Source organism: Pantoea sp. RSPAM1 (assembly GCF_038816185.1).
In the GTDB taxonomy this organism is placed as follows: Bacteria; Pseudomonadota; Gammaproteobacteria; order Enterobacterales; family Enterobacteriaceae; genus Pantoea; species Pantoea ananatis.
The window spans coordinates 288,358-403,700 of the sequence record NZ_CP046137.1 but is presented as its reverse complement, the minus strand read 5'-3'; the positions used below and the strand labels follow the sequence as shown (position 1 = coordinate 403,700).

100 protein-coding genes (2 of these 100 only partly in view) are annotated in these 115,343 nt (G+C 54.2%); 49 read left to right on the top strand and 51 right to left on the bottom strand.

Annotated features, from left to right (window positions below):
* The 3 genes from hslR to pckA form a co-directional block, all read left to right on the top strand.
* On the top strand, positions 1–271 hold the 3' portion of the coding sequence (gene hslR, locus GKC68_RS02350) for a ribosome-associated heat shock protein Hsp15 (protein ID WP_047714283.1). It extends 131 nt beyond the left edge of the window; 271 of the gene's 402 nt are visible here — the last part of the coding sequence; its start codon lies beyond the left edge, outside the window; its stop codon occupies positions 269–271.
* Between the two features lie 45 nt (positions 272–316).
* Entirely contained in the window at positions 317–1,183 is an 867-nt protein-coding gene (gene hslO / locus GKC68_RS02345; RefSeq protein ID WP_047714284.1) for an Hsp33 family molecular chaperone HslO, read from the top strand.
* A gap of 280 nt (positions 1,184–1,463) precedes the next feature.
* Positions 1,464–3,083, top strand: coding sequence for a phosphoenolpyruvate carboxykinase (ATP) (gene pckA / locus GKC68_RS02340; RefSeq protein WP_047714285.1), 1,620 nt, complete (start codon positions 1,464–1,466; stop codon positions 3,081–3,083).
* 39 nt (positions 3,084–3,122) lie between these two features.
* On the opposite strand, the gene envZ is transcribed toward pckA, so the two are convergent.
* Both envZ and ompR read right to left on the bottom strand, forming a co-directional pair.
* On the bottom strand, positions 3,123–4,487 hold the full coding sequence (envZ, locus tag GKC68_RS02335) for a two-component system sensor histidine kinase EnvZ (RefSeq protein WP_028724403.1): 1,365 nt from the start codon (positions 4,485–4,487) through the stop codon (positions 3,123–3,125).
* The gene (gene ompR, locus GKC68_RS02330; protein WP_001157751.1) at positions 4,484–5,203 is read right to left on the bottom strand and encodes a two-component system response regulator OmpR; all 720 of its coding nucleotides are present in this window, start codon (positions 5,201–5,203) and stop codon (positions 4,484–4,486) included. The genes envZ and ompR overlap by 4 nt, the downstream gene beginning before the upstream one ends.
* A 535-nt stretch (positions 5,204–5,738) precedes the next feature.
* Between ompR and yjbE the strand changes: the two genes are divergently transcribed.
* The 4 genes from yjbE (at position 5,739) to GKC68_RS02310 (ending at position 11,018) form a co-directional block, all read left to right on the top strand.
* Positions 5,739–5,987, top strand: a complete 249-nt coding sequence (gene yjbE / locus GKC68_RS02325) for an exopolysaccharide production protein YjbE (protein WP_064365837.1) — start codon at positions 5,739–5,741, stop codon at positions 5,985–5,987.
* 162 nt (positions 5,988–6,149) lie between these two features.
* Complete coding sequence (gene greB, locus GKC68_RS02320; RefSeq protein ID WP_013027522.1) at positions 6,150–6,626, top strand: transcription elongation factor GreB; 477 nt, start codon at positions 6,150–6,152, stop codon at positions 6,624–6,626.
* A gap of 99 nt (positions 6,627–6,725) precedes the next feature.
* Entirely contained in the window at positions 6,726–9,050 is a 2,325-nt protein-coding gene (locus GKC68_RS02315) for a Tex family protein (RefSeq protein ID WP_028724405.1), read from the top strand.
* A 282-nt stretch (positions 9,051–9,332) separates the two neighbouring features.
* Positions 9,333–11,018, top strand: coding sequence for an alpha-amylase family glycosyl hydrolase (locus tag GKC68_RS02310; RefSeq protein WP_110957094.1), 1,686 nt, complete (start codon positions 9,333–9,335; stop codon positions 11,016–11,018).
* On the opposite strand, the gene GKC68_RS02305 is transcribed toward GKC68_RS02310, so the two are convergent.
* Positions 11,019–11,288, bottom strand: coding sequence for a YdgH/BhsA/McbA-like domain containing protein (locus tag GKC68_RS02305; RefSeq protein WP_028724407.1), 270 nt, complete (start codon positions 11,286–11,288; stop codon positions 11,019–11,021). It abuts the gene before it with no gap.
* Positions 11,289–11,457: 169 nt separating this feature from the next.
* Entirely contained in the window at positions 11,458–12,234 is a 777-nt protein-coding gene (bioH, locus tag GKC68_RS02300; RefSeq protein ID WP_089528878.1) for a pimeloyl-ACP methyl ester esterase BioH, read from the bottom strand.
* Between the two features lie 34 nt (positions 12,235–12,268).
* Between bioH and gntX the strand changes: the two genes are divergently transcribed.
* Together gntX and nfuA are read left to right on the top strand one after the other, a co-directional pair.
* Positions 12,269–12,949, top strand: a complete 681-nt coding sequence (gene gntX / locus GKC68_RS02295; RefSeq protein ID WP_342656552.1) for a DNA utilization protein GntX — start codon at positions 12,269–12,271, stop codon at positions 12,947–12,949.
* Positions 12,950–13,007: 58 nt separating this feature from the next.
* Positions 13,008–13,583 (top strand): Fe-S biogenesis protein NfuA, encoded by a 576-nt coding sequence (nfuA, locus tag GKC68_RS02290; RefSeq protein WP_064365833.1) that lies wholly within the window; start codon positions 13,008–13,010, stop codon positions 13,581–13,583.
* Between the two features lie 37 nt (positions 13,584–13,620).
* On the opposite strand, the gene malQ is transcribed toward nfuA, so the two are convergent.
* From malQ to glpE, 5 genes are all read right to left on the bottom strand, one after another.
* Entirely contained in the window at positions 13,621–15,693 is a 2,073-nt protein-coding gene (gene malQ / locus GKC68_RS02285) for a 4-alpha-glucanotransferase (RefSeq protein ID WP_110957093.1), read from the bottom strand.
* Positions 15,694–15,702: 9 nt separating this feature from the next.
* Positions 15,703–18,108 (bottom strand): maltodextrin phosphorylase, encoded by a 2,406-nt coding sequence (malP, locus tag GKC68_RS02280; RefSeq protein WP_058706306.1) that lies wholly within the window; start codon positions 18,106–18,108, stop codon positions 15,703–15,705.
* A 153-nt stretch (positions 18,109–18,261) separates the two neighbouring features.
* On the bottom strand, positions 18,262–19,020 hold the full coding sequence (locus tag GKC68_RS02275) for a DeoR/GlpR family transcriptional regulator (RefSeq protein ID WP_028724412.1): 759 nt from the start codon (positions 19,018–19,020) through the stop codon (positions 18,262–18,264).
* Between the two features lie 39 nt (positions 19,021–19,059).
* The gene (glpG, locus tag GKC68_RS02270; RefSeq protein ID WP_028724413.1) at positions 19,060–19,878 is read right to left on the bottom strand and encodes a rhomboid family intramembrane serine protease GlpG; all 819 of its coding nucleotides are present in this window, start codon (positions 19,876–19,878) and stop codon (positions 19,060–19,062) included.
* 29 nt (positions 19,879–19,907) lie between these two features.
* Positions 19,908–20,234 carry a thiosulfate sulfurtransferase GlpE gene (gene glpE, locus GKC68_RS02265; RefSeq protein ID WP_058706307.1) on the bottom strand — a complete coding sequence of 109 codons (327 nt, stop codon included), beginning with the start codon at positions 20,232–20,234 and terminating at the stop codon, positions 19,908–19,910.
* A gap of 226 nt (positions 20,235–20,460) precedes the next feature.
* Here glpE and glpD point away from each other — a divergent pair, with 226 nt between their 5' ends.
* The gene (glpD, locus tag GKC68_RS02260; RefSeq protein ID WP_028724415.1) at positions 20,461–21,966 is read left to right on the top strand and encodes a glycerol-3-phosphate dehydrogenase; all 1,506 of its coding nucleotides are present in this window, start codon (positions 20,461–20,463) and stop codon (positions 21,964–21,966) included.
* A gap of 1,071 nt (positions 21,967–23,037) precedes the next feature.
* On the opposite strand, the gene glgP is transcribed toward glpD, so the two are convergent.
* The 6 genes from glgP to asd form a co-directional block, all read right to left on the bottom strand.
* Positions 23,038–25,485, bottom strand: coding sequence for a glycogen phosphorylase (gene glgP / locus GKC68_RS02255; protein ID WP_342656551.1), 2,448 nt, complete (start codon positions 25,483–25,485; stop codon positions 23,038–23,040).
* Positions 25,486–25,503: 18 nt separating this feature from the next.
* The gene (glgA, locus tag GKC68_RS02250) at positions 25,504–26,937 is read right to left on the bottom strand and encodes a glycogen synthase GlgA (protein ID WP_028724418.1); all 1,434 of its coding nucleotides are present in this window, start codon (positions 26,935–26,937) and stop codon (positions 25,504–25,506) included.
* A gap of 63 nt (positions 26,938–27,000) precedes the next feature.
* Positions 27,001–28,293 (bottom strand): glucose-1-phosphate adenylyltransferase, encoded by a 1,293-nt coding sequence (glgC, locus tag GKC68_RS02245; protein WP_014604839.1) that lies wholly within the window; start codon positions 28,291–28,293, stop codon positions 27,001–27,003.
* Positions 28,294–28,306: 13 nt separating this feature from the next.
* Complete coding sequence (gene glgX / locus GKC68_RS02240; protein WP_342656550.1) at positions 28,307–30,286, bottom strand: glycogen debranching protein GlgX; 1,980 nt, start codon at positions 30,284–30,286, stop codon at positions 28,307–28,309.
* Complete coding sequence (glgB, locus tag GKC68_RS02235) at positions 30,283–32,466, bottom strand: 1,4-alpha-glucan branching enzyme (protein ID WP_028724420.1); 2,184 nt, start codon at positions 32,464–32,466, stop codon at positions 30,283–30,285. Before glgB ends, glgX begins: the two co-directional genes overlap by 4 nt.
* 902 nt (positions 32,467–33,368) lie before the next feature.
* The gene (gene asd / locus GKC68_RS02230; RefSeq protein ID WP_028724421.1) at positions 33,369–34,478 is read right to left on the bottom strand and encodes an aspartate-semialdehyde dehydrogenase; all 1,110 of its coding nucleotides are present in this window, start codon (positions 34,476–34,478) and stop codon (positions 33,369–33,371) included.
* A gap of 219 nt (positions 34,479–34,697) precedes the next feature.
* Here asd and GKC68_RS02225 point away from each other — a divergent pair, with 219 nt between their 5' ends.
* Positions 34,698–35,291 carry a YhgN family NAAT transporter gene (locus GKC68_RS02225; protein ID WP_006121032.1) on the top strand — a complete coding sequence of 198 codons (594 nt, stop codon included), beginning with the start codon at positions 34,698–34,700 and terminating at the stop codon, positions 35,289–35,291.
* A gap of 44 nt (positions 35,292–35,335) precedes the next feature.
* Here GKC68_RS02225 and gntU read toward each other — a convergent pair whose 3' ends face one another.
* The 4 genes from gntU to GKC68_RS02205 all read right to left on the bottom strand — a co-directional run bounded on the left by gntU (position 35,336) and on the right by GKC68_RS02205 (position 39,148).
* Positions 35,336–36,676, bottom strand: coding sequence for a gluconate transporter (gene gntU / locus GKC68_RS02220; RefSeq protein ID WP_028724422.1), 1,341 nt, complete (start codon positions 36,674–36,676; stop codon positions 35,336–35,338).
* Positions 36,677–36,679: 3 nt separating this feature from the next.
* Positions 36,680–37,216, bottom strand: coding sequence for a gluconokinase (gntK, locus tag GKC68_RS02215; RefSeq protein WP_014604836.1), 537 nt, complete (start codon positions 37,214–37,216; stop codon positions 36,680–36,682).
* Positions 37,217–37,357: 141 nt separating this feature from the next.
* Positions 37,358–38,353, bottom strand: coding sequence for a gluconate operon transcriptional repressor GntR (gene gntR, locus GKC68_RS02210; protein ID WP_028724424.1), 996 nt, complete (start codon positions 38,351–38,353; stop codon positions 37,358–37,360).
* Positions 38,354–38,452: 99 nt separating this feature from the next.
* On the bottom strand, positions 38,453–39,148 hold the full coding sequence (locus tag GKC68_RS02205; protein WP_014594800.1) for a pirin family protein: 696 nt from the start codon (positions 39,146–39,148) through the stop codon (positions 38,453–38,455).
* A 363-nt stretch (positions 39,149–39,511) separates the two neighbouring features.
* Between GKC68_RS02205 and GKC68_RS02200 the strand changes: the two genes are divergently transcribed.
* Positions 39,512–40,006 (top strand): GNAT family N-acetyltransferase, encoded by a 495-nt coding sequence (locus GKC68_RS02200; protein ID WP_110983907.1) that lies wholly within the window; start codon positions 39,512–39,514, stop codon positions 40,004–40,006.
* Positions 40,007–40,039: 33 nt separating this feature from the next.
* Here the strand turns inward: GKC68_RS02200 and ggt are convergent, their stop codons facing one another.
* Positions 40,040–41,791 (bottom strand): gamma-glutamyltransferase, encoded by a 1,752-nt coding sequence (gene ggt, locus GKC68_RS02195; protein WP_028724426.1) that lies wholly within the window; start codon positions 41,789–41,791, stop codon positions 40,040–40,042.
* 203 nt (positions 41,792–41,994) lie between these two features.
* Between ggt and GKC68_RS02190 the strand changes: the two genes are divergently transcribed.
* On the top strand, positions 41,995–42,282 hold the full coding sequence (locus tag GKC68_RS02190) for a DUF2756 domain-containing protein (protein ID WP_047713823.1): 288 nt from the start codon (positions 41,995–41,997) through the stop codon (positions 42,280–42,282).
* On the opposite strand, the gene ugpQ is transcribed toward GKC68_RS02190, so the two are convergent.
* From ugpQ to GKC68_RS02140, 10 genes are all read right to left on the bottom strand, one after another.
* On the bottom strand, positions 42,279–43,022 hold the full coding sequence (ugpQ, locus tag GKC68_RS02185; RefSeq protein ID WP_058706308.1) for a glycerophosphodiester phosphodiesterase: 744 nt from the start codon (positions 43,020–43,022) through the stop codon (positions 42,279–42,281). The genes GKC68_RS02190 and ugpQ overlap by 4 nt on opposite strands.
* Entirely contained in the window at positions 43,019–44,092 is a 1,074-nt protein-coding gene (locus GKC68_RS02180; protein ID WP_013027549.1) for a sn-glycerol-3-phosphate import ATP-binding protein UgpC, read from the bottom strand. Before GKC68_RS02180 ends, ugpQ begins: the two co-directional genes overlap by 4 nt.
* Positions 44,093–44,094: 2 nt before the next feature.
* Positions 44,095–44,940 carry a sn-glycerol-3-phosphate ABC transporter permease UgpE gene (gene ugpE / locus GKC68_RS02175; protein WP_028724428.1) on the bottom strand — a complete coding sequence of 282 codons (846 nt, stop codon included), beginning with the start codon at positions 44,938–44,940 and terminating at the stop codon, positions 44,095–44,097.
* Positions 44,937–45,824 carry a sn-glycerol-3-phosphate ABC transporter permease UgpA gene (ugpA, locus tag GKC68_RS02170; protein ID WP_028724429.1) on the bottom strand — a complete coding sequence of 296 codons (888 nt, stop codon included), beginning with the start codon at positions 45,822–45,824 and terminating at the stop codon, positions 44,937–44,939. Before ugpA ends, ugpE begins: the two co-directional genes overlap by 4 nt.
* 55 nt (positions 45,825–45,879) lie before the next feature.
* The gene (gene ugpB, locus GKC68_RS02165) at positions 45,880–47,196 is read right to left on the bottom strand and encodes a sn-glycerol-3-phosphate ABC transporter substrate-binding protein UgpB (protein WP_028724430.1); all 1,317 of its coding nucleotides are present in this window, start codon (positions 47,194–47,196) and stop codon (positions 45,880–45,882) included.
* A 274-nt stretch (positions 47,197–47,470) separates the two neighbouring features.
* Positions 47,471–48,178, bottom strand: coding sequence for a high-affinity branched-chain amino acid ABC transporter ATP-binding protein LivF (gene livF / locus GKC68_RS02160; RefSeq protein ID WP_028724431.1), 708 nt, complete (start codon positions 48,176–48,178; stop codon positions 47,471–47,473).
* Position 48,179: 1 nt separating this feature from the next.
* On the bottom strand, positions 48,180–48,947 hold the full coding sequence (gene livG, locus GKC68_RS02155; protein ID WP_013027554.1) for a high-affinity branched-chain amino acid ABC transporter ATP-binding protein LivG: 768 nt from the start codon (positions 48,945–48,947) through the stop codon (positions 48,180–48,182).
* Positions 48,944–50,215: a high-affinity branched-chain amino acid ABC transporter permease LivM gene (locus GKC68_RS02150; RefSeq protein WP_013027555.1), complete on the bottom strand. Its 1,272-nt coding sequence runs from the start codon at positions 50,213–50,215 to the stop codon at positions 48,944–48,946. Before GKC68_RS02150 ends, livG begins: the two co-directional genes overlap by 4 nt.
* Positions 50,212–51,138, bottom strand: coding sequence for a high-affinity branched-chain amino acid ABC transporter permease LivH (livH, locus tag GKC68_RS02145; protein ID WP_014594805.1), 927 nt, complete (start codon positions 51,136–51,138; stop codon positions 50,212–50,214). Before livH ends, GKC68_RS02150 begins: the two co-directional genes overlap by 4 nt.
* Before the next feature lie 137 nt (positions 51,139–51,275).
* Positions 51,276–52,400: a branched-chain amino acid ABC transporter substrate-binding protein gene (locus tag GKC68_RS02140; RefSeq protein WP_028724432.1), complete on the bottom strand. Its 1,125-nt coding sequence runs from the start codon at positions 52,398–52,400 to the stop codon at positions 51,276–51,278.
* A 402-nt stretch (positions 52,401–52,802) separates the two neighbouring features.
* Here GKC68_RS02140 and panM point away from each other — a divergent pair, with 402 nt between their 5' ends.
* Positions 52,803–53,189 carry an aspartate 1-decarboxylase autocleavage activator PanM gene (gene panM, locus GKC68_RS02135; RefSeq protein WP_028724434.1) on the top strand — a complete coding sequence of 129 codons (387 nt, stop codon included), beginning with the start codon at positions 52,803–52,805 and terminating at the stop codon, positions 53,187–53,189.
* A 44-nt stretch (positions 53,190–53,233) separates the two neighbouring features.
* On the opposite strand, the gene rpoH is transcribed toward panM, so the two are convergent.
* From rpoH to ftsY, 4 genes are all read right to left on the bottom strand, one after another.
* Positions 53,234–54,091, bottom strand: coding sequence for an RNA polymerase sigma factor RpoH (rpoH, locus tag GKC68_RS02130; protein WP_028724435.1), 858 nt, complete (start codon positions 54,089–54,091; stop codon positions 53,234–53,236).
* 230 nt (positions 54,092–54,321) lie between these two features.
* Positions 54,322–55,305, bottom strand: coding sequence for a permease-like cell division protein FtsX (ftsX, locus tag GKC68_RS02125; RefSeq protein WP_342656549.1), 984 nt, complete (start codon positions 55,303–55,305; stop codon positions 54,322–54,324).
* Positions 55,295–55,963, bottom strand: a complete 669-nt coding sequence (ftsE, locus tag GKC68_RS02120; RefSeq protein WP_013027561.1) for a cell division ATP-binding protein FtsE — start codon at positions 55,961–55,963, stop codon at positions 55,295–55,297. Before ftsE ends, ftsX begins: the two co-directional genes overlap by 11 nt.
* A gap of 5 nt (positions 55,964–55,968) precedes the next feature.
* Entirely contained in the window at positions 55,969–57,498 is a 1,530-nt protein-coding gene (ftsY, locus tag GKC68_RS02115) for a signal recognition particle-docking protein FtsY (protein WP_064365823.1), read from the bottom strand.
* Between the two features lie 233 nt (positions 57,499–57,731).
* Between ftsY and rsmD the strand changes: the two genes are divergently transcribed.
* On the top strand, positions 57,732–58,331 hold the full coding sequence (gene rsmD / locus GKC68_RS02110; protein ID WP_014594808.1) for a 16S rRNA (guanine(966)-N(2))-methyltransferase: 600 nt from the start codon (positions 57,732–57,734) through the stop codon (positions 58,329–58,331).
* Positions 58,321–58,590: a DUF1145 family protein gene (locus tag GKC68_RS02105; protein WP_028724439.1), complete on the top strand. Its 270-nt coding sequence runs from the start codon at positions 58,321–58,323 to the stop codon at positions 58,588–58,590. The genes rsmD and GKC68_RS02105 overlap by 11 nt, the downstream gene beginning before the upstream one ends.
* Positions 58,591–58,621: 31 nt before the next feature.
* Here the strand turns inward: GKC68_RS02105 and GKC68_RS02100 are convergent, their stop codons facing one another.
* Positions 58,622–58,978, bottom strand: coding sequence for a DUF2500 domain-containing protein (locus GKC68_RS02100; protein ID WP_342656548.1), 357 nt, complete (start codon positions 58,976–58,978; stop codon positions 58,622–58,624).
* A 152-nt stretch (positions 58,979–59,130) separates the two neighbouring features.
* Here GKC68_RS02100 and GKC68_RS02095 point away from each other — a divergent pair, with 152 nt between their 5' ends.
* Positions 59,131–59,760 (top strand): lysoplasmalogenase, encoded by a 630-nt coding sequence (locus tag GKC68_RS02095; RefSeq protein WP_028724441.1) that lies wholly within the window; start codon positions 59,131–59,133, stop codon positions 59,758–59,760.
* Between the two features lie 88 nt (positions 59,761–59,848).
* Positions 59,849–62,134, top strand: coding sequence for a zinc/cadmium/mercury/lead-transporting ATPase (locus GKC68_RS02090; RefSeq protein WP_342656547.1), 2,286 nt, complete (start codon positions 59,849–59,851; stop codon positions 62,132–62,134).
* Between the two features lie 27 nt (positions 62,135–62,161).
* Here GKC68_RS02090 and tusA read toward each other — a convergent pair whose 3' ends face one another.
* Positions 62,162–62,413 carry a sulfurtransferase TusA gene (gene tusA, locus GKC68_RS02085; RefSeq protein ID WP_028724443.1) on the bottom strand — a complete coding sequence of 84 codons (252 nt, stop codon included), beginning with the start codon at positions 62,411–62,413 and terminating at the stop codon, positions 62,162–62,164.
* A 205-nt stretch (positions 62,414–62,618) separates the two neighbouring features.
* Between tusA and GKC68_RS02080 the strand changes: the two genes are divergently transcribed.
* Both GKC68_RS02080 and GKC68_RS02075 read left to right on the top strand, forming a co-directional pair.
* Positions 62,619–63,284, top strand: a complete 666-nt coding sequence (locus GKC68_RS02080; RefSeq protein WP_342656546.1) for a 7-cyano-7-deazaguanine/7-aminomethyl-7-deazaguanine transporter — start codon at positions 62,619–62,621, stop codon at positions 63,282–63,284.
* A gap of 117 nt (positions 63,285–63,401) precedes the next feature.
* Entirely contained in the window at positions 63,402–63,956 is a 555-nt protein-coding gene (locus GKC68_RS02075) for a DcrB family lipoprotein (protein ID WP_047713832.1), read from the top strand.
* A 106-nt stretch (positions 63,957–64,062) separates the two neighbouring features.
* Here the strand turns inward: GKC68_RS02075 and iolC are convergent, their stop codons facing one another.
* Entirely contained in the window at positions 64,063–65,982 is a 1,920-nt protein-coding gene (iolC, locus tag GKC68_RS02070; RefSeq protein ID WP_110983591.1) for a 5-dehydro-2-deoxygluconokinase, read from the bottom strand.
* Between the two features lie 516 nt (positions 65,983–66,498).
* Between iolC and iolD the strand changes: the two genes are divergently transcribed.
* From iolD to GKC68_RS02050, 4 genes are all read left to right on the top strand, one after another.
* Positions 66,499–68,439, top strand: a complete 1,941-nt coding sequence (gene iolD, locus GKC68_RS02065) for a 3D-(3,5/4)-trihydroxycyclohexane-1,2-dione acylhydrolase (decyclizing) (protein ID WP_342656545.1) — start codon at positions 66,499–66,501, stop codon at positions 68,437–68,439.
* Positions 68,440–68,499: 60 nt separating this feature from the next.
* Positions 68,500–69,510 carry a Gfo/Idh/MocA family oxidoreductase gene (locus GKC68_RS02060; protein ID WP_028724448.1) on the top strand — a complete coding sequence of 337 codons (1,011 nt, stop codon included), beginning with the start codon at positions 68,500–68,502 and terminating at the stop codon, positions 69,508–69,510.
* 25 nt (positions 69,511–69,535) lie between these two features.
* Positions 69,536–70,432, top strand: coding sequence for a myo-inosose-2 dehydratase (gene iolE / locus GKC68_RS02055; protein WP_342656544.1), 897 nt, complete (start codon positions 69,536–69,538; stop codon positions 70,430–70,432).
* Between the two features lie 239 nt (positions 70,433–70,671).
* Entirely contained in the window at positions 70,672–71,523 is an 852-nt protein-coding gene (locus GKC68_RS02050) for a MurR/RpiR family transcriptional regulator (protein WP_013027575.1), read from the top strand.
* A 553-nt stretch (positions 71,524–72,076) separates the two neighbouring features.
* Here the strand turns inward: GKC68_RS02050 and iolB are convergent.
* Together iolB and GKC68_RS02040 are read right to left on the bottom strand one after the other, a co-directional pair.
* A complete protein-coding gene (iolB, locus tag GKC68_RS02045; RefSeq protein ID WP_028724450.1) occupies positions 72,077–72,895 on the bottom strand; it encodes a 5-deoxy-glucuronate isomerase in 819 nt (272 codons plus the stop codon).
* A gap of 57 nt (positions 72,896–72,952) precedes the next feature.
* Positions 72,953–74,458, bottom strand: coding sequence for a CoA-acylating methylmalonate-semialdehyde dehydrogenase (locus GKC68_RS02040; RefSeq protein WP_028724451.1), 1,506 nt, complete (start codon positions 74,456–74,458; stop codon positions 72,953–72,955).
* Positions 74,459–75,142: 684 nt separating this feature from the next.
* Between GKC68_RS02040 and GKC68_RS02035 the strand changes: the two genes are divergently transcribed.
* Together GKC68_RS02035 and GKC68_RS02030 are read left to right on the top strand one after the other, a co-directional pair.
* A complete protein-coding gene (locus GKC68_RS02035; RefSeq protein WP_342656543.1) occupies positions 75,143–76,522 on the top strand; it encodes a nucleobase:cation symporter-2 family protein in 1,380 nt (459 codons plus the stop codon).
* A gap of 267 nt (positions 76,523–76,789) precedes the next feature.
* Complete coding sequence (locus tag GKC68_RS02030) at positions 76,790–77,845, top strand: AI-2E family transporter (protein WP_047713838.1); 1,056 nt, start codon at positions 76,790–76,792, stop codon at positions 77,843–77,845.
* Here GKC68_RS02030 and GKC68_RS02025 read toward each other — a convergent pair.
* Entirely contained in the window at positions 77,834–78,517 is a 684-nt protein-coding gene (locus GKC68_RS02025) for a FadR/GntR family transcriptional regulator (RefSeq protein ID WP_047713839.1), read from the bottom strand. The genes GKC68_RS02030 and GKC68_RS02025 overlap by 12 nt on opposite strands.
* Before the next feature lie 148 nt (positions 78,518–78,665).
* Here GKC68_RS02025 and uxuA point away from each other — a divergent pair, with 148 nt between their 5' ends.
* Entirely contained in the window at positions 78,666–79,850 is a 1,185-nt protein-coding gene (gene uxuA / locus GKC68_RS02020) for a mannonate dehydratase (protein WP_028724454.1), read from the top strand.
* 411 nt (positions 79,851–80,261) lie between these two features.
* Positions 80,262–81,842: an EAL domain-containing protein gene (locus GKC68_RS02015; protein ID WP_058705903.1), complete on the top strand. Its 1,581-nt coding sequence runs from the start codon at positions 80,262–80,264 to the stop codon at positions 81,840–81,842.
* Between the two features lie 50 nt (positions 81,843–81,892).
* Here the strand turns inward: GKC68_RS02015 and GKC68_RS02010 are convergent, their stop codons facing one another.
* Entirely contained in the window at positions 81,893–82,213 is a 321-nt protein-coding gene (locus GKC68_RS02010) for a hypothetical protein (RefSeq protein WP_047713841.1), read from the bottom strand.
* Between the two features lie 491 nt (positions 82,214–82,704).
* Here GKC68_RS02010 and proP point away from each other — a divergent pair, with 491 nt between their 5' ends.
* The 3 genes from proP to GKC68_RS01995 all read left to right on the top strand — a co-directional run bounded on the left by proP (position 82,705) and on the right by GKC68_RS01995 (position 86,069).
* Positions 82,705–84,210 carry a glycine betaine/L-proline transporter ProP gene (gene proP, locus GKC68_RS02005; RefSeq protein WP_028724457.1) on the top strand — a complete coding sequence of 502 codons (1,506 nt, stop codon included), beginning with the start codon at positions 82,705–82,707 and terminating at the stop codon, positions 84,208–84,210.
* A gap of 129 nt (positions 84,211–84,339) precedes the next feature.
* Positions 84,340–85,317 (top strand): porphobilinogen synthase, encoded by a 978-nt coding sequence (gene hemB / locus GKC68_RS02000; protein ID WP_014594817.1) that lies wholly within the window; start codon positions 84,340–84,342, stop codon positions 85,315–85,317.
* 287 nt (positions 85,318–85,604) lie between these two features.
* Positions 85,605–86,069 carry a helix-turn-helix domain-containing protein gene (locus tag GKC68_RS01995; RefSeq protein ID WP_028724458.1) on the top strand — a complete coding sequence of 155 codons (465 nt, stop codon included), beginning with the start codon at positions 85,605–85,607 and terminating at the stop codon, positions 86,067–86,069.
* A 16-nt stretch (positions 86,070–86,085) separates the two neighbouring features.
* On the opposite strand, the gene GKC68_RS01990 is transcribed toward GKC68_RS01995, so the two are convergent.
* From GKC68_RS01990 to GKC68_RS01975, 4 genes are all read right to left on the bottom strand, one after another.
* The gene (locus GKC68_RS01990) at positions 86,086–86,745 is read right to left on the bottom strand and encodes an epoxyqueuosine reductase QueH (RefSeq protein WP_014594818.1); all 660 of its coding nucleotides are present in this window, start codon (positions 86,743–86,745) and stop codon (positions 86,086–86,088) included.
* A gap of 122 nt (positions 86,746–86,867) precedes the next feature.
* Positions 86,868–87,548, bottom strand: coding sequence for an SDR family oxidoreductase (locus tag GKC68_RS01985; protein WP_342656542.1), 681 nt, complete (start codon positions 87,546–87,548; stop codon positions 86,868–86,870).
* Between the two features lie 133 nt (positions 87,549–87,681).
* Positions 87,682–88,503 (bottom strand): hypothetical protein, encoded by an 822-nt coding sequence (locus GKC68_RS01980; RefSeq protein ID WP_064365816.1) that lies wholly within the window; start codon positions 88,501–88,503, stop codon positions 87,682–87,684.
* 1 nt (position 88,504) lies between these two features.
* A complete protein-coding gene (locus GKC68_RS01975) occupies positions 88,505–88,702 on the bottom strand; it encodes a hypothetical protein (protein WP_013027591.1) in 198 nt (65 codons plus the stop codon).
* Between the two features lie 629 nt (positions 88,703–89,331).
* On the opposite strand from GKC68_RS01975, the gene GKC68_RS01970 reads away from it, so the two are divergent.
* From GKC68_RS01970 to GKC68_RS01935, 8 genes are all read left to right on the top strand, one after another.
* Positions 89,332–90,198, top strand: a complete 867-nt coding sequence (locus tag GKC68_RS01970) for a MurR/RpiR family transcriptional regulator (protein ID WP_064365815.1) — start codon at positions 89,332–89,334, stop codon at positions 90,196–90,198.
* A gap of 18 nt (positions 90,199–90,216) precedes the next feature.
* On the top strand, positions 90,217–90,801 hold the full coding sequence (gene ddpX / locus GKC68_RS01965) for a D-alanyl-D-alanine dipeptidase (RefSeq protein WP_028724462.1): 585 nt from the start codon (positions 90,217–90,219) through the stop codon (positions 90,799–90,801).
* A 2-nt stretch (positions 90,802–90,803) separates the two neighbouring features.
* On the top strand, positions 90,804–92,363 hold the full coding sequence (locus tag GKC68_RS01960) for an ABC transporter substrate-binding protein (RefSeq protein ID WP_028724463.1): 1,560 nt from the start codon (positions 90,804–90,806) through the stop codon (positions 92,361–92,363).
* 54 nt (positions 92,364–92,417) lie between these two features.
* The gene (locus tag GKC68_RS01955; RefSeq protein WP_028724464.1) at positions 92,418–93,434 is read left to right on the top strand and encodes an ABC transporter permease; all 1,017 of its coding nucleotides are present in this window, start codon (positions 92,418–92,420) and stop codon (positions 93,432–93,434) included.
* 3 nt (positions 93,435–93,437) lie between these two features.
* Complete coding sequence (gene ddpC, locus GKC68_RS01950; RefSeq protein WP_089528898.1) at positions 93,438–94,331, top strand: D,D-dipeptide ABC transporter permease; 894 nt, start codon at positions 93,438–93,440, stop codon at positions 94,329–94,331.
* A complete protein-coding gene (locus GKC68_RS01945) occupies positions 94,331–95,317 on the top strand; it encodes an ABC transporter ATP-binding protein (RefSeq protein WP_028724466.1) in 987 nt (328 codons plus the stop codon). Before ddpC ends, GKC68_RS01945 begins: the two co-directional genes overlap by 1 nt.
* Positions 95,310–96,260 (top strand): ABC transporter ATP-binding protein, encoded by a 951-nt coding sequence (locus tag GKC68_RS01940; RefSeq protein WP_028724467.1) that lies wholly within the window; start codon positions 95,310–95,312, stop codon positions 96,258–96,260. Before GKC68_RS01945 ends, GKC68_RS01940 begins: the two co-directional genes overlap by 8 nt.
* 73 nt (positions 96,261–96,333) lie before the next feature.
* Positions 96,334–97,584, top strand: coding sequence for a D-amino acid dehydrogenase (locus GKC68_RS01935; RefSeq protein ID WP_342656541.1), 1,251 nt, complete (start codon positions 96,334–96,336; stop codon positions 97,582–97,584).
* Between the two features lie 21 nt (positions 97,585–97,605).
* On the opposite strand, the gene GKC68_RS01930 is transcribed toward GKC68_RS01935, so the two are convergent.
* Entirely contained in the window at positions 97,606–98,790 is a 1,185-nt protein-coding gene (locus GKC68_RS01930; protein WP_342656540.1) for an NAD(P)/FAD-dependent oxidoreductase, read from the bottom strand.
* A gap of 242 nt (positions 98,791–99,032) precedes the next feature.
* Here GKC68_RS01930 and pitA point away from each other — a divergent pair, with 242 nt between their 5' ends.
* Complete coding sequence (pitA, locus tag GKC68_RS01925; protein WP_141240233.1) at positions 99,033–100,535, top strand: inorganic phosphate transporter PitA; 1,503 nt, start codon at positions 99,033–99,035, stop codon at positions 100,533–100,535.
* 36 nt (positions 100,536–100,571) lie between these two features.
* Here the strand turns inward: pitA and uspB are convergent, their stop codons facing one another.
* On the bottom strand, positions 100,572–100,907 hold the full coding sequence (gene uspB, locus GKC68_RS01920; protein WP_014604809.1) for a universal stress protein UspB: 336 nt from the start codon (positions 100,905–100,907) through the stop codon (positions 100,572–100,574).
* A gap of 424 nt (positions 100,908–101,331) precedes the next feature.
* On the opposite strand from uspB, the gene uspA reads away from it, so the two are divergent.
* Entirely contained in the window at positions 101,332–101,769 is a 438-nt protein-coding gene (uspA, locus tag GKC68_RS01915) for a universal stress protein UspA (RefSeq protein WP_014604808.1), read from the top strand.
* 53 nt (positions 101,770–101,822) lie between these two features.
* Here uspA and rsmJ read toward each other — a convergent pair whose 3' ends face one another.
* Both rsmJ and prlC read right to left on the bottom strand, forming a co-directional pair.
* Entirely contained in the window at positions 101,823–102,572 is a 750-nt protein-coding gene (gene rsmJ / locus GKC68_RS01910; RefSeq protein ID WP_342656539.1) for a 16S rRNA (guanine(1516)-N(2))-methyltransferase RsmJ, read from the bottom strand.
* 7 nt (positions 102,573–102,579) lie between these two features.
* A complete protein-coding gene (prlC, locus tag GKC68_RS01905) occupies positions 102,580–104,622 on the bottom strand; it encodes an oligopeptidase A (RefSeq protein ID WP_028724472.1) in 2,043 nt (680 codons plus the stop codon).
* 371 nt (positions 104,623–104,993) lie between these two features.
* Between prlC and GKC68_RS01900 the strand changes: the two genes are divergently transcribed.
* Together GKC68_RS01900 and GKC68_RS01895 are read left to right on the top strand one after the other, a co-directional pair.
* The gene (locus GKC68_RS01900) at positions 104,994–105,836 is read left to right on the top strand and encodes a 23S rRNA (adenine(2030)-N(6))-methyltransferase RlmJ (RefSeq protein WP_028724473.1); all 843 of its coding nucleotides are present in this window, start codon (positions 104,994–104,996) and stop codon (positions 105,834–105,836) included.
* 61 nt (positions 105,837–105,897) lie between these two features.
* The gene (locus GKC68_RS01895; protein ID WP_028724474.1) at positions 105,898–106,713 is read left to right on the top strand and encodes a CPBP family intramembrane glutamic endopeptidase; all 816 of its coding nucleotides are present in this window, start codon (positions 105,898–105,900) and stop codon (positions 106,711–106,713) included.
* Between the two features lie 3 nt (positions 106,714–106,716).
* Here GKC68_RS01895 and rnz read toward each other — a convergent pair whose 3' ends face one another.
* Positions 106,717–107,628, bottom strand: a complete 912-nt coding sequence (rnz, locus tag GKC68_RS01890) for a ribonuclease Z (protein ID WP_064365808.1) — start codon at positions 107,626–107,628, stop codon at positions 106,717–106,719.
* Between the two features lie 124 nt (positions 107,629–107,752).
* On the opposite strand from rnz, the gene gorA reads away from it, so the two are divergent.
* Entirely contained in the window at positions 107,753–109,105 is a 1,353-nt protein-coding gene (gene gorA, locus GKC68_RS01885) for a glutathione-disulfide reductase (RefSeq protein ID WP_252294072.1), read from the top strand.
* 59 nt (positions 109,106–109,164) lie between these two features.
* Here the strand turns inward: gorA and GKC68_RS01880 are convergent, their stop codons facing one another.
* Entirely contained in the window at positions 109,165–110,295 is a 1,131-nt protein-coding gene (locus tag GKC68_RS01880) for an ROK family transcriptional regulator (RefSeq protein WP_028724477.1), read from the bottom strand.
* Between the two features lie 300 nt (positions 110,296–110,595).
* On the opposite strand from GKC68_RS01880, the gene GKC68_RS01875 reads away from it, so the two are divergent.
* From GKC68_RS01875 to GKC68_RS01855, 5 genes are all read left to right on the top strand, one after another.
* Positions 110,596–111,369 carry an inositol monophosphatase family protein gene (locus tag GKC68_RS01875; RefSeq protein WP_028724478.1) on the top strand — a complete coding sequence of 258 codons (774 nt, stop codon included), beginning with the start codon at positions 110,596–110,598 and terminating at the stop codon, positions 111,367–111,369.
* A gap of 292 nt (positions 111,370–111,661) precedes the next feature.
* Positions 111,662–112,762: an ABC transporter ATP-binding protein gene (locus GKC68_RS01870; protein WP_028724479.1), complete on the top strand. Its 1,101-nt coding sequence runs from the start codon at positions 111,662–111,664 to the stop codon at positions 112,760–112,762.
* Positions 112,759–113,625: an ABC transporter permease subunit gene (locus GKC68_RS01865; protein WP_014594834.1), complete on the top strand. Its 867-nt coding sequence runs from the start codon at positions 112,759–112,761 to the stop codon at positions 113,623–113,625. The genes GKC68_RS01870 and GKC68_RS01865 overlap by 4 nt, the downstream gene beginning before the upstream one ends.
* A complete protein-coding gene (locus tag GKC68_RS01860; RefSeq protein WP_342656538.1) occupies positions 113,625–114,461 on the top strand; it encodes an ABC transporter permease in 837 nt (278 codons plus the stop codon). The genes GKC68_RS01865 and GKC68_RS01860 overlap by 1 nt, the downstream gene beginning before the upstream one ends.
* A 31-nt stretch (positions 114,462–114,492) precedes the next feature.
* Positions 114,493–115,343 carry the 5' portion of an extracellular solute-binding protein gene (locus GKC68_RS01855; RefSeq protein ID WP_014594836.1) on the top strand. The gene runs 253 nt beyond the window's last position, so only the first 851 of its 1,104 coding nucleotides appear in the window; the start codon lies at positions 114,493–114,495; its stop codon lies beyond the right edge, outside the window.

Below are 115,343 nucleotides of genomic sequence, written 5' to 3'. Positions count from 1 at the left end.
ACCCAGTAAACTGGTCGAACGGGATGCTGAGTTAACCCTGCGTCAGGGCAATGAGGAGCGAACGGTCGTCATTGCCGAAATCAGCGAGCAGCGACGCCCCGCCAGTGAAGCACAGCTGCTTTACCGCGAAACCGAAGCCAGTATTGAAAAACGTGAAAAAGTGGCTCTGGCACGCAAGATGAATGCGCTGACTATGCCCCATCCCGATCGCCGGCCCGATAAGAAAGAACGCCGCGATTTGATGAAGTTTAAGTTATCGGGCGATGAGTAAACCGGCTACTGAGCCGGTTATCGTCCGCCAAAAGAGAGAAAAACTATGTCTGTACAAGATCAACTGCGCCGCTATTTGTTTGAAAATGCTGCCGTCCGCGGCGAACTGGTTAATGTTTCAAACACCTGGCACGCTATCCTTAAAAATCACGACTACCCGCCAGCCGTACAAACGCTGCTGGGGGAGTTACTGGTGGCAACCAGCTTGCTGACCGCCACGCTTAAATTTGACGGTGAAATTACCGTGCAGCTACAAGGCGATGGCCCCCTGACCTTAGCCGTGATCAATGGTAATAATCAGCAGGAGTTACGTGGCATAGCCCGCATGAAAGGTGACATTCCTGACGACAGCTCGCTCAAAAGCATGGTGGGTAACGGCTATCTGGTTATCACCATCACGCCTGAAAAGGGCGAGCGTTATCAGGGCGTGGTAGGACTGGAAGGTGACACGCTGAGCGACTGTCTGGAAGACTACTTTATGCGCTCCGAGCAGTTGCCGACCCGACTGTTTATCCGCACCAGCGACGCAGGCGCAGCCGGGATTCTGCTGCAGGTCCTACCGGCTCAGGATACGAGTAAAGATGACTTTGAGCATCTGGCAACGCTGACAGAAACCATTAAAAGCGAAGAGCTGATTGATTTGCCTGCAACCGATGTCTTGTGGCGGCTTTACCACCAGGAAGAGGTGACCGTTTACGATCCGCAGCCGGTTGTTTATAAATGCACATGTTCACGCGAACGCTGCAGCGAGGTGCTGAAAACCCTGCCGCAGGAAGAAGTTGACGAGATCATTGCAGAAGATGGCAAAATCGATATGAACTGCGACTATTGTGGATCGCATTACGTATTCGATGCAGTAGACATTGCCGGGATCCGCAGCAACTCCGTTGAGAACAGTAATCGACTTCACTGATCGAACCAGGGCGGTTATGCCGCCCTGCCTGCCTTACTGCTATGCCATTAATTTACTTGGCAAATTATCTTTTTTTACTTTCATAACATCTTAAAAACGTTCGAAACACATCCTTAACGCGCCCTAAGTCTCATTTTTAACGAACAAGCCTTTCTCACCTGGCACAGTAGCGTAAACTGCGCGCGATCGCCTCTCCGCCCCTCACGCTGTGGCATGTTAAGGACGCGATCCCAAACTCTCTTTGCCCTACAGAACAGACACCGATTTAAGGAGCAGTAAAATGCGCGTTAACGGCCTGACCTCGCAAGCCCTTGCCGATCTGGGCATCACCGATACCACTGAGGTGGTGCATAACCCTGATTACGCTACGCTATTTCAGGAAGAGATGCGTCCGGAGCTCGAAGGTTTTGAGCGTGGCACCCTGACGCAGAGCGGTGCAATCGCCGTTGATACCGGGATTTTTACCGGGCGCTCACCCAAGGATAAGTACATTGTGCGTGATGACACAACGCGCGATACGCTGTGGTGGAACGATCAAGGAACCGGAAAGAACGATAACCAGCCCCTGTCCCAGGAAACCTGGCAGGCGCTGAAAAAATGCGTAACCCGGCAGCTCTCAGGGAAGCGTCTGTTCGTTATCGATGCCTTCTGCGGGGCTAACCCAGATTCACGCCTGAGCGTGCGTTTTGTTACCGAGGTTGCCTGGCAGGCGCACTTCGTCAAAAACATGTTCATTCAGCCGAGCGCGGCTGAGCTGGATAACTTCACGCCCGATTTTGTGGTGATGAATGGAGCTAAATGCACCAACCCTGACTGGCAGGCGCAAGGGCTGCATTCCGAGAACTTCGTTGCCTTTAACCTGACCGAACGTATGCAGTTGATTGGCGGCACATGGTACGGCGGAGAAATGAAGAAGGGCCTGTTCGCGGTGATGAACTACCTGCTGCCGCTGAAGGGCATTGCCTCTATGCACTGCTCCGCCAACGTAGGTAAAGCAGGCGATGTCGCGGTGTTCTTTGGCCTGTCCGGCACGGGTAAAACCACGCTTTCTACCGATCCGGACCGCCAGTTAATCGGTGACGACGAACACGGCTGGGACGATGACGGCGTGTTCAACTTTGAAGGCGGCTGTTACGCGAAAACGATTAACCTCTCTGAACAGGCTGAGCCCGAAATCTATCGCGCCATTCGTCGTAACGCCTTACTGGAAAACGTCGTGGTACGTGAAGACGGCAGCATCGATTTTGCTGACGGCAGCAAAACCGAAAACACCCGTGTGTCCTATCCGATTAACCATATCGACAATATTGTTCAGCCGGTTTCCAAAGCAGGCCATGCGAAGAAAGTCATTTTCCTGACCGCCGACGCCTTTGGCGTGCTGCCGCCCGTCTCCAGACTGACGCCAGAGCAGACGCAGTATCATTTCCTGTCGGGCTTTACAGCGAAGCTGGCGGGCACGGAGCGCGGAGTAACGGCGCCAACGCCAACCTTCTCAGCCTGTTTTGGCGCGGCTTTCCTGACGCTGCATCCCACTCAGTATGCAGAAGTGCTGGTGAAACGTATGGAAGCCGCCGGCACCCAGGCTTATCTGGTCAATACCGGCTGGAACGGCAGTGGCAAGCGTATCTCACTGAAAAATACCCGTGCCATCATCAACGCCATTCTGGCCGGTGAACTGGACGATGCGCCAACGGAAACGCTGCCGGTATTTAACCTGCAGGTGCCAAAAACATTGGGCGATCTGGATGCCGACACGCTCGACCCACGTCGTACCTGGGAAAGCGAAGAGAAGTGGCACGCGGCGGCAGATGATTTAGCCCAGCGCTTTATCACTAACTTTGAAAAATATACCGATAATGCGGCCGGTGCCGCGTTGGTAAAAGCAGGTCCTCAGCGTTAATCACAGCGGCGCGGCTTAACAGGGCCGCGCCGCTGCTGTTTAGCTCAGTGCAAGGTTGCCGTTGTTGGCACCCGACTCCGGGTTTTCCGCTAAGGGTAACCAGGCACGGATACGTAATCCGCCGCGTTCACTGTCACCGATCTCTAGCGAACCCTGGTGCGCATCAATAATGCGCTGGACGATCGCCAGTCCAAGGCCCGTGCCGCTGGTGCTGCGTGCGCTGTCACCGCGCACAAATGGCTGAAAAAGATGCGCCAGCTGATCCGGCTTAATGCCGGGACCGTCATCTTCAACCTGGAACCAGGCCCTATGCAGCTCGCGTCCACTGCTGACTTTGATCCAGCCGTTGCCGTAACGCGCCGCGTTCACCACCAGGTTAGCCAGGGCGCGCTTAATCGAAAGGGGATTAATCTCCAGCATGAGCTCTTCGGCCATGACGGCGTTTTCGATTTCACGTTCATACCCGCTTTCTGCGGCCACTACTTCGCCCAGCACGCTGTTGAGATCGGCCCGCTCAGTTTGCATCTCCTGTCCGGTGCGCAGGTAATCGATGAACTGCTCGATGATGGCATTGCACTCTTCGATGTCTTTGTTAATCGACTCTGCCAGGTAGCCATCCTGTTCATTCATCATCTCCGTCGCGAGCCGGATGCGCGTCAAAGGGGTGCGTAAATCGTGGCTGACGCCCGCCATCAACAAAGTACGGTCATCGGCAAGCTGCTTAACGCCCGCCGCCATTTGGTTAAACGCGCGCGTCACCGAACGCACCTCTGACGCACCGTATTCACGTAATGGTGGGGGAATAATGCCTTTGCCCACCTGTAATGCAGCATGTTCTAAATCGACTAACGGGCGGTTCTGGATGCGGATAAAAAGCCATGCACCGCCTATCGCCAGCAACATTATCGCCAGGGTATAGCGGAACAGCGGCGAGAAATCACCCTGATGAATTTCCGTTAACGGCACCCGTACCCAAATGTCGGGCGACAGCCAGGTTTTGAGCCAGACAACAGGGGAGTTTTTGTTGACCTCGACGCGAACGTCTGTCGGGCCGCCAAGCTGCTGGCCCATCTGATCGCTAAGGAATTTGTAATGCTGCGCCCACCGCAGTCCGCTCTCCTCTGCCGCCGCATTGGTATAGAGCGAAATACCCAGTTCACGATAAATTTCGCGACGAAAAGCGGGCGGCACTTCCAGCTGCGTACCATCTTCCAGCTGTAAACGGTCGGTCATCAGCATACGCACTTCGTAGGCGAGGACTTTATTAAACTGCTGCAGGCTGGGAAGAATGGCAAAGTTCAGCACCACCAGGTAGGTCGTTACCAGGCTGACGAACAGCAAGGTAACGATCAACAACAGGGTGCGTGCAAATGAACTTCGTGGCGAGAAGCGCAGCCGCCTCATGCTTTACTGCCGTCCGGAACAAATACATAGCCCAGGCCCCAAACGGTCTGGATGTAGCGTGGATGAGCCGGATCTTCTTCCACCATGCGTCGCAGGCGGGAAATCTGCACGTCGATAGAACGTTCCATGGCGCTGTACTCCCGACCACGGGCCAGATTCATCAGCTTATCGCGCGACAGCGGCTCACGTGGATGGCTCACCAGCGCCTTGAGAACGGCAAATTCACCACTGGTCAACGGCATAGGTTCGTCTTCACGGAACATCTCACGCGTGCCCAGGTTAAGCTTAAACTTGCCAAAAGCGATGACCGCTTCTTCCTGAGACGGCGCACCGGGCAGCTCATTGGCCTGACGGCGCAATACCGCGCGAATACGCGCCAGCAGCTCACGTGGGTTGAACGGCTTTGGAATATAGTCGTCAGCACCGATTTCCAGCCCAACGATGCGATCCACTTCTTCGCCCTTGGCGGTCACCATAATGATAGGCATCGGGTTGCTCTGACTGCGCAGGCGGCGGCAAATGGAAAGACCATCTTCGCCAGGCAGCATCAGATCAAGCACCATTAAATGGAAGGATTCGCGGGTTAACAGACGGTCCATCTGCTCGGCGTTGGCGACACTGCGCACCTGAAAGCCCTGCTCGGTAAGATAGCGCTCTAACAGTGCACGTAAACGCATATCGTCATCGACGACCAGAATCTTGTAGTTTTCTTGCATTTTTAACTCCCAAAGGCGCGATTGCCTGAGCCGATATTGTTAAAAAAAGATGCGGCACAGTGACAGTGTTTAATGGTTTATATTCTAGTCAAAATTGTTACAAAGCATATTAAACAGCAGCTTATATTTAAATTATGGTCTGACAGCCGGGCAAGCTGCGTAATGACCACGGCGTTGAACAGAATACGGCAAATCTGAAATATTGGGTAAAATTCCGCTATTCACTGGTTTAGACCCGGCGCACTGTGACACAGCACTTGCAAATTCAAGCGCTTGCCGGGAAATTTGACTTAAATGACGTTCGTATCTGACGACGAATCCCGGATAGTGCGGTTTTTTAGACTGATAACAGCATAATATTCGGAAAAAAAACAGGTTAATACGCGACCTCTCTCGGATTAGTTTGAGAAGCTTCACGAACAAGGCCATCTACAGGTAAAGAGAGATAAATCAAACAGTAAAGCCCGCTTTGCGGCCCAATGGATTTCACCCACACTATAGCGACACCAACTTGCCGCTTTACGGGGAAACCATAATGAAAAAAACGATTTTACTGCTGAGCGCACTGGCTTTGGCCAGCGTCGGTCAGACTTATGCCGCAACTGCAACCGGTGAAGCCGCGGGCGCACAGGCAACGACTACCGCTCAGGGTAACTCCAACGCGATTGGTATTGGCGCAATCGCCGCTCTGCTGGGCGTAGGACTGGCAACGGCTGGCGGCGGCGGCGGTGACGGCACCAGCAGCAGCACTTCGACGACCACCTCGACCAAAGCCGGTAAGTAATTCCTGTCGTCACGGAACCGCACCGGTCTGGATATGACAGCCCCATCCTCTGTCATCGCCCTATAAGGGTTTTTTAACAGGAAAAAACCCTTTTCCCACCTCGTTTTCGCCACGCACGATTTGCTTTACACTGATCCTCTTTCGATTTGACCGGCTTGTACCATGAGAACCCGACTGATTACCCGAGAAGGTTTCAACACCTTAAAAGCTGAACTCGATCACCTGTGGCGTGAAGAGCGACCTGAAGTCACCAAAAAAGTGACCTGGGCCGCCAGCCTCGGTGACCGCAGCGAAAATGCGGATTATCAATACAATAAGAAACGCCTGCGTGAAATTGACCGTCGCGTGCGCTATTTGAGCAAGAGCCTTGAGCAACTGCGCATTGTGGATTATTCACCCCAGCAGGATGGCAAAGTGTTTTTTGGCGCCTGGGTTGAAGTCGAAAATGATGAAGGCGATGTAAAGCGCTTCCGTATCGTGGGTTACGATGAGATTTTTGGCCGCAAAGATTACATCTCAATTGACTCGCCCATGGCGCGGGCGCTGTTAAAAAAGGCCGTCGGCGACGCAGCGGTAGTAGAAACGCCAGCGGGCCCGGCATGCTGGTATGTCAATGAAATTAGCTATGTTGAAGGCTGATTCAGAATATCGCTGAAAGCAGGCCGCTTCTCTGGCAATTTCAGCCATCAATCCGTATAACTATCGGCTATTTCTCAACCCAGAAAGCATAATAGTCCGATGATGAATGTTCTTAGCCAGCTAATTGCAAGTGAGCTACAGGCGCGCCCTGAGCAAGTTGATGCGGCCGTCCGCCTGTTGGATGAAGGGAATACCGTGCCGTTTATCGCACGTTATCGTAAAGAGGTGACGGGCGGCCTGGATGATACCCAACTCCGCCAGCTCGAAACCCGCCTCAGCTACCTGCGTGAATTATCCGAGCGTCGGCAGGCCATCCTGAAATCTATTGAAGAACAGGGAAAACTCACCGACGACCTGGCGAATGCCATCAATACCACCCTCAGCAAAACCGAACTTGAAGACCTCTACCTGCCCTATAAGCCTAAGCGCCGTACGCGTGGCCAAATCGCGATTGAAGCCGGGCTGGAACCCCTGGCCGATACCTTATGGCAGGATCCTTCGCAGGACCCTGAGCAGCTGGCAACAGGTTATGTGAATGTGGATAATGGCGTCGCTGACGTTCGTGCGGCGCTCGATGGCGCGCGTTATATCCTGATGGAGCGCTTTGCTGAAGATGCCGCCCTGCTGGCTAAAGTCCGCCACTATTTGTGGAAAAATGCCCATCTGGTCTCAAACGTGGTGGAAGGCAAAGAGGAAGAAGGCGCGAAATTCCGCGACTACTTCGATCACCATGAGCCGCTGCACAGCGTCCCTTCGCATCGCGCGCTGGCCATGCTGCGCGGTCGTAATGAAGGTATTTTACAGCTGTCGCTGAATGCCGACCCGCAGTTTGATGAGCCACCGCGCGAAAGCCACGGTGAAACCCTGATTGCAGAACACCTGAATCTGCGACTGAATAACGCGCCGGCTGACAGCTGGCGCAAGGCCGTGGTCAGTTGGACCTGGCGCATCAAAGTCATGCTGCATCTGGAAACCGAGCTGATGGGTACCGTTCGCGAGCGTGCTGAAGACGAGGCCATTAACGTCTTTGCCCGTAACCTGCACGACCTGTTAATGGCGGCACCTGCGGGCATGAGGGCCACGATGGGCCTGGATCCCGGCCTGCGTACCGGTGTGAAAGTGGCCGTGGTTGACGCGACCGGCAAGCTGGTCGCCACCGATACCGTTTATCCGCATACCGGGCAAACGGCCAAGGCGGCAGCAGCGGTCGCGGCGCTGTGCGTGAAACATCAGGTGGAACTGGTCGCCATCGGTAATGGCACCGCCTCACGTGAAACCGAGCGCTTCTTTCTGGATCTGCAAAAACAGTTCCCCCAGGTCACCGCCCAGAAAGTGATCGTCAGCGAAGCGGGCGCCTCAGTCTACTCCGCGTCTGAATTAGCTGCGCTGGAATTTCCGGATCTGGATGTCTCACTGCGCGGCGCAGTGTCGATCGCCCGTCGCCTGCAGGATCCGCTGGCCGAACTGGTGAAAATCGATCCGAAATCGATCGGTGTCGGCCAGTATCAGCATGACGTCAGCCAGAGCCAGCTAGCGAAAAAACTGGATGCGGTGGTGGAAGACTGTGTGAACGCCGTCGGTGTCGATCTCAACACGGCTTCGGTACCGCTGCTGACGCGCGTGGCCGGATTAACCCGCATGATGGCACAAAATATTGTTGGCTGGCGCGATGAAAACGGCCGTTTCCAGAACCGTCAGCAGCTTCTCAAGGTCAGCCGTCTTGGGCCTAAAGCATTTGAGCAGTGCGCTGGCTTCCTGCGCATTAACCACGGCGATAATCCACTGGATGCCTCGACGGTGCACCCGGAAGCTTATCCGGTGGTGGAACGCATTCTGGCCGCGACCGAGCAGGCGCTGAGTGAACTGATGGGCAATCCCACCAGCCTGCGTAACCTGAAAGCGTTGGACTTCACCGACGACCGCTTTGGTTTACCGACTGTGACCGACATCATAAAAGAGCTGGAAAAGCCGGGCCGCGATCCCCGTCCTGAGTTTAAAACGGCACAGTTTGCCGAAGGCGTGGAAACCCTGAATGACCTGATGCCAGGCATGGTGCTGGAAGGCGCCGTGACCAACGTCACCAACTTTGGTGCGTTCGTCGATATTGGCGTGCATCAGGATGGCCTGGTTCATATTTCTTCGCTGTCGGACAAGTTTGTGGAAGATCCTCATCAGGTCGTAAAAGCGGGCGACATCGTTAAAGTTAAAGTGATGGAAGTGGATCTGCAACGGAAGCGCATTGCCTTAACCATGCGCCTTGACGAGCAGCCGGGAGAAGGCAACGCGCGTGGCGCTAAGAGCGGTGCGCCACGCGAAGAAAAACGTCCGGCCGCGAACAAAGGCCGCGCACGTCCTGCCAGCCAGCCCGCGGGCAACAGCGCTATGGGCGACGCGCTGGCGGCGGCATTCGGTAAAAAACGCTAGTTACGCACCACACAGTCACCTCTTATCCCCGTCATGGAGAAGGAGGTGACTGCCATCCTTCTCTCGCAGGTCGCTCGTTTTATCTGCACAGAAAAAGCGTTCCAGGCCGCCCCTGTTTACCCTCTGACGCGGGTGAGGTTGCAGACATGGGGCTTCACGCCTGCTGCTTTGCACTGGCTTTTCAGGCCGACCTGGCACGTTTGAGTTGAAAATCCCCGCCCTGACGCTACGCTAAAAAGACGCCCGTCATAATAACGACACCTGCTGTGGCCCCCTTTGATAATGGAAAAGATCACTGCTTTAATCGATAAGATTTATGCCGATGCCTTTCCTCAGGCTCTGCGTGAACGCCTGCTCGCCACGATCGTTGAAGCCCGTGACACCACTAAGCTGCCGAGAAAGACCCACTGGGATGAGCAGGACGTGGTGCTGATTACGTATGCCGATCAGTTCCGCGAACCGGGCAAACCCACACTCAACACCTTTTCACGTTTCTACCAGCAGCATTTGCACGCTACGTTTCCGCTGGTGCACCTCCTGCCGTTTTATCCCTATTCGTCTGACGACGGCTTTTCGGTCATTAACTACCATCAGGTCGATCCGCTATGTGGCGACTGGCAGGACATTGCCTTGCTACATCAGGAAACGCGCCTGATGTTCGACTTTGTCTGTAACCATATGTCAGCGCATAGCGCGTGGTTTAAACATTACCTTGCTCAGGAAGAGGGCTGGGATGATTTTTTTATCAGCCTGCCGCCCACCACCGACCTCAGCGCGGTCACGCGGCCACGAACATCACCGTTGCTCACCCCCTTTACGCTGGAAAACGGTGAAATCCGCTTTGTCTGGACCACGTTCAGTGCCGATCAGATTGACCTTAACTTCGCCCGTCCCAGGGTGCTGGTGCGCATGGTAGAGGTGCTGCTCGACTATTTGAAACGTGGCGCGGACTATGTGCGACTGGATGCGGTGGGATACATGTGGAAAACGCCGGGCACGAACTGTATTCATCTCGAAAAAACGCATCTGCTGGTCAAACTGTTTCGCGCCATTGCCGACGTGGTCGCACCCGGCACCGTCATCATCACCGAAACAAATGTGCCGCACAAAGACAACATCAGCTACTTTGGTAACGGGCAAGACGAAGCCCAAATGGTGTATCAGTTTTCCTTGCCGCCGCTGGTGCTACACGCCATCCACACCGGATCGGCTCGCGCTCTGCGTCAATGGGCCAGCACCCTGCAGGTGGGCAATGGCAATACAACCTTTTTTAACTTCCTGGCCTCGCACGATGGTATAGGTCTCAATCCGGCACGTGGGATTTTATCGGAGGTGGAGATCACGGCGCTGGTGCGCGATCTGGCACTGGAGGGGGCGCTAATCTCCTATAAAAACAATCCTGACGGCAGCACCAGCCCATACGAAATCAACGTGACCTATTTCGACGCGCTTAACCGTGAAGGCGATGACGACGAAACGCGCCTCAAACGCTTTATGCTGGCGCATGCTATTTTACTGGCCTTTCCGGGTGTTCCAGCCGTCTATATTCAAAGCATCCTGGGATCGCGTAATGACTATGACGGCGTACGTGAGGCAGGCCATAACCGGGCCATCAACCGGCAAAAATATTCGCTCTCCGCTATCGAAGACGCACTGGTGAACAGCACCGGCTTACGCCATCAGGTTTATACCCGGCTGAGCAAACTGATTCAGCAGCGTCGTCGCCTGGCGGCCTTTCATCCCGACAACCCGATGACGTTGTTTCAGAGCGATAATGCCCTGCTCATCATGAAGCGTTATTCGCATAACGACGGTGATGAATTACTGTGTGTGTTTAATCTCAGTGGCAGGCAGATTGAGGCCTCGTTACCAGAGGCGCATCTTTTTCAGGATGTGGTAAGCGGTGAGAAAATTGATGGCACCCAGCCAGTAACGCTGGATGCCTGGCAATTCATGTGGCTACGATAATTACTTGTACACTTCCGCTGTCGCACTGAACTTACCGTGCTCACGACCCGCGATCACCAGGTAGTATTTGCCACCCTTCTCGTCAGCGGCCTCTGACAGCTTCTTCTTGGCATCCATCGGCGACGTGGTTTCGGCCGTGGTATTTACGGTGCCGATTTTGGTCAGATGCATCTTCTGCACTTCTTCTTTGGTGACTTCTTTCGCCGCCAGAGCAGAGAATGACACTGCGCCCATCATCATTGATGCAACAACCCATTTCATAACCTTCATTTGTCTACCCTCATTCATGATCCATTGTTGAGATGTAAGCAGCCGCAAATCGCTTAAGGCTATATCGAACGGCATAGTCATCTCCCTGACTAATCGCATAGAAGTGCAGCGGCCTTGCTCACTCATGAAGTATTGCCGCTACGCAGAAATTTGCCAGTGACGGCCAGGGTTATCTGTCTAATTTGCTGATAAATGTAACAATGTGCTGGCAGAATGCATCCGGGTGCGAAATAAAGGGGGCATGTGCCGCTTTGTCCGTTACGACAGACGGTGACGCGGGTAGAAGTGGATCGAGTTGCTGCACAATCCGGCGCGGTACCAGGCCATCCAGCGCGCCATACATCCGCAAAAAGGGCAGCGTAATGGCCGTAAGCCTGTCACGCAAGTCATCGTCGCTCAGAATCGACAGACCGCCATTAAGCACGTCCACATCTGGCATCGGTTGCGACAATACTACCTCCTTGAGCTTACGTGCATCCGCCCGAGCGGTTTCCGTTCCCATGGTCTGCAGCGCCAGAAAACGCTCGACGGTGCGCTGAAAATCGTGGCTGAGCTGCTGCTGGAAGTTATGCAGGGTTAAGGGGGCAATACCCGGCCAGTCATCGCGGGCCGTAAAACAGGGCGAAGAAGCCACCGTAATCAGGGCGCGTAACCGCTCTGGCTCGCTCAACGCCAGCTGTGTGGCAACCAGCCCGCCAAGCGACCACCCCAGCACAATGGCGCGAGGCGGCAGAAAGGGCACCAGTGCCTGCGCCATCTGTTCCAGCGACAGGGCAGCAAACCCGCGGCTGCGACCATAGCCAGGCAGATCCACCAGGTGCAGGCGAAACTGTGCACTGAGTCGCGGCACAATGTTTTGCCACACTTCCGCATTCAGTCCCCAGCCGTGCAGCAGCACAAGATCGTCATCTCCTTCGCCACAGGTATGCCAGTAAAGTGAGCTCATTCGTTACTATTCCATGATTGATAAGGAGGTCACTATGCTACCAATGCCCGCCCTGTGTTGGCTATGTCAGTTACCCTTGCGAATTGCCCTGCATGGACTCTGCAGCATTTGCCTGCGCCAGCTACCACGGCTGCCGTCACTGTGTCCGTGCTGCGGGCTGCCTGCCGCATCCGATGCCCTGCCCTGCGGTCGTTGCCTGCTCAAACCGCCGCCCTGGCAGGCGCTAATTTGCGTCAGCCACTGTCAGCCCCCGCTCAGCACATGGGTGAATCAATTAAAATTTTCGGGTATTACCGCACTCAGGGTGATGCTGGCCCGGCTGCTTTTGCTAAGCTGGCTCAATGCGTATCGCAGAGGACAGACCGTTCGTCCCGACTTACTGATGTGTGTTCCGCTGCATGCCCGACGCTGCTGGCGGCGCGGTTACAACCAGACGGCCCTGTTGGCAACGCCGCTGGCACACTGGCTGGGGTGTGAATTCAGCCTGGCGTTATCCCGCCAGCGCGCAGGCGCCGTTCAGCATCAGTTGAGTGCCCGTCAGCGGCGCCGCAATTTACGCGGCGCGTTTTGCCTTGAAACGGATGTCAACGGACGCCATATCGCCTTAATCGATGATGTGGTGACGACCGGCAGCACGGTCAGAGAAATCAGCCGTCTGTTACAGGGGCGAGGCGCAGCCAGCGTGCAAGTGTGGTGCCTGTGCCGTACCTTGTAGAGCCTGAATGATGGGCGTATTATAACCAACTAAATTAGTCAACTATTGAGCAACTGACATGATCCGAATTACTGATTCTGCCCAAGAGCATTTTTCAAAACTGCTATCCAAACAAGAAGATGGCACCCAGATTCGCGTATTCGTGATTAACCCGGGTACGCCAACTGCCGAATGCGGTGTGTCCTACTGCCCACCGGATGCGGTAGAAGCGACAGATACTGAACTGAAATTTGAAAAGCTGTCAGCCTATGTGGATGAGCTGAGCGCGCCCTATCTGGAAGACGCTGAAATCGACTTCGTAACGGATAACCTGGGTTCGCAGCTGACGCTCAAGGCGCCTAATGCCAAAATGCGCAAAGTTTCCGATGATGCGCCAATGGTTGAGCGTGTTGAGTACCTGTTACAGTCTCAGATTAACCCGCAGCTGGCAGGCCACGGCGGTCGCGTTTCGCTGATGGAAATCACCGACGACGGATTTGCTATTCTGCAATTCGGCGGCGGCTGTAACGGCTGTTCGATGATCGACGTCACCCTCAAAGATGGCATCGAGAAAGAACTGCTGGCGGCGTTCCCGCAGCTAAAAGGTGTGCGCGATATCACCGAACACCAGCGTGGCGAGCACTCTTTCTACTGATGTTTACGCGCGACAGCCCGGCTGTCGCGCGCTTCCGTTATCCTGCCTTGCGTCGTTTAGTCACGGTTTTCAGCAGCTTATTCACGTTATCGTCGGCAAAAATGCGCTCCAGCGGCTGCGCGAGCTTGCGCCGCCAGTTGGGATATTGATCGACCGTACCCGGCACATTCACCGGCGTCGTCATCCCCAGCCAGTCTTCCGGCTGTAGCCCCAGCAGCGCACTGTTCGTGTCCGCCAGAAAACGGTGAACGGACTGATTCAGTTCGGCCGTCATCGCCAGACCATCCGCCCGCTTCGCGCTGCGTGCCGGTACGGCTCCCGCTTTATGCAGAGCATCCAGTAGGGCCTGTTTTTGCTTTATCCGCTGCTGCTGCAGGTTCTGTACCGTTTGCCCGTCTGGATAAAGCCCGATTTTCTCGCCAAGCTCTAAATCACCTGCACTCCAGAAGCCGGTCAGCGTAGGTAGATCGTGCGTACTGGCGCTGGCAATGGACTGGCGTGGATAGGCCTCGGGGGCACGGTAATTCCCCTGTTTTTCCTGCTCAAACCACAAGACTTTCCAGGAAAACACGCCGCTGTCGCGCAGCAGACTGACGATCTCTTTAGGTACCGTACCGAGATCCTCCCCAATCACCATACAGCGCAAGCGCTGGCTTTCCAGCGCCAGAATGCCAAGTAGATCGTGCACAGGGTAAGCGACGTAGGCGCCTTTATCCGCCGTTTCACCTGCCGGAACCCACCAGAGGCGCAGCAGAGCCATGACGTGGTCGATACGTAGCGCCCCGCAGTCACGCATATTGGCGCGCAGGATATCGATAAAGGGTTGATAGCCTCTGGCCTGCAAGACGTGAGGATCCATTGGCGGCAGCCCCCAGTTTTGCCCCAACGGCCCTAGCCTGTCGGGCGGCGCGCCAATGGATGCCTTAAGGCGGTACAGCTCCGGATCGTGCCAGGTTTCGGCACTGCCTTCGGCCACACCGACCGCTAAATCACGATACAGCCCCACGCTCATGCCCAGCGCCTGGCTCCGTGCCCAACACTGAGCGAACTGCTGCTGTGCCAGCCACTGTAACCACTGCCAGAAGGCAATCTCATCCGCGTGCTGCTCACACCAGCGTTGAACGTCAGAAGACTGACTGTTACGCCAGCGCTCAGGCCAGGCCGGCCAGCCCGCATGCGTGGCACCTTCCCCCTGCATTTCAGCCTGAAGCCCCTCATAAGCCGCCTGATAGCGCAGGCTGTCGCCCCCCTGCTGGATGAAATCCGCAAACTGCTGCTTCTGTGCGTCATGCGCATCGCGCGACTGGAACCGGGCCCAGCCGTGACGTAATGCCGTTATTTTCAGTGCCATAACCGCGTCATAATCCACCCATTCGCTTTCACGGGCTTGCTTTAACACCTTTTGGGTTTTGGCACTTTTCCACCACTTCTGACCCGCGCTGCTTTGTTGGAAATCGGCAACCTGTGCCACATCAATGTAAATAATATTCAGCCAGCGGCGCGATGACGGGCTGTAGGGGCTGGCAAAAGCGGGGCTGGCCGGATAGAGCGCATGCAACGGGTTCAGGCCAACAAAGTCGCCGCCGCGTGCGGCAAGCTGCTCCAGCAGCATTTCCAGATCGCCAAAATCACCGATGCCCCAGTTTTTCTCTGAACGCACGGTATAAAGCTGAACCAGCGCCCCCCAGCGTTTCTCTCCGGCGCGCAAGGCCGGTGGCAGATAACAACGGCGCGGTGTCACAATCACGCGCGTCTGCCACTCACGCTTGCCCTTGCTCAAGGTCAGTTGGTGATAACCCTGTCCCAGAGGCGAAGGCAGTTTAAAGGGCGCACCGCCTTCAAGGATTCCGCTAAAGGTTTTGCCTTTCTCTGTCTGCAACTGCCAGCGGAAGCTGCCGTCGATCTGAGGCGTCAGCTCGCGTTTGCGGTTACCGCTAAAAACCACGACGGGGGGTAGCGGAGATTTACCGGCTTTTTGCGGGTTTTCCATTATGGCCAGTAAGGCGCGTTTGGTATCATCGCTGATGGCTTCAGGTTCACCGTTCGCATCGAAATAGGTGAGCGCTATTCCCGCCGCCTGGGCGGCTTTATCAAGTGAAGTGGATTTCATCGCAATTCCTTAGCGTTGCGCCTGCCAGATGCGCTGTTGATAGTCCCGAATCGACCGATCCGAACTAAAAATACCGGTTCGCGCCGTATTGAGAATGGCCGCGCGCGTCCAGGCTTCCCGATCGCGCCACAAGGCCTCAACCCGTTTCTGCGCATCGATATAGGCCTGATAATCCGCCAGCACCAGCCAGGGATCGCCATTTTTTGTCAGGCTATCCAACATTAGGTCGAATGCATGCTTATCGCCATGACTGAACGTTCCTTTTTTCAGTGACTTCAATAGTTCATCCAGTTCCTTGTTGTGCTTACGGACTTTTTGCGGTTTATAGCCTCCGGCCTTGAGGGCTTTAACGTCATCCACGGTATTGCCAAAAATAAAGATATTTTCTGCCCCTACCTGCTCCGCAATTTCCACGTTGGCGCCATCCAGCGTGCCGATAGTCAGCGCGCCATTCAGTGCCAGTTTCATGTTGCCGGTGCCGGAAGCTTCATAACCTGCGGTGGAAATCTGCTCTGACAGATCGGCGGCGGGAATCAGGTACTCGGCTGCCGTGATGCGGTAATCCGGCATAAAAACCACTTTCAGCTTGTCGCCGACAAGCGGATCGTTGTTCACCACCTCTGCCACCTTGTTAATGGCATAGATAATGTTCTTTGCCAGGTAGTAGCCTGGTGCCGCCTTTGCCCCAAACAGAAATACTCTGGGGATGATACTGGCGTCATTGGGGTTTTCGCGGACGTTTTTATAGCAGTGCAGAATATGAAGCAGACCCAGATGCTGACGTTTATATTCATGTAGCCGCTTGATCTGCACGTCAAAAATCGCGTTTGGGTTAACCACAATGCCGGTGTGCTGAGCAATATAGGTGGCTAACCGCGCTTTGTTGTGTTGCTTCACCGCGCGAAAACGCTCACGGAAAACGGGATCGTCGGCGTAAGGCTCCAGGCCCTGCAGCGCGGTCAGGTTGTTGACCCATTCACGCTTCAGGGTGTTATCAATCAGGCCAGCCAGCGCAGGATTGCACTGCTTTATCCAGCGGCGCGGCGTAATGCCATTGGTGACGTTATGAAACTTCTGCGGCCAGAGCTGATGGTACTCAGGAAAAAGATCCGTCACGACCAACCCGGAATGCAGGGCCGCCACGCCATTCACCGCAAAACCACTGACAACGCAAAGATTGGCCATCCTGACCTGCCCCTCGGCGACAACGGCTAACTTGTTCCATAGCGCTTTGTCATCTGGCCAGCGCTGTTTAACCTGCTGTTTGAGGCGACGGTTGATCTCTTTGATGATCATCATGTGGCGCGGCAGCAGGCTACGCATCAGCTTCTCATCCCAGCGTTCCAGGGCTTCAGGCATTAAGGTGTGATTGGTATAGGCAAACACACGACTCGTGATGTGCCAGGCCTCGTCCCAACTCAGCTGGTGCTCATCCAGCAGCAGGCGCAGCATCTCCGGAATGGCGATAGTGGGATGCGTATCGTTGAGCTGAATGACCTCGAAATCAGGCAGCGCATGAATGCTTCTGCCTGCCTGATGATGGCGACGCAGAATATCGGCCACCGCACAGGCACACTGGAAATACTGCTGCATCAGACGCAGGCGTTTGCCCTGTGGATGGTTATCATTGGGATAGAGCACTTTGGTCAGGCTGGCGGCATCAATCCCCTGCTTCTCCGCCTGCAAAAACTGACCGTCGTTGAACAGGGTCAGGTCAAAGGGATGCTCGCTGGTGGCTTTCCACAGCCGCAACGGCAGGGTGACGCCATTGCGATAACCCGTTACCGGTAAATCCCAGGCTTCTCCACGAAGATAAATGGCGGGCACCCACACTTTACGCCCGTCATCCTGCTTAATGACTTTTCCGCCCATGGCGACACGGACATCCAGCGCGGCGTTATGCCGAAACCAGGGGTACGTCTCGCGCGCCCAGTCGTCGGGTTCCTCGACCTGTTTTCCCTCTGCAAAACGCTGGCGAAACAGCCCGTACTGATAGTTAAGCCCGTGCCCGGTCGCGGGTTGGCCCACCGTTGCCATTGAGTCCATGTAACAGGCAGCCAGCCTGCCCAGGCCACCGTTACCCAATGCCGGATCAACTTCTTCTTCCAGTAATTCGCTTAACTCAACCTGGTATTCCGCCAGCAGGGATTTGACCTCGTCGTACCATCCCAGATTCATCAGGTTATTTCCTGTAAGGCGCCCCAGCAGAAACTCCATTGAGAGATAGTTAACGTGACGCTGGGGTTGCGCGCCCCGGACCGCCGGTTGGGCGTTGAGCAATTCGTTAATCGTGGCACTCAGTGCCTGCCACCACTGGTGCGGCGTCATCTGTCTGGCGGAGGAGAAACCAAGACGTTGCCAGTGGCGAGTTAACGCAGCCTGAAAACGGGATTTGTTAAATTTCTGCTGTGGCATATCACTCCCTTTTGTATCCATATGGGTAAAGCAAAAATGGAATGCGCATGGGCCAGCCATAGTGCTGGCGGCCATTTTAATTAAATACGCGAGTGGAGAAAAAAGCGACAGGCAGGTTTGAAAAACGCCAGTGATCTGACTGGCGTGCAGGTCTCAGCAGAGTTCGAGGTGAACCTCATGCTGTTCAATAACTTTCATGATGCTGCCAGGCGGCATCTTATCGGTGTAGAGATAGTCGAGCTGGCTCATATTACCCAGATTGACCATCGCGTTACGGCCAAATTTCGAGTGGTCTACTACCAACATGACACAGCGGGAGTTTTCGATGATGGCGCGTTTGGTGCGGACTTCGTGGTAGTCAAACTCCAGCAGCGATCCGTCCATATCGATGCCGCTGATCCCGAGGATGCCGTAATCAAGACGAAACTGTGAAATAAAATCGAGCGTCGCTTCCCCCATGACCGCACCATCACGGGTACGCACTTCTCCGCCAGCGATGATGACCCTGAAGTCTGGCTTGCCCATCAACAGCATTGCCACGTTCAGGTTATTGGTCACCACGCGTAAATCACTGTGATTTAGTAACGCATGAGCCACGGCTTCCGGCGTGGTACCGATATCGATAAACAGCGTTGCGCCGTCCGGTATCTGGCTGGCCACTCGCTGTGCAATACGCGCTTTTTCTGCTGACCACATCATCTTGCGATCCTGCCAGGCGGTATTCTCTGAACTGGAAGGCAAGGCCGCGCCGCCGTGATGGCGCTGAATTTTATTTTGATCGGCAAGGTCGTTTAAATCACGACGAATTGTCTGTGGGCTGACCTCAAAATGATCGACCAGCTCCTCAGTACTGACATATCCCTGACGCCGAACCAGATCAATAATGGCGTCATGACGTTGCGTCTGCTTCACATTCCTCTCCTGTTTCGGGCTTATTCTTATTCGGTGTGACTACCGTTTACGCTTGTGTGTGTCGACAAACGCCATTGCCAGTCCGACAAGCAGTCCACCAACGTGTGCTGCGTTAGCGATAGCCAGACCAAATGCACCAAACCAGCCCACCACCAACCAGACAAGCGCAAAGCCGATTAACCCACGCTCCAGATAAACACCGCTGTCGGGATCGCGTTCACCGCGCAGCCAGCAGTATCCCATCAGCGCATAGACCACACCGGACAGGCCGCCAAACCAGATACCGCTAAATTTCGACTGAAGCCAGCCGCTGAGCAGTGCGGAAATGATAAAAATAACAAAAAGCTTACCGCTGCCCAGCCGTTTTTCTACGGCGCCACCGAGATACCACCACCACATCAGATTAAACAGGATGTGCAACAGCGAAAAGTGAAGTAGCACATGGCTGAACCAGCGCCAGATCTCAAAATGTTGATCGGCATCTGGCCACGCCAGCCAGTACATTACGGTACGATCGCCCAGTACCTGCATCAGCACAAATACCGCGATACAGGCAAACATAACCACCATGGTCAACGGCCCGGCACGCTCACGGATGTTTGCCCAGATATTGCTTTGCTCATAGCGCAACCCGCTGTCGGTTTTACCACTGTGCCAGCTTGCCGCCTGGTAGCGCGGATGGTTGGGATCGCGCACAAACTGCTGAAGTTCGTTTTCGACCATCGAGAGCTGGCTTTCATCATCCAGCATAATGACGTAATGACTTTCACGTTCAATACGCAATTTCACGCCGCGCGTTGCCATATAGTCAACAAAAGCCTGCGCCATGCGCGGCTGGTTAAATTGGGTAATGCGCATTACTCACTCTCCGTGTTACGCCTGACCAGTCACTCAGCGCCACTGGTCACCTGTTGAGGGAAGGCGGCGCGCCAGGCATCAAACCCGCCATCAATACTGTAAGCAGTGGTAAATCCCTGGGCGTGCAGATAATCCGCTGCACTTTTACTGCTGTTGCCGTGATAGCACATTACCAGCACCGGCAGGCTTGTATCGGTTGTACTGATAAAATCATTAAGGTTGTTATTTGATAAATGCAAGGCGCCGTTGGCATGACCAAGAGCAAAACTTTGCGCATCGCGGATATCCACCATTACTGCGCCTTGTGCCAGCCGCTGTTGAGCCTGATGAACATCAATACATTGGTAAGTTTCCATGGTGTCTCTCATAACATCAGCAAAATGACGTCTAGTGTAACCTGATAATCCTCGCCAATAACCTGACAATCACTACGACTATTCACCTTTGCACCCAGATAATGTTATCCATATCACGCAAAATTGTTTTTAGGTGGTTAAATACTGGCATCAATGTTGGTTTGCGATTATGATTATGCTCGAAAACGAACATAAATGAACTATTCCGAACATCGGAGGAGACAACGTGGAAACCAAAGACCTGATCGTTATCGGCGGCGGCATCAACGGTGCTGGCATCGCAGCAGACGCTGCAGGACGCGGACTGTCGGTGTTAATGCTAGAGGCGCGGGACCTGGCTTGCGCGACCTCTTCCGCCAGCTCAAAGCTGATTCACGGTGGCCTGCGCTACCTTGAACATTATGAATTCCGTCTGGTGAGCGAAGCCCTGGCCGAGCGCGAAGTGCTGTTAAAGATGGCACCCCATATCGCGTTCCCAATGCGCTTTCGCTTACCACACCGCCCGCACCTGCGCCCGGCGTGGATGATTCGTACCGGCCTGTTTATGTACGATCACCTCGGCAAGCGCACGAGTCTGCCGGGCAGTAAAAGCCTGAGCTTTGGTGCAGAGTCTGCACTTAAGCCTGAAATCAAGCGCGGTTTTGAGTACTCCGACTGCTGGGTGGACGATGCCCGCATGGTGGTACTTAACGCGCAGGAAGTGGTTAAACATGGTGGTGAAGTGCGTACCCGCACTCGCGTGACTCGCGCATGGCGTGAGAACGGCCTGTGGATGGTAGAAGCTGAGGATATCGACAGCGGCAAAACCTTCACCTGGCAGGCCAAAGGGCTGGTCAACGCCGCCGGTCCATGGGTTAAGCAGTTCTTCGACGATGGCCTGGCGCTGAAATCACCTTATGGTATCCGCCTGATCAAAGGCAGTCATATTGTGGTGCCGCGCGTTCACAACGAGAAGCAGGCTTATATCCTGCAAAACGAAGATAACCGTATTGTGTTTGTCATTCCGTGGATGGATGAATTTTCTATCATCGGCACCACCGACGTGGAATACAAAGGCGATCCGAAAAACGTTGCTATTGATGATAATGAAATCAACTACATCCTGAAGGTGTACAACGGCCATTTCAAAAAACAGCTGACGCCTGACGACATTGTCTGGACCTATTCAGGCGTGCGTCCGCTGTGTGATGACGAGTCCGATTCACCGCAGGCGATCACTCGCGATTACACCCTGGATGTCCGCGATGACAACGGTCAGACACCGCTGCTGTCCGTTTTCGGCGGTAAATTAACCACCTACCGTAAGCTGGCCGAGCATGCGCTGGAGAAGTTGTCGAAGTATTATCCTGATGCGGGCGCAGCATGGACTAAAAACTGCGTGCTGCCGGGCGGTAATATTTCCGGCAGCAGCGACGATTACGCTGCCAGCCTGCGCCGCCGTTACCCGTTCATTACTGAAAACATGGCACGTCACTACGCCCGCACCTACGGCAGCAGCACCGAAGTGCTGCTTAAAGATGCGACATCGCTGGAAGACCTGGGTGAAAACTTCGGTCATGAGTTTTATGAGGCGGAGTTGCGTTACCTTGTGCAGCATGAGTGGGTGCGTGAAGTGGATGATGCTATCTGGCGCCGTACCAAGCAAGGTATGTGGCTAAACGAAGCCCAGCAGGCACGCATTGCCGAATGGCTGGCGGCGAAGGCAAAGCCTACGCTGTCGCTGGCATCTTAGTCGCGCGTCAGTGCTGAAAGCACGGTGCAACAGGTTGCGGCCTGTTGTGCCGTTTTTTTGCCTGCGCGGCAACGTGTTGAGGTTCATTGCATGAACGTGGCTTTTGGTTGGTTGCCTGAGCGGCATCCAGTCATAACGCTCAGGGAAGGTTTCGCTTGCCAGCCTGAGCGGCATCCAGTTATGTAACTCTGAGAAGGTTTCGCTCGCCAGGCGGCAGGCAGTTTCAGTCCGCCCCGTGCGGGCGACCGACAAGGGGCCGCCAGTCGCCGCGGCCCCTTGACCCCGGGCTCCCGGTTTTACAGCCTGAGCGGCATACAGTTATGTAACTCTGAGAAGGTTTCGCTCGCCAGGCGGCGGGCTGTTTCAGTCCGCCCCGTGCGGGCGACCGACAAGGGGCCGCCAGTCGCCGCGGCCCCTTGACCCCGGGCTCCCGTCCTGCCCACCCGCCGCTACGCGGTTCCTTCGCGGCTTCAGGATTTCTGCCGGACCGCCAGGACGCGCCATTCCTGGCGCGGCCTGACTTTCGCCGACGTCCTGTCGGCTCATCCGGAAATCCTGCATCCGCTCAGCGGGACGGGAAGGCCGGCCCAACTCCCCCGCTTTGATAACTATGTGAAAACCAACGCCTGTATCGCTTCAGATGTCAGAAAACATCGCTTCAGATGACAGAAAAGCATCACAGCTTATTGCTGTTCATTTTTTCATTTTCGTCTGGCTTTCCTGTCTTCAGTTCTGATTGCGCATGTTAATAACAGGCGAAGCAGTATTTCGGAAAAATATACGCCCTCACAGGCGGGGGTTTTCAGGAGGCATCCGCCGCGCTGAGGAGAGAGCAAAGGCCAGGACGGCGCGGCACGGAAGCCGCGACGAGGACGGCTGCGCCAGGGACGGCGCATCCGGACGGTCCGTCAGGCCGCGGGGAACGACGAAGGAACAGCGGCGGCTGCCGGACGCCGGGATTGTTAAGGGGCTGGCGCGAGCCCCTTAACCCGACCGCCTGCACGGACAGGCTGAAACTCCCCGGCGCCTGGCGGGCGGAACCTGCTCAGAGCAGAAACGTTACCGCCAGAACTACAACCTTACCGGCGAAATATTCCAAATCTCATCCGCATATTCCTGAATCGTACGGTCAGACGAGAAATAGCCCATGCCAGCAATGTTCATAGCCGCCCGGTGCTGCCAGACATCCGGCTGGCGGTACAGTTCATCAACCTTACCCTGCGTATCCACATAGCTGCGGTAATCTGCCAACAGCTGATAGTGATCGCCGAAGTTGACCAGCAGGTCGAACAGATTACGGTAACGGCCGGGATCCTGCGGACTAAAGACGCCTGAGGCCAACTGAGTCAGCACCTGATGCAACTCTGCATCTTCTTCGTAGTATTTACGCGGGTTATAACCTGCTTTACGCAAGGCTTCGACCTGCGGCGTTGTGTTACCAAAAATGAAGATGTTCTCTTTACCCACGTGCTCCAGCATTTCAACGTTGGCACCGTCCAGCGTGCCGATGGTCAACGCGCCGTTGAGCGCAAATTTCATATTACTGGTACCCGATGCTTCGGTACCTGCCGTTGAAATCTGCTCAGAGAGATCGGCAGCAGGAATGATAATCTGCGCCAGACTCACGCTGTAGTTAGGAATAAATACGACCTTGAGTTTGTTTTTAACCTGAGGATCGTTGTTGATGACCTTAGCCACATCGTTAATCAAGTGAATAATGTGCTTGGCAACGTAGTAAGCGGACGCGGCTTTACCTGCAAAAATGTTAACACGCGGCACCCACTTGGCGTCCGGATCGGCTTTGATGCGGTTGTAGCGCGTAATCACGTGCAAAACGTTAAGCAACTGGCGCTTGTACTCATGGATGCGCTTAATCTGTACGTCAAACAGCGCGTTAGGATCGATAACGACATCCAGATTTTTCGCCACCCAGATCGCCAGACGTTTTTTATTTTCCAGCTTGGCTTCAGCCACTTTCTCAATAAACGCAGGATAATCAATACAGCTTTTGAGTTCACTGAGCTGGCTTAGATCGGTGCGCCAGTTACGGCCAATTTGTTCGTCCAGCAATTCTGACAGTGGCGGATTAGCCAGCGCCAGCCAGCGACGTGGCGTTACGCCGTTGGTTTTGTTACAGAATCGTCCCGGGAACAGCCGCGAGAAATCGGCAAACAGGGACTGAACCATCAGGTTCGAGTGCAGTTCAGAAACGCCGTTAACCTTATGACTGACGACAACAGCCAGCCAGGCCATACGTACCCGACGCCCGTCGTTCTCGTCGATGATCGAAATACGCGACAGCAGATCCCAGTCGTCTGGATAGTATTCCTGAATCGTTTTAAGGAAAAAGTCGTTAATTTCAAAGATGATGCTCAGATGACGCGGCAGGATCTTACCGATCATATCTACCGGCCAGGTTTCCAGCGCTTCAGTCATTAATGTGTGGTTGGTGTAAGAGAACACCTGGCAGCACACATCAAACGCATCATCCCAGGTGAATTTGTGCTCATCAATCAACAACCGCATCAGCTCAGGAATCGCTAACACCGGATGTGTGTCATTAAGGTGAATGGCGATTTTATCAGCCAGATTGTTCCAGGTGCGGTGCATCATCCAGTGGCGATTCAGGATATCCTGCACGGTAGCTGACACCAGGAAGTACTCCTGACGCAAGCGAAGCTCACGCCCGGAATAGGTAGAGTCATCGGGATAAAGCACGCGCGACACGTTTTCTGAGTGGTTCTTATCTTCCACAGCCGCAAAGTAGTCACCCTGGTTAAATTTACCCAGGTTGATTTCGTTACTGGCCTGCGCGCCCCACAAACGTAAGGTATTGGTCGAGTCAGTGTCGTAGCCAGGGATAATTTGATCGTAGGCCATGGCCAGAATTTCTTCGGTTTCCAGCCAGCGCACTTTGGCACCTTCGTGCTGAACGCGGCCACCGAAGCGAACTTTATAACGCGTGTTGAAGCGCTGAAACTCCCACGGGTTACCGTACTCCAGCCAGTAATCCGGAGACTCTTTCTGCTCGCCATCCACAATATTTTGTTTGAACATGCCGTAATCATAGCGGATGCCGTAGCCGCGTCCGGGCATGCCCAGCGTAGCCAGAGAATCCAGGAAACAGGCGGCAAGACGGCCTAAGCCTCCGTTGCCCAGGCCGGGATCGTTCTCTTCTTCCATGAGTTCAGCCAGATCGAGGCCCATTTCGTCCAGTGCCAGATTGAGATCGTCGTAGATCCCCATGGCCAGTAGCGCATTGCCCAACGTGCGGCCCATCAGGAATTCCATCGACAGGTAATAAACCTGACGCACATCCTGGGAAAGTTGAGCACGATTAGAACGCAGCCAGCGCTCAACCATGCGATCGCGCACGGCCAGCAACGCAGCATTGAGCCATTCATGTTTGTTCGCAATCGAAGGGTCTTTACCAATGGTGAACATCAGTTTGTAAGCGATTGAGTGCTTTAAGGCATCAACCGTCAACGTAGGTGAAGCGTAAGTGAATGGTGTATTCATTTTCTGTTTCCCAATCCGTTACAACAAACGTTGGTAAAGATCGCGGTAGGCTTGAGCGGCAACCTGCCAGCTAAAGTCCATTCCCATCGCCTGACGCTGCACATAACGCCACAGTGAAGGACGAGACCACAACACAAAAGCGCGACGAATGGCCCTTAATAAGGACCAGGCATTACTGTCTTCGAAACTGAACCCACTGGCAATGCCATCCGCTAAATTTTCTAGCGAACTGTCGTTAACCGTATCTGCCAGCCCACCTGTGCGGCGGACCAGTGGCAGCGTGCCGTATTTCAGTCCATAGAGCTGTGTCAGGCCGCAAGGCTCAAAACGGCTCGGTACCATAATGACATCGGCCCCACCAACGATGCGATGCGAGAATGCCTCGTGGTAGCCAATCTGCACGCCCACGCTGCCGGGATGTTCGGCGGCGGCGGCCAGAAAGCCCTGCTGCAGCTCAGCATCACCCTGTCCTAGCAGCACCAGCTGTCCGCCCTGCGCGAGTAAACCCGGCAGCGCTTCCAGCACCAGATCCAGCCCTTTTTGCCGGGTCAGACGGCTGATCACGGCAAACACCGGTGCTTTATCGTCAACCTTCAGCCCCATCGCAACCTGCAGCTGACGCTTGTTTTCCGCTTTAGCTTCCAGCGTATCCCGGTTGTAGCGGGAGCTCAGCAACAGATCGTGAGAAGGATCCCAAATGGCCGGGTCCACGCCGTTCAGAACGCCGCTCAGGCGACCTTCACGCATACGCTGTGCCAGCAACGTTTCCATGCCATAGCCGTACTCTGGCGTCGTAATTTCATGCGCGTAAGTTGGGCTAACTGCCGTCACGTGGTCGGCGTAAAATAAGCCGGCCTTGAGGTAAGAAATCTGGCCAAAGAACTCCAGACCAAACATGTTAAAAAACGATTGTGGCAACTGAATCTGATCCAGATGGTGCGCCGAAAAAAGCCCCTGATAAGCCAGGTTGTGCACGGTGAAGACAGACTTAGCCGGGCGGCCACGCGCCTCCAGATAAGCACACGTCAGACCCGCATGCCAGTCGTGTGCATGAACAATATCCGGCCGCCAGTAGCTATCCAGCCCGCAGCCTAACTCACAGCCCATCCATCCCAGTAAAGCAAAGCGCAAATAGTTGTCGACGTAGGCAAACTGCGATTCATCATGATAAGGACTGCCCGGCCGATCGTAGAGATCGGGAGCGTCGATAAGATAGATACCCACCCCATCGAATCGCCCAAAAAGCAGGCGCACCGGACCGGCGAAGGTTTGCAGTTCCGCAACCACTTGCGTATCGGGTATTCCTTTACGTAATGCAGGAAACGCGGGTAACAACACACGCGTATCTGTTCCACCCGCAATTTGTGCCTGAGGTAATGCTCCGACGACATCAGCCAGCCCGCCCGTTTTCAGCAGCGGGAATAGTTCTGAACAGACATGTAAAACCTGCATCCTCGACCTCATTAAGTTACCAGGCACGATCCTCGTGCCGATGGGTTGTGTGCCGCTTGTCGTTTATGATCCCGCGCTATTTAGTTTGGCCAGCATGGCGCGCGTAACCAGTACAATGCCTTCTTCTGAACGGAAAAACCGGCGGCTGTCTTCATCAGGGTTTTCGCCAATCACCATCCCTTCTGGCAGCACGCAGGCGCGGTCAATGACGCAGCGGCGCAGACGACAGGATCGGCCGACTACCACATCAGGTAGCAGTACCGTTGAATCGATATTGCAAAATGAGTTCACACGCACGCGGGAAAACATGACCGAATTCACCACCACCGATCCCGAGATAATGCAGCCACCGGAGACCAGTGAGTTCATCGTCATACCATGGCTGCCGGAACGGTCCTGAACAAACTTTGCCGGCGGCAAAGGTTCCATGTGCGTCCGAATCGGCCAGGTGCTGTCGTACATGTCCAGCTCGGGTGTTACTGAGGCCAAATCAAGGTTGGCGCGCCAGTAGGCTTCCAGCGTACCCACATCCCGCCAGTAGGGCGGTGCCTCATGATCGTTTTGCACACAAGAGATCGCAAACGAATGGGCGTAGCCCTCTCCACTCGCGACCACTTTTGGCAGAATATCTTTGCCGAAATCGTGGCTTGAACCCGCCTCATGCAGGTCGGCTTCCAGCAAGCCATAGAGGTACTCGGCGTCGAAGACATAAATGCCCATACTGGCCAGCGATTTGGTGTCATCGCCCGGCATTGTCGGTGGCTTCGGCGGCTTCTCTACGAAATCGATTACTTTATTGTTTTCGTCGACGGCCATCACACCAAATGCGGTCGCCTCATGCACCGGCACGGGCAGACAGGCGATGGTGCATCGCGCATCGTTTAGCACGTGGTCCAGCAACATTCTTGAATAATCCATCTTGTAGATATGATCACCGGCGAGAATGACGACGTACTGCGCGCCATAGCGTCGGATAACGTCAAGGTTCTGTGTCACCGCATCCGCTGTTCCGCGATACCATTGCTCAGTCGAGAAGCGCTGCTGTGCAGGTAACAGGTCAACAAATTCATTCATCTCTTCGTTGAAGATAGACCAACCACGCTGAATATGTTGAGTTAACGTATGAGACTGGTATTGCGTTATGACCCCAATGCGGCGAATTCCTGAGTTCACACAGTTGGAAAGTGCAAAGTCGATAATGCGGAATTTGCCGCCAAAGTGAACGGCGGGCTTGGCACGCTTAGCGGTAAGATCGACCAGACGCGTACCGCGTCCACCAGCCAGTACAAGGGCAACGGTTTGTGTAGGGAGCTGGCGCGCCAGCATGAGATGTTCTGCTCTTTCTAATTTGACCATGTCTGACTCCTTATCATTGCTTTTGGAACACACACACAGCGTGTGCGGGACCATGCCAGACAGTTAACCGGATGGGGTGACATTCCCCGGTGAAAGGAGGAAGGACGTGCCATTCTCCGTCTGGTAAGGCGATATCACATATCGAATCTGTCACATTTATTGTTATTAACCAGCGGCCAGAAAGCAGAATCTGCAGGCTACACATGCCCTGCTTCCAGCCAGCTTCATCTACGGGATTACCCTGGGCGTCCAGCCACTGGACATTACCGTCATCGTTCTGCCACCAGCGATCCGCTGTGAGTGCAGGAATTCGCTTGCGCAGTTGAATCAGCGACGCCGTAAAATCGACCAGCGCTTTTTCATCATCGTGCCAGTTGAGCCAGCTCAGAGGATTGTCCTGGCAATACGCATTGTTATTGCCTTGCTGACTTTGCCCCCTTTCGTCTCCCGCCAGCAGCATGGGCGTTCCCTGAGAAAGCAGCAGCGTGGTCAGCAGCCCTTGCATGCTGCGGCGACGGCGCTGCGCCACCTCCGCACTGCTCTCCAGACCTTCTGTACCATGATTGTGGCTATAGTTGTTACCGTGCCCGTCACGGTTTTCTTCACCGTTAACTTCGTTATGTTTATTGTTGAAACTCACGAGGTCGCGTAGGGTAAAACCATCGTGAGCGGTAATCAGATTGATGGTCGCGTGCGGCCTGCGATCGTCATACTGAAAAAGGTCGCTTGACGCGGCAAACCGGCAGGCAAATTCCCCCAGGCTGACGTCACCATGCAGCCATGCGCGCCGGGTCGTATCGCGAAATTGATCGTTCCATTCTGCAAAGGGGGCAGGAAAATTTCCTACCTGATAACCGCCAGGTCCGATATCCCAGGGCTCGGCGATCAGTTTGACTTTTGACAGTATCGGACAGGCGCGGATGGCCTCAAACAGAGCCGCATCGCGGTGATAGTCCGGTTCGCGACCCAGTACCGGCGCAAGATCAAAGCGGAAACCATCGACGTGACAGACGCGCACCCAGTAGCGCAGCGCCTCCAGCGTCCAGTTCATTACCTGTGGATGGCTGAGGTTCAGGGTATTGCCGCAGCCGGTCCAGTTCTGATAACCACCGTGTTCGTCCAGCCAGTAATAGCTGGCGTTATCAATGCCGCGAAAGGAAAGCGTCGGTCCGGTGTCATCCAGTTCCGCCGTGTGGTTAAACACCACATCCAGCAGCACCTCAATCCCGGCAGCGTGCAGACGCTTTACCGCCTGCTGAAACTCTTGCAGAGGAGACAGGCCATCCTGACCCGATGCATAGCGGGGATCGACAGCCCAGAGGGCAAAGGGGTTATAACCCCAGTAGTTGGTCAGTCCCAGGCGCAGCAGGCGAGGCTCGCTGGCGAACTGCGCAATGGGCAGGAGCTCAATGGCAGTGATGCCCATTTTCAGCAGGTAATCCACCATCACCGGATGGCCCAGAGCTGCATAGGTGCCGCGCAGGGGTTTGGGAATGCCAGGATGCAGCTGCGTCAGACCGCGGACATGCGCTTCGTAAATGACGCTATCGCCCCACGACGTGCGCGGCGGCACATCCCCTTGCCAGTCGAAATCGTCCGTCACGACAATGCTCTTAGGCGCGAGGGCGGCGTTATCACGACCATCAGGCTCGCCGTACCCGCAGTGAAAGCGCGGATCGTCAGGGACATCGCCCTGCACTGCCTTGGCGCAGGGATCGATTAACAGTTTGGCAGGATTAAAAAAGTGCCCCTGCTGGGGCGCCCACGGCCCGTATACCCGATAGCCGTAACGCTGTCCGGGCTTGAGTCCGGGCAGATAGCCGTGCCAGATATCGCCGCTTCGCTCAGTGAGTTCAACGCGCTGCTCAAGGCCGTTCTCATCGAACAGGCACAGTTCAACACGCTCAGCATGATGGGAAAACAGCGTAAAATTGACCCCTTTCCCATCGTAGCTGGCACCCAGCGGTTGGGGATGTCCGGCACGTAATATCATTCCCCCTCCCGCACGAACCATACCGTCGCCAGTGGCGGTAAATTCAGGCTCAGCGATTGCGGGCGGCCATGACTTTCCTGCTGATCGGTGTGCACCAGATGATTGCGCACGTCGCTGCCGTGGTATTCATGCTGGTCGGTATTAAGCACTTCGCGCCAGCTGCCCGCCTGGTTTACGCCGAAACGATAGCCCGGACGCGGGACAGGGGTAAAATTGCTGACGACAATGACTTCATTACCATCGCGGTCACGACGAACAAACGCAAAGACGGAATGCTCTGCATCATCAACAACCAGCCACTCAAACCCCGATGGATCGAAATCAAGCTGATGCAGGGAGGTATAATGCCGATAGGTATGGTTCAGATCGCGCACCAGACGCTGAACGCCATGATGCCAGTTGTCCTCACCTTCAAGCAGGTGCCAGTCAAGGCTGACATCGTGATTCCACTCTTTGCCCTGCGCAAATTCGTTGCCCATGAATAACAGCTTCTTACCCGGAAATGCCCACATCCAGCCGTAGTAGGCACGCAGGTTAGCGAATTTTTGCCAGGCATCTCCCGGCATGCGATCAAGAATAGAGCGTTTCCCGTGCACCACTTCATCGTGCGACAGCGGCAGGACGAAGTTTTCACTGTAGTTATACATGATGCCAAAGCTCATCAGATTATGATGATAGCGGCGATGTACCGGGTCGAGTTTCATATAGTCCAGCGTGTCATGCATCCAGCCCAGGTTCCATTTGTACCAGAACCCCAGGCCGCCACCTTCAGGCGGTCGTGAAACACCAGGATAATCTGTAGACTCTTCAGCCATCGTCACTGAACCTGGGGCGACATGTCCCAAAGTACGGTTGGTATAGCGCAGGAAATTGATGGCTTCGAGATTTTCGCGACCACCGTATTGATTGGGGATCCACTCGCCTTCGGCGCGGCTGTAATCACGATAGATCATTGACGCCACCGCATCGACACGCAGGCCATCAATACCGAAGCGCTCCATCCAGTACAGTGCATTGCCTGCCAGGAAGTTACTGACTTCCCGACGGCCAAAGTTGTAAATCAGCGTATTCCAGTCCTGATGGTAACCTTCACGCGGATCGCTGTGCTCATACAGTTCGGTGCCATCAAACTTCGCCAGACCAAAATCATCGCTCGGGAAATGGCCTGGCACCCAGTCCAGTAACACATTCAGCCCTGCTGCATGGGCGCTGTCGACAAAGTAGCGGAAATCATCACGGGTACCGAAACGGCGGGTAGGCGCATACATACCGAGCGGCTGATAACCCCAACTGCCGTCAAACGGATGTTCGTTAATGGGCAGTAGCTCGATATGGGTGAATCCCATCTCTTTAACGTAAGGCACCAGCTGCTCAGCCAGCTCTTTGTAACTGAGCCAGAAGTTGTCATCAGTATGGCGACGCCAGGATCCCAGATGCACTTCGTAGATAGAGATGGGTTTATCAAACTCATTTGCCGCTTTACGTGAGGCCGACATCTCCACTTTTTCGGGCAGGCCGCAAATCATTGATGCGGTTTGCGGACGCATTTGTGCTTCAAACGCTAAAGGATCGGCCTTGATACGAAGCTGCCCATGGGCATCAATGATTTCAAATTTATAGAGTTGCCCGTTAACGGCGCCGGGAACAAACAGCTCCCAGACGCCCATTTCCTGACGCAGACGCATCGGATGACGACGGCCGTCCCAAAAGTTGAAATCACCGACAACCGATACGCGGCGTGCGTTAGGTGCCCAGACACAAAAACGCGTACCGATCACGCCATCAATGACGTCGCCGTGGGCGCCCAGCGTTTCATAGGGCCGCAGGTGCGTGCCTTCTGCCAGCAGCCACAAATCCATCTCTTGCAGCAAAGGGCCAAAGCGGTAGGCATCATCAATGAGGTTCTGCTGGCCATGCCAGTTAACCGCCAGCTGATAACGAAACGGATTTTTACGACGAGGAACGACGCCACTAAAAAAACCACGAGAATCATCACACTTCAGTTGAGCTAGTTTGCGTCCTGTTGAGGTTTCAATGACCCAGACTTCCAGGGCTTCCGGAAGCAGCGCACGCACTTCAAGACCATTTTCGGTTTTATGCATCCCCAGCAGAGAAAAGGGGTCGGAATAGTTACCCGCAAAAAGGGCATTGATCGCCTGGCGATCGGGTAGCTCTGACATGACTTTCTTCCTGTGATAGTTGGCAGGCGAAAAGACCACGACGTCGTGTTATCGCAAGTCTGTTGCGCTGCTCTTCATTGAGCCATGAGTACAGCGGCGCGGGTGTCAAAACGAAACGTTCCTCACCACGCGCCTCCTTAAATCACAACCAGTTAGCACGAAGCCTGTCTGCTTCATGCAAAGCCTGGAGTCTCGCCAGATGCCCATCCGACAAGCCTTCAGACATTAAATAACTTTTACTTTCACGTGCAAGCCGGCCCTGGATAAAAAAGGCAGTTATCGCCTACCTCATCTGTTGAAATGCCGTCTTCAAGAGAGAACACCCGCCTTTTATTTTTGCGAACCGCCCCGCAAAAAATTAAATTATACTAATGTATAACAGATTCGCGTTTCATCTTATTTCATAAAAACTGGCCACTTTTCGCTAGGAGCCCGCCATTCCGCTTAAGCCGTTCTTTTTTTCGGAAAGACAGGCCGGAAAGAGGACGTTATACCGCCTCGCCCCGCTGCTGCACAGCGGACTGCGTATCTTCGGCGCCGCCGGGTTTTAGCGCAAAGCCAGGCCGCCAGCATCGCGGGTTAAGCGCTGCCAGTCAGATATGATTTATCCGTCTCATCGGTTGGATGGACATCGGTGAAAAACAGTGCCAGTACGTTCCTCAAAAAAGTGTCTTTCCCATCTACAACAACTATTTAGTTAATAAAGTAAAACCGTTAACTCGCGGCGCATCCTTGTTAAATCATAGCTTGACGACAGCGGTTATAAGAGCAGATAAGCAAAAATTTATTTCTGGACAGGCAAAAAGGGGAAGCGGATCACTTAGCGATCGTAACAGTAGAACAATTTGCAGTAATTTGTGGGAATAAGACCGGACAAGTCCGGTCTTTTGATGCTTTCAGATTTAGTCGATGAGCAAACGCAACATGCGACGCAGCGGCTCGGCAGCGCCCCAAAGGAGCTGATCGCCGACAGTAAAGGCAGAAAGATATTCTGGTCCCATATTCAACTTGCGGAGACGTCCTACCGGTGTATTCAGCGTGCCGGTCACGGCGGCTGGGGTGAGTTCACGCATTGTGAGTTCGCGATCGTTAGGCACCACTTTTACCCATTCATTGTGGGAAGCCAGCAGTTGCTCAATTTCCGCCAGCGGCAGGTCTTTTTTGAGCTTCAGCGTAAAGGCCTGGCTGTGGCAGCGCAGCGCGCCCACGCGGACGCACAGCCCGTCAACCGGAATGACGCGCGGGGTCGCCAGAATTTTGTTCGTTTCTGCCTGACCTTTCCACTCTTCGCGGCTCTGACCGTTTTCGAGTTGCTTGTCGATCCACGGAATCAGGCTGCCCGCCAACGGCACGCCAAAGTTATCCGTTGGCAGCGTACCAGAGCGGGTGAAATCTGTTACGCTACGCTCAATATCCAGAATCGCCGAAGCCGGGTTTTGCAGAGAAGTCGCTACGTGATCGTGCAACATGCCCATCTGCGTCAGCAGTTCGCGCATATGACGCGCACCGCCGCCGGATGCCGCCTGATAGGTTGCCACTGACGCCCATTCCACCAAATCCTGTGCAAACAGACCGCCTAGCGACATTAACATCAGGCTGACGGTGCAGTTACCGCCAACAAAGGTTTTTACGCCGCTGTCGATGCCCTGACGGATAACCTGATGGTTAACCGGATCGAGAATAATAATGGCATCGTCTTTCATACGCAGGGTTGACGCCGCATCGATCCAGTAGCCATTCCAGCCGCTGGCGCGCAGTTTTGGATAGACCTCAGAGGTGTAGTCACCGCCCTGACAGGTGATAATGATATCCAGCGCGTTCAACGCCTCAATATCAAAGGCATCCTGCAACGTACCCTGCTGCTTGCCTGCAAACGTCGGCGCCGCTTCACCGTGCTGCGAGGTGGAGAAGAAGACCGGATTGATCACATCAAAATCCCGTTCTTCGCTCATGCGGGACATCAGCACTGAGCCAACCATACCGCGCCAACCAACTAAACCTACATTCTTCATGTCATGTCCGTTTCAGGATGATAAAACCCTGACTTTCTTATCGAAGGGAAAAGTGTCGTGGTACTCTCACGCCACTCTGCGTAATAATCAGATCTGCCTGTGATGATTTACTCTACAAAATGCAGCTTTTCTGGCAAGTGAATTAATGTAATCAGGCCAACTTTTTCAGCAACACCGCTAATAACCTGACTTTATCTATAACGAGAAGACGTAAAACGAATGACTGAAATGATCTCGGCAACAATATTATTGTTGTTAATAATGGATCCCTTAGGCAATCTGCCGATTTTTATGTCGGTTTTAAAGCATCTGGAACCGAAACGTCGGCGAGTCGTGCTTATTCGTGAAATGCTGATTGCGCTCATCATCATGCTGCTGTTTTTGTTTACCGGCGAGCGAATTCTGGCCTTTCTCAACCTGCGTACCGAAACCGTCTCCATATCTGGTGGCGTCATCCTGTTTTTAATCGCCATAAAAATGATTTTCCCGTCACCTGAAAGCAGTAGCACGGGCTTACCGGCGGGAGAAGAGCCTTTTCTGGTGCCGCTGGCGATTCCCCTGGTGGCCGGGCCGTCATTGCTGGCGACCCTGATGCTGCTGTCGCATCAGTATCCTAATCAAATGTCGCATCTGGTGGGTGCCCTGCTCATTGCCTGGGGCGTAACGGTCATGATTTTGCTTTTGTCAGGCCTGTTTCTTCGGCTGCTGGGCGATAAGGGCGTTAATGCGCTGGAACGTCTGATGGGATTGATACTGATTATGCTGGCAACGCAGATGTTCTTAGACGGGATTCGCGTGTACCTGAAGTTGTAACCATGGTCGATTGTCACCGGGCAGCCCTGCCCGGTGACAACGCATCAGGAAAGCAGCGTAAAGGCGATCATGCCGACGACGGCACCGACGGTGCCCAAAATGGTCTCCATCAATGTCCACGTCTTTAAGGTTTCCCCTTCCGTGGCGCCGGTAAATCGCCCAAACAGCCAGAAACCTGCATCGTTAACATGGCTGATAATAATGGAACCGCCACCGATACAGATGGACAAGGCCGCCAGCTGGGCGCCGTTATAATGCAGTGGCTCAATCACAGGCATGATCAACCCCACTGTCGTCAGGCAGGCGACCGTGGCCGATCCCTGAATCACCCGGACCGCACCAGACAAAATAAAACAGGCCAGCGCAACGGGCAGCCCGGCACCGGTCAGGGCATTTCCCAGCACAGGCCCCACGCCGGAATCGACCAGTACCTGTTTAAAGACGCCGCCCGCACCAATCACCAGCAAAATAATGCCCGCTGGCTGCAGTGCGCTGCCGCAGATCTGCATCACTTTCTCTTTTTCCATGCCCTGACGATAAGCCAGGCCGTAAATAGCCACCAGGCAGGCCAGCAGAATGGCGATAAAAGGATGGCCGATAAATTCCAGCCATTGATAAAGCGCGGTGCCTTCCGTGGTGAAGCGTGCACCAATGGTTTTTAACCCGACCAGCACGAGAGGAAACAGGATTAACGCCAGGCTAAAACCAAAAGAGGGCAGCTTGTTTTCATCAATATCCGGCTGATGATCTTCAGGAGGCGCGCTGAACGAAACGCGTTGCGCGATAAAATGACCAAACAGCGGCCCGGCAATCAGCATGCCCGGCAGCGCAGCGCACAGCCCGATTAAAATCATCCAGCCAAAATCCGCGTGCATCTGAGACGCCAGCAACATGGGCGCAGGCCCCGGCAGCAGAAAGGCCGCGGCGGCGGCCACACCGGCAAACAGCGGTATCACCAGCTTCACCAGATTATCCCCCGTGCGTCGGGCAACGGCGAAAGCAATGCTGATAAGCAGTACCACGGCAACTTCAAAGAAGAGCGGTAAGGCGCAGATTAGCCCGGCGATTCCCATGGCAAAGTGGGCGCGGTTTTCGCCAAAGGTCTTGAGCATGCGAATCGCAATTTGGTCAACGGCACCGGTTTCATGCAGGATCTTGCCGAACATCGCGCCCAGCGCCACCACAATTGCCAGAAAACCCAGCGTGCCGCCCATGCCTTTCTGCATGGTTTCGGCGATGTTATCCAGTGGCATACCGGATAACAGCCCGGCCCCGACTGAAACCAACATCAAGGCAAGAAAGGCATGCATGCGGGCTTTCATCACCAGAAAGAGCAGCAGCAGGACAGAGCCTGCTGCGGTTAAAATAAGTGTTGCGGTATTCATGGCCTAGCCTTGATTAATGGCGTCCTTGATGGTCGCAACCGTCGCCGCCACAACCTCATCCAGCGGGTTCGCGATATCCACGACCAGCACATCTTTTTCATCACTGCCCGGCTCTTCCAGGGTGGCAAACTGCGTCACCAGCATTTGCGGCTTGAAAAAGTGGCCTTTACGCGCCTTCAGACGGGCTTCGATGGTATCGAAATCCCCTTTCAGATACACAAAACGCAGGTTGTCATTGCCCTGACGAAGAATGTCGCGGTAATGCTTTTTCAGGGCTGAACAGACGATGATGGAAATGGCCTGGGTGCGTTGCATTGCGAAAGCCGCGTCATTCAGAGCCTGCAACCAGGGCAGACGATCGTTGTCATCCAGTGGATGGCCTTCTGCCATTTTCAGGATATTGGCGCGCGGATGAAGAAAATCACCGTCGAGAAACGCGGTGTTTAACTGGTGAGAAACCTGGTTAGCGACAACGGATTTACCGCTGCCTGAAACACCCATCAGAATAAAAACGTGATGAGGCGAAGATTGCGTGGTCATTTTTTACTCCGGCAAGTTCAGTCAGTCTGCCATGTTACCGATAACAATGGTGAACCACATTGTCCTGGTGGCATTACATGCTGGCAACCTTTTTACATCCCAAAGCGTTAAAGTGTGAGCCGCTTCATAAAATCACGTTAATCAGATACTGCCACCTTCCAGAATCTCAAAACCGATATCCAGCGGTGGTGTGACGCTGTGTTCCCCGGCGATACGCGCCAGTAACAATGCAGCAGACTCACGTCCCATTCGATCGCGCGGGGTGAGTACCGTTGCCAGCTGCGGCGTGACAACCTGGCTAATATCATGGCCGTGGAAACCAGCAATCGCCATTTGGGCGGGCACCTTGAGTCCCTGCCGCTGACACTCAAACATCGCGCCGACCGCCAGATCGTCATTGGTACAGAACAGGCTGTCTGTTTGAGGATAACGGCGCTGCGCTTCACGCAGCAGATCGCCGCCTGCACTAAACGAGGAGGCTTCTTCCATCATCACGCTGCGCGGCGTTAATCCGGCCTCGCGCATGGCGGCTTCATAACCGCGCTGTTTTTGCAGCGTTCGCTCATCCAGACGCGCGCCCAGATAAACGGTATGACGATGACCTTTATTGATGATTGCCAGCGTCATCTGCCGGGCCGCCTCGACATTGTCAAAGCCGACCGCCATATCAAGACAAGGGGTAACGCTGTCCATCATTTCAATGACCGGAATCCCCGCCACTTCCAGCATGCGCAACGTGCCGGGCGTGTGGGTGCGTTCCGTCAGGATAACGCCGTCGATGTTCCAGCCCAGCAACGACCGTAGCTGACGCTCTTCTTTTTCCGGGTTATAGCCAAAGTGCGCCACCAGCGTCTGATAACCGGCCTCATCGGTGACGGCTTCAATGCCACGCAGTACGTCGGCAAAAACCTGATTGGTCAGGGAAGGCAGCAACACGCCAATGGCGCGGCTGGTCGCATTTGACAGCATATCCGGGGCACGATTCGGTATGTATCCCAGTTCGTCCAGCGCCACGGCAATCTTTTTTCCCAGCGCAACGGACACCTGCTCGGGATTACGCAGATAACGGCTGACAGTCATTTTAGTGATGCCGATACGATCGGCAACGTCCTGTAAAACCGGTCTTTTCTTCTTCATCGTAAGCGCCTGGATAGCCCTGAAAGCAAGTTACGACGAGTCTATCACTTTTTTGCAGCCAGATTGCCAGTGGGGCGAGATATGCCCGCCCCAACAGGTTTATACCGGCGGCAGATCAAACAGCAGGACTTCCGCGGCACTGTCTGCTTCGAGCACCAGGCTGCTTTCGTCCCAGATGGCAAAAGCATCGCTGTTTGTCGCTGGCTGACCGTTTACCTTGACCTGGCCCTTCACCACCTGGATCCAGATACGGCGGCCCGCGTCGGGTACCACGCTGTCGCTGTCGCCCGCCGCAAATACCCAGCGCGACAACGTCATGTCCTGCCAGACTTTGAGCGACCCGTCACGGGCATCAGGCGTCAGAATATACTGGCGTCCCTGTACGTCGGGGAAACGGCGCTGAGCGTAGCGCGGCTCTATCCCTGTACTTTCTGGAATAATCCAGATTTGGTAGAGGTGCAGGGGTTCGGTTTGGCTGGCGTTATATTCTGAATGACGCACGCCCGTACCGGCACTCATAATCTGGAATTCGCCTGCCGGTATCTGTTCTTTATTCCCCATGCTGTCCTGATGTTCAACGGTACCTGACAGCACATAGGTCAGAATTTCCATGTCTTTATGGGGATGCGTACCAAAGCCCTGCCCCGGGTCGATCACGTCTTCGTTAATGACGCGTAACGCCGAAAAGCCCATAAAATTGGCATCGTAGTAGTTGGCAAAAGAAAAGGTGTGCCAGCTGTCCAGCCAGCCGTGATTCGCGTGGCCGCGTTCTTCAGCTTTGCGTAAATAGATCATGTTCAAATCTCCTCACTGTTTTTTATAGTGTGGTATTCGGCGTAAAAGATTGATAGCTGAAAAACTTCACTTCTCTGTTCAAAAATTATGAACATTGAATGACGGGTTGTTGAAAGGGGCTGAAGGAGGCCTGGCGGGAAGAGGTAGCAAAAAAAAAGCCAGCACCCGGCTGGCTAAATAATACTGGAAGCAATGTGAGCAATGTCGTGCATTCTACCGTATCGATGACACGCGAGAAAGCATGACAATAATAATCATTATCATTCGCATCTGTAAAGTCTTTTTGCACATTCTTTTATTGATGTCATACGTAAATACCTTGAAGTTGAGAGGGTTATCCCCCTGCCAACAAGGATAAGCGCTATGAGCACGGTAACCATTCGTCATGCTATCCCTTCTGACGCATCCGCATTAACGCGTCTTTACAGCCAGCCTGAAACGCAGGCGGCTACCCTGCACCTGCCTTATTCTTCCCCCTCGCTGTGGGAGCAGAAACTCGCCAGCCCGCCCGCGGGCGTTTATATGCTCGTTGCCTGTCTCGGTGAGCAGGTCGTTGGGCAGCTTACGCTTGAGGGAATGACGGCTGCACGGCGGCGGCACTGTGCCAGCATGGGGATGGGCGTCGATCCGGCGTTTCATCGTCGCGGGATTGGCAGCGCCCTGATGGCCGCGATGATCGATCTTTGCGACAACTGGCTACAGGTTACGCGCATTGAACTCACGGTGTTTGCCGACAATGACAACGCGATAGCGCTGTATCACAAGTTCGGCTTCCGAATTGAAGGCACCGCGCAAGGCTTCGCCATGCGTGAGGGTGCCTTAATCGATACACATTACATGGCGAGGCTAAAAACATAAGATTACGGGCAGCCAAAAGGCTGCCCGTTTTCATCAGTAACCTGCGCTCAGGTCATCTACGGTGCGCGGATCAGAGGCGCCGTACAGCGTACCGTCAGGCCCAATCATAATACTTTGGGTACTGCCCATCGATGGCAGCACTTTCACATGCTGACCTTTGGCTTCCAGTAACCGCAAGGTGTCCGGACTGAATCCTTTTTCAACCCGCAGCTGATCGGGCAGCCACTGATGATGGAAGCGCGGGGCGTTGGTTGCCTCTGCCACGTTCATCCCATAATCAATGCTGTTCACCACCATCTGCAATACCGTGGTAATAATGCGGCTGCCGCCCGGGCTACCCGTTACCAGCCATGTTTTCCCGTCTTTTACCACGATAGTCGGTGACATCGAAGACAGCGGACGCTTCCCGGCCTGCACGGCATTGGCTTCGCCGCCGACTAACCCGTAAACATTCGGCGTGCCCGGCTTGGCAGAGAAATCATCCATCTGGTTATTCATCAGAATGCCGCTGTTACCGGCCACGATACCGCTTCCGAAGTTGGTATTCAGCGTATAGGTCACGGCGACCGCATTGCCGTTTTTATCCACAACTGAAAAATGGGTGGTTTGATTACTTTCGTAAGGGGCCAGTTTACCCGGCTTGATCTCGCTGGACGGGCGGGCTTTGGCAATATCAATCTGCTGCGCCAGTGATTTCGCATAGGCTTTGCTGGTCAGCGCCTGCCAGGGCACTTTAACGAAATCCGGATCGCCCAGATATTCGGAACGGTCCGCGTAGGCATACTTCTCCGCTTCCGCCATGACCTGCATCGCGTCCGCGCTGCCGAAGCCCATTTTAGCCAGATCAAAATTTTCCAGGATATTCAGGATCTGCACGATATGAATGCCGCCCGATGAAGGCGGTGGCATGGAAAACACCTCATAGCCACGATAGGTGCCGCTGACGGGCTTACGTTCAACCGCATGATAGGCTGCTAAATCGGCTTTAGTAATCAATCCACCATGCTGCGCCATCTCGGCCGCAATCTGGTCAGCAATGTTCCCTTTATAAAAGGCATCCGGGCCTTGCTGAGCAATCAGCTGTAGGCTGTGGGCCAGATTTTTTTGCACCAGACGCTCGCCCTTCTGCCACGGCGTGCCATCGGGCTTGTAGAAAATAGCTTTGCTGTTGGGATGCGCGAGCAGCACTTCCTTACCGTAGGTCTTCAGGTCATCCGCCAGCGCATCGTTGACGACAAAACCGTCACGCGCCAGTTTAATAGCAGGCGCCAGCAGCTTGCCGAGCGGCAGCGTGCCATATTTGTTGACGGCTAAAGCAAAACCGGCCACGGTGCCGGGCGTACCTGAGGCCAGGTGCGAAGTGAGGGAAAGCTTACTGTCGGCATTACCCTGTTTATCCAGGAACATATCGCGCGAGGCTGCCGCAGGCGCCATTTCACGGAAATCGATGGTCGTGGTCTGCCCTGATGCCGTGCGCAGCAGCATAAAGCCGCCACCGCCCAGGTTGCCCGCCTGAGGGTGCGTGACCGCCAGCGCAAAGCCCACCGCGACGGCAGCATCCACGGCGTTCCCCCCCTGACGCAGGATATCCACCCCAACCTGAGTTGCCAGCGCATCAACCGAGGCCACCATACCGTTACGCGCTTTTACCGGATGAAAGGTATCACTGTCGACACCATAGGAGACGGGCGGAGCCTGAGCAGGCGCGGCACCCGCGCCGGTTATGACAGTAAAACTCATTAACAATGACCAGCCCAGCTGGCGCAGTTTGCCTTGTATCATCATGCCGTCTCCACTCTTCACGGTTATTTACATTTCTTTATCCTTTATGTAACTGACTACAAACACAGTCGAATATCAAGAATTAACGCAAATTCAGTGCACTCCTGGAGCAGGAATCTGAACCCGTGCATAGAATTACGCTAACGACCTTGTGACCCCACTTGGGCAAGCACACACAGCATCCGGTCGTTTACTGGAGGATAAAAATGAAAAAGTGGCTTATGGTTTTTGCCGCCCTGCTGCCGTTAAGCGGCATGGCGAACATGCTGAATAATACAAACAATCCTAATCAACCCGGCTATAACCCTAGCCAGCAACGCATGCAGACGCAGATGCTTAATCAGTCCCAGCAACAGCAGACGAAGTTACAGCAGGACCAGCAGCGTCAGAATCAGGATTTACAACGTAAACTGCAGGAACAACGAGACAGTGCCCAGCAGCGAGTGATTAAATCGCAGCCGGGCCAGCAGCAGAATCAACAGAGTCAGTATTAGCGGAAATCGGGGCCGATGATGTCGATGCTGTCCGTACAAATGGCATCAACGCCCCATTTCAACAGCGTTCTGGCCCGATCAGGGCTGTTTACGGTATAAACCAGAATATGCAGATCGGCCTCTTTTAGTTCTGCCACCCGCGCCTCGGTCAACACCTTATGATTGAGATGAATGGAGGTGCAGTCGAGCGCGCGGGTTTTCGCTTTCCACGCGGCGTCCCAGCTGTGGGATAACAGCCCACGCGGTAGCTGAGGTTCAGCCTGCATTGCGGCTTCCAGCGCCTCAAAGGAAAATGATGACAGCAATGGCAGCGTTTGCCCCTGCCACAGCGCGGCGGCTGCCTGAGCAATGGCGCGCCCGGTTTCTGCATCCGTTCCTGTTGTAGGTTTAATTTCGATATTGGCCATCATGCCATGCTGGCGACAGCGCTCGGCGACCTCATCCAGCCGGGCCAGCTTTTCCCCCTGAAACACATCGCTAAACCAGCCGCCCGCATCCAGCTGCGACAGCTTGTCCCAGGGCAGTTCACCCGCTACGCCCCAGCCGTTGCTGGTGCGATCTAACGTATCGTCATGCAGCAGGAAAATATGCGCATCGGCCGACAGTTTGGCGTCGAATTCAATCATCAGGTGACCATATCTGGCGCCCGTATCAATTGCCGCAAGTGTATTTTCCGGCGCCAGCTTTCCTCCGCCCCGATGGGCGACGATGGGCGGATAAGGCCACTGTTTTTTGCTCATTCCAGACGTTTCCCGTGCGTTGAGTCGAAGAAATGTAGCGACCCCACGGGCAGATGCAGCCACAAGGTACTGCCTGCTTCAGGGCGCTCGCTGTGGGGCAAGCGTACCACTAAACGTGCCTCACCGATGCGGCCATGCGCCAGATTATCCGCCCCGAGCATTTCCAGGGTTTCCACCCGGAACGGAATTCCGCCCTGCGCCTGGCTGCTGATCTGAATATGTTCTGGTCGTACGCCAAGGACGACGGGACGGTTGGCCCACTTCGCTTTTCCCTCGCCAATGGCTATCCCGTGGGAGGCATCAATCGTAAAGCGCGTCCCTTCCTGGCTGATATTGCCATGGATCAGATTCATGGCCGGTGAGCCCATAAAAGACGCGACAAACTGGCTGGCGGGCCGTTCATAGACCTCTACCGGCGTACCGATCTGCTCCAGTATGCCTTTGTTCATGACCATAACGCGCTGCGCCAGCGTCATCGCCTCGACCTGATCGTGCGTCACGTACAGGCTGGTGGTTTGCAGACGACGGTGCAGTTGCTGAAGCTCCAGGCGCATCTGGACACGCAGGCGGGCATCCAGATTAGAGAGGGGCTCATCAAACAGAAACACTGCAGGCTCACGCACGATAGCGCGGCCCATAGCCACGCGCTGGCGCTGCCCACCCGATAACTCACGCGGACGGCGCGTCAGCAGGTGATCCAGCTCCAGGCTCCGTGCGGCTTCCAGCACACGTTGACGAACATGTTCTTTACTCATGCCGCGGATTTTCAGGCCGTAAGCCATGTTCTCTTCGACAGACATATGGGGATAGAGCGCATAGTTTTGGAACACCATGGCAATGCCGCGATCTTTTGGCTCTTCATGAGTGACACGTTTATCGGCAATATAGATATCGCCAGAGGTCACCCGCTCCAGTCCGGCGACCATACGCAACAGCGTGGATTTGCCACAGCCCGAAGGGCCTACCATCACCATAAACTCACCGTCGTTGATCGTGACGTTGAGCGGTTGGATGATCTGATTTTTACCGTCGTAAGACTTGGTCACCGCCTGAAGGGTTACGCCTGCCATCTTTATTTCTCGCTCTCAACCAGACCACGCACAAAGGCGCGCTGCATAACAAATACCACCACCACCGGTGGAATCAGGGTTAACAACATTGCCGCCATCACTTCATTCCACTGGGTTGGCGAACCGCTGGTGGAGATCATGCTTTTAATGCCGGCCACGGCCGTTCCCAGGTTAGCGTTATCAATGATTAACAGCGGCCAGAGATACTGGTTCCAGCCATAGATAAAGGTGATCACGAACAGCGCCGCCAGGTTAGTTTTCGACAGCGGCAGCACGATGTCCCAGAAAAAACGCATCGCGCTGGCCCCGTCAATGCGCGCCGCTTCGATTAACTCATCCGGTAGCGACAGAAAGAACTGCCGAAACAGAAAAGTGGCGGTAGCTGAGGCCATCAGGGGCAGGGTCAGCCCGCTGTAGCTGTCCAGCAGATTAAGATCGGCGATAACCTGCACCGTCGGGAAAATGCGCACCTCAACCGGCAGCATCAGAGTAATAAAGATCATCCAAAAGAACAGCGAACGCAGGGGAAAGCGGAACCACACCAGCGCAAAGGCCGACAGAATCGACACCAGGATTTTGCCAATCGTAATACCCAGCGCCATGATAACGCTGTTCATCAGCATCACGCTAAAGGCCGGACCGTTGCCGTTAACCCCGCGCGTCCAGATGTTCGAAATGTTTTCCCACAGGTGCGTGCCGGGAATCAGCGTCATCGGGACGTTATACACGGCGTTGTTATCCAGCGTAGCCGCCACAAAGGCGACATAGAGCGGAAACAGAATGGTCAGGATGCCCAGTACCAGCACCACATGGCTGAATATGTCCAGCCCGCGACGGTTTTCAATCATTGGTATTGCACCTTACGCTCAACAAAACGGAACTGAATGACCGTCAGGCCAATCACCAGCAGCATTAACACCACGGACTGCGCGGCTGAAGAGGAGAGATCGAGGCCGGTGAAGCCTTCGCGATAAATTTTATAGATAAGCGTGGTCGTTGCCTGAACCGGACCACCGCCTGTCGCGGCATCAATCACCGGGAAGGTATCGAAGAAGGCATAGATCAGATTGACCACCAGCAGAAAGAAGCTTACCGGCGTGATCAACGGGAGCGAAATCGTGAAGAAGCGGCGCACCGGCCCTGCGCCATCAATGGCGGCAGCTTCGACCAGCGACTTCGGTATCGACTGTAATGCCGCAAAAAAGAACAGGAAGTTGTAGCTCATCTGTTGCCACACCGAGGCCAGCACGACCAGAAACATAGCCTGACCGCTGTTCTGGGCAAAGTTCCAGTTGTAGCCCATGTGGTTAAGCAGATAGCTGAGTAAACCCAGGCCGGGGCTGAACAGAAACATCCATAATACCGCGGCAATAACCGGCGCCACGGCGTAGGGCAACAGCAGCAGCATCTGATACAGCTTGCGCAGCCGTACGACATAGTCCACCAGTGCCGCCAGGAGCAAAGACGATACCATGCCAAAAAACGCCACCATCCCGCTGAACTTGATCGTGGTCCAGAAGGTATCCAGATAGAGGCTATCGGAAAACAGCCGCTTGAAGTTATCCAGCCCGACAAAGGTGCTGGAGATACCGAAGGGATCCAGGTTTTGCAGGGAATACCACAGCGCTTCACCCGCTGGCCAGACAAAGAAAATAGCAGTGATCAGGAGCTGCGGGAGCACCAGCAAATAGGGTAACAGGCGATTGCGAAACACCGGGCGAGATGGAGACATAACGTTCTCTGACTTTGGGGAAAAAAGGCCAGCCGAAGCTGGCCTGCACAACGGATTACTTGTTCTGTTGCTCGAAACGACGCAGCAGTTCGTTACCGCGTTTCACTGCGTTATCCAGTGCCGCCTGCGGTGACTGCTTGCCGGTCCAGACGCCTTCCAGCTCTTCATCCAGAATGGTACGGATCTGAGGCATATTCCCCAGACGCATGCCTTTGGTGTAAGGCAATGGTGGCTTGTTCATCATCTGGCGAATGGCGATATCCGCGCCTGGATTTTTATCGTAGAAGCCTTCTTTCTTCGTCAGCTCATATGCCGCAGTGGTAATCGGCAGGTAGCCGGTTTTCTGATGCCATTCCGCCGCAATTTTTGGCTCGGTGAGGAATTTCATGAATTCCGCTGCACCTTTGTAGGTGTTAGCATCTTTGCCCTTCATCACCCACAGGCTGGCACCGCCGATAATCGCGTTCTGTGGCGCATTCGGGATATCCGCATCGTAAGGCATCATGCCTACGCCGTAGTGGAATTTGGCATAATGACGGATGTCAGCCAGCGAGCCGGATGAGGCCGTTGTCATACCACAGTCGCCGTTGTAGAACTTGGCGGTCGATTCGTCTTTACGACCAAAATAGGTGAAGTCACCTTTCTTGTTCATATCTTCCAGTAGCTGGATATGACGAACCTGTGCCGGCTTGTTGAACTCCAGCACCGCGTCGGTACCGTCGAAACCGTTGTTTTTAGTGGCAACCGGCAGGCCGTTCCAGGCGCTGAAGTTTTCAATCTGAATCCAGCCCTGCCAGCCGCTGGCATAGCCGCAGCTCATGCCTGACTTACGCAGCGCGTCGGCATCCTTTGCCAGTTCCTGCCAGGTTTTTGGCGGCTGCTCGGGATTCAGGCCCGCTTTTTTAAACGCGTCTTTGTTGTAGTACAGCACGGGCGTGGAGCTGTTGAAGGGTTGAGAGATCAGCTGGCCTTGTGCGTTGCTGTAATAACCGGCGACCGCAGGCACAAACTGCTTCTCATCCATTGGGATGCCAGCATCTTTAAACACCTGGTACACCGGCACGATGGCTTTGGAAGCCATCATGGTTGCCGTACCCACTTCATAAACCTGTAACAGCGCAGGCGCTTTTCCTGTGCGGACCGCAGCGATACCTGCCGCCAGACTCTGTTCGTAGTTCCCTTTATACACCGGGACAATCTTGTAGTCGGGGTGCTCCTGGTTAAAACGTTGTGCCAGTGAGTCAACTTCTTTGCCTAACTCGCCTTCCATTGAGTGCCAGAAAGGGATCTCAGTGACGGCCAGTGCATTACCACTGATCGCCAGACCGAGCACGGCGCTCATCAGGCTGCGACGAAAAGTAACAACGGACATAGAATTTTCCTGTTCAGGTAGGTACGCGCGTTATCACGCATTTTTTGCTCGCGAAGTAACATGACACGCGGAAATGACGGAAAAATAACAGTCAGATGACGGAAAAATGACGACAGAATGTCAGAAAATGACAGGGATAAGCGGGATTAATGCATGATGACGACAAGCAAGTGCAGAAGAATGCCGCTAAGACAGCACTGGGAAACAGCGCCCACACCTGTATAAGGATGGGCGCTGCCGGATACTGGCCTGACAGGAACGTCAGGCCAGAAAGCTAGGCGCCCAGATACGCGCTGCGCACGGCCTCGTTAGAAAGCAACGCCTCACCGCTGTCCTCCAGCACCACGTGACCGTTTTCCAGTACGTAGCCCCTGTCGGCCAGTTTCAGTGCCTGGTTCGCGTTTTGCTCAACCAGGAAAATCGTCATGCCTTCGCTGCGTAACTGCTCAATCGTATCGAAGATTTGCTGAATAATAATCGGCGCCAGGCCCAGAGAAGGCTCATCGAGTAACAACAGGCGCGGCTGGCTCATCAGTGCCCGACCGATAGCCAGCATTTGTTGTTCGCCTCCGGACATCGTGCCTGCCCGCTGAACTTTACGCTCAGCCAGACGCGGGAACAGCTGGTAAACACGTTCGATGCGCTGCAGATACTGCTGACGACTGGCAAAAAAACCGCCCATCGCCAGATTCTCTTCCACGGTCATACGTGAAAATACGCGACGGCCTTCAGGCACGATGGCAATGGCTTCACGCATAATGCGCGCCGTTTGCCAGTCGGTAATGGCTTTGCCATCAAAAGTAATGGTGCCGCTGGTGGCGCGCGGTTCGCCGCACAGCGTACCCAGCAGCGTGGTTTTACCGGCACCGTTCGCACCAATCAGCGTGACGATCTCACCCTGATCGATATGCAGACTTACGCCATGCAGGGCCTGAATTTTGCCGTAATGCGCACTGACGTTGTCAATGGTTAACATGGCCATATTACGCCTCTCCTAAATAGGCACGGATCACGTCCGGATTGTTACGAATCTCTTCCGGCGTGCCGTTAGCCAGCGGCGTTCCCTGATTAACCACATAGATACGATCGGAAATGCCCATGACCAGTTTCATGTCGTGCTCAATCAATAAAACGGAAACCTTATGTTCGCCCCTTAACTCGGCAATCAATTCATCCAGCTCGTGCGTTTCTTTGGGGTTAAGTCCGGCGGCCGGTTCATCCAGCATTAAAATCTCCGGACGCGTCACCATGCAGCGGGCGATCTCCAGGCGGCGCTGCTGACCGTAGGCCAGATTACCGGCCTGGCGGTTGGCCATGTCCAGTAACCCAACGCGTTCGAGCCAGGTGGCGGCTCGATCCAGCGCCTCGCCTTCACTGCGGCGAAAGGCGGGCGTTTTAATCAGGCCGGAAAAGACCCCGCTTTTCAGATGTTGATGCTGCGCGACCAGCAGGTTTTCTATCACTGTCATTTCGCGGAACAGGCGCACATGCTGAAAGGTGCGGACAATCCCCATGCGCGCGATCTTCTGTCCCGATAAACCGGCCAGATTCTTGTCACGCAAGGTAATGCTGCCGCCTGTTGGCTTGTAGAAACCTGTCAGGCAGTTGAACACGGTGGTTTTGCCTGCGCCGTTCGGACCGATAAGCGACACGATTTCCTGTGGACGCAGTTCCAGTTTGACGTTGTTTACGGCTAACAGACCGCCGAAGCGCATCATCAGGCCTTCAACGGCTAATAAAGGCTGACTCATGCCTGCTCTCCTTGTTTACCCTGTCTGAGTTTCAGATGTGGACGCTTCATGGGCAGTAACCCCTGCGGCCGCCAGATCATCATCAGCACCATCAACCCACCGAGGACCAGCATGCTGTACTCATTGAGATCGCGCATCAGTTCACGCGACACCACCAGCAGAATGGCGGCCAGAATCACCGCAAACTGCGATCCCATTCCGCCCAGAACCACGATGGCCAGCACAAACGCGGATTCAACGAAGGTAAAGGATTCGGGACTGACAAACCCCTGGCGCGCGGCAAACAGCGTACCGGCAAACCCCGCAAAAGCCGCACTGATAGTAAAGGCAGTCAGCTTAATACGGGTTGGACTCAAGCCCAGCGAGCGACAGGCGATTTCATCTTCACGCAGTGCTTCCCAGGCCCGTCCAAGCGGCATACGCAGCAGACGGTTAATCACAAACAGCGTCAACACCACTAACAGTAACGCCACCAGATACAGGAAAATCACCCTGTCGCTGGGATCGTACTTCATGCCAAAGACCTCGTGAAACGTGCCCCATCCCCCTTCACTAACGCGGCGGCCGAACTCCAGGCCGAAGAAAGTGGGTTTGGGAATCTGGGCAATACCGTTCGGTCCCCCTGTAATCGCGGTATTGTTAAGCAGCAGAATACGGACGATTTCGCCGAAGCCCAGCGTCACGATAGCCAGATAGTCGCCGCGCAGCCGCAATACCGGGAACCCCAGCAGCAGGCCAAAGGCCGCGGCCACTAATCCGGCCAGCGGCAGGCTCTGCCAGAAACCGAAACCATAGTAATGATTGAGCAAAGCAAAGGTATAGGCACCGATGGCATAGAAGCCGCCATAGCCCAGAACCAGCAGCCCCGATAGCCCAACCACCACGTTCAGCCCCAGGCCCAGCATGATGTAGATGAGCGTCAGTGTCGCAATATCAACGCTGCCGCGCGAGACCAGAAAAGGCCAGATAACGGCAGCAGCAATCATTAACGCCATGACGAGTTTTTGCTTCGGCGTGGAACCATCAAACCCCGGCAGTACCAGACCGCCACTGCTGCGCTTCAGCTTGCCCTGAAGCAGCGGACGCAGCAGCTGGAACAGAAACACCACCGCGCAACCGATAAATATCCAGTTCCAGCGCACGCTACCGGCATTGACCACCTGTAGCTTCGTACCATTCAGATCGAGGCGCATTCCCATAAAGAACGCAGCCAGAACCAGCAACATGACCGTCGAAATCAGCGCATTGACCAGACCAAGGCGTTTCATACTTTCTCTACCTCCGGACGGCCCAGAATGCCGGTCGGCATCACCAGCAGCACCACGATCAGTAAGGCAAACGACACCACATCTTTATATTCCGTGGAGAGATAGGCAGAGGTCAGGGCTTCAGCAATGCCCAGCACCAGACCGCCAATCATCGCGCCGGGAATACTGCCAATACCGCCCAGCACCGCAGCGGTAAAGGCTTTCATGCCCGCCATAAAGCCGATAAAGGGGTTGATGGAGCCATAAAACTGGCCTAACAGCACACCGGCCACCGCCGCCATCGCGGCACCAATCACGAAGGTCAGCGAAATGACGCGATCCGTATTAATGCCTAGCAGGCTGGCCATCTTCAGGTCTTCAGCACAGGCACGGCAGGCGCGGCCCATGCGGGAATAGCGAATAAACAGGGTCAGCGCCAGCATCGTCAGGAACGTCACTACCCAGATCACCAGCTGCATCGTCGACAGCGTAGCCGCGAAACCATTGCTTTCTCCCAGCGTCCACTGGCCGGTAATCAGGCTCGGCAACGCCAGATCGCGCGAGCCCTGGGTCAGGCTGACGTAGTTTTGCAGGAAGATGGACATTCCGATGGCGGAGATCAGCGCAATCAGGCGCTTGGAAGAGCGAACCGGCCGGTAAGCCACGCGCTCAATGCTCCAGCCATAGGCGCTGGAAATAATCACTGCCATCACAAAGCCGGCGGCGATCATGAGCCATGAGGTATCAATGCCCATCATCATCAGGGCCGCAATCACCATAAAAGAGACATAGCTGCCGATCATATAGACCTCGCCGTGGGCGAAGTTGATCATGCCGATAATGCCGTAAACCATGGTGTAACCAATGGCGATCAGCGCGTAGGTGCTCCCGAGGGTGACCCCGTTGAACATCTGCTGAATGAAATAGAGAAACTGCTCGGACATAATGAGGACCTACTCAGAAACCAGAAAACCCCTCTCCTGTCAGCAGGAGAGGGTTAGCAAGGCAAAAGCATTACCCCACAGGGCGCATCGCTTTGGCCTGCTTCCCCGAGCAAAGGCTGCAGGGAAGCGTCACGACCTTATTTAACCGCGGTGGACGAACCGTCTTTGTGCCATTTGAAGACACCAAACTCGAAGCCTTTCAGATCGCCTTTCTGATCCCAGCTCAGGTCACCCATTACTGTCGGCACCGGCGCGCCGGTTTTCAGGTTCTTCGCAATCGCATCTGGCTCATCGCTCTTACTGCGCTCAATGCCGGTGACCAGAGACTGAATCGCTGCGTAAGTTGTCCAGACAAAGGGGCCGGTTGGATCTTTGCGGTTAGACGCGGTATTCGCTTTAATGGCTTCAACAATCGCCTTGTTCTGCGGCAACTGGTCGTAACGTTTTGGTAAGGTTACATACAGCCCTTCAGAAGCGTCGCCTGCGATGTTAGACAGCGAGGCGTTACCCACACCTTCTGGTCCCATAAAGCCGGCTTCCAGCCCTGCCGCTTTCGCCTGGCGCAGAATCTGGCCCAGCTCCGGGTAATAACCACCGTAGTACACGAAATCCACGTTCTCTTTCTTCAGACGCGCAACCAGCGTTGAGAAATCTTTATCGCCTGCGGTGATACCTTCAAACATCACCACGTTGCCGCCTTTGGCCTTCAGGGTTTTTTGTACGGATTCCGCGAGGCCCTGGCCGTACTGCTGTTTGTCATGCACCACAGCGATACGTTTGGGTTTGATTACATCCAGAATGTAGTTCGCCGCCGTTGGGCCCTGGTCAGAATCCAGACCGGTGGTGCGCATCACATCTGCATAGCCACGCGCCGTGAGTTCAGGTGCCGTAGCAGCAGGGGTAATCATCAGCACGCCTTCGTCGTTGTAGATATCTGAAGCGGGCTGAGTTGAGGAGGAGCACAGGTGGCCGATAACATACTTAATGCCGTCATTGATCACCTTGTTCGCCACCGCAACCGCTTGTTTTGGGTCGCAGGCGTCGTCATATTCCACACCGACCAGTTTGTCGCCGTTAACGCCGCCTTTGGCATTAATATCTTTAATCGCCTGTGCAGCGCCGGTAAATTCCATATCACCATATTGTGCGACCGGGCCAGTAGCGGCACCTACGATAGCGATTTTAATCTCTTTCGCCATTGCCGCATGGCTCATCGCCAATGCAACGCATCCTGCCAGTAACGCGCGACCTGTCATTTTCATGCGAACTACCCCATCAGTTGTGTCGTGTTTGTTGTGAGTGATGTTATTTTCTGCCAAATAAAGTGGAAAACTGATTTAACAATAATGAGTTAGCACGCTTTTCTGGCTTTTATTAATAATAAGGCTTTATATTTCAGTCTATTAAACAGGAAGTTTATTCTGTAAAGCAACTGACATATTCATGATTCGCAGCCAAAAGCAGCATAATCCTCTGGAGCCAATGCGTGGTTTTTACTCACCAGGGCAGCGCGTTATGCTGCCTTTAAAATTGGATAGCATGTTTATAACTATTATCCTGGCACTCTGTCGCTGTTTTGACCTGTTTTATTGCCTAAAATGTGCCAGGGTTCCGGTAACGGGAATTGACTACACTAACGGCTTTTATACGCACAGGTGTTTATTATGAAGCTCACCATTTTGCGTCTCACCTCGTTGACGCTACAGGACCGGATAGATCTGGGGAAAATCTGGCCTGAGATCGATATAGAAAAGCTGGAGACAGCGTTGAATGAAAGCCATCGTCTTTATGCGGCGCGCTTCAACGATCGCCTACTGGCTGCATTACAACTCGAAATTTCAGGTACTCACGGCAAAGTGCATCATTTGGCTGTAAGAGATGTTACCCGGCGACGTGGCGTAGGACAGTATTTGCTGGAAGAGACGATGAAGCAGAATCCATCGTTAAACGACTGGTGGATTGCCGATGACGGCAGTGACGATCAACGCATTCGTGCGGCGTTTATGCAGGCCTGTGGTTTTCGCGCCCAGGTTGACGGCTGGGTAAAATAAAAAACAGACAATAAAAAAGGGCGACCTGAAGTCGCCCTGTCTCGTCAGGCTTCGATAGCCATTCGGAGTTTCTTCATCGCGTTCTTTTCAAGCTGTCGGACGCGCTCTGCGGAAACGCCATAACGATCGGCCAGTTCCTGCAGGGTGGTTTTGTTGTCCTCATCCAGCCAGCGGGCGCGAATGATATGTTGGCTGCGCTCGTCCAGGCCTTCCATTGCGAACGTCAGCTTGTCGGCTGCATGTGACTCCCAGTTGTCCTCTTCGATACCGTCGGCAAAGTCAGAGGTTTTATCCTGGAGATACAGCACCGGCGCCATGGACTTACCTTCACCGCTTTCGTCATCAGCGGACATATCGAAGGTCATATCCTGAGCGGCCATGCGCGATTCCATTTCCCGCACATCTTTGCTGCTCACGCCCAGCTCGCGCGCGACCATTTCTACTTCATCCTGATTAAACCAGCCCAGACGCTGCTTGGTTTTACGCAGGTTAAAGAATAATTTGCGCTGTGCTTTCGTGGTCGCCACTTTCACGATGCGCCAGTTACGTAGCACATATTCGTGAATTTCCGCTTTAATCCAGTGCACGGCAAAGGATACCAGACGGACGCCCACTTCAGGATTAAAGCGACGAACGGCTTTCATCAAGCCGATGTTACCTTCCTGAATCAGGTCAGCCTGTGGAAGGCCATAACCTGAGTAGTTACGAGCGATATGAACAACAAAGCGTAGGTGAGACAGGATCAGCGTCTTAGCCGCATCCAGATCGCCCTGGTAATGCAGCCGTTCAGCCAACGCCTTTTCCTCTTCTGCCGATAGCATCGGCCAGGTGTTGGCAGCCCGAACGTAGGATTCCAGGTTGCCCAGAGGAGCAATAGCTAAAGTTTGCATTTCTTTGGTCATTCAAACCCTCACAAAATCAGTGGAATTGCCGCATCTTTCCTTAAGCGCACGTCACATTATGTCAACGTCGCAGGAAAACCAAAAGCAATCTGTGCTACTTAGAAAACAAAGTTATCCACAAGTTCAATTTTAGCAGTGAATATTTTACACACAGATGACAGCGGGGCAATATCCTCTGCACCCATTGTCGGCAGCAGAGGATGATTATAACAAAAAAATGTTGCAGAGGTTTACTGCGGCGTAAATCGGCGTAAATGTTGTACGGTAGCCAGCCAGGCCGCAACCCAGCCAATAATCGCCGCGATCAGCAGCAGCAACACTGCCTCATCCCAGGAGAACCCTTCGAGCGAGAAGGTCGTGCCAAACACTGAGGCAACATGGGCCACTACGGACTGCAAACGCAAGACCAGCACTTCGGAAAGAAGCAGCGATAACACGGCACCAGAGAAACCCAACAACGCACCGCCATACAGGAACGGACGCAGAATAAACCCGTCGGTCGCCCCGATCAACTTCTGCACGTTGATGGTATCGCGCCGGGCAAAAATACTCAGCCTGACGCTGTTGCCAATCACCAGGAACACCGCCACGATCATTAAGATACCGATCATGGAGGCAATCTGCCCCACCAGACCGGTCAGCGCCGCAAGACGAGCAAACCAGCTGTCATCCATGCGCACTTCGTCAACGCCCTGCACTTTCGCCACCCTGTCGCGCAGAGTTTGTAGCGTGTCGGAATTCTGGAAAGTCAGTTTAGGCGTAATGATGACCACGGCCGGCAGAGGATTCTGCTCCAGCATATCCATCGCGCCGCCAAAGCCTGACCAGTTACGGAATTCGTTCAGGGCCTCTTCGCGCGTCAGGTAGTTAACGTGGTCCACGCCATCGACCTGCTTCAGCTGAGTCGTCACGTTTTCGGCGGCGGCATCATCCAGCGTTTTGGAGAGATAGGCCGTCAGCTGTGGCGCCGGATACCATTGAGTGGCAGCCTGGCTAACGTTTTTCCACACCATGTAACACACGCTGGGCAACGTCAGAGAGATTGCAATAACCATCACCGTCAGCAATGTCGCTAACGGCTGACGCCACATGTCAGACAACGTACCACGCAGCGCGTAGCGCCACTGCTCCTGCCAGCCGCCGCGTAACGCTTTGCTTTTCGACGGTTGCTTCGCCTTCGGCGCGGGCGCGCGTTTGTTGCGTTTATTGACCATCGTGGCCTCCGTGCAGGCGTCCTTTATTTAGCGTCATCACCCGATAATTTCGGCGACCGATTAGCCCCACATCATGTGTCGCCATCAGGACCGTCACCCCAACGCGGTTAAACTCTTCAAACAGTCGCAGGATGTCTTCAGACAGCGCCTCATCCAGGTTACCGGTTGGTTCATCAGCCAACAGCACCGCCGGTTTATTCACCACAGCGCGTGCAATACCCACGCGCTGCTGTTCACCACCGGAAAGTTGAATAGGATAACTTTTCGCTTTGTCGAGCAGGCCCACTTTATCTAACGCGGCTGAAACACGCCGCCGGATATCTTCCCCGCTGGCACCGGAGATGATCAGCGGAATGGCCACGTTGTCATAGACAGAACGATCCATCAGCAGGTGGTGATCCTGAAAGATCATACCAATCTGACGGCGCAGAAACGGCACCTCGCTGTTACGCAGGCGTGAAATGTCATGCCCGCTAAACCAGATTTGTCCGGCGCTGGGACGCTCAATGCCACAAATCAGCTTCAGCAAGGTACTTTTCCCTGCGCCAGAATGGCCGGTCAGAAACGCCATTTCACCGGGACGTAGATGAAAATCTACGCCCTGCAGCGCCTGACGTCCGCCGAGATATGCCTTACTGACCTCTTCAAAGCGAATCATCCTAATTAGTCCTCTCGGGCAAACAATGCCTCAATAAAATCCTCGGCCTTGAACGGCCGTAAATCTTCGATGCCTTCTCCGACACCGATATACCGGATAGGGATGCCAAACTGATCTGCCACCGAGAAAATCACACCGCCTTTGGCCGTGCCATCCAGTTTTGTCAGGGTAATACCGGTCAGACCGACCGCTTCATGAAACAGTTTGGCCTGGCTGATGGCATTTTGCCCGGTGCTGGCATCAATTGTCAGCATGACTTCATGCGGCGCCTGCTCATCCAGCTTTTTCATGACGCGCGTAATTTTTTTCAGTTCTTCCATCAGGTGCGATTTGTTTTGCAAACGGCCTGCGGTGTCGGCGATTAAAACGTCAACGCCACGGGATTTAGCGGCCTGAATCGCATCGAAAATCACCGAAGCGGAATCGGCACCGGTATGCTGCGCCACCACAGAAATGTTGTTACGCTGACCCCATACCTGAAGCTGTTCAACGGCCGCTGCACGGAAGGTGTCGCCCGCCGCCAGCATGACCGACTTGCCTTCTGCCTGATACTGACGAGCCAGCTTGCCGATGGTGGTCGTTTTACCTACGCCGTTAACACCGACCATCAAAATGACAAAAGGCGTTTTGCCTTCAACATTAAGCGGTTCTTCCACTTTCGCCAGAATGTCGGCCATTTCAGTTTTCAGCAGGCCATAAAGCGCCTCTGCATCGCGAAGCTGTTTGCGGTCGGCATGCTGCGTCAGGCTGGTGATGATACGGCGCGTCGTTTCGACCCCCACATCTGCAATCAGCAGTTGCTCTTCGAGCTCTTCAAACAGCTCATCATCAATCTTTTTGCCACGGAACAGGCCGATAAACCCCGATCCCAGGTTCTGACGGGTTTTCACCAGGCTGCGTTTCAGGCGGGCAAAGAAGCCCTCTTTTGTCGGACGATCCTGCTCCTGCGTCACCAGTGGCGCGGCGGCTAAAGGAAGATCGCTGACAGTATCTGTCGGCTCCGCCCGATCGGCGTTTTCTGAAACATCCTCCACGATATCCGCATCGGCCAGCGCCAGTGCGGCGAGTTCGTCATCGCTGAGCGGCGCCTTGTCTGCCTCCTGGACAGGTTCGGGCTGAAGGATTTCAGGCTCGTGCGGCGTGACTTCCACGATCTCCGCATCAGCCAGCGCCAGTGCCGCGAGTTCGTCATCGCTGAGCGGCGCCTCATCGTCCACAGGCTCGGACGCAGGTTCTGCGGGCGTGATAATGCCATCATGCGGATCAGGCACGTTTTCAGCCGATGGGGTAATCGCTTTGAGCTTTACTTCGCTGTCGGGATCCGCTGCGTGTTGCTGTTCAACGACTTTTTCAGTCGTTGCAACGGTCTCTTCCGCGTGGATCTCTGCCTGACTTATTGCCGGGGATTCCTGTTCTGGCTGCTGGACTTCCGGTTGTGCAGTCTGTGAGGCCTGCGCTTCCGTTGAGGGTTGTTTCTCTTCTTCTTTGCCAAATCCCAGCCAGGAAAAAAAGCCTCGTTTTTTCTCTTTTGCCATTGTGTAACCACACTCCTCGATGGCTTCATCCCGGTAGCACAATGTTCCCAGGGTTAAAAAAAGTATTGGTGATAAACGCCAGATGAGCGTCAAACCGCAGAATTATGCATAACAGCAGCAACGCTGTAGTCTAACACTTTCCAGCCAGCTCACCACAGCACCCTTTTTTAACGTTTCTTCTCATCGTTTCGCCCGTTAAACTACGCAACAAATTATGAAGATTTGTGAGCAAGATGATAAAACCTCCCCGTAAGACTGGTGGTGCAGGCCAAATCCGCATTATTGGCGGACAGTGGCGCGGCCGCAAATTGCCGGTGCCGGACAGTGCCGGACTGCGTCCAACTACCGACAGAGTGCGTGAAACCCTGTTTAACTGGCTGGCGCCCTCTATTCAGGCGGCCAACTGTCTGGACTGCTTTGCCGGCAGTGGTGCGCTGGGGCTGGAAGCCTTGTCGCGTTTCGCCGCCTCGGCAACGTTACTGGAGCTGGAACGCCCGGTGGCGCAGCAGTTGGCCAAAAATTTACAGACGCTTCAGGCCGCCAACGGCCAGGTTGTGCAGACCAATACGCTGACATGGCTGGCGCAGAGTGGTAAGCCGTTCAATATTGTGTTTATCGACCCGCCGTTTCGTCAGGGCCTGCTGGAACAAACGCTGCAACTGCTGGAGAATAACGGCTGGCTGACTGCTGACGCACTCATCTACGTTGAAAGTGAAGTTGAACGCGGTGCCCCCCCGGTTCCAGCACACTGGGATCTTTACCGCGAAAAAATTGCCGGCCAGGTGGCCTATCGCTTATATCAGCGCCAACAGGAGACACACGATGTTACTTAATTTAGGACGCCTGCTGATGCTGTGCGTATGGGGTTTTTTACTGTTTAACCTGATTCATCCTTATCCCAAGCCACTGACCTGGTTTATCAATGTGGCTCTGATATTTATGATTCTGATGCATGGTCTGCAGTTGGTCCTGCTGCGCACCACCCAAGTTAAAGATGCGCCGCCGATCGATCGTGTCACCCAGATAAAAGTCTTTTTGTTTGGCGTATTCGAACTGGTCGCGTGGCAGAAAAAAAACTTCCCACGTAAGTAAGTCGTCACGGCGGGCACCTGGCCCGCCGCCGTTAGTGCCGGGCGGGCGTAAACTGAATAAAGCGCGAGGCATGCAGAGTCAGTTCCCCTTGCGTGCCCTTGTCCATCAGATGGTAGTCATTTTCACTTACCCGCATCTTAATATCGCTTTCGCCGTTCAGCGGATGAAACCACGCTTCATAGCGCATTTCATCACCGGCGATCACTTCCCGTTCACGCGAACGCCGACTGGAAACAGAAAACTCACGTTTGGTTTTCACTTCGACTGTCAGGGTGCGAACCGGTGAGGCATCATTGACGGCGGCTTCACGACGCTGTTTGATGAACTGGCGAGTCGCTAAAACAGCGATAACAGCCAGCACAATGATAAAAAGTAGCGGTGGTTTCATAATATCCCAACGTTTCTCAGGTTACAGATGGCGCAAATGGCGCGCTAAAGCATACAACCAGAGTTGACCGATTGTCACATCAGGCTGGCGTAACCTAGACTGACAGGAGTATTTCAGGAATTGTCACCATTTTTGGTCAATAGGGAGAAGCAATGCTCTGGTCCTTTCTCGCGGTACTTTTCTCCGGCTGGCTGTATGTGGATGCCTCTTACCGGGGACCTCAATGGCAACGCTGGTTATTTAAGCCTGTAACCTTGCTGCTTTTAGTCGGCCTGGCCTGGCAAGCCCCCACGCGCAACACGTCAGACTATCTGATTGTGGCCGGGCTGGTCGCCACGCTTGTCGGCGATACGCTGACGCTGCTTCCACGTCAGCAGACGCTCTACGCGCTGGGCGCGTTTTTCCTGTCGCATCTGCTCTATACGCTGTGCTTCGCCGCCAACATGACGATGAGTTTCTACTGGCCCATTCCGCTGACCTTTTTGATCATCGGGGTTGTCGTGATTGGCATTCTGTGGAGCAAGCTGGAAACGTTACGCTGGCCGGTCTGTACGCTTATCGGCATGACGCTGGTGATGAACTGGATGGCGTCAGAGCAATATTTTTTCCGTCCCAGTGATTACAGCTTTTCGATTCTCGTCGGTTCGGCCCTGCTTCTTTTGGCCAATATTGTGTGGTTTATCAGCCATTACCGTCGCCGCTTTAGCGCGGACAGCGCCATCGTCGCAGCCTGCTATTTTGCGGGCCACTTTATGATTGTCCGCTCCCTGTGGATTTACTAAGAAAGCGTCACAATAAATCTTGAGATGGAACAAACCGTCGGGTGTAAGATAAGGCGTGGGCATGGTGCCCACGCCTTCCGGAGGTTATATGCATCAACATCATGCTTGTGGCTGCGGTAAGCCCTACGGTACGCACCGTGCCGCAAAACCGCTTTGTGCAATCCGCCCTGTTCGTTCAGGTACGCTGTCTGTTACTGCGGCAACGCCTGAAATTTCTGACGGCAATGGCTGCGGTGGTGACTGCGCATGCGGCAGTTCATCCAGCAGTGAAGCCAATGACGAAGGTGACCGACGACGGTCCTCAGATGCTTTTCAGTTCAGTTGGCTGGTCAGCGGCATGGACTGCCCCAGTTGTGCCCGCGCTATCGAAACGGCCGTTCGTCAGCTTCCTGACGTCACCCAGGCCCGCGTCGTATTCTCCAGTGAGAAGCTGATCGTAGACGCCCGCGCACCGGTTCAAGGATCTATAGAAGACGCCGTCAGAAAAGCCGGTTTTCAACTCTCCTCCATCGCAGCTTCCGCTTCTTCACCCGCGCCCTGGCAAACACATCTTCCCCTTTTTATGCTCGCCGGGTTAATGCTGGCCAGCGTTGCGCTCAGCCAGGTCAATGCTGTGTGGGGCGATGGATTATTTATTCTCACCACGCTGGTTGGTCTGGCACCGGTCGCGCGTAAAGCCTGGCAACGCCTGCGGACCGGCTCTGCTTTTACGATTGAAACCCTGATGACGCTGGCGTCGGCGGGCGCGCTGTTGATTGGCGCCCATGCGGAAGCCGCCATGGTGTTGCTGCTGTTCCAACTGGGTGAACGCCTGGAGGCCTGTGCGGCAACCCGTGCGCGCAGTGGCGTGAGCCAGCTGATGGCGATCCGTCCCGAATCGGCCGTGCGCCTGCAAAATGGCGTTCGCAGTGAGGTTCCACTGACGGCGCTGCAGCCAGGCGACCGTATAGAGGTTGCCGCCGGTGGTCGCCTGCCGGTTGACGGATGCCTGGTCGCGGAAAGCGCCAGTTTCGATGAAAGCGCCTTAACCGGCGAGTCTTTGCCGGTTATTCGCATGCGGGGCGATAAGGTGCTGGCCGGTGCCACCAGCGTCGACAGGCTGGTGACGCTGGACGTGGTGTCAAAACCCGGCGAGAGCGCGATTGACCGCATTTTGCAGTTGATTGAGGAAGCCGAAAGCCATCGTGCTCCGGTGGAACGCTTTATCGATAATTTCAGCCGCATTTACACACCTGCAATCATGCTGCTGGCGCTGCTGGTCATGGTCATACCGCCGCTGCTCGGCGCGGGGGCATGGCTACCGTGGATCTATAAAGGGCTGACGTTACTTCTCATCGGTTGCCCCTGTGCACTGGTGATCTCGACGCCCGCGGCCATTACGTCTGGCCTTGCGACTGCGGCGCGGCGCGGCGCTTTAATCAAGGGCGGTGCAGCCCTGGAACGTCTGAGTGCGGTGCAGACGATAGCGTTCGATAAAACCGGGACGCTCACGGAAGGCAAACCGCAGTTGACCCGCATTTTGGCATTCGGCGATCTCAGTGAAGACGAGATTCTGCTGCTGAGCGCCGCCGTTGAGCAGGGCTCCACGCATCCGCTGGCGACGGCAATTGTGGCTGCGGCCCAGGCGAAATCCCTGACAATTCCGGCAGCCGCGCATCAACAGGCCATCGCCGGCAGCGGCATCAGGGCCGAGGTTGCAGGCCAGCGCATTGAACTGCTGGCCCCGGCCTACGTTAACGCGCTGAGCGCCCGGCAACTGGACATGATTGGCGAGCAGGAGGCCCTGGGCGAAACCCTGGTGATTGTGCTGCGTAATGGCGATGTACTGGGTGCACTCGCGTTGCGCGATCGTCTGCGCAGTGAAACGCCTGCCGCGTTGCAGGCGCTAAAGGCCCTCGGCATCAACAGCATTATGCTCACAGGGGATAACCCGCGAGCGGCGGCTGGGGTGGCGCAACAGCTGGATATCGCGTGGCACGCAGGTTTATTACCCGCCGACAAGGTGGAACGGGTTCGCCAGCTCAGCCAGCATCAGGTTGTGGCAATGGTGGGCGACGGCATCAATGATGCGCCAGCCATGAAGGCGGCCACGCTGGGCATAGCCATGGGCAGCGGCACCGATGTCGCGCTGGAAGCAGCCGATGCGGCCCTGACGCGCAATCAGCTCAGCCATCTGGCTCCGATGATTGGTCTGGCGCGCCGCACCCGGGCAATTATTCGCCAGAATATCGGTATTGCGTTAGGGCTTAAGGCACTGTTTCTGGTTACCACGCTTCTCGGGTTGACCGGATTGTGGCTGGCGGTGCTGGCTGATTCTGGCGCCACCGCGCTGGTCACGGCAAACGCGTTGCGGCTGCTGCGCACGCGGGATTAACAACCTGGACGGCGGCAGGTGCCGCCGTTATTCGCCCATCCCTTTTCTGATCAAAAACTGATAAGGCAGCGTGTCGGTTTGCGCGACTAACAGGCGATGCTCCATAAAGCGGCAAAAACCGGGAATATCCCGCGTGGTCGCCGGATCGTCAGCCACGATCAGTAGCGTTTCACCGTCCTGCATCCCGCGCACGGTTTTGCGAACCATCATGACCGGTTCGGGACAGCGCAGGCCTGACGCATCCAGTTGATGGTCGGCGGAAGAAAATGCATCACTCATCACGATCTCAATTCAGGTTGGCGGGCGCTTATTTTAGCGCGTCAGCCCCTGGACGCAAGGCGATAACGATTGCGTTAAAATTAGCCATTGCATTAATAGCACACCAGGGTAAGATGCGGCCGTTTTTTGTTCATGAAACCGTAGCGCGCGGACCGATCTGCGCTCTGCAATGGGTTCCCTCACCCCACGATTAAAAAGGCTAACTATGCTCGCATTTACTCCGCGTCAGCGCACTTATGCGCTTTTCTGGCTGTCCCTGTTTCACCTGCTGGTGATTACCTCCAGTAACTATCTGGTGCAGTTGCCCGTCTCCCTTTTTGGTTTCCACACCACCTGGGGCGCCTTTAGTTTCCCGTTTATCTTCCTGGCGACCGATCTGACCGTCCGCATTTTTGGCGCGCCGCTTGCACGGCGGATTATTCTGGCGGTCATGGTGCCGGCGTTGTTTATCTCCTATACCATCTCCAGTTTATTTTATCAGGGCGAGTGGCAAGGCTGGCAGGCATTGCAGCAGGTGAACCTGTTTGTCGCCCGTATCGCCTGCGCCAGCTTTATGGCTTACGCGCTGGGCCAGATTCTGGATGTGCATGTCTTTAACCGTCTGCGTCGCCTGCCGCAGTGGTGGATAGCACCGGGCTGTGCCATGTTTTTAGGCAACATCAGCGACACGCTGGCGTTCTTTTTTATCGCCTTCTATAAGAGCTCCGATGCGTTTATGGCGCAGCACTGGGTGGAGATCGCCCTGGTCGATTACAGTTTCAAAGTGCTGATCTGCATGGTGTTCTTCCTGCCTGCCTATGTTGTGTTGCTCAATGCGGCGTTGAAACGTCTGGCCGAACGTCAGGCTCAACCACAGATACATTTCGGCTAACCGGCAATACAGCCTTTCCTGACAATCCGCTAAAATCTTCTGACAATACTCAGGTTGCGTTTGCAGCCTGATTCCTGTTGTATAAACGCCTGAGTGGAAATTTAAAAAGGGATTCTGATGCGTAATTTAGTGAAATATGCGGGAATTGGTTTGCTGGTCCTCGGCCTCGCCGCCTGTGACCAAAAGAAAGATGACGCGGCAAACGACAACGGCGCATCTGCCAGTCAGTCGGCACAAACCGTGACGCTGATGGATGGCAAGTTAAGCTTCGCCTTACCGCCGGGCATGTCTGATAAGAGCGGCAAACTGGGATCACAAAGCACCAATATGCACGTGTATGCTGATGAAAGCGGCGCGCGGGCGATTATCGTTATTGCGGGTGATGCCACTAACGAAGGGCTGGATGTTTTATCACAGCGCATGGAACAACAGCAGCGTAACCGCGATCCGCAGCTACAGGTTGTCTCTAACAAAGCGGTCACCCTGGGCGGCGAACCCGCGCAGCAGCTGGACACCGTGATCTCAGCCAACAACCAGACCTCCTGGTCTTCCGTCGTATTGGCAAAGGTGGACGGTAAGCTGATGACCATGCAGGTCACGCTGCCGGCCCAGAACCAGCAGCAGGCGCAAAGCGAAGCTGAAACGGTAGTGAAGAGCATTAAACTGAAATAACCGCAACAGGCCCTTGCCTGACAAGGGTGTTATTTCAGGTTCCCGCCCTGAAAACAGCGAGCCGCGTGGAAAAGCACGTCTCCACACGGCTCGATTCTGGTTCTTTTCACGCCTGCTCGCGTGCCGTGCGCCAGTAATCAATCAAACGCAGATAGTTATCTTTTACAGCCGTTACCAGCGCCGCGTCGTCAATTTCACCCTGCAACCACTGACTTGAAGGCTGGGCAAAAATCGTCCGTCCCACCGCGAAGCCTTTCACCCATGGCGCAGCCGCAGCCGCAGCGAAACCGAGTTTCAACGTCTCCTCTGGCGCGTCCAGACCGAGCAACAGGATACCGCGACAGTGCGGATCCTGCGTCTCAATCAGGGTGCCAATGGCCTGCCAGCTCGCTGTTGACAGGGGCGGTAATTTCCACCAGTCCGGCTTGATTCCCAACGCATAAAAGTGGCGCAGAACCGCCAGATAACAGGCTTCGTGACGGTCTGGCTGCCCCTCTGGCAGAATCACTTCCAACAGCAGTTCATGTCCGCTTTTATTACAGCCTTTCCAGACATCCAGCAACACGGCATCCTGCTCTTCACGCAGTTCGGCGCTGTCATCCGGATGATAAAACACCAGGCATTTTACCACATGCTCCATTGGCCAACTGGCAAGCTGTGAGCCGATATTGCCGTGTTCAAGGCGTAACGGTCGGGATCCCGGTAACTCTATCGGCCGCCCGATCCATCTGTTCTTGCCGGTAATGGCGTTTAGCGTCCGTTGCCCGAAGGTGGTATCGGCCAGAATGCCGCTTTTGCTTTCAATGCCTGCCTGCTGTACCGCCTGCTCTGCGGCCTGAAGCAGCAGGAGCTTGAGTTGAGAAATTTGGCTGACGTCAGCCCCCGCTGCCTTGGCCATATCGACCAGTTGCTTACGATGATCAAAGGCAAAGATATTAAGTTCCGGCCAGGCACGCTGCCGGGTGGTCACGCGGTGCAAGTGCGTTAATCGACTGTCCAGGTCCGGACGCTTGACGGCGTTTTCGCGGCTCAGAAAATCGTCCAGTTCTTCCCGGGTCGGCATCGCCGGCGCGCAACCGTGGCGTGAAACTACCAACGCACCGCAGGCATTGGCGTAACGGCAGGCCTGCTCCCAGCCTTCATCATTTAACCAGCCACGCAGCAGGCCCGACATAAACGCGTCACCTGCACCCAGCACGTTTAACACCTCGACGCGCACGCCGCTGTGCAGCGTTACCTGCTCCCAGCTTTGCGGAATCTCATGTTCAAAGACAACGCATCCCATTGCACCCCGCTTACAGACCAGCGTAGCCTTACTGACCTCACGGACATTTCTCAGCGCCGTCAGCGTATCGGTGCTGCCGCCCGCGATATGGAATTCTTCTTCGGTGCCTACGATAAGATCGAAATAGTGGACGACCTGCTGCAGTTGCGCCGTCACCTCTGACGATGCAATGAAACGTGTTTCACCGTCACCCAGAGAGGTTAATCCCCACAATACTGGCCGGTAATCGATATCCAGCGCCGTTCGCAGGCCGTTTTTGCGGGCGAGCTCCAGCGCCTTCAGCACAGCGGCCCGGGTCTGGGGATGTGACAAGTGCGTGCCGGTGACCGCGACCGAGCGGGAGGAGGCGATAAAGGACTCCTCAATATCCTCTGGCACCAGCCCCATATCGGCGCAGTTATCACGATAAAAAATCAGTGGAAAGGTTTCGTCGTCTTTGATGCCGAGAATCACCAGGGCAGTGAGGCGTTTTTTATCCGTTATCAGCGCATCGGTATTACACCCAACCCTTTGCAGGCTTTCACGTAAAAAACGGCCGTTATGCTCATCGCCTACGCGCGCCAGCATGGCCGAACGCAACCCCTGAATAGCGGTGCCATAAGCGACGTTACCCGATGAACCGCCAAGATATTTGGCAAAGGACGTGGTGTCCTCCAGTCGCGCGCCAATTTGCTGACCATAGAAGTCTACGGCGATGCGTCCAATACAAATCACATCAAGACGCTTCTGTTGTGTACTCATACTTCTGGTTTCCTTCTGTGATGAGCAGACACTGTGGACAAGTTGGATATCGGGGTCTGAAGGTGTCTGGTTAGCGAGAAACACAGTATGAGGAACAAATATTCCAAACTCAATTCAAAATGAAACTTACAATGCGATTATGTGAACCAGTTAAAAATCTGTCGACCCCCGGGACTTTATCGCCATGCCCTGCGCACCTTGTACCACAAGGCATCAGACTTACCGCCTGACTTTCGAGGCTGACCTGACAATGAAATGAAATGAAATATTTTAAAAAACGGCAACGCTCACAAAACATTCCAGCTCCCCCTTTCCTTGCTATGACGTGGATCGCCGGGAATGTAAATTTGATCCCCCTCGCAAAATGAAATATTTCTTCTGTAATTGTATTTTATGAAAAATGCATTTGTTTATAATCCTCTGACATTTCAGTTATCCCGGTAGCTCTCTCCGTTACGTCACGCCGTTAATGCGCGGGGCCGGACGCCGCTACAGCCAGCACGTTAAGGAAAGTTTATGGCCACCATCAAACTGACTACCGCACAGGCATTAGTTAAATTTCTTGATAATCAATATATTGACGTAGACGGGCATGAGACGAAGTTTGTCCATGGCATTTTTGCCATTTTTGGCCATGGCAATGTACTGGGTCTGGGCCAGGCACTGGAACAGGACAGTGGGGATCTGGTGGTATACCAGGGACGTAATGAGCAGGGAATGGCGCACGCTGCAACCGGCTTTGCCAAACAATCCCTGCGGCGTCAGATCATCGCCTGCACCTCTTCTGTTGGCCCGGGTGCTGCCAACATGTTGACGGCGGCGGCCACGGCGACGGCGAACCGCATTCCCCTGCTGCTGCTGCCCGGTGACGTTTTTGCCACCCGACAACCTGATCCGGTGTTGCAGCAGATTGAGCAATCCTGGGATCTGAGCATCAGCACCAATGATGCCTTTAGAGCGGTCAGTAAATACTGGGATCGCATCAGCCGCCCTGAACAGTTAATGAGCGCCTGTATCAATGCGATGCGCGTGCTCACCGACCCCGCTGAAACCGGGGCCGTTACGCTCTCTTTACCGCAGGATGTGCAAGGCGAAGCCTGGGATTACCCTGACTATTTCTTTCAGAAACGCGTGCACCGACTGGACCGTCGTCAGCCCACCATGGCCCAACTTGAAGATGCGCTGAAGCTTATTATCCGCAAACGTAAACCGCTGATTATCTGCGGCGGTGGCGTCAAATATTCGGGGGCAGGCAAGGCATTGCAGGCGTTCGCTGAACGGTATCAGATTCCGTTCGCTGAAACGCAGGCCGGAAAAGGCACGCTGCTGTCCGATCATCCGCTCAACGTTGGCGGCGTAGGTGAAACCGGCTGTCTGGCGGCAAACCTGCTGGCAAAAGACGCCGATCTGGTGATTGGGATTGGCACACGTTATACCGATTTTACCACCTCATCGAAATGGATTTTTCGGCATCCCGAGGTGAGCTTTCTTAACATTAACGTCAGCAATTTTGACAGCTACAAGCTGGACGGCGTGCAGCTGCTTGCCGATGCGCGTGAAGCCCTGCTGGCGCTCAGTCATGGGCTGGTTTCGCAGCACTACGGCAACGACTGGGGCACGCAGGTTGCCGAGGCGCGGCAACAGTTAGAAGAAGAAACACAGCGCGTGTATCACGTTTCACATAACGAGGCTGAATTTGTGCCCGAGATTGCCGACCATCTGGATCGGGACGCCGTCTACGCCGAATTCAATCGCCTGACGCAGTCTCTACTGACCCAGAGCAGTGTCGTGGGTACCCTCAACCAGCATTTGCCTGCCGATGCCGTCATCGTCGGTGCTGCAGGCAGTCTGCCTGGCGACCTGCAACGCGTCTGGCGCACGCGCGGCTATAACGGCTATCACCTCGAATACGGCTATTCCTGTATGGGGTATGAAGTGAATGCGGCGTTAGGCGTTAAGCTTGCGGAGCCCCAGCGGGAAGTCTATGCCCTGGTCGGCGACGGCTCTTTTATGATGCTGCATTCCGAGCTGGTGACCGCCATTCAGGAGGGTGCCAAAATCAACGTGGTGCTGCTGGACAACATGAGCAATGGCTGCATTAACAACCTGCAAATGGGGCACGGTATGGACAGCTTCGTTACCGAGTTTCGCTTCCGCAATACGGACAGCGGTAAGCTAAACGGTAGCCTGGTGCCGGTAGACTTTGCCGCGATTGCTGCCGGTTATGGTTGTAAGACCTATCGCGTCAGCACGCTGGAACAGCTTAACGCTGCGCTGGACGATGCGAAAGCACAGCAGGTTTCTACGCTGATAGATATTAAAGTGCTGCCCAAGACCATGATTCATAATTATTTCAGCTGGTGGCACGTTGGTGTTGCACAAACGGCCCAATCGGCGCGCGCGCAGGATGTGGCAGACAAACTGAATGCGCATCTGGCACAGGCCCGCAAATACTGATTTCCGGGCCGTCTGACGGCCCTTGTTTCTTCTCTTCGAGTTAACCCTACAGGTGTAATTATGACATTGAAACTTGGTGTGATTGGAACAGGCGCGATTGGTCAGGAACACATTCGCCGCTGCAACAATGTCTTACAAGGGGCAAAGGTGGTCGCGGTGTCCGATATCAACGTTGAAAGCGCGCAGGCTGCACTGCAACGGCTGAACAGTGATGCGCAAGTCTGCAAGGATGGCTTTGAGGTGATTCAGTCACCTGATGTGGATGCGGTGCTGGTGACCTCATGGGATCCGACGCATGAAGAGTTTACCCTGGCGGCCATCGCGGCGGGTAAGCCGGTGTTCTGTGAAAAACCGCTGGCCATGAGCGCAGAGGGCTGCCGTCGGGTAGTCGAAGCAGAAATCCAGCACGGTAAGCGACTGGTTCAGGTGGGTTTTATGCGGCCTTACGATGCTGGCTACCGGGCGCTGAAAAAAGTGATTACCGACGGTGAAATCGGCGAGCCGCTCATGCTGCATTGCGCGCATCGCAATCCGACGGTACCCGAAAATTACAATACGGAAATGGCAATCACCAATACGTTAATTCATGAACTTGACGTACTGCGCTGGCTGACGAGTGACGATTACAAAAGCGTGCAGGTGGTTTTCCCCCGCGTCAGTTCCAAAGCGCGTCCGCATCTGAAAGATCCGCAAATCGTCCTGTTTGAAACGCAAAAAGGCGTGCGCATTGATGTAGAAATTTTTGTGAACTGCACCTACGGCTACGACATTCAGTGTGAGGTGGTGGGTGAAGAAGGCATCGCCAGACTGCCGGAGCCTTCGTCAGTGCAGCTGCGCAAACAGGCCAAACTTTCCAACACCATTTTAGTCGACTGGAAAGACCGCTTTATCGAGGCTTACGACGTCGAACTGCAGGCGTTTATCAACGACGTGAAAGCCGGGCAGTTAACCGGTCCGTCCGCCTGGGATGGTTTTGCCGCCTCCGTCGCCGCTGACGCCTGTATCAAGGCGCAGAAAAGCGGTGCCATTGAACCAATTGAAATGCCTGCCCGTCCGGCATTCTATAACTAAATCTCTCGATTTTGGCAGGTGCACAATGAACAACGATAACGTAAAGCTGGCGATAGCGCCCATTGGCTGGACAAATGATGATATGCCCGAGCTGGGCAGCGAGAATACCTTTCAGCAAACCGTCAGCGAGATGGCACTGGCGGGCTTCTCAGGAAGTGAAGTGGGTAGTAAATACCCACGCGATCCTGCCATTTTAAAGCCAATGCTCGATATTCGCGGCATTCAGATCTGCAACGCCTGGTTCAGCACCTTTTTTGCGCAGGGTGACAAGGACGAGACCATTGAAGGTTTTACGGCGCACATGAATTTTCTCTATGAAATGGGTGCCCGGGTGATCGGCTGTTCAGAGCAAAGTCAAAGTATTCAGGGCACAACACGGTCAGTGCTCGATCACAAACCGGTATTTAACGACGAGGAGTGGCAGAGAACGGCGGAAGGTTACAATACGCTTGCCGACCTTGCCGCCGCAAAAGGGATGCGCGTATGCCTGCACCACCATATGGGCACCGGGATTCAGACGCCAGCGGAAATCGACCGTTTCATGGCGCTCACGCATGACAATGTCGGTTTACTCTATGATACCGGCCACATCTATTATTCTGAAGGCTCACAGGACGTGATGCTGGCAGTGCTGAAAACTCATCTGCCGCGCATTTTCCACGTTCATCTGAAAGACGTGCGGGATGAGATTGTCGCAGAAGTGCGTGACCAGCACCTGTCGTTTCTGGACGGTGTAAAAAAGGGCACCTTCACCGTTCCAGGCGACGGCGTCATTGATTTTAAACCGGTTTTCAAAATTCTTGACGACTACGGCTATCAAGGCTGGATGGTGGTTGAGGCTGAGCAGGATCCTGCGTTGGCCAATCCGTTCGAGTACGCGGTAAAGGCAAGAAAATATATTCGGGAGAATACCGGACTGTAAGACTATTTTCCGCCCTGAAGAGAATGATCAGGCCTTGTGTAAGGCTGTGCCCTTATCGGATGCAGCCTGTTTAAGTGGCCAACTCACCCGCGCGTCGCCCCTGTCCCGGCGAATCTGTGAGTCATTTCATAAACCAATGAAATAAAAGCTGCATACATAACAAAAAAATGAAATTTTCCAACCATCTGATATCATAGCGTTCATTATCCAGCCACGTTTTCCGCAAATGAGCAGATGTCATGAGTAATAATCCTTCCCAACTTTCACTGCTGCAGGACGAGATTCGCCGCCGCTACGAAACGCTGAGCAAGCGTCTGAAGCAGGTGGCTCGTTATATCCTTGATAACAGTAACAGTATTGCTTTTGACACCGTGGCCTCTATTGCGCAGCAGGCCGATGTTCCGCCCTCTACGCTGATTCGCTTTGCGAATGCATTTGGCTTCAGCGGTTTCAACGAAATGAAACAGGTTTTTCGTCAGCATCTGATGGAAGAGACCGTCAACTATACCGAACGTGCGCGGCTGTTTCGTCAGACAGCAGCGGACGATGCTGCGAATTCGCCCGAAAGTCCGGCGGAAATCCTCAATGTTTTCACCATGGTCAACAGTCAGGCCCTGCAGCAGTTGGCTATGCAGGTGAGCCCCGACCAGTTAGACAAAACCGTGCAGCTTCTGAACGAAGCCGAAAATGTCTACGTAATCGGCCTGCGTCGGTCGTTTAGCGTTGCCTCTTATTTAGTGTATGCCCTGCGCCATCTGGAACGCCGTGCCTTCCTGATTGACGGGCTGGGCGGCATGTTTACAGAACAGCTTAATCTGGTCACGCCTAAAGATGTGGTGATTGCCATCAGCTGTTCACCCTATGCAAGGGAGGCGGTAGAAGTGGTCGAGTTGGGGGCCAAACGTGGTGCCAGCTTAATCGCGATCACTGACAGCCAGGTCAGCCCGCTTGCCGCCTTCAGTGACGTCTGTTTCGTTGTACGCGAAGCCCAGGTTGACGGTTTTCGCTCTCAGGTTGCCTCGCTGTGTCTGGCACAAACGCTGGCTGTATCCCTGGCGCTGGCGAATGCGCAGTCCGGTCAGCTCTCCTGACTTGCCGCCAGCTGCGGCGGCTCTGCTTACAGGTCATACCTGAACATATGATACACGCGCCCTCAGTAAAGCCAGGAGCATGACGCCCCCGCGTGTCCCGGCGAAAAACGCCCTCTGCAGCGACAAAAAGCAGCCCTCAGGCTCAATGCTGGTCACTTAAGGTGACCAGCCTTTTTTATCGGCATATTTCCGGGATCTTATTCGCCGCTCCCACGGATAGTTTCGTTCTCTTCGCCCCGGCAATATCAGCCATCTCGCCTTTTCATCCGGCGTTCTCAGTTCGCCCGGAACCGTGCCCGGGGTAACTCATCAGGAGCCGTGATATCTCACTGATGGCTCTGTCTGCTGAAGCTCAGCGGGAATAAGATTAGAGAGCGAGCGGGCGCGTTCGGGAGAAGTGGAATGAATGATGCCCAGAGCCTGTGAGAGTTCCATAAAAAAGGGTTCATGATGAACATGAACCCTTTTGACGCCTGCCACTGGATTGGTAAACCGGGCCTTACTTAAATGACCCGCATTAGCCCTCAGGCTGCCGTTTTGCTCTCAGCCGTGATTAACGTGACGGATAGCGTTCGCTGTTGACCCAGGCATGATCCTGCTCCCAACTGAATTTCCACAGGCGAACCGGCCCTGCCATAACGTTAAGGTAGTAGTTGTTATAGCCAGCCAGGGTTGCTACAGGATGGTAACCGCGCGGTACGGTGACGACATCCCGGTTATAAACAGCCATGCACTCATCCAGAGAACGATCGTCCGTATAAACGCGCTGCATCGCGAAGCCCTGTTCGGGTTCAAAACGGTGGTAATAGGTTTCTTCCAGATAGGTTTCGTTCTCGCTGTTTTCCTGGTCGTGCTTGTGACTCGGATACGAACTGGTATTGCCCTCATCGGTAAACACTTCCACCACCAGCAAGCTATTTGCTGGTTCACTGTCCGGCAGAATGTTGTGCACAAGTCGCTGGTTATGGCCTTTGCCGCGCCGCTCAACGCCGACATCTTCTGGCGCAATCAGTCTGGCGGGCAGGTTGTCGCCCTGCCCCGGTGCCTTACATACCGCCAGCTCAAGATCGCTGTCCGCTCTTACCGTCACTGCATCATCATGGGGGACATACACGGAATAAGGCGGCGTACGTTCAAACGGCGACATTCGCTTACCTAACCCCGGAAAGTTTGCATGACGCGTGCTAATCGAGGCCAGGCCTGCCACCAGCACCAGGCAAAGCTCACTGTCACCGCTGGCCATGTCGAGCGTCTGTCCTTGTTTTAACAGGAAAGACTCGAAACCCACATAGCGCCAGCCCGCACTGTCTGGCGTTACCTGCTGTATGCGCCCCTGCTCATCGGGCTGTTTTACCTTTGAGAGTAATGACATCCGCCGTCTCCTAATCCATCGCCCTTTATCGTCAATACGCTGTCACTGAGCGCCCACTCAACCCAACGTCGGCATACTGAATTCAGAAACCGTTTGCTGGCCGCTCGGCCAACGGACGGTCGCTGTTTTCATGCGCGTGTAAAAACGCACGCCGTCCGGACCGTGGACATTCAGTGCGCCAAACACCGATCGCTTCCAGCCACCAAAACTGTGGAATGCCATTGGCACCGGCACGGGCACGTTGACGCCGACCATTCCGGCTTCAACGTTTTGGACAAATTCACGCGCCGTGTGACCATTACTGGTAAAAATGGCGCTGCCGTTGCCGAATTCGTGACTGTTAACCAGTTTCAGCGCACTGTCGTAATCCGGCGCGCGCATGATGCTCAGCACCGGGCCAAAGATTTCTTCACGCCAGATCACCATCTCTGGGGTCACGTGATCGAATAACGTTCCACCGACATAGTAGCCGTCCTCATAACCTGTAACCTTCTGGTGACGACCATCCACAACCAGCGTTGCCCCTTCCTGCTCGCCGATATCGATATAGCCCAGCACTTTCTTCTGATGGGCGGCCGAAACGACAGGCCCCATTTCATTCTCGTCACTGCCCTTATTCATGCCCGGCCCGACGCGTAATGCTTTAATCAGCGGCGTCAGGCGCGAAATCAGTTTATCGGCGGTGTCATCGCCTACCGCGACCACGACCGGCAACGCCATGCAGCGTTCACCCGCCGAGCCAAATGCGCCCCCCATGATGGCATTGACCGTGGCGTCCAGATCAGCATCTGGCATGACGATAGCGTGGTTTTTGGCGGCGCCAAATGCCTGCACGCGTTTGCCGTGCGCGCTGGCCGTTTTGTAAATGTGCTCAGCCACACCCGACGAACCTACAAAGCTAACGGCCGCGATACGGGGATCTTTGTAAAGCTGTTCTGCGTTCTCATTCGAACTGTGTACCACGTTGAAAACGCCATCCGGCAGGCCCGCTTCTTTCAGTAATTCCGCCATGCGCACGGCAGCAGACGGATCCAGCGCCGGGGGTTTAAGTACAAAGGTGTTGCCGCAGGCCAGGGCAATAGGGAACATCCACAGTGGCACCATGGCGGGGAAATTGAAGGGGGTAATGCCTGCAACCACGCCGACCGGCTGCATGAGCGAGTAGCTGTCTACGCCGCCGCCCACGTTAGGCGAGTTCTCCCCCTTGAGCAGGTGAGGAATGCCGCAGGCGAACTCAATCACCTCAATCCCGCGCGTCAGTTCACCCAACGCATCAGACCAGACTTTGCCGTGCTCGGACACGATTAGCGCCGCCAGCTCATCACGATGCTGTTCCATTAAGGCCTTAAAGTTGAACATCACGCGCGCGCGGCGCAGCGGGGCGGTTTTGGACCAGGCAGGAAAGGCTGCATGCGCCACGTCGATTGCCTGGGCCACTTCGTCTGCGCTGCATTGGGTAAGTTCACGGATCACCTTGCCAGTTGCCGGATCGAACACAGGAATGGTTTCGTTGCTGGCACTGAACGTGGTTTTACCGCCAATAAAATTTCCTACGATAGTCATGATGTTGCCTCTTTGGTATGTACGGTTCCAGCAGGCAAAGCACAAGAAGTGGCACGCTGGCTGGGCAGGAAAAGCCAAAAGCATGCTGAGAAGCTATTACAGTGGAATAAATTTTTCAAATAAATATTTTTGAAAAATAACTTTTTAGCGGGGCAGATCGCATTTTTGCCTGTCGCTCTGAACGGGTCGCCAGCAATGGCTTTACATGACCTGTCTGGGGTGAAGTTAGTGCCTGTGTGCTGTGACGACAAGCGCCAGCTCGAAGTCTGCACTGATGCCGTCGTCCCTCCCGGTCAGGCGTCAAATTAAGCGGAGAAAGACAAAACAGCGCCTTTCGTATAAATTTCATTAAATCGCATAGTGAAATGAACATTTCTTTTTACACACCTCTTGCCCTCAGCCTGCCTTTGGCAAGGTTCACTCTGCTGGCGCAACGCCCTTAAGCCAAACGGGTGCACGACAGTGGTGCAAAATCCCTCACCCAAGGCCATTTCCTGAACCAATAATTTCCTTACTGCAAATCAGGAATCATGTGTTTCATAGCTTGCCGCCTTTCATGCATCTCAGGATAAATTTCTATCTGTATGATTATTATCATTATTTATGATATTACTCGACACAACGCAAAACCTGGCCTGCTTTATGCAATATCGTCGGACCTCCCTGCCCCCGAAAGAGATGACCATGCCTGACCCAAAAAACAGCGGCTTACTGTACGGACTGGACCAGCGAATCCCCCCACTCCAGGCTTTCTTCAGCGCTTCACAGCATGTGCTGGCGGGCCTGGTTGGCATTATTACGCCCCCGTTGCTAATCGGCACGGCGCTGGGTCTGGATGCGTGGCTGCCTTATTTGATCAGCATGTCGCTCCTTGCCTCCGGCATCGGGACGTTTCTGCAGTCAAACCGGGTATGGGGCATAGGGGCCGGCATGATATGCATGCAGGGCACCAGTTTTGCCTTTCTTGGTGTGGCCATCTCGGGCGGCCTGTGGGTCAAAGCACAGGGCGGCAGTCCAGAAGACATCATGGCGATGCTGTTTGGCGTCAACTTTGTCGCGGCGCTGGTGCCGGTCATCGTCAGCCGCTTCATTGATACCTTAAAGCGGGTCTTTACGCCGGTGGTGACGGGGAGCGTGATTGCGCTGATTGGTATCAGCCTGATCAAAGTCAGTGTGATTAACTGGTGCGGCGGTGAGAAAGCCCAGGATTTTGCCAGCCTCAGTAATCTGGCGCTGGGTGCGTTAACGCTTGGCGTTATCGTTGTGCTGAGCTGCTCCGGTAACCGCTGGCTACGCCTTTCATCGGTCGTGGCTGGCATCGCAGCAGGCTGTATTGCCGCTGCCCTGAGTGGCAAATTTCAGGTTCACGAACTGGGCGAGAGCGTCTTCCGTTTACCCTCTCTGTTTCCGTTTGGCTTTCACTTCAACAGTACGCTTTTCATTCCGGTGGTGCTGGTCTCTCTGGTCTGCATCATCGAGGCGGTGGGCGATCTGACTGCTAACAGCCTGATTTCCGGTAAATCTATTACCGACAAGACCTTTAGCACCCGTCTCAAAGGCGGCATTCTGGCAGACGGACTGAGCTGCATGATTGCGGCGATGCTGAGCGCCTTTCCCAACACCACCTTTGCGCAAAATAATGGCGTGATCCAGATGACGGGCGTGGCGAGTCGTTTTGTCGGCCGTTACGTCGGCGTCATTCTTATCCTGCTGGGGCTGTTCCCGCCTTTCAGCGAAGCACTGCGTCAGATTCCCACACCGGTGCTGGGGGGAGCCACAATGGTGATGTTCGGCTGCGTCGTCACGGCAGGGATTCGCATCCTAAGCCAGGCTCCGCTAACGCGCAGGGAAATACTTATTGTCGGTCTGGCGTTTAGTTTCGGGCTGGGAATCGAATCCGTTCCCGCTTCGCTCTCCCATCTGCCGCCCATGTTTGAGAATCTGTTTGGCTCCGCGGCTACCACCGGCGGCCTGGTCGCGATTGTCCTGAATCTTCTCATTCCTGGCGCAGACAAGCCGGCACGTGAAGAAGTAGAACAAGGCGAATCCGCACAGTCATTGTAATCCTGCCACATTCACCCGTGACGCAGTCGTTGCGGGTGACCGCCTGTGCGCTCAGGCCCCCAGCCCTTGATGTCTCCGACAGCTTTTTCCCGGGAGCCGCCCCGGAATCCTTTAACACCCAGAACGGCATCACAGCAGGAAATCCGGTTTATTCCGCCATTTATCGGGGGAATAAACTCGCCCGATTTACCGTTTCCCTTAACAAATCAGACCGTTACTTTTCCTTCAACTACACTTTCATCAGTTATTTATGCGTAGAGATACAGAATGAACGCGTTACAGCAGGAAAAAATTGGACAAAATATCTTAATCAAACTCGCGATGCTGGTGATTATCCTTGCCGGGATAAGAGCGGCCTCCGACATTCTGGTCCCGTTACTTCTGGCGGCTTTTTTTGCCATCGTACTGAATCCGTTAGTCACGATACTGATGCGGCGCGGGCTGCGACGCGGATTGGCGATTACGTTGGTGATTACGGTGATTTTTATCGTGATTCTGCTGCTGGGAGCCATACTGGCAAGCTCGATGAGTGAGTTTTCCGACCTCTATCCTCAACTGCGCACCATTATGGAAAAGAAAATGGGGGTGGTTCAGCATCTGGCAGCCAGCATCCATCTCAATATCTCAACCGATGCCCTGGTTCAGCGCTTCGACCCTAATACCGTTATGAATCTGGCCAGTGTGGCGCTGAGTGGCTTTTCAGGTGCGATGACCAATACCGTGTTACTGATCCTCACCGTGGTCTTTATGCTGTTTGAGGTGCACCATCTGCCTTATAAAATGCGTAACGCGTTTGTGAACCCCAAAATTCGTATCGCCGGCTTACACAAGGCCTTAAAAGGGGTGACGCATTACCTGGCACTGAAGACGCTAATCAGCCTGATCACCGGCATCGCGGTCTGGCTGACGCTCTACCTGCTGGAGGTGAAATTTGCGTTATTGTGGGGCGTGGTGGCCTTTATCCTTAACTTTATTCCCAATATCGGCCCGATTATTGCCGGTATTCCTCCATTCCTGCAGGCGCTGCTGCTCAACAGCGTGTTTGACGCGGCAATGGTGGCGGCGCTGTTTACTGCCATTCACATGGTTTTCGGCAATATGCTTGAGCCACGCATCATGGGGCGCGGTCTGGGCTTATCAACATTGGTGGTGTTTCTGTCATTGATATTTTGGGGCTGGCTGCTGGGCCCGGTCGGCATGCTGCTGTCCGTGCCTCTGACCAGCATCACTAAAATTTTAATGGAAACCACCCCGGGCGGGAGCCGTCTGGCCATTCTGCTCGGAACCGGCCGACCCAAGCCTTCGCGGCTGTTAACCAAGTAAACGCTGCTGCACATGCTGTAGATGCTCTCTCATCGCCGCCTGTGCAGCCTGCTCATCACCAGACGCAATGGCCTCGGCAATGCGCTGATGGTCCGCGTTCATTTCATCTGCAAAGGTATTGTCGGCATAATGACGTTCCAGCCGGCGGAAATGGGCGCTGTCACGTTTGTTCCACAGATTTTCCATCATCTCCCGCAACAGATCGTTGCCGCTCATCTCGCTAATCAGCAGATGAAAGCCTTTGTCCTGTTCGATGAAAGCCGCGTCGTTTTCATTAAATGCCTGGAGCGCTGCGCTAAGGGACAGCAGCTGCTGACGCTGGGCCTCACTGCCGTTTCGCGCCGCCATGCCCGCCAGCATGCTCTCATAGGCTTCGCGCGCCTGGAGCAGATCCTGCAGGCTGAAATTCTCGGTTTCTTTGCCTGCTGAAGGTTGCGGTAAGGTCTGAGCGACAAAAACTCCCGTACCCGTGTGGATGCTGACGTAACCCGTCATCTCCAGCGCTATCAGGGCTTCACGCACCGATGAACGACTGACGCCGAGTTGTCGGGCAAGTTCCCGTTCGGGCGGCAGCGCCCCGCCCGGCACGAAATCGCCGCCATGAATGCCCGCAATGATGGCATTGGCAATTTGCCGATAAAGCCGCTCAGTTTTCAGTACCGCTAACCCCATAACTCTCTCCTGTTGCAGGTCGTCTTTCAGGCAGCAGATGATACGTATTTATATTGCTGCGATCCGGATCACGGCCTTAACTTACGCGCTATCTTACTCTTGGTCCAGCGGCCTGACCACTGGGCCACACGTCCACCAAGGAGCAATAATGGAACATACATGGCGCTGGTACGGCCCCAACGATCCTGTGTCACTTGACGATGCCCGCCAGGCAGGTGCAACAGGAATTGTCACAGCACTTCATCACATCCCTAACGGAGAAGTGTGGCCGGTAGCCGAAATCAAAGCGCGTCAGGCGCTGCTGGCGGAAAAAGGGCTTACCTGGTCAGTCGTTGAAAGCATTCCTGTGCACGAAACGATTAAGACACAACGCGGCGATTATCAGCATTATATTGCCAATTATCAGCAGTCGATTCGCAACCTGGCAGCCTGCGGGATTGATACCGTATGCTATAACTTTATGCCGGTTCTGGACTGGACGCGTACCGATCTGGCCTGGGAACTGCCGGACGGCGCAAAAGCGCTGCGCTTTGATGCCGATGCCTTTGCCGCGTTTGAACTGCATCTGTTAAAACGTCCCGGCGCAGAAAAAGATTACAGCGCCGCTGAACAACAGGCCGCCGCAACGCGTTTTGCCGCCATGACCGAGGAAGAGAAAGCCACGCTGGTGCGCAACATCATCGCAGGCTTACCCGGCGCAGAAGAAGGTTATACACTTGAACAATTTCAGGCTCAGCTGGCGCAATATAACGGTATTGATAAAGCCAGGCTGCGCGAGCATATGGCCACTTTTCTGCGCGCCATCGTACCGGTGGCGGAAGAAGTCGGCATTAAGCTGGCCGTCCATCCTGATGATCCTCCGCGTCCCATTCTTGGCCTGCCGCGCATTATCTCCACGCAAGAGGACATGCAGTGGCTGAAAGAAACGGTAGACAGCCTGCATAACGGATTCTGTTTCTGTACCGGTTCCTACGGCGTACGTGAGGATAATGCCCTTATCGAGATGGCAGAAACCTATGCCGACCGGATTAACTTTGTGCACCTGCGGGCAACAAAGCGAGAAACGAACCCCAACAGCTTCCACGAGGCGGCCCATCTGACAGGCGATGTGGATATGGTTGGCGTTATCAAAGTGATCCTGGCCGAGGAGCAGCGTCGCCGCAGGGCGGGCGAACAGCGAGCCATTCCCATGCGCCCCGATCACGGTCACCAGATGCTGGATGACTTGCGCAAGCGCACCAATCCGGGCTATTCCGCTATTGGCCGCCTTAAAGGGCTTGCAGAACTGCGCGGCGTCGAAGTTGCCCTGAAGCAGATCTATTTCCAGGACTAAAGGTTGTTGCCCCGACGTCGTTATGCTGTCGGGGCACAGGGTAGTGTTTAGACAGGTTGCTATGCCCATAGTTATGGCGGCGCTTTCCAGGTAACAAAAGGGTTCTCATTTCTCTCCCTTCTGGCTGCTGTGTTTTGGGATACTCCTCCCACGGCTTAGCTGCGGCTCCCTTTTCAGGACATCCTCATGCTCACCTTTTCCACGACCCTTTTGCAGCCGCCATCAATCTAATGTGTGAGCATTCACTAATAGCATGAATTTTTTTGTCAATGAATTGCCTGTCAGGTCGATAATTGACCCTATCGGAGAATAAGGGATTTCCGACTGTTCACCAGCGGCGTGAACTGGCGTGCTATGCTGCATTAACCCTTAGCACCTCTCAAAACACGATCACGATTCAGAGGTTTTACGGTGCCGCTCATAAAAAGAAAACAGGAGCATGCTCATTCGCTCATTGTCCTCGCAGGACTCTTGCCGCTGCTCCTGGGGTTAGTGTTCACGATGATCGATGCCAGAAAAACAGTAAAAGAACAGCAAATTGATACGGCCGCGACCTTACTGTCTCAGGCAGAAAAAATCAGCGATAATGCCTGGAGCATGATCGCCTGGCTGCGCCAATATGAGTACCAACCCTGTGAAAAGATAGAAAATACGCTGCGGATTAATAGCAGTTTCCATCCCTATTTTCGCAGTATCGGCAAACTGGAAAGCAACACGATAAGCTGCTCTTCTGCCTACGGTAACAAGCCCGCTACGCTTAAAGCCATGATCGGCGTCGCCCCGCCCGTGACCGGCAAAGACTGGTGGAGCCTGTCCCTCGCGGGTTCTTACATCGTGCCAGACCGACCTGCCGTGATATTTGTGCGCCAGCTGGCAGCTGGCAGAGCCCTCTGGGTGATGGTTGAAGGGCAGTATCTTATTGATTTTATGAGCGCACTGGGCAGTACGCATCACTATCAGATAACCATGCGTTTTAGCAACGGTGCGCCCATCGTGTCAGGCGATCGTGAAATGGCCGATGACAAGTGGTTTAAGCCTCAGATCTATCATGCAACCTCTTCCCGCTATAGCATCAACGTCACCCTGATAGCACCCGGTACTGAGCTGGTTAAAGCATGGACACAGCTTCTTTTCGTGTTTATGCCAATGGCGGCGATTTTTTCCGTACTGTTTATGATTATTACCGCCTCATGGCTTCGCCGACGCTTTTCATGGGGAGATGAAATTCGTCGCGCCATTCAGTCCCGTCAGTTCAGCGTGCATTATCAACCTACCTACAGCTATACGCAGCAACGTTGCACGGGCGCAGAAGCCCTGTTGCGCTGGACCCTGCCCAACGGTAACAGCGTGCGCCCGGACACCTTTATTGCCGCCGCAGAAGCAGAAGGGATGATTATCCCGATTACCCATCATTTAATGGAGTTGATCGTTGAAGACACGCAAAGCTGGGCGCCTGACCCCGGCTTTCATCTGGCGATTAACGTGGCTGCCGAGCATCTTCAGCACCCGGATTTTGTTGACGATATGCTTAATTTTGCTGACAGGATGGCGAGAACCGAATTCAACATTACTCTGGAACTGACGGAGCGGAGCCTGATTAAAGAAGGGAGCCTCGTCGCGGCTAAGCTGGCGCAACTCCGTCAGGCAGGCATGAAAATCGCTATCGATGACTTTGGTACGGGGCACTGCTCTCTGAGTTACCTGCAAACCTTTACGCTGGACTACCTAAAAATCGATCAGGGTTTTATCAATGCCATCGAATCCCTGGAGGGTGAAACGCCGGTGCTGGACGCCATTATCAGTCTGAGCCATAAACTGAAGCTGCAGGTATTGGGAGAAGGCGTCGAAACGGCAATGCAGTTCCGCTATTTACAGCAGCATGGTGTCACCTTCATCCAGGGCTATTTTTACGCCAGGCCCATGGATAACCCCACGATCGTGGCATGGATGAAACAATATGGTCATTTGCCGGTTGAGGTTGAAAACACCTGAGCCGCAACTTAGTGACGCACGCGGCACAATGACGGTGAAGAAGCGCTAAATCAACGCGCTTTTCGTTGTGCTGCACGCTGCTTACTCGCCGCCCGCATTGCCACCGCAATGGCCTCTTCCTGCTGAATGACGTGCTCAACAGGCGCACTGGCGCGCTGATTCAACCGTTGCAGCGTAGGCATCGATTGCTGCAACAGCTGCTGGCACTCCTCGTATTCCGAGCATTGCTTACCTGTCACGGTCGATGTTTGTAGTGCTTCGCTCAATTGAGCCAGTCGATCAATCCAGTATTTAGTGCGGCAGCTAAACCATCCAGAACTGAGCTGCGCTTCAGGAGACTGGGAAGCCGTGGGCACCTCAGAAGAATTCATTAATTTTCTTTCTACACTATCTATCTGAGCCACCCAAGGGTTCTGGCAAGCATGGGGTGTTTTCCTTGACATTCTTCCTCCAAATCAAGGTGAAAGAGTATTGCTGAAGGCGTTCTGATAGGCAAGCCTCAAACCTTAACCCGTCCAATCCTTAATCTTTGTTAATAGCTTTAGGCAGATGGCTGAGGGTGCTCAAACCGCAGCGCTCACTTAACACGCAAACGCGCGCAGAACCTGACTTTTTTTCCTTTCAGCGGCTGCTATAAACCACCGGTAAAATTGTTCGTTTTCAGGTCAAACATGACAAATATCACACAAAAACGTTATACTCTGCGGCCGATAAATCAGATAACGACAGTATTTGTCGTTTTGATGTATCGACAGACAATGCTGTTTTACGGCTATGCTTAAATTTCCTCAACGCAGCGGTCTGAACGCTGTTTTCGGTTCGCGCCGTTGAGGACTTTCATGTTCCATTACAGGGTAATTCTATGAAATTGCGTAGGAAGCGTGTAAAACCGATTGGGATAGATGATGTCACCATCATTGATGATTCCCGTTTACGTAAAGCCATTACCGCCGCCTCTTTGGGTAACGCCATGGAGTGGTTTGATTTTGGTGTTTATGGCTTTGTGGCTTATGCCTTGGGTAAGGTGTTTTTTCCGGATGCCTCTCCAGGGATTCAAATGATTGCCGCACTGGCAACCTTCTCCGTTCCTTTCCTGATTCGTCCTTTAGGCGGCCTGTTTTTCGGCATGCTGGGGGATAAATATGGTCGTCAGAAAATCCTGTCGATTACCATCGTCATTATGTCGGTCAGTACCTTCTGTATCGGCCTGATTCCCTCCTATGCCTCCATTGGCATCTGGGCGCCGATTCTGCTGCTGTTGGCCAAAATGGCTCAGGGCTTTTCTGTGGGTGGGGAATATACCGGTGCCTCTATCTTTGTGGCCGAGTATTCGCCTGACCGCAAGCGCGGCTTTATGGGAAGCTGGCTGGACTTTGGTTCTATCGCCGGCTTCGTGCTGGGCGCGGGCGTCGTCGTCTTAATTTCTACCATCATCGGTGAAGAGAACTTCCTTGCGTGGGGATGGCGTCTTCCATTCTTCCTGGCCCTGCCACTGGGTATTATTGGCCTGTATTTACGCCATGCCCTGGAAGAAACCCCCGCGTTCCAGCAGCACGTCGACAAACTGGAACAAGGCGATCGCGAAGGCCTGCGTGATGGCCCGAAAGTCTCTTTCAAAGAAATCGCCACCAAACACTGGCGTAGCCTGCTAGCCTGCATCGGTCTGGTTATTGCAACCAACGTGACCTATTACATGTTGCTGACCTACATGCCAAGTTACCTGTCGCACAACCTGCACTACTCTGAAGATCATGGCGTGCTGATTATCATCGCCATCATGATGGGCATGCTGTTTGTCCAGCCCGTGATGGGGCTGCTGAGCGACCGCTTTGGCCGTCGTCCGTTTGTGATTATCGGCAGTATCGCCCTGATGATCTTCGCCATTCCGGCCTTCATGATGATCAACAGCGGCATGCTGGGAATGATTTTCGCTGGGTTGTTGCTGCTGGCCGTGATCCTTAATGCCTTTACCGGCGTGATGGCTTCGTCACTGCCTGCTATGTTCCCGACGCACATTCGCTACAGTGCATTAGCCAGCGCCTTCAACATATCGGTACTGATTGCAGGCCTCACGCCAACGTTAGCGGCCTGGCTGGTAGAATCGACCAATAACCTTTATATGCCCGCTTACTATCTGATGGTGGTTGCGGTCATTGGCCTGATTACCGGCCTCTACATGAAAGAGACGGCGAATAAGCCCCTAAAAGGTGCAACACCTGCCGCTTCTGACATGGAAGAAGCGCGCGAAATTCTGCAGGAGCATCACGATAACATCGAGCAGAAAATCGAAGATATCGACGCCGAGATGGCTCGCCTGGAAGCCAAACGTAAAAGTCTGGTCGAACAGCACCCCAATATCAACGAGTAACGCCCCTCTCTCCCGCCCCTGAGGCGGGAGAATCTTTTGCTGTCTCTGCACACCGCACACAAACCTTCATCGCCTGCACTTAATCGGAGTAGACTGTGCGTCTTATTTCAACTGGCTACGTGAGTGTCTATGTCTGATTTTTCCCTTACCCAACGTCCCAGAAGATTGCGCGCCAGCGCGTCAATGCGTGCAATGTTTCAGGAGTCCAGCCTTAGCCTGAACGATTTGGCCCTGCCCATTTTTGTTGAGGAAGGTGTTGATGATTATAAAGATATTCAGGCCATGCCTGGCGTAAGACGTATTCCTGAAAAACGTCTGGCCTACGAAATTGAACGTATCGCTAAGGCGGGCATTCGATCGGTCATGACCTTCGGGATTTCCCATCATACCGACGCGACCGGCAGCGATGCGTGGAATGAAAACGGCCTGGTGGCACGTATGTCGAAAATCTGCAAAGACACCGTGCCTGAAATGATCGTGATGTCGGATACCTGCTTCTGCGAATACACCAGCCACGGGCACTGTGGCGTGCTGTGTGACCATGGCGTTGATAACGATGCCACCCTGATCAATCTGGGCAAGCAGGCCGTTGTGGCGGCGGCGGCAGGGGCCGACTTTATCGCGCCCTCTGCCGCAATGGATGGCCAGGTTCAGGCGATACGCCAGGCGCTGGACGCCGCAGGCTTTACCCAGACAGCGATCATGTCTTATTCCACCAAGTTTGCGTCATCCTTCTATGGCCCCTTCCGGGAAGCGGCAGGTACGGCCCTGAAAGGCGATCGTAAAACCTATCAGATGAACCCGATGAACCGTCGTGAGGCTATTCGCGAGTCGTTAATTGATGCGGCTGAAGGTGCCGATGCACTGATGGTCAAACCGGCCGGAGCCTATCTGGACATTCTGCGCGATATCCGCGAGCGCACTGAACTTCCGCTGGCGGCCTATCAGGTTAGCGGTGAGTACGCGATGATTAAATTCGCGGCTCAGGCGGGCGCCATCGATGAACGTAATGTCGTGCTCGAAAGCCTTGGCGCGATCAAGCGGGCTGGCGCAGATTTGATTTTCAGCTATTTTGCACTTGAGTTGGCTGAGAACAACCTGCTCTGAGCCATGGCCCTTCTGCGACGGTGCATGCATCCTCGCAGAAGGCATTGTTCCTGTTCTGTGAAAGGTGAAATAAACGCGATGCTAATTGGCGTGAAATAATCACATTACGAATAATGTCCTCTATTCAGTAAACAAATAATACACAAATCGCAACGCAATATAATCATTAAGCTTATACTTCCACATCGCAGGAAATAACCATTCACTTCCTTAAGAATCTTTACGCATGTAATGTTTTGAAAAACACAGGATAATTTACAATCACCTTCGAAATTTAAGGGGGTGTTATGAATGAGAATAAATACAATGAGAGCGTGATTATTTCTGTTACTGACTGGATTAATAAGAATCTGGATCAGCGCTTAAGCATTGACGACATTGCTGAAAAGGCGGGTTATTCAAAATGGTATCTACAAAAGCTATTTTCCCGTTATCATAATGAGACGCTGGCCCATTACATCCGTAGAAAGAAATTAATTTCCTGTATTAATGATTTGAAATACAGCCATGCGCCCATTATCAGCCTGGCGGTTAAATACCACTTTGAAAGTCAGCAGTCTTTTACCCGCTCCTTTAAGCAGATGATGGGCTGTACGCCTAGCGTATGCCGTAAAAGCCAGCGACTGAACGTGACCGACAGCAACGCCCATCCTTGCAGCGTATGTAGTAAGGCTGAAAACCACCCAATAAAGAAGTTATATAGCGGAATAAACGAAACCTTCGGGGTTAGTCATTTAGTCCGCTTGCTGTAAACGTGGCAGCAAAAAACTAGTTATCATCAGGCTTATAGTACTGTACGCCAATCTGGATCCGCTCGCGACCACTGGCAACGCGATGACGATTGGTATCCCGTAGGGAGTAAACACAACCGCAATATTCCTGCTGATAAAAACTTTCACGCTTGCTGATTTCAATCATGCGTGCCGATCCGCCGCCTTTGCGCCAGTTGAACTCCCAGTAGGACAGATCGGGATAATGTGCGGCAGCACGTACGCCGCAGTCGTTAATTTGCTGCATGTTTTTCCAGCGGGAAATCCCCAGTGAACTTGTGATCACCGGGAAACCATTTTCATGGGCGTACAGCGCCGTGCGCTCGAAACGCATATCGAAACACATGGTGCAGCGCTCACCGCGCTCCGGCTCCCACTCCATCCCTTTGGCACGTTTAAACCAGTCGTCACGATCGTAGTCCGCATCGACAAAGGGCACGCCAAACTTTTCGGCAAAGCGGATATTTTCGTCTTTTCGCAGCTCATACTCTTTAAGCGGATGGATGTTCGGATTATAGAAATAGATGGTGTATTCAATGCCGGATGCCAGCATCGCCTCCATGACTTCTCCCGAACAGGGCGCGCAGCAGGAGTGCAACAGCACTTTTTTATGGCCGCCGGGTAAGGGCAGCGGTTGTCGCTCGTAGGGCTGAGACATAAGCACCTTCAATCAATGTAATCAAAAGCGCAGTGTAATGCCGGGGCGCGGATGTTGCAAAATTTCACGCTGACGGCTGCCACGCCCCCTGTAAGCCCGTCAGCGTTGCTGCAACCTTTACCTCACCACTGAAGCGTTTTGCCCGCGTAGTCCAGATAGTGATGGCCGCCACGTCCCCGACTGGCGGTTAACTGCGTAACAATCCCATTGGCGCTTTCTTCAGGCGTGAGCGGTGCCGCATCGCCTCCCATATCCGTTTTGACCCAACCGGGATGCAGGGTCAGCAGCGTGCCGTTTTGCGCCTCCACCGGTCTGGCCAGCGAGCGCGTGAGCATATTAAGGGCCGCTTTGCTGGCTGAGTAAAGCGGCGCTTCTGCATGACGATTCTCATTCAGGCTGGCAAGTTGAGATGAGGTTAACGCCAGTACGCCGTGTTGCTGGTTCAGTAACGGCAGCAAAATTTCTGCGGTTCGTATCGGCGCAACGGCATTAGTAATAAACAGCTGGATGAGCTCAGCCTCGTTGCTCTCTGACAGCTTCTGATGAGCAGGCCCGTAAATGCCGGCGTTGATCAGAATCGCGTCAAAAGGCTGCCCGCTCAGCCCAACCGCAAATTGCTTAACCGCCTCGGTCTGCGTCATATCGAGCCGACGCCAGTCAACCTGCTGGATTTCTCCCTGCGGGGGGATATCACTGCGATGGGTGGCCGTGACCTGCCAGTTGTTGGCCGCAAACGCCTTGACGACCGCCAGTCCTATGCCACGTGATGCACCAATCACTAATGCTTTGCCTTGATAAACCATAGCGTTTCCTCGTTGATGAACGTCGTAGACAGCGTAGATGCGTATGGGCAAACACACTGCATCATCAATGCTATTTTGCATTCAGACAGCATTCATGGGGCAGTGAATACGTACGGACAGAGGTGTGACGGTATTATTCAATTTGCTGGTCTGGCGGGGATGAAGGGTCACCTTCACGACTTTTCGCAACGCTCTGCGGATGGTCTTCGCCCATTGACAGTGCAGTTGCGCTGGCGGGATCAAACAGTGAGAAGCTTTCAACCTGATCCACCATGATGACTTTTCGAAATGCCATCGCGTTTTTCGGCTCAGAATCCAGTGTGATGTCGTGCTCGGCATACCAACTGCTGTAGTTGTGCTCGACCGACAGTTTCAACGTATGACTGTCGCGGTAGCCGCTCAGCATCGGGATGAGCACGATATTGGCCGTGCGCTCATATTCAAAGGTGGCAGCGTGTACCATGCCGATATAAATGCGGCGGGATTTTAACGTGATCCAGGCCAGCTCGCCTTCTTCCATGCACTGGAACAGCATCTGTTCAACACCATTGGATCGTGAAAGCTTCTGATAAAGATCTTTGCGACCGGACACGTTCAGTCGTGCGCTGCCTGCCCAGTTTGACCGGTAGAGACAGAACAGGATGGCAAAGCTCAGCATGATGACCACTGGAGCCTGAATACCGAGAAAACTCCAGTTCATGAACTTCATTTGCAGTTGCAAATGATCGCCAGGAAACGCATACAGGAAATTGGAAACGCTTGAAATAAGAAACAAGATAAACCAGATAAGGGCGGTGACGAAAACGCCCTGCAGTACAAATATACAGCCGTAAAGTGCGACAAGAAAATAGACATCCCATCCTGAAGAGCGACGTATTTTGAAACGGCTGGACAGATCCCGGCTGGTGTACCAATAACCACTCACCATCAGTACCATAAAAATTGCGGTTCCCACCTCAAACTCCCTTTAAGGTATTGACGTGCCGATTAAAATCTTCCTTTACTTCATCACTGAGAATATTGACGGCAGCGTTGCCATTTTCATCAATGATTATGCGCTCACCATCCGCAATGGAGTCGTTTATGTCCTGGCGGCTCATTATCTGCAGGAATTTATCCGGGCTGGCGAATAAAGAACGAACGAAGCTAATCATGATATGTCACTTAACGAGTCAAAAAAGCAAGTATGTGACTGAATCGTGTTTACTGCCATTTTATTGCCGGTAAACATTCTTAAAACTCACTTTAGCGAAGCGGTAATCAGGCATAATTTTTTCTGCATGCAAAAGACCGCCGTTTTTAAAATTACGCCAGAAACAGGTTATTTTAACGCTGAATTTGTCCCCTTCGCGGCCATCGCTAATTTTTGCTTTACCTCACTCCCTGGGGTTCAAAACGCGGCCTGAAAAACCGATCGTCTCTGGCTCGCCATCAGCGTGACGCGTAATGTCTCCGCACCGTTCAGGCCCCCATGCCTTGTCCTCAGACCCCGTAGCGCAACGGCCTTGACCGCGCTGACCGGGTCCGCGCCGTGCTAAACCGTTTTCTTCACCTACATCACACTTCCCGCCGATTTTGTTGCCCCAATGTGATGCAGGTTTCAAATATGTTGCACCCTAATTGCGCCAGATTGATGGACAGGCTATTCCTCCTCTCACTCCCTCCACTGAATCTTCTGACGTGCGGCTTATTTTCATGCACCTCAGATATATGGCATGCTTCGTGCTTGTTACCTGAATAACAACGAAGCAGGCAATGACAGCCAGGTAACATTGAGGACAACATGAGCGGGAACGAAGCCCTGATTAAAAAAATCGAAGCCGCTTTTAGCCTGCAAACCCCGAGCGAAAAGCGGATTAGTTCGTGGCTGTTAAGTCATACCGAGCAAATTCCGTTTGAAACGGCTGACAGCATCGCCCAGGCGACCGGTACCAGCGGTATAACCGTAGGGCGTTACCTGCGTAAGCTGGGGTTTAAAAACCTTGATGATGTGAAAAACCTGCTGCGCGACGTCCCCAATACGCCCTACAAGCAATGGGGCGTTATTGACCGTCTTGGTTCCTGGCAGCAGCAACGTACCCTGCCCGACCTGTCCAGTCAGTCCCTGCAGATGGAGCTGGATGCCATTCGCTATGTCTATCAGCTGGCCCAAACGGATAGTTTCCGCCATATCAGCCAGCAAATCGCGGATGCCGATACGGTCATCGTGCTGGGAATTCAGTCTACACGCGGGATTGCCAACACCTTTTTCAGTCATCTGGAATATTTACGCCCGCGCGTTACCTACGCCGATGGCAGCTCAGGCAGCTGGCTGGAGTCGCTGAATTCAGAGTCTTCAAAGCCTTACGTCATTCTTACCGATACCCGGGCCTATTCCACCGTAGCAAGGCAGTTTTGCCGGGTTGCCACCGAGCGCCAGGTCGCGATGGCGCTCGTCACCGACATCTGGTGCCCATGGGCGCGTGATTACCCGGTTGATCTGCTTCAGGTAAAAACGGATACCGCCAATTTCTGGGACTCTCTTGCGCCCATCAGTTGCCTTTTCAACCTGCTGTTGTCCGCCGTCGTGGAAAGACTTGGCCCGGCGCTTTCTGAGCGTCTGGTACAGAACCGACTGTTACAGCAGGAATTTGGCCAGTTTGAACATTAACAAAACAGGGATTACAGCATGATGCAGGAAACAGAGTTAGTCGATATTGCAGCGGCCTTTCCCGCGCTCACTATCGACCTTAAATACGCCACCGCCGATAACATTACGGGACAGCCCATCTACAGCGTCGCCCGCTGTCTGCTGCACCCCGATGCGGTTAGCGCGCTGGAGAAAAGCATCGCAATCGCAAAAGTGGCCGGATTGAGTCTGCTGGTGCTGGACGCCTATCGCCCGCAAAAAGCCCAGGAGCTGCTGTGGCACGCCTGCCCCGATCAGAATTACGTTGTGCCTTTATCGCAAGGATCCAATCACAGTCGTGGCACCGCTATTGACGTCACGCTGGTCGATGCCGAAGGGCAGATTCTGGATATGGGCACCGGATTCGATGAAATGCAGGCGTTGTCCCATCCCTATCATCCCGACGTACCGCTAACTGCCCAACGTAACAGGCTGCTGCTTAATGCCGTGATGTTTGGCGGCGGCTTCACTGGGATTGCCACGGAATGGTGGCATTTCGAATTACCGGAAGCGGCCCGTTATCCGCTGCTCAATGATGTTTTCACCTGCATATCCCCAGCCCAGACTGACGGAGTATTACCATGAAAATGATGCATACAGCACCCGGCTATTTTCGCCCTTTGTTACTGGCCATGACCCTTGCAGCCACCACAACACCCGTCCTGGCGGCGGTTCCCAAGGACATGTTGGTGATAGGTAAAGCCGCCGATCCCCAGACGCTTGATCCTGCCGTGACTATTGATAATAACGACTGGACCGTTACCTATCCTGCCTACCAACGATTGATCAAATACAAAACCCAGGACGGGAAGGGTTCGACAGACGTTGAAGGCGATCTGGCAGAAAGCTGGCAGAGCAGCGAGGAGGGGAAGGTGTGGACGTTTAAATTACGTCCCGGCGCCGCGTTTGCGGATGGGTCAGCCGTTAACGCGGAGGCCGTTAAGCTGTCGTTTGAGCGCCTGCTGCGCATTAAGCAGGGGCCTTCAGAAGCCTTCCCGTCCGATCTCAACGTTGAGGTCGTGGACCCGCTTACCGTGCGCTTCACACTGAAGACGCCGTTTGCGCCTTTCCTTTACACGCTCGCTAACGACGGCGCTTCCATCATCAACCCAGCCGTGCTGAAAGCGAATGCCGCTGACGACGCGCGCAGTTATCTGGCCGACCATACCGCAGGCTCTGGCGCCTACATGCTGCAGCGCTGGCAGAAAGGTCAGCAGCTCGTGCTGGTGCCGAATCCTCATTTCTCCGGACCTAAGCCTGCCTTTAAGCGCGTGTCCGTAAAGATTATCAGTGAAAGTTCGGCCCGACGCCTGCAGCTGGCAAAAGGTGATGTAGACATTGCTGACGCCCTGCCGATGGACCAGTTTGCCGCCCTGAAAAAGCAAAATGAGGTGGCAGTGCAGGATTATCCCGCACTGCGCGTGACCTATCTCTATCTCAACAACAGTAAACCGCCACTGAACCAGCCCGATTTGCGCAGAGCGATCTCCTGGGCCACCGATTATCAGGGAATGGTGCAGGGCATTCTGGGCGGCAACGGTAAACAGATGCGTGGACCGATCCCGGAAGGCATGTGGGGCTACGATGCCAAAGCCATGCAGTACGACTTTAATCTTGCGAAAGCCAAAGCGGAGATGGATAAAGTGGCCACCAAACCGCAGTCGCTGTCGTTCCTCTATTCTGACAACGATCCCAACTGGGAGCCGATTGCCCTGTCGATGCAGGCCAACCTTCAGGCTATTGGCATCAATGTGAAGCTGGAAAAACTGGCCAACGCCACCATGCGCGAGCGCATCAGTAAAGCAGACTATGACATCGCGATTGGTAACTGGAGCCCGGACTTCGCCGATCCCTACATGTTTATGAATTACTGGTTTGCGTCAGACAAAAAAGGCCTGCCGGGTAACCGCTCCTTTTATTCCAACCCTGAAGTCGATGCGCTGCTGAAAAAAGCGGTATCGACCACGAATCAGGCTGAGCGGACTACCGATTACCAGCAAGCGCAAAATATCGTAATTAACGATGCAGCTTACGTTTACTTATTCCAGAAAAATTATCAGGTTGCGATGAACAAATCGGTTAAAGGCTACGTGTTTAATCCGATGCTGGAGCAAATATTTAACATCGCCACCATGCATAAAGAATAACACCGCTCACACCCGTTCATGCAGGGCCTGCATGGCCCTGCTGAGGAAGACATGATGAGTTACTGGAGTTTATTAAGACAGCGTAGCTGGGGACTGCTGTTGGTGGTCGCCGGTGTCTGCGTCATTACATTTATTATTTCACATCTTATTCCCGGGGATCCTGCCAGGCTGCTGGCGGGCGACCGCGCCAGTGATCAAATCGTCCAGCACATCCGTCAGCAGTTGGGGCTGGATTTACCGTTATGGCAACAATTTATTCGTTATGTGGAGCAGCTGTTACATGGCGACCTCGGCACCTCTATCCGGACAGGTCGCCCGGTCCTGGACGATCTGCGGGCGTTTTTTCCCGCGACTCTGGAACTGGCCTTTTGTGCCCTGACCATCGCCCTGCTCGTTGGCGTGCCGCTGGGCGTGCTCTCTGCGGTGTATCGTAATCGCTGGCTCGATCATCTGGTTCGTCTGCTGGCGCTGACCGGGATTTCCACACCGGCCTTCTGGCTGGGCCTTGGGGCGATCGTGCTGTTCTATGGCAAGTTAAACCTGCTGCCCGGCGGCGGACGGCTGGATGACTGGCTCGATCCCCCCACGCGCGTTACCGGCTTCTATCTGATCGATGCCCTGCTGGAAGGCAACATCGAGGTCTTCTTTAATGCGCTTCAGCATCTGATCCTGCCTGCCACCACCCTGGCCTTTGTTCACCTTGGCATTGTGGCGCGCCAGATTCGCTCGGCCATGCTGGAGCAGCTGAGCGAAGACTATATTCGTACCGCGCTGGCCAGCGGGCTGCCGAAATGGACTATTGTCGTGCGCTATGCCCTGCCCAATGCCCTGATTCCCTCCGTAACCGTACTGGGGCTGGCATTAGGCGACCTGCTTTATGGTGCAGTATTAACCGAAACCGTGTTTGCCTGGCCAGGTATGGGCGCGTATGTGGTGTCTTCTGTTCAGGCGCTTGATTTCCCGGCGGTGATGGGCTTCGCCATCGTGGTTTCCTTTGCTTACGTACTGGTAAACCTGTTCGTGGATCTTCTTTATCTGTGGATTGACCCGCGAATGGGTCGGGGAGCGTAGAACATGATGATAACGCAAGAGCAGCCCGCCGTGCGTCAGGTAAAACCCAGCCTGTTCGCCTGGAAACGCCGCCTGTGGATGCTGAGTAAAAGTCCACTGACCCTGTTGGGTGCCGCCATTATCACGCTGGTGCTGGGATTAATGGTGTTTTCACCGTGGATTGTGCCGCACGATCCCAACGCCATTAGCCTGACCGATCGCCTCCAGCCACCCAGTGCCGCACACTGGTTCGGGACTGATGAGGTGGGCCGGGATCTGTTCAGCCGTGTCCTGGTGGGAAGCCAGCAGTCGGTCGCGGCAGGGCTGGCGGTCGTGCTGCTGGCTGGCATAAGCGGCTCGTTACTGGGCTGTCTGTCCGGCGTATTAGGTGGCCGCAGCGATGCGATAATAATGCGCCTGATGGACATCATGCTGTCTATTCCTTCTCTGGTCCTCACCATGGCGCTGGCTGCCGCGCTGGGGCCGAGCCTGTTCAACGCCATGCTGGCTATCGCCATTGTGCGCATCCCTTTTTATGTCCGGCTGGCGCGCGGTCAGACGTTAATCGTCAAACAGCATACCTTCGTTGAAGCAGCGAAAACGTTCGGGGCTTCGCGCTGGCACCTGATTAGCTGGCATATCCTGCGCAATGCTCTGCCGCCCTTGGTGGTGCAGGCCTCCCTGGATATTGGCAGCGCGATTTTGATGGCGGCAACGTTGGGTTTTATCGGGCTGGGCGCTCAGCAACCCACGGCGGAATGGGGCGCAATGGTGGCTAACGGACGTAACTATGTTCTTGACCAGTGGTGGTACTGCACCTTTCCCGGGGCCGCGATTTTGATCACAGCGGTGGGATTCAATCTGTTTGGCGATGGCATCCAGGACCTGCTGGACCCCAAAGCGGGAGGACGTAACTGATGCAAGAAAGAATTCTGACGATTGAGGATTTACGTCTCAGCTTCCCGGTTTATCAGGGAGAGGTGAACGTGCTGAATAGCGTATCAATGCACATCAATCGCGGCGAGATTGTGGGCGTTGTCGGCGAATCAGGTTCGGGGAAATCCGTCACCGCCATGCTGGCGATGCGGCTCATTCCCGAACACAGCTATCACATCAAAGGCGGCAGGCTGGAGCTGGCGGGTCAGGATGTCCTCGCCGCCAGTGAAGTGGACATGCGCAAAATGCGCGGCAATCGTGTTGCCATGATTTTTCAGGAGCCCATGACCGCGCTGAATCCGACCCGCCGCATTGGTAAACAAATGGTCGATGTGATTCGTCAGCATTGTTCTCTGTCTGTCCGTGAGGCTAAAGCCCGGGCGCTTACGCTGCTGGGCGATATGCAAATTGCGGATGCGAAGAACGTTATGGATCGCTATCCCTTTGAACTCTCAGGCGGAATGCGTCAGCGCGTCATGATTGCCCTGGCCTTTTCCTGTGAGCCAGACCTGCTGATTGCGGATGAACCCACGACCGCACTGGATGTTACCGTTCAGCGGCAGGTACTGCGCCTGTTGAAACAAAAAGCCGAAGCGACTGGCACCGCCGTGCTGTTTATCAGTCACGATATGGCGGTGGTTTCACAGCTGTGCGATCGGATCTACGTGATGTATGCCGGGTCCGTCATTGAAAGCGGCGTCACTGAAACCGTGCTGCGTTCACCGCGCCATCCCTATTCCATTGGTCTGCTGGCCTGTTCGCCTGACGCGATTGAACCGCGTGCTCCGCTGGCATCCATTTCCGGCACCGTACCTAATCTGGCCTGCTTACCCGCAGGCTGTGCCTTTCGCGAGCGCTGTTTTGCGGCAGGAGAACGCTGCACCACCACGCCGCGCTTGCATACTACCGACAACGCCGCGCAGCAGGTTGCCTGCTGGTATCCACAACAGGAGGCGCAGCATGTCTGATGCTCTGCTTAGGCTGCAAAACGTCCATGTCACCTTCCCGGCCAAAAAGAACTGGCGCGGCAAAGTCACGGAACAGGTCCATGCGCTGAATGGCCTGGATATGGAGGTCAGACAGGGAGAAACGCTGGGGATTGTTGGCGAATCCGGCTGTGGAAAAAGCACCCTGGCGAAACTGTTGATGGGCATGCTCAGCCCAACCGCAGGCCAGCTCGAACTGGCAACAGCGTCTGCCGTTAACCGGGGACGTCGCATGCAAATGGTGTTTCAGGATCCGCTCTCTTCACTCGACCCCCGCCTGCCCGTCTGGCGCATTATCACCGAGCCGGTGTGGATTCAGTCGCGTGCTTCAGAAAAAGCGCGGCGCGCGCTGGCGGAATCACTGGCTCACCAGGTCGGTATTCGCCCCGAATACCTGGACCGCCCGCCGCATGCGTTTTCCGGCGGCCAGCGTCAGCGCATCGCGATTGCCCGGGCCCTGTCATCGCAGCCCGATATTATCGTGCTGGATGAACCGACCTCGGCACTGGATATTTCTGTTCAGGCGCAGATTCTGAATCTGCTGGTAGAACTGCAAAAACAGCAAAACCTGACCTATATCCTGATATCGCACAACGTGTCGGTCGTGCGCCATATGAGCGATCGCGTTGCAGTCATGTATCTGGGACAAATTGTGGAGCTGGGTGAAACACAGCGCGTCCTTGATGCCCCGCAACATCCTTATACCCAGTTACTGATGGCGTCCGTGCCGCGCATCGGCGCAGTGCTGGATGGCGCGCCTGTGAACACCGAGCTACCGGGTAACCGCCACCTGCCAACGGGATGCTATTTCCGCGATCGCTGTCCGCAAGCCACCAGCGGCTGCGAGGCGCCTCAGTTACTCCTGTCACAGGAAAAAGGCAGCGCGGTGCGATGCTGGCAGGCACAAAACCCGGTTCAGGCATAAGCCACAACGAGAACCGATGGCCCAGGCAACACCTGCGCCATTGAGCGCTAACGCATGCAGGATAACGATCAACATGAAAATTATTGTACTCGGCAGTGGTGTTGTGGGCGTAACAACCGCCTGGTATCTGCAGAAAGCCGGACATCAGGTGACGGTGGTTGATAAAGAAGCCGGTCCGGCATTAGGCACCAGCGCGGCCAATGCCGGGCAAATTTCTCCAGGCTATGCCGCGCCCTGGGCCGCGCCGGGCGTTCCCTTAAAGGCGGTGAAATGGATGGTACAGCGTCATGCTCCCCTTTCCGTGCGCCCGGATGGCTCACGTTTTCAGCTTGCCTGGATGATGCAAATGCTGAAAAACTGCAATCCGCAGAGTTACGCCGAAAATAAGGCCAGAATGGTCAGGCTGGCAGAGTACAGCCGGGACTGCATCAGAGCACTGCGGGCCAGCACGGGCATTGAATATGAAGGGCGTCAGGGCGGCACGCTGCAGCTGTTTCGCACCGCTCAACAGTTTGACAATGCGGCACGCGATATCGCCGTGTTGCAGGACGCCGGCGTTCCTTATCAACTGCTGGAAGCCTCACAGCTGGCCGAGGTTGAACCGGCGCTGGCGGCGGTTAAGCATAAGCTGACCGGCGGGCTGCGACTGCCTAATGACGAAACCGGCGATTGCCAGCTGTTTACCCAGCGGCTTGCGGCATTGGCGCGCGAGGCGGGCGTCGACTTTCGCTTTAACACAACCGTGGATGCGCTGCTGACACAGGGAGACAAGATCAGCGGTATGGCCTGTGGCAGCGAAACGCTGACAGCGGACGGATACGTCATGGCGCTGGGTTCATACTCCACGCCATTACTCCGGCCACTCATGTCCGTTCCGGTTTACCCACTCAAAGGCTACTCGCTGACGATCCCCATTGCCGATGCGTCCGCCGCGCCGGTGTCCACAGTGCTGGATGAAACCTATAAAATTGCCATTACGCGCTTTGATGATCGCATTCGCGTGGGCGGTATGGCGGAAATTGTGGGATACAGCAACACCCTGCTGCCTGCCAGACGGCAAACACTTGAGATGGTAGTGAACGACCTTTATCCCCGTGGCGGTCGCGTTGAGCAGGCAACCTTCTGGACCGGATTACGTCCCATGACGCCTGACGGCACGCCCATCGTCGGCCATACACATTTCAGCAACCTGTGGCTGAATACCGGCCACGGTACGCTGGGCTGGACGATGGCCTGCGGCTCCGGCCAGCTGTTGAGTGATGTGATTTCAGGCAAACCGCCCGAGATTGCCCATGCGGACTATGCGGTTTCGCGTTATGCCTGAGTGCAGGGCGAGATGGCGACCTTACAGCGCCTGGGCGCAGGCCCAGGCCGAACTCCAGGCCCACTGGAAATTATAGCCGCCGAGCCAGCCGGTCACGTCCACCACCTCACCGATAAAATACAGGCCCGGTACGTCCCGCGCTTCCATCGTCTTCGACGACAGTTGGGTAGTATCAACGCCACCGAGGGTGACTTCGGCGGTGCGATAACCTTCGGTGCCGTTAGGCTGAACCTGCCAGCCGTGCAGCGTCTGCACCAGCTCTGTTTGCTGCTTGCGGTTAAGTTGCTTCAGCGTCACATCCGGCACGACGTTCATATCCTGCAGGACCTCCACCAGGCGCTTGGGCAGGATTTTCGCCAGGCTGTTTTTCAGGCTCAGATTCGGATGCGCCTCACGTTGAATCGTCAGGAAATCCTCAAGACGGGTAGCCGGAGAGAGGTCTACAGTGAGGTAGTCGCCCGGCTGCCAGTAGCTGGAAATCTGCAACACTGCCGGGCCGGACAGGCCGCGGTGGGTGAACAACATCGCCTCTTTGAACAGGGTGCCGTCCTTTGCCGCAATGGTCGTATCCAGCGCAACGCCTGACAGCGTCTGCAACTGTTCCAGGAGTGGTTTATGTAAGGTAAAGGGCACCAGTGCCGCGCGCGTGGACAGTACCTTCAGCCCAAACTGCTCAGCGATTTTATAGCCAAACGGTGATGCACCCAGGCCCGGCATGGAAAGACCGCCACTGGCAATGACCAGCTTCTCAGCCTGAACCGCGCTGCCGTTGAGCTGCAGGCTGTAGCCCGCGTCATTCCGGATTACGCTCAGTATTTCGCTACGCAGCCGAACGGTGACGCCACCTTTGTCACATTCAGCCATTAATAAATCGACTACCTGCTGGGCAGAATCATCGCAAAACAGCTGCCCCAGGGTTTTCTCATGCCAGGCGATACCGTGGCGATTCACCAGATCGATAAAATCCCATTGGGTATAACGCGCAAGGGCCGACTTACAAAAGTGAGGATTATTCGACAGGTAGGCGGCCGGTTCGGTGTAGAGATTGGTAAAATTGCAGCGCCCACCGCCAGACATCAAAATCTTGCGTCCCGGCTTCTTGCCGTTATCCAGCAGTAACACCCGGCGACCACGCTGTCCGGCCTGTGCAGCACAAAAAAGCCCGGCAGCGCCTGCCCCAATTACGATAACGTCAAACTGTTCCACTGCTTTTGCCCACCTGGTAAGAGAGGGGCAGATTGTAGTGATCTGCTCCTGTGGATGCCAGTGTCAAAATTTTGCCGTAAATATGTCACAATGTAACCAGCTAATTTTTATAGCTTTTATATCTTTTTACCGGGTAAATTGACACTTTTAGTCCAAATCATGACTATATTTTCCTTTCCCAGACAGCATGTTGTCGCGGATAATGCGCCGCGTTCATGTCCTCCAAAAATGGCGTAACGTCTATGCTACATCTGTTTGCTGGTCTAGATCTTAGCACCGGCCTGTTACTGATACTTGCTCTGCTGTTTGTATTGTTTTACGAAGCAATTAACGGCTTTCATGATACGGCCAACGCGGTTGCAACGGTCATCTATACCCGTGCCATGCGGGCGCAGCTTGCCGTTTTAATGGCAGGCGTCTTCAACTTCTTTGGTGTATTGCTCGGCGGATTAAGCGTGGCTTACGCTATCGTGCATATGCTGCCTACCGATCTGCTGCTGAATGTCGGATCGGCCCACGGTCTCGCCATGGTCTTTTCCATGTTGCTGGCGGCGATTATCTGGAACCTGGGTACCTGGTATTTGGGCCTGCCCGCGTCCAGTTCCCACACCTTAATCGGCGCCATTATCGGCATTGGCCTGACGAACGCGTTGATGAGCGGTACATCGGTCGTTGATGCGCTTAATATCCCGAAAGTGCTGAATATTTTTCTGTCTCTGATTCTTTCCCCTATTGTCGGACTGGTGATTGCGGGCAGCCTGATCTTTGTTCTCCGCCGTTACTGGAGTAATACCAAAAAGCGTGCGCGTATTCATATGACGCCCGCCGATCGCGAGAAGATTGATGGCAAGAAAAAACCGCCTTTCTGGACGCGCACGGCACTGATTATCTCCGCCATTGGTGTCAGCTATTCACACGGTGCGAACGACGGGCAGAAAGGCATTGGCCTGATCATGCTGGTTCTGATTGGCGTTGCGCCAGCCGGCTTCGTGGTAAATATGAACGCATCGGGTTACGACATTACGCGTACACGGGATGCGGTCAATCATCTTGAGCAGTATTATCAACAGCACCAGGCCTCACTAAACCACATCATCGAGATGGCGCCGCCTAAGCTGCCCACCCCGGAAGAAGTGGCGCCGGTATCATCGACAGAGTTTCATTGCGACAGTGCACGTGCGCTGCAGGCCGTGCAACGTGCTCAGTTGCTGCTGAACAACCTGCAAAGCTACAACGACCTGTCCGTTGAGCAGCGTAGTCAGATGCGTCGCCTGCTGCTGTGTATTTCTGACACCGCCGATAAAGCGGCGAAGCTGCCGGAAACCTCTCCGGACGATAAACGTTTCCTGGGCAAGCTCAAAGGCGATCTGTTGAACACCATTGAGTACGCGCCGGTATGGATCATCATGGCGGTTGCGCTGGCATTAGGCGTCGGCACCATGATCGGCTGGCGTCGCGTGGCCACCACCATCGGTGAGAAAATTGGTAAGAAGGGCATGACCTATGCGCAGGGCATGTCTGCGCAGGTGACGGCAGCCGTGTCGATAGGCATTGCCAGCTACACCGGAATGCCGGTCTCCACCACGCATATCCTCTCTTCTTCCGTTGCCGGCACCATGCTGGTTGACGGCGGCGGCTTGCAGAGCAAAACCATCAAAAACATCGCCATGGCGTGGGTATTTACCCTGCCGGTCTGTATTTTGTTATCGGGTTCGCTCTACTGGATAGCGCTGAAACTCATTTAATTCGGTAGCATACCAGGGCGACTTCGGTCGCCCTTTTTAATGCCAGATGGCCAGCGCAATCAGGCTGATAATCACCAATCCACACAGTGAACTGGTTAAGATAAAGAGACCTCTCACCCGCTCACACCGGCGAATGAATTCGTCGTCATGATGATCAAGATAGCGCCTTGCCCAGATGTAACGCACCAGCCGCACCTGCTTGCCGGGCTGACCATGGGATGTGAAAAACCCCGCGCCATCAACATACTGATAGAGCAGCGGATCACAGCCACGCAGAACCACCAACAGCGCACGCAGCGATGAGAAATAGCGCGCCATATTCACAATACATACCACACAAAGAGCCCAAAAAAGCGCGATAGTGCTGATCATGTCATCCTCCTCACCGGCACCGCAGCAGGGTGCTGAGCGCGCACCATGTCGAACAGTCCCTACAGAATTAGCCAACAGCCCCGTAAAGCGATTTGTAGTTTTATTATTGAATCACCAGAAAAGTAGCAACCGTGTGATGCAGGCTGCTTTTTTCAGTTTAGGAGAAATGTTCAATTTTTTACCAGCGAGGATTTTCGTTTTATACGAGTAAAAATCGTTCATCATTGATCTTATTCACAACCCAGGCGGCTTCAGAAGCATTTGTTAACACACAGGACTATACTTTCAGGTATAACAACATTATCGCCTGTGCTTTACATTAATCATCTCGGTGGCGCTCATCGCCCGTTCGCGCAATGGATTTCGCAACTGTGACGCGTCTGGAAATCGCTGCCATTCTGAATCTCGTGGAAGGAGTTATATCATGGCTTATAAACATATCCTGATTGCAGTCGATCTTTCGCCAGAAAGCCAGTTGTTAGTGGATAAAGCTGTCTCACTCGCGCGCCCTTACGACGCAAAAATCTCGCTGATTCATGTCGATGTTAATTACTCGGATCTCTACACCGGTCTGATTGATGTCAACCTCGGAGATATGCAAAAGCGTATTTCTGAGGAAACGCATCTGGCGTTAAAAAGCCTGTCCGATGCCGCGGGCTACCCTATCACCGAAACCCTGAGCGGCAGTGGCGACCTGGGGCAGGTGCTGGTGGATGCGATTAAGAAATACGATGTGGACATGGTGGTGTGCGGTCATCATCAGGATTTCTGGAGCAAGCTGATGTCGTCTGCCCGTCAGTTGATCAATACCGTGCACATCGACATGCTGATTGTGCCGCTGCGTGACGAAGAAGATGAATGATTCGCTCGCGCTAAGCCGGTGCGACTGAGGTGCCGACCGGCTTAAAACAACGATTAAGACAGAGGCGGATAGATATCGAAGCGGTGGCTTTTGGTGACCACCGCAGACTGCGTGGCAACACCGGCCAGCGGTGGCGCGTAGTCGGGACGCTTCACCACAATACGCTTCTTAGCCAGACGGCGAGCCGGTGCCAGCAGTGCGTCGGCATCTTCATCCGCCCCCACCAGCGACTGAAAGACCCGCATCTCTTTTTTTACCATGGCGCTTTTTTGCCGATGGGGATACATAGGATCGAGATACACCACGTCCGGCTGCGGGGTAATATCGGTCAGAGCCTGAATACTGGAAGCATGAATCAACGTCAGGCGTTCGCGCAGCCAGCCGCCAATTTCTGCATCTTCATAGCCACGCGTTAGCCCGTCTTCCAGCAGTGCGGCCACTACCGGATGACGCTCAAGCATCCTTACCCGACAGCCCAGCGCGGCCAGCACAAAAGCATCCCGTCCTAATCCGGCGGTGGCGTCCACCACATCGGGCAGGTAGGTCCCTTTTATTCCCACCGCTTTCGCGACAGCTTCACCGCGGCCACCGCCAAAACGACGTCGATGTGCCAGGGCACCGGAGGCGAAATCTACAAAGATCCCCCCCAGTTTGGGCTCATCCCGTTTGCGCAGTTCAAGATGTGTGGCGGTTTTCACCAGCACCAGCGCGGCATCATCACAGTGCGTCAGTTGCCAGCGTGCGGCTAAAACAGGTAAGGCGCCGTCACCGGCGCCTGTCTCATCAAGCAAACAGATTTTCACGTACGGCTTATCCCTGAATACCGTAGTGTTCCAGCATGGCATCCAGCTGTGGTTCTCGGCCGCGGAAGCGTTTAAACAGCTCCATAGGTTCTTCTGACCCGCCGCGCGTCAGAATATTGTCGAGGAAGGACTGCCCGGTTTCCCGGTTGAAAATTCCCTCTTCTTCAAAGCGCGAATAGGCATCTGCTGCCAGCACATCGGCCCACAGATAGCTGTAATAGCCCGCTGCATAGCCACCTGCAAAAATATGGCTGAAGGCATGAGGGAAACGTCCCCACTCCGGGCTGGGGACCACGGCGACTTTGCTTTTCACTTCGCGCAGGGTTTCGAGAATCTGTGCACCTTTTTCCGGATTGAATTCGGTATGCAGGCGGAAGTCGAACAGGCCGAACTCCAGCTGGCGCAGGATAAACAGCGCCGCCTGGTAATTTTTCGCCGCCAGCATTTTATCCAACAGTTCTTTAGGCAGTGGCTCACCGGTTTCGTAGTGCCCCGAAATAAACGCCAGTGCTTCCGGCTCCCAGCACCAGTTCTCCATGAACTGGCTAGGCAGTTCCACGGCGTCCCATGGCACGCCATTGATGCCGGACACGCCCGCCGCCTCGATGCGCGTCAGCATATGGTGCAGGCCGTGACCGAACTCGTGGAACAGGGTTATCACTTCGTCATGCGTAAACAGCGCAGGCTTGCCGCTTACCGGACGGTTGAAGTTACAGGTGAGGTAAGCCACCGGTTTTTGCAGGCTTCCGTCCGCTTTACGCATTTGCCCCACGCAGTCGTCCATCCAAGCGCCGCCGCGTTTGTGCTCGCGAGCATAGAGATCGAGATAGAAACTGCCGCGCAGCTCGCCGCTTTCATCGAACAGATCGAAGAAACGCACATCCGGATGGTAAACATCGACGTCCGTGCGCTCTTTCGCGGTAATGCCGTAAATGCGCTTCACCACTTCAAACAGGCCGGACACTGCACGCGACTCCGGGAAGTAAGGGCGCAGCTGCTCATCGCTGATGGTATAAAGATGCTGCTTCTGCTTTTCGCCGTAATAGGTGAGATCCCATGGGTTCATGGTTTCCACGCCGTACTCTTTCTTCGCGAAAGCACGCAGCTGCGCCAGCTCTTTCTCACCCTGTGGACGGGCGCGATCGGCCAGATCGTTCAGGAAATCGATCACCTGTGACGGGCTCTGTGCCATCTTGGTGGCCAGGGATTTATCCGCGAAGGAGTCGAAGCCCAGCAGTTGCGCCAGCTCGTGCCGCAGCGCCAGCTCTTCCGCCATAATCGGACCGTTATCCCATTTACCCGCGTTAGGGCCTTGATCAGAGGCGCGGGTCGAATAGGCGCGGTACATCTCTTCACGCAGCGCGGCATTATCGCAATAGGTCATGACCGGCAGATAGCTGGGGATATCCAGCGTCAGTAACCAGCCTTCCTGCCCTTTGGCGTCCGCCTGGGCTTTCGCTGCGGCCAGCGCGCTTTCCGGCATGCCCGCCAGCTCGCTTTCGTCCGTAATCAGCTTGCTCCAGCCCATCGTGGCATCAAGCACGTTGTTACTGTAGGCCGAGCCCAGCTCGGAAAGACGCGCGGCAATTTCGCCGTAACGCTGCTGCTTGTCTTTTTCCAGACCGATACCGGAAAGCTCAAAATCACGCAGTGCGTTATCGACCGCTTTCTGCTTTGCCTGATCCAGCGAAGCATAATGACGGCCTTCTTTCAGGTCGCGGTAGGCCTGATAAAGTCCTTCATGCTGGCCCACCCAGGTACTGTATTCAGACAGCAGTGGGAGCGTTTGTTCGTAGGCTTCGCGCAGTTCCGGACTGTTTTTAACCGAGTTGAGATGGCTGACCGGTGAAAAGATACGGCTCAGGCGGTCATCGGTTTCTGCCAGCGGCTGAACCAGATTATCCCAGGTGTAAGGTGCGCCTTGCGCCACCACTTTTTCCACCATTGCGCGGCATTCATTCAAAACGTCGGTTACGGCGGGCACCACATGTTCAGGCTTAATCGCTGAAAACGGGGGAAGTGTGAACGAGGTGAGTAACGGATTGGTCATAGCGCAGTCCTTTAACAATGTGTGGGGCGCGACGGCTCGCGCGACGCAATTTAATTAACATGCGGTCGGATATCACGAAAATCAATGGCGCGACCAGCGGTGATTTCAACAATGGTGCGAATAGTGATCCTGAAGACAATGAGATCAATCATAGCTGACGACAAAACAGGCTATCACTTTCCTGTCGCTGAATACGTAACGGAGGTTAACAGCCTGTGGCAGATTGCTATGCAAAGTGTAAAGCGGTCTGAACAGGGAAAACCCGCTTTACGGGCGACGAATGCGCGAAATGCCAGCAATTATTCCCGTCTGTCGGTATAATCGGGCCAATATCACTATTTTTAGCTTCAACCGCGGAAATCCCCTTTTTTATGCTGAGTTATCGCCACAGTTTTCACGCCGGCAACCATGCCGATGTGCTTAAGCACACCGTACAAAGCCTCATCATCACCGCCCTGAAAGAGAAAGAAAAACCGTTTTTCTATCTTGATACACATGCAGGCGCAGGACGTTATCAACTGAGCGGCGAGCATGCAGAGCGTACCGGCGAATATCTGGAAGGCATTGGACGCATCTGGCAGCAGCCGGATGCGCCCGCACTGCTGCAACCCTACTTTGATGCGATTCATGCCCTGAACCGCAGTGGAACGCTGCGCTACTATCCAGGCTCCCCACTGATCGCCCGCCACTTACTTCGCCCGGAAGATAAGATTCAACTGACCGAGCTGCATTCCAGCGATTTTCCTATGCTGCGCACTGAGTTCAGTAAAGACAGCCGCGCGCGCGTTGAAAAGGCCGATGGCTATCAGCAGTTAAAATCAAAGCTGCCCCCGCTTTCGCGTCGTGGGCTGGTGCTGATCGATCCGCCTTATGAAATGAAGAGTGATTACCAGGCGGTCGTCAAAGGCATTCAGGAAGGCCACAAGCGCTTTGGCACCGGGATTTATGCCCTGTGGTATCCGGTTGTCATGCGTCAGCAAATCAAGCATATGCTGCGCGATCTGCAGGCGACCGGCATTCGAAATATCCTGCAAATTGAACTGGCCGTGCGTCCTGACAGCGATCAGCGCGGTATGACCGCCTCTGGCATGATTGTAATTAATCCCCCCTGGAAGCTGGCCGACCAGATGAATACGCTGCTGCCGTGGTTACATCAGAAACTGGTACCGGCAGGTACAGGTCATTTCAGCGTAAACCAGATCGTTCCTGAATAACGCCTTTCCCGTTTAGCGCCGCCGGTTCAGATCCGGCGGCGTGATATCGCAGGTCATTTTTATGTGGATTATTCTGGCAGGCGCCCTGGCGGCTCTGCAACCGGCGAAACGCCTCTCTCTGTTACTGCTGGCACTGGCAACGGCTCTGGGTGTGTACCAGAACGTTCTGGAGTGGCCCGTTACCCTCGTTTTCGCTGCGGTTGCAGCGCTGGTCGCGTTTCGTATTTACGATCGCCGCAGTCGCATGTGGCAGGGCATCAGCGAGGTGCTCCTGGTCGTGATGGCCGCTGCGCTGCTGCTGCATCTTATTCCCGGCTTTAACAATCCGCGTCAAATCGATGCCGTTCAGGTAGGCGCACGCAGCCTGCCCTTCTCTTTTTCGTTTAATTTTGACAAAGCCCTGATTCCCTTCCTGTTGCTGGCCTGTATGCCGACGCTGTTCAAAGCCGAGGCGCACCCACCGCGCACGCCTCTGTTATGGCTGGTACCCGTGGCGGCGATTCCGCTGCTGTTAGTCAGCGCGGTAGGGCTGGGTGGCCTGGCGTTTGAGCCACACCTGCCTGACTGGCTGGGCGCGTTCGCACTGGCCAATCTGTTTTTTGTCTCGCTGGCAGAAGAAGCTTTTTTTCGTGGCTATCTACAGCAGCGGCTGCGCCAGAAATGGGGCGGCACAATCGCCCTGGTGGCCACCGCCTTGCTGTTTGGCGTGGCGCATGCGTCCGGCGGCGTACTGCTGATGATATTTGCCGGGCTGGCCGGACTAATTTATGGCCTGGTCTGGCACTGGAGCGGCCGACTCTGGCTGGCAACAGCCTGCCATTTTGCACTCAACATGGTTCATCTGTTGTTGTTTACCTACCCGGCACTGATGCATTAGTCGTTACAGCGTAAAGACGGCCAGGTCATACGCCATCTCGGTTTCGGGGAAAATGGCCTGGCACTCTGCCAGCAAACGCGTCATGTCTCTGGCGAGATAGCGTGAGCTAAAATGCGTGGCGATCATCCGTTTTGCACCGGCCTGCTTTGCTACTGTTGCGGCCTGCACGGTAGTTGAGTGACCGCGCCCGTTGGCTTTTTCCGCCAGCGCATCCTCCAGCGTGGTTTCGTGCACCATCACGTCCACATTAGCCGCCAGCTGTAACGCCACCTCAGTAGGTGCCGTATCGCCAAAAATCGCCAGGGTTTTTCCTTTAGTGGACGGCCCCAAATACGCCGCGCCATCAATGATACGTCCATCTTCCAGCGTAATACTTTCTCCCTGCTTCAGCTGTTGATACCACGGGCCACGGGGCACACCTTCCGCTTTGAGACGTGCAGCATCCAGAAAGCCGGGCTTGTCTTGCTGTTCAATACGATAGCCAAAGCAGTCAATAGTGTGATTCATCGGCCATGCCGTGACACGAAACTCGCCGTCATCCAGCACCTCGCCCGCCACAATCTCGATCACCTCAAGCGGATAGTCGGTGTAGGAGCCGGACAGGGAAAGTGCGGTATCGACAAAGGCTTTCAGTCCTTTTGGGCCATAAACCGTCATCGGCGTGGTCAGCCCGGCCATTGAACGGCTGGTGAGCAGGCCCGGCAGGCCAAAAATATGGTCACCGTGCAAATGGGTAATAAAGATTTTATCGAGCTTGCCGGGTTTAAGATCGGATCGCATAAACTGAAGCTGAGTGCCTTCACCACAGTCAAACAGCCAGGTGTCGCCACTGCTTGCCCGGGTGAAAGCAATGGCGGTGACGTTACGCTGCAAACTGGGCGCGCCACCGCCCGTGCCAAGAAAAGTCAGGTGCATGCTATGCTTCTCTGTAAGTAGTGGAAAAATATGGCCTGTTACAATCATAGGCGCAATTTTTGCGACACCGTGCCCTGCGGCGTTACACTCTATATCACTTTCCATGTAACCGGATGATACTTCAATGACCCGACATTATGACTATCTCGCCATTGGCGGCGGCAGCGGCGGTATTGCTTCGATCAACCGTGCAGCAAGCTATGGCCAGAAGTGTGCCCTGATAGAAGCCAAAGCGCTGGGCGGAACCTGCGTCAACGTAGGCTGTGTGCCGAAAAAAGTCATGTGGCATGCCGCGCAAATCGCCGAGGCCATTCATCTTTACGGGCCTGATTATGGTTTTGATACCACGGTAAACCGCTTCGACTGGGGCACGCTGGTTAAAAACCGCAGCGCCTACATCGACCGTATTCACCAATCATACGACAATGTTCTGGGGAAAAATAAGGTCGATGTTATCACCGGCTTTGCCCGTTTTATTGATGCGCATACCGTTGAAGTCAATGGCGAAACCATTACGGCGGATCATATTTTGATCGCCACCGGGGGGCGTCCGAGCCATCCCTCTATCCCCGGAGCGGAATACGGTATTGATTCAGACGGCTTCTTTGAACTGGACGCGCTGCCGAAACGGATCGCGGTGATCGGTGCCGGTTATATCGCGGTGGAGCTGGCAGGCGTGGTCAATGCGCTGGGCTCGGAAACCCATTTATTCGTCCGTAAACATGCCCCGCTGCGCAGCTTTGATCCGCTGATTACCGACACGCTGGTTGAGGTCATGAACGCGGAAGGCCCCACGCTGCATACCGAGGCGACACCAAAAGCCGTCGTGAAAAATGCCGATGGTAGCCTGACGCTACAGTTGGAAAACGGCAGTGAATACACCGTGGATTGCCTGGTCTGGGCGATTGGCCGGGTGCCGGAAACCGACAGCCTGAATATCGAGGCGGCGGGCGTTGCGCTGGATGAAAAAGGCTATATCAAGGTCGATAAATTCCAGAATACCAACGTGCCAGGCGTTTATGCCGTTGGTGATAATACCGGCGCCGTTGAGCTCACGCCGGTAGCGGTGGCGGCCGGTCGTCGCCTGTCTGAGCGGTTGTTTAATAACAAACCTGAGGAGCACCTGGATTACAGCAATATTCCTACCGTGGTGTTCAGCCATCCGCCCATCGGCACCGTGGGCCTCACGGAACCGCAGGCGCGCGAGCAGTACGGTGATGACCAGGTAAAAGTCTACAAATCGTCCTTTACCGCAATGTATACCGCGGTGACCCAACATCGCCAGCCGTGCCGCATGAAGTTAGTCTGCGTCGGCCCGGAGGAGAAGATTGTGGGTATCCACGGCATCGGCGGCGGAATGGACGAAATGCTGCAAGGCTTTGCGGTGGCGTTGAAAATGGGCGCGACCAAGAAAGACTTTGATAACACCGTGGCGATTCACCCGACGGCAGCAGAAGAGTTTGTGACGATGCGTTAATTCGCCTACGCGCACAACGTAGCGCTGCCCGCAGATCCTGTGATCTGCGGGCAGCAGCCTCAATTAAAATAGGTCTCCCGCAGCGGCGTCAACGCCGCCCCCAGCGCCGAACTGTCCCCCTCAATGGCGCTCAGCAGAATATCCGGATATTCCGCAGAAATGTTCCAGCGTTTACCCGAACTGATGCGCGGCATGGCTAAAAACATTTCGCCCAGCTTACGGGGAATCTCGCCCCCTAATATGATGGCTCCGGGATCGATCACCGCATTCATAGCATCCATTGCCCGATGCAGGTTTGGCGTGACGTCTTCTACCCACTGTTGCGCAATCGGCCAGGCCGGATCGAATTTATGATTGAGATCGCGAATATCTTTAATTTCAATACCACCGTGACGTAACCGATCGATCAAGATCCCCAGAGCCGGGCGCAGCTTGCCCTCTTCCGGCGTAAAAATACGGCTGATCTCCCCCGCATTTCCAAACGCCCCCTGAAACGGTTTACCGTTAATCACGATGCCACCGCCAAAACCATAATTAAAAGAGAGATAGCCAAAGGTATCGTATTTCAGTCCGGCACCCAGAAAAGCCTCAGCGTGCGCCGCCGTTGTGGCGTTATTTTCAATCCATACTGGTCGATCAAATAACATGGTAATTTCACGGCGCAGATCGATGCCCATCCAGTTTTTTAAAGGTTCAGGTGGATTGAAATACTTTCGTGATTCATAAAGAAAGCCCGCCATGCTGTATCCCACACCACAGACTTTGTCCGGCGAAATACCGTATTGCTTCAAGGTATCCAGATAGTGATGTTTGATATTGAGTAAGGTACGGGCAGGATCGCGCGGATGCGTATCCAGTACGCAGTATTCTGTAATACCGCCCCGGAAATTAATCAGGCTGGCGGCCACGCTGTCTGAGTTAATTGAGATGCCGTAACCATAACGCGCATTCGCATTCAGTGATAACGATGGGCTGGGCTTGCCCCTTCCCTGGGACGGTGATTCCCCCAGGCTGAGAAAGCCGTTTTCTGTCAGCGTATCAACAATGCGGTGAACAGATGACTGATTCAGAATGGTTTGCGAAACCAGCGAGGAGCGGGAAATGCCATCGTTGCGGCGGACAAGCTCAAGAATGAGTTTTTCACTGCGATTAAGTTCGACTTCATGACCAGCGGAATATCCATGAACCACAGCGTTGTCCTCACCGTATTTAATAATGGGTTCTGTTAATACCCTAGCATGTTTTTATGCAGGACGAATAGTAAAGGCCCCTGCCTTTGCGTTTTAATAAAATGTGCTGATGTTCAGCTTCTCCGGCCCGGCTTTTCCCGATCATAAAAACATCATAATAGTGAAACATAATGGAGAGACACTTCAATATCATGCAATGAGCATTATATTAAAAGCGAGCCCTGTGTCCGGATGGACGCTTTCACTGTGCGTAGGGCTCTGTCTTCATTCTCACGCTTCTATTTATGCATCAGGTAAACAATGGAAACGCGCTTAAAGGTTGCTGAACGCATCGCACAAGAGGCTTCACTTTTGGCTCTTGACTATTTCAGACAGCTGAGTGAATTAGCGATCTGCGAAAAAAGGCCGCAGGATGTCTTCAGTGAAGCCGATCGGGAAGTGGAAAATCTGATTCGGCAGCGCCTGGAACACCATTTTCCACAGGATTCTGTTGTTGGGGAAGAGCATGGCGGTGAGCTCAGCGCCAGCTACTGGTCTGTTGATCCTATCGATGGTACGAGTAACTTCCTGCGCGGCTCGTCATTGTGGGGGATTTCTGTTGGCTATGTGCAGAATGGCGAGCCGGTTATGGGCGTGATCGTCCATCCGGTATTAAACCTCATGGTGAGCGGCGGCAAAGAGACTGGGGTTTATCTGAATGGTGAACCCTTTGAACGGCCAGTCGTCGCCGAGGCGCTGAAAACCGTGGCGATTGGCGACAGTCCATCATGGGATTTCACCCATCAGCTCTGTATTGAAAAGGCCTATCGGGACGACGGCTGGAATGTGGTGCGCTATCGCTGTGCCACCGTCGGTTTAACCTTTAGCGTGCTGGGTTACGTTGACGGTTATCAGGAATGTTTTAGCAGCATGTGGGACGTTTCTGCAGGTTATGCACTCTGTAAAGCGGCGGGACTGGATTCGCATCTTGCCGGCACACAGGAAAAAAGCAGTACACATGTTAGTGTCGGTACGGCTGAAATGAACCGCCTTTCTGCTCAGTTTATCCCTCATCCTCGTTTTACTCCCGCCTGATCACGCATTGCCCCCGGCTTACCTCATTACTGCATTTCAGGACAGCGTTCACCCGCTGTCCTGCCCTCTGTGCGCTTGCTGATGCAACGATCCAGCCCTTCACCCAAAATATTAATCACAACGCATTAAAATGGTTAGCGCGTTAAACGTACGATTTCAAAGTAAGTCTCCATTTGACTGTTATATCTAGGTTTTAAAAACTTAATAAATTCTTAACCTGTCTGAAATTGCTTAAATTCACTACAGCAAATTATTATGCGTCTCGCATTAATTAAGTAGTCCCTGGCATTATATGACGGAGCAGCCCAACGTGAACACGCTAGAAATCCACAATGCCATGCTGACGTTCGACGATTTTGTCGCGCTGAACGGCATTTCACTGCAGGCCAAAAAAGGACAATTTGTTTCCTTACTTGGCCCATCTGGCTGTGGCAAAACCACGCTGCTTAAAGTTATTGCCGGCTTTTACAGTCTTGATAGTGGCGAAGTACTGATCCACCAGCAGGACATGCATCATGTCAAACCTGAGCATCGCGACACGGCGATGTGCTTTCAGTCCTATGCGCTTTTTCCTCACCTTTCCGTTGCTGAAAATATCGGGTTTGGCCTCAAGCAAATGAAGATGGCGAAAACGGACATTCACGATCGTGTCGCGCAGACCGCCGCTCAGGTATCGCTGAATGCGCATTTGCCTAAACTGCCCGCGCAGTTATCCGGCGGTCAGCAGCAGCGCGTGGCGCTTGCCAGAGCGCTGGCCGTGCGTCCGGAAATCGTGTTGTTTGATGAGCCGCTGTCAAATCTGGATGCCAAATTACGCGACAAGGTACGACTGGAGATCAGACAACTTCAGCGCTCCCATGGGTTTACCGCCATTTATGTTACCCACGACCGTGCAGAAGCCTTGTCGATGTCTGACATTGTGGTGGTCATGAATGCCGGAAAAATTGAGCAAACCGGTACGCCGGATGAGATCTATTATTCCCCGGTAAACCGCTTTGTCGCCAGTTTCGTCGGTCAGGCTAACGTCATGAAAGCCCGCGTACTGAATGGTGACAGCAGCACCGGTATTTATCGCATTGCGTGCGTACTGGGCGAAATGGAGATCCATAGCCATGTGCCGCCCGTCTCAGACAAGGTTTATACCTTCTGGCGCCCTGAGGATGCCTTACTCAGTGAACACAGTGCCGGGAAAAACATGCTGGCCTTTGAGATCGGTGCGGTGAGTTTTCTGGGCAACCTTTCTGAACTCCAGGTTCATCCACTGGGCCATGAAGAAACGGAATATCAGTGGTGTATCCAGTTGGTCGGTAAAAACCACATCCGCGAAGGTGACAACGTTAATTTCTCTATTGCGCCAGACAAGATCCGCTTTTTACGGGAAAGCTATTCATGAAAACGCGCAACCGGAACAGGCTCTGTTGGTTGCTGGTCCTGCCGGCGGTCGCGCCGGTCATCATCACTCTGGTGCTGATTGTGATCATGGCGTTGGCGCAATCCGTTGGCCTGTTTAATTTTGGCGCACCGGCGCACTTCACGCTTCAGTACTGGCAAACCATTCTGAATGACAGCCAGCTGTGGCGCGCAACAGGCTATTCGCTCAGAATCGGCGTGCTCAGTGCAGTGCTGTCCGTTGCCCTGGCGCTTCCGCTGGCACTGTGGCTGAGAAAACCTTTTCCCGGCTCGATGCTGATGGGCGGCTTACTCAAAGCCCCGCTGATGGTACACGGGCTGGTGGCTGCGCTGCTGTTTATCAACCTGATTTCCTGGCAGGGCTTTATTAACCTGGGCTTGCTCAAGCTGGGGATCATCTCTCACCCCATCAGAATGCAGAATGACCGCTGGGGAATTGGCGTGATTATTTTGCAGGTCTGGAAACAGCTTCCCTATGCGCTGCTTATCATTACCGGCAGCCTGCGCGCGATTGGTGACGAAATTTTTAATGCCGCGCGGGATTTAGGCGCTGGCAAGACTGCCCGGTTGTTACAGATCATCCTGCCCTTATCTATCAAGTCCGTTCAGGTATCGCTGGTGCTGATCTTTATCGGCGCCTTGGGTGACTTTTCATTTCAGGTCGTTGCGGGGCCAACCAGCGTGTTCTCTCTTTCGCAATACATGCTGCGCTTCCCTGAAATCAGCGCGCAGGGCTGGAATCTTGCGGCCGTTGTCGCGGTAATTTTGATGCTGGCGGCTTTTATCGGTGCAGTGGTGCTTGCCACCCTGGCGAAGTGGCTACAACAAGCCGGAGAACAGAGATAATGAAAGCCAGAGAGACGTTATCCCCGCTGCGAATCGTCATGATGATCCTTATCAGCGCCCTGTTTATGCTGTGGCTGGTTATTCCCTTTATGTTGACCGTCCTGTGGTCACTGGTCGATAAAACCCATCCGTGGGCATGGCCAGATGCTCTGCCGCCGGTTCTCTCACTGGGGCGCTGGGTGGAGGTATGGACCACGACCGCGTTACCCCAGGCGCTCAGGAACAGCTATTTACTGGCGGCAACCGTCTCCGTTTGCACGCTGATGTTGTCTCTGCCTGCCGCGTGGGCGTTTGGCAGAATGTCGTTTACGGGCAAACACCTTTTACAGAATGCGATCTTACTGCCGCTTATCGTGCCGGGCTTTGTCGTCGCGCTGTTTTTTTCCATGTTGCTCAATGTGGCGGGCATTCACAGTCGGTTTGGTGGCATTTTGTTGGGCCATATTATTATCTTGATGCCTTATGCCGTGCGCATTCTGACCCTGTCATTTTCGCAGATACGTCAGGACACGCTCGATGCCGCACGAGATATGGGCGCTTCGGTAATCAACCGTTTTTTAGTGGCCTGCCTGCCCACCATCAGACCGGGAATATTTGCCGCATTAATTATTGTCTTTACGTTATCAATAGAAGAGTTCGCTATAAGTTTTATTGTTGGCTCACCCGATTTTATTACCGTCCCTACCATTCTGTATTCTTATCTGGGTTATAACTTTATTCGACCCAATGCGGCGGTTATTTCTTTAATGCTGGTTGTGCCAAATGTCATATTGATGTTGATTGCAGAAAAATTATTGACAAAAAATCCTGTCGCCTCGTTTGCAGGAAAAGGCTGACAGTCTTTAACACGCGTTATTGGGGAAAACTATGTTCAGACTCGTTGCTGCAATATTATTGCTGGCCGGGGCTTTCTGTAGCCAGGCTCAGGATTTAACCTCGATGAACTGGGAACAGATTGTCGAACAGGCGAAAAAAGAAGGGAAATTAACCTGGTATCAATGGTATTACCAGGACCGTTTAAAAGAGCAGGTCAGCCTGTTTGAAAAACAGTACGGTATTAACGTTACCCTGTCTGAAGGCACATTACAGGGCAACATTAATAAACTGATGGCTGACCGGGGACGGGAAACGGGCGATATTGATGTGTTTTCGATTGGCGGAGGCGCATTCGGTACCGTATCGCCTCAGCAAACGTTTTTTGGCCCGCTTAATACACTGCTGCCGGAAGGCAAAACGCTGAACTACACCATTGAGGGAACGGACAGTAAAGGCTATGGCGTGGCATTTTGGGGCAACCAGACCGGTCTGGCCTACGATTCGCGACGCCTGAAAGAGAGTGAGTTGCCACGAACCCTGCCGCAGATTACGTCCTTTCTGCAAAGTCATCCTCAGGAATTTGGCTTCAACGTTGAAAACGGCGGTTCCGGCCCGGCCTTTATTGAATCGGTCACGCGCACGCTGGTACCGGGTTTTGATTTCACCAAAGGCGACGCTGATGTCAAAAGCCTGACGGCTCTGCAGCCCGCATGGAACTGGTTCAAACAGCAGCGCCCCAACTACATCATTACGGCCTCCAACGCCGACAGCGTCACCCGACTGGTCAGCGGTGAGTTCCTGCTGGTCCCCGCCTGGGAAGATTACCTGGTGGGATTAGAAAACCACGGTGAAGTCCCGAAAACTATCCGGCTGTATATCCCCGATTTCGGCATGCCCGGCGG

Excerpts from the sequence above, each read along its gene's own strand:
- GKC68_RS02095 (WP_028724441.1), top strand. The coding sequence starts at position 59,131 with ATGCTCTGGTCCTTTCTCGCGGTACTTTTCTCCGGCTGGCTGTATGTG.
- nfuA (WP_064365833.1), top strand. The coding sequence starts at position 13,008 with ATGATCCGAATTACTGATTCTGCCCAAGAGCATTTTTCAAAACTGCTA.
- livH (WP_014594805.1), bottom strand. The coding sequence starts at position 51,138 with ATGTCCGAGCAGTTTCTCTATTTCATTCAGCAGATGTTCAACGGGGTC.
- gorA (WP_252294072.1), top strand. The coding sequence starts at position 107,753 with ATGACCCGACATTATGACTATCTCGCCATTGGCGGCGGCAGCGGCGGT.
- GKC68_RS01970 (WP_064365815.1), top strand. The coding sequence starts at position 89,332 with ATGAGCGGGAACGAAGCCCTGATTAAAAAAATCGAAGCCGCTTTTAGC.
- malQ (WP_110957093.1), bottom strand. The coding sequence starts at position 15,693 with ATGAAATCCACTTCACTTGATAAAGCCGCCCAGGCGGCGGGAATAGCG.
- GKC68_RS01960 (WP_028724463.1), top strand. The coding sequence starts at position 90,804 with ATGATGCATACAGCACCCGGCTATTTTCGCCCTTTGTTACTGGCCATG.
- panM (WP_028724434.1), top strand. The coding sequence starts at position 52,803 with ATGAAGCTCACCATTTTGCGTCTCACCTCGTTGACGCTACAGGACCGG.
- uspA (WP_014604808.1), top strand. The coding sequence starts at position 101,332 with ATGGCTTATAAACATATCCTGATTGCAGTCGATCTTTCGCCAGAAAGC.
- GKC68_RS02225 (WP_006121032.1), top strand. The coding sequence starts at position 34,698 with ATGACTGAAATGATCTCGGCAACAATATTATTGTTGTTAATAATGGAT.
- glgB (WP_028724420.1), bottom strand. The coding sequence starts at position 32,466 with ATGTCAGAGCTACCCGATCGCCAGGCGATCAATGCCCTTTTTGCGGGT.
- gntK (WP_014604836.1), bottom strand. The coding sequence starts at position 37,216 with ATGACCACGCAATCTTCGCCTCATCACGTTTTTATTCTGATGGGTGTT.
- GKC68_RS02205 (WP_014594800.1), bottom strand. The coding sequence starts at position 39,148 with ATGATCTATTTACGCAAAGCTGAAGAACGCGGCCACGCGAATCACGGC.
- gntU (WP_028724422.1), bottom strand. The coding sequence starts at position 36,676 with ATGAATACCGCAACACTTATTTTAACCGCAGCAGGCTCTGTCCTGCTG.
- rnz (WP_064365808.1), bottom strand. The coding sequence starts at position 107,628 with ATGCACCTGACTTTTCTTGGCACGGGCGGTGGCGCGCCCAGTTTGCAG.
- glgA (WP_028724418.1), bottom strand. The coding sequence starts at position 26,937 with ATGCAGGTTTTACATGTCTGTTCAGAACTATTCCCGCTGCTGAAAACG.
- ompR (WP_001157751.1), bottom strand. The coding sequence starts at position 5,203 with ATGCAAGAAAACTACAAGATTCTGGTCGTCGATGACGATATGCGTTTA.
- iolE (WP_342656544.1), top strand. The coding sequence starts at position 69,536 with ATGAACAACGATAACGTAAAGCTGGCGATAGCGCCCATTGGCTGGACA.
- ugpB (WP_028724430.1), bottom strand. The coding sequence starts at position 47,196 with ATGTCCGTTGTTACTTTTCGTCGCAGCCTGATGAGCGCCGTGCTCGGT.
- rsmD (WP_014594808.1), top strand. The coding sequence starts at position 57,732 with ATGATAAAACCTCCCCGTAAGACTGGTGGTGCAGGCCAAATCCGCATT.
- GKC68_RS01870 (WP_028724479.1), top strand. The coding sequence starts at position 111,662 with ATGACGGAGCAGCCCAACGTGAACACGCTAGAAATCCACAATGCCATG.
- GKC68_RS02050 (WP_013027575.1), top strand. The coding sequence starts at position 70,672 with ATGAGTAATAATCCTTCCCAACTTTCACTGCTGCAGGACGAGATTCGC.
- livG (WP_013027554.1), bottom strand. The coding sequence starts at position 48,947 with ATGAGTCAGCCTTTATTAGCCGTTGAAGGCCTGATGATGCGCTTCGGC.
- GKC68_RS02080 (WP_342656546.1), top strand. The coding sequence starts at position 62,619 with ATGCTCGCATTTACTCCGCGTCAGCGCACTTATGCGCTTTTCTGGCTG.
- GKC68_RS02040 (WP_028724451.1), bottom strand. The coding sequence starts at position 74,458 with ATGACTATCGTAGGAAATTTTATTGGCGGTAAAACCACGTTCAGTGCC.
- glgC (WP_014604839.1), bottom strand. The coding sequence starts at position 28,293 with ATGGTCAAATTAGAAAGAGCAGAACATCTCATGCTGGCGCGCCAGCTC.
- GKC68_RS01995 (WP_028724458.1), top strand. The coding sequence starts at position 85,605 with ATGAATGAGAATAAATACAATGAGAGCGTGATTATTTCTGTTACTGAC.
- GKC68_RS01990 (WP_014594818.1), bottom strand. The coding sequence starts at position 86,745 with ATGTCTCAGCCCTACGAGCGACAACCGCTGCCCTTACCCGGCGGCCAT.
- GKC68_RS02105 (WP_028724439.1), top strand. The coding sequence starts at position 58,321 with ATGTTACTTAATTTAGGACGCCTGCTGATGCTGTGCGTATGGGGTTTT.
- ddpC (WP_089528898.1), top strand. The coding sequence starts at position 93,438 with ATGATGATAACGCAAGAGCAGCCCGCCGTGCGTCAGGTAAAACCCAGC.
- GKC68_RS02150 (WP_013027555.1), bottom strand. The coding sequence starts at position 50,215 with ATGAAACGCCTTGGTCTGGTCAATGCGCTGATTTCGACGGTCATGTTG.
- GKC68_RS02100 (WP_342656548.1), bottom strand. The coding sequence starts at position 58,978 with ATGAAACCACCGCTACTTTTTATCATTGTGCTGGCTGTTATCGCTGTT.
- hslO (WP_047714284.1), top strand. The coding sequence starts at position 317 with ATGTCTGTACAAGATCAACTGCGCCGCTATTTGTTTGAAAATGCTGCC.
- uxuA (WP_028724454.1), top strand. The coding sequence starts at position 78,666 with ATGGAACATACATGGCGCTGGTACGGCCCCAACGATCCTGTGTCACTT.
- uspB (WP_014604809.1), bottom strand. The coding sequence starts at position 100,907 with ATGATCAGCACTATCGCGCTTTTTTGGGCTCTTTGTGTGGTATGTATT.
- GKC68_RS02010 (WP_047713841.1), bottom strand. The coding sequence starts at position 82,213 with ATGAATTCTTCTGAGGTGCCCACGGCTTCCCAGTCTCCTGAAGCGCAG.
- GKC68_RS02025 (WP_047713839.1), bottom strand. The coding sequence starts at position 78,517 with ATGGGGTTAGCGGTACTGAAAACTGAGCGGCTTTATCGGCAAATTGCC.
- GKC68_RS01945 (WP_028724466.1), top strand. The coding sequence starts at position 94,331 with ATGCAAGAAAGAATTCTGACGATTGAGGATTTACGTCTCAGCTTCCCG.
- GKC68_RS01895 (WP_028724474.1), top strand. The coding sequence starts at position 105,898 with ATGTGGATTATTCTGGCAGGCGCCCTGGCGGCTCTGCAACCGGCGAAA.
- GKC68_RS01955 (WP_028724464.1), top strand. The coding sequence starts at position 92,418 with ATGAGTTACTGGAGTTTATTAAGACAGCGTAGCTGGGGACTGCTGTTG.
- yjbE (WP_064365837.1), top strand. The coding sequence starts at position 5,739 with ATGAAAAAAACGATTTTACTGCTGAGCGCACTGGCTTTGGCCAGCGTC.
- GKC68_RS01985 (WP_342656542.1), bottom strand. The coding sequence starts at position 87,548 with ATGGTTTATCAAGGCAAAGCATTAGTGATTGGTGCATCACGTGGCATA.
- gntX (WP_342656552.1), top strand. The coding sequence starts at position 12,269 with ATGCTACCAATGCCCGCCCTGTGTTGGCTATGTCAGTTACCCTTGCGA.
- glpG (WP_028724413.1), bottom strand. The coding sequence starts at position 19,878 with ATGCGCATTACCCAATTTAACCAGCCGCGCATGGCGCAGGCTTTTGTT.
- glgP (WP_342656551.1), bottom strand. The coding sequence starts at position 25,485 with ATGAATACACCATTCACTTACGCTTCACCTACGTTGACGGTTGATGCC.
- glgX (WP_342656550.1), bottom strand. The coding sequence starts at position 30,286 with ATGATATTACGTGCCGGACATCCCCAACCGCTGGGTGCCAGCTACGAT.
- prlC (WP_028724472.1), bottom strand. The coding sequence starts at position 104,622 with ATGACCAATCCGTTACTCACCTCGTTCACACTTCCCCCGTTTTCAGCG.
- pckA (WP_047714285.1), top strand. The coding sequence starts at position 1,464 with ATGCGCGTTAACGGCCTGACCTCGCAAGCCCTTGCCGATCTGGGCATC.
- GKC68_RS02060 (WP_028724448.1), top strand. The coding sequence starts at position 68,500 with ATGACATTGAAACTTGGTGTGATTGGAACAGGCGCGATTGGTCAGGAA.
- ftsY (WP_064365823.1), bottom strand. The coding sequence starts at position 57,498 with ATGGCAAAAGAGAAAAAACGAGGCTTTTTTTCCTGGCTGGGATTTGGC.
- GKC68_RS02030 (WP_047713838.1), top strand. The coding sequence starts at position 76,790 with ATGAACGCGTTACAGCAGGAAAAAATTGGACAAAATATCTTAATCAAA.
- GKC68_RS02190 (WP_047713823.1), top strand. The coding sequence starts at position 41,995 with ATGAAAAAGTGGCTTATGGTTTTTGCCGCCCTGCTGCCGTTAAGCGGC.
- GKC68_RS01875 (WP_028724478.1), top strand. The coding sequence starts at position 110,596 with ATGGAAACGCGCTTAAAGGTTGCTGAACGCATCGCACAAGAGGCTTCA.
- iolD (WP_342656545.1), top strand. The coding sequence starts at position 66,499 with ATGGCCACCATCAAACTGACTACCGCACAGGCATTAGTTAAATTTCTT.
- malP (WP_058706306.1), bottom strand. The coding sequence starts at position 18,108 with ATGCCACAGCAGAAATTTAACAAATCCCGTTTTCAGGCTGCGTTAACT.
- bioH (WP_089528878.1), bottom strand. The coding sequence starts at position 12,234 with ATGAGCTCACTTTACTGGCATACCTGTGGCGAAGGAGATGACGATCTT.
- ugpQ (WP_058706308.1), bottom strand. The coding sequence starts at position 43,022 with ATGAGCAAAAAACAGTGGCCTTATCCGCCCATCGTCGCCCATCGGGGC.
- GKC68_RS02200 (WP_110983907.1), top strand. The coding sequence starts at position 39,512 with ATGAGCACGGTAACCATTCGTCATGCTATCCCTTCTGACGCATCCGCA.
- rpoH (WP_028724435.1), bottom strand. The coding sequence starts at position 54,091 with ATGACCAAAGAAATGCAAACTTTAGCTATTGCTCCTCTGGGCAACCTG.
- GKC68_RS01860 (WP_342656538.1), top strand. The coding sequence starts at position 113,625 with ATGAAAGCCAGAGAGACGTTATCCCCGCTGCGAATCGTCATGATGATC.
- GKC68_RS02090 (WP_342656547.1), top strand. The coding sequence starts at position 59,849 with ATGCATCAACATCATGCTTGTGGCTGCGGTAAGCCCTACGGTACGCAC.
- GKC68_RS02075 (WP_047713832.1), top strand. The coding sequence starts at position 63,402 with ATGCGTAATTTAGTGAAATATGCGGGAATTGGTTTGCTGGTCCTCGGC.
- pitA (WP_141240233.1), top strand. The coding sequence starts at position 99,033 with ATGCTACATCTGTTTGCTGGTCTAGATCTTAGCACCGGCCTGTTACTG.
- tusA (WP_028724443.1), bottom strand. The coding sequence starts at position 62,413 with ATGAGTGATGCATTTTCTTCCGCCGACCATCAACTGGATGCGTCAGGC.
- iolB (WP_028724450.1), bottom strand. The coding sequence starts at position 72,895 with ATGTCATTACTCTCAAAGGTAAAACAGCCCGATGAGCAGGGGCGCATA.
- GKC68_RS01865 (WP_014594834.1), top strand. The coding sequence starts at position 112,759 with ATGAAAACGCGCAACCGGAACAGGCTCTGTTGGTTGCTGGTCCTGCCG.
- GKC68_RS02305 (WP_028724407.1), bottom strand. The coding sequence starts at position 11,288 with ATGAAGGTTATGAAATGGGTTGTTGCATCAATGATGATGGGCGCAGTG.
- ftsE (WP_013027561.1), bottom strand. The coding sequence starts at position 55,963 with ATGATTCGCTTTGAAGAGGTCAGTAAGGCATATCTCGGCGGACGTCAG.
- GKC68_RS01940 (WP_028724467.1), top strand. The coding sequence starts at position 95,310 with ATGTCTGATGCTCTGCTTAGGCTGCAAAACGTCCATGTCACCTTCCCG.
- gntR (WP_028724424.1), bottom strand. The coding sequence starts at position 38,353 with ATGAAGAAGAAAAGACCGGTTTTACAGGACGTTGCCGATCGTATCGGC.
- proP (WP_028724457.1), top strand. The coding sequence starts at position 82,705 with ATGAAATTGCGTAGGAAGCGTGTAAAACCGATTGGGATAGATGATGTC.
- asd (WP_028724421.1), bottom strand. The coding sequence starts at position 34,478 with ATGAAGAATGTAGGTTTAGTTGGTTGGCGCGGTATGGTTGGCTCAGTG.
- glpE (WP_058706307.1), bottom strand. The coding sequence starts at position 20,234 with ATGGAAACTTACCAATGTATTGATGTTCATCAGGCTCAACAGCGGCTG.
- ddpX (WP_028724462.1), top strand. The coding sequence starts at position 90,217 with ATGATGCAGGAAACAGAGTTAGTCGATATTGCAGCGGCCTTTCCCGCG.
- livF (WP_028724431.1), bottom strand. The coding sequence starts at position 48,178 with ATGGCCATGTTAACCATTGACAACGTCAGTGCGCATTACGGCAAAATT.
- iolC (WP_110983591.1), bottom strand. The coding sequence starts at position 65,982 with ATGAGTACACAACAGAAGCGTCTTGATGTGATTTGTATTGGACGCATC.
- greB (WP_013027522.1), top strand. The coding sequence starts at position 6,150 with ATGAGAACCCGACTGATTACCCGAGAAGGTTTCAACACCTTAAAAGCT.
- ggt (WP_028724426.1), bottom strand. The coding sequence starts at position 41,791 with ATGATGATACAAGGCAAACTGCGCCAGCTGGGCTGGTCATTGTTAATG.
- GKC68_RS02180 (WP_013027549.1), bottom strand. The coding sequence starts at position 44,092 with ATGGCAGGCGTAACCCTTCAGGCGGTGACCAAGTCTTACGACGGTAAA.
- ftsX (WP_342656549.1), bottom strand. The coding sequence starts at position 55,305 with ATGGTCAATAAACGCAACAAACGCGCGCCCGCGCCGAAGGCGAAGCAA.
- GKC68_RS02315 (WP_028724405.1), top strand. The coding sequence starts at position 6,726 with ATGATGAATGTTCTTAGCCAGCTAATTGCAAGTGAGCTACAGGCGCGC.
- GKC68_RS02035 (WP_342656543.1), top strand. The coding sequence starts at position 75,143 with ATGCCTGACCCAAAAAACAGCGGCTTACTGTACGGACTGGACCAGCGA.
- GKC68_RS01975 (WP_013027591.1), bottom strand. The coding sequence starts at position 88,702 with ATGATTAGCTTCGTTCGTTCTTTATTCGCCAGCCCGGATAAATTCCTG.
- GKC68_RS01935 (WP_342656541.1), top strand. The coding sequence starts at position 96,334 with ATGAAAATTATTGTACTCGGCAGTGGTGTTGTGGGCGTAACAACCGCC.
- hemB (WP_014594817.1), top strand. The coding sequence starts at position 84,340 with ATGTCTGATTTTTCCCTTACCCAACGTCCCAGAAGATTGCGCGCCAGC.
- GKC68_RS02310 (WP_110957094.1), top strand. The coding sequence starts at position 9,333 with ATGGAAAAGATCACTGCTTTAATCGATAAGATTTATGCCGATGCCTTT.
- ugpE (WP_028724428.1), bottom strand. The coding sequence starts at position 44,940 with ATGATTGAAAACCGTCGCGGGCTGGACATATTCAGCCATGTGGTGCTG.
- GKC68_RS01900 (WP_028724473.1), top strand. The coding sequence starts at position 104,994 with ATGCTGAGTTATCGCCACAGTTTTCACGCCGGCAACCATGCCGATGTG.
- envZ (WP_028724403.1), bottom strand. The coding sequence starts at position 4,487 with ATGAGGCGGCTGCGCTTCTCGCCACGAAGTTCATTTGCACGCACCCTG.
- ugpA (WP_028724429.1), bottom strand. The coding sequence starts at position 45,824 with ATGTCTCCATCTCGCCCGGTGTTTCGCAATCGCCTGTTACCCTATTTG.
- GKC68_RS02140 (WP_028724432.1), bottom strand. The coding sequence starts at position 52,400 with ATGAAAATGACAGGTCGCGCGTTACTGGCAGGATGCGTTGCATTGGCG.